Consider the following 98,726-nt stretch of genomic DNA (forward strand, 5'->3'; position numbering starts at 1 on the left):
TCCTCTCAGACCAGCTAAGGATCGTCGCCTTGGTGCGCCTTTACCACACCAACTAGCTAATCCTACGCGGGCTCATCCCTTGGCGATAAATCTTTGGACTTACGTCATTATCCGGTATTAGCAGCAATTTCTCGCTGTTATTCCGAACCAAGGGGCAGATTCCCACGCGTTACGCACCCGTGCGCCACTAGACCCGAAGGTCTCGTTCGACTTGCATGTGTTAGGCATGCCGCCAGCGTTCGTTCTGAGCCAGGATCAAACTCTCAAGTTTGATGTTCCACGCCATCGGGGCGGAATGTCCCCGATTGCGCAGCTCATTTCAAGGAGCCGTTCCTGCACAATACATTTCACTGTGGATATGTATTAGGACATTGACCAACGCCCAGGGCGAACCCCGTAGCGTTAAGTCTGTGGAACGGCTTGATTTTACCGAGCACCCGACGCTTGACCGTCGGACCCGGAGCCGCCGCCCACATGTCCCTTCATCTAGACCAACAATGTCAAAGAGCGCAAAAGGCCGACGCCTTCCCGATCCCCTTTTTTGTGGGGGCGGGCTAGCGCCGAAATTTCGGTGACCGCGTTGGCAAACCGTGTGGTTCGTCGCTGCGGTGGAGTGGCTTATATGGCTGGGTCCAAGACCCGTCAACGCCTTTTTGCAATTTTCTTACACTCGCCGCGCTACCCCGCAGAAATGCTAGGGTTTACGCCTCTGTAAGCACCTTGTGGCAAGGCGTTTGGCTATGGAATCGCCCGCCGACTCGCCCCAGATCGATTCGAAATCGTTCGCCGATCAGGTCCGCAGCGCGGTCATCTGGCGCTCGGGCAGCCAGATTCTCGCGCAGATCGTCCAATGGGGCGCGACGTTCCTGGTGATTCGCCTGCTCGCGCCGTCGGATTATGGCCTGTTCGCGATGACGCAGGTGATTCTCTTCCTGCTCAACATGCTCAACGGCTATGGGCTGGCGAGCGGCCTGATCCAGGCCAAGGAGGTCAGCGAGCGCCAGATCCGCCAGCTGTTCGGCATGCTGATCCTCGTCAACCTGACGCTGGCCGGGCTGCAAGTCGCGCTCGCGCCGCTGGCGGCGGCCTATTACCGCCAGCCGCTCGTCGCCGAGATGCTGCGCTGGCAGGCGCTGATCTATCTGGCGACGCCCTTGACCGCGCTGTCCTACGCCCTGCTGTCGCGCCAGATGGAGTATCGGCGGCAAGCGCGCGTCAACATCATTGCCTCGATCGCGAGCGCGAGCACCGCGCTGGGCGGCGCGTTGTTCGGCCTTGGCGTGTGGACATTGGTGGTGGCGCCGATGGTGCTGTTCGCGGTGCGCATGATCGGGATGACCGTCGCCGCGCGCGCCTATTATTGGCCGAGCTTCGATTTCCGCGGTGCCGGCACGCTGGCGCGCTATGGCGGGGTGATGGCGGTCGGCCAGCTGTTCTGGTTCTTCGAAAGCCAGGCCGATGTTTTCATCGCCGGGCGCCAGTTCAACCCGCACTGGCTCGGCATCTATACCGAGAGCCTGTTCCTCGCGCAGGTGTTCGTGTCGAAGATCGTGCCCCCGCTCAACGAAGTCGCTTTCTCGGCCTATGCCCGGCTCCAGCATGACGAAGGCGCGGTCGGGCGGGCCTTTGCGCGCGGCGTGCGCATCGTGATGGTCGCCGCCCTTCCCTTCTACATCGGCCTGGCCGCAACCGCCGAGCCGCTGGTGCTGACGATGCTCGGGCCGAAATGGGTCGAGGGCGTGCCGGTCGTGCGGCTGCTGGCGCTCGCGATGCCCTTCATGACGCTGCACGTGCTGCTGTCGCCGGCGTGCGATGCGATTGGGCGACCCGGGATCAGCGTGCGCAACGGCGCGACCGGCGCCGTGCTGCTGACGGGCGCCTATCTGGTCGGCGTGCAATGGGGGCCGATGGGGCTCGCCTGGGCGTGGCTCGCGGTCTATCCGCTGTATCTGGGGATCAGCCTGTGGCGGTCGCTGCCGGTAATCGGCGTGCGCGCCGACGCGCTGGCGAGTGCGATCCTGCCGCCGCTGCTGGCGGCGATGGGCATGGGGATTGCGGTCGCGCTGCTCGCGCGCCTGCTACCGCCACTGCCGCCGCCGGTGACGCTGCTGATTCTCGTCGCGGCGGGCGGCGCGGTCTATTTCGGCTGGCTCGCCCTCTTCGCGCGCAGCGTCATCGGCGAGCTCAGCGACACAATCCGGCGCCGACCCGCCACGGCTTAGGGTCGCTACGGCGCTGGTTTGTTGAAGTGGGATCGTCTTTGATCCGTTCGCGCTGAGCCTGTCGAAGCACCGCCCTTCTTTTTCCCAGGTCGGGCAAAGGAAGGACGGCCCTTCGACAAGCTCAGGGCAAACGGAGGATATTGGGCCAAGTCAGCGCGAAATCTCACCGGACGGGCGCGTTAGACCGACTGGATATAATCGCGCATCGCGGCGGCATCGGCTTCGATCCGGTCGATCCGGTATTTGACCAGATCGCCGATCGACACAAAGCCAATCAGCGCGCCGCCTTCGACCACCGGCAAGTGGCGGATGCGCCGCCGCGACATCAGCGACAGCGCGCCGAGCACCGAATCATGCAAGCCCACGGTGATCGCTGGCGCGGTCATGGCGCTTGCGACCGACGCCTCGAGCGCCTCGACGCCGCCGTTGTTGAGCGCGTGGATCACGTCGCGTTCGGAAAAAATGCCGATCACGGCGTCGCCTTCGACCACCGGGAGCGCCCCGACACGGCGTTGTGCGAGCGTCGCGGCGGCCTCCATCACGCTTTGGGTCGGCGCAATCGAGATCACCTCGTTGCCCTTACCCGACAATATTGCGGCAATCGTCATGTCTCTCTCCTTGGCCCGCTGCGGTGTTTAACGCGGCACCGAGTCGTTCAGCCGCTTGAGATTCTCACTTTTCGCCGCCAATGGGAAGCGATGGACGATTTGCCTCCGGGTCTGGACGATCCCGACTATGCCGCCTTTGCCTGGGGTCGGTATCGCGCGATCCTGCGCTGGATGGCGCTGGCGACCTGCGTGGTCGTGGCAGCGGGCGTGGTGCTGCTCGATTATCTCTATGGCCCGCTGTCGTGGATCGCGATTGCGGCGGCGGTCGGCGGCTTCGGCGGCACCGCGATGATGACGGCGGCGCTGATGGGGCTGGTGTTCCTCAGCTCAGGCAGCGGCCATGACGAACGGGTGAAGGATTTCGAGGCTTAGCTGGCGTCGCGAATCGTGTAATCGAGCGAGACGCTGCCATTGGCCGGGACCGTGATAGCCCAGAAGGGTTTGCCGTCCTTGGTACCCAGCCGCGCGCTGGGACTTTCGAGGCTGTAGCTGTCGCCGCCGGGCTCGATCCGCGCTTCATAGGCAACCGGCCAGCCATTGGCGTTGGTCACCGTCAGACGGTAGCGATTGCGCCGCCCGTCGCGTGGTGTGACGGGAATGGCTTTGGTCGACACGCCAATATTGGGCGACGGGCCAAGCTTGAACTCGACTTGCTCCCCCACTGCCTTGTCGGCGGTCGAGCTTTCGCCGATCAGAATGGGGCGCGGTCCATTGGCCGCGAACACCACCGCGTGCCCCGCCGGGAGCGGTTCGCCGAGCCCAGCGACCGGCTTGTTCTGCGCGCGAACGATCAGCTGGGTTTGGGACACATCGCCCTGATACACGCGGCTTTCGTAGATCAACGCGACGGCAACCTTGGGCTTGGCGAGAAAGCCGACCTGTTTCTGCGCGTTCGAGGCGACGGTGACGGGGCCGTTCAGGCGGTATAGCTTGAGATCGGCGATGTCTTCACGCTTGGCCCTGGCCCCAGTGACGACGACGCTTTGGGCTTCGTCCGCCACCATACCGCGCACCAACATTGCCATGGGCGCCGGTGGCGGAGGCGGCGCGAAGGCATAGTCGCTGCGGACACGCCCGCCGAGAGGCGGCGGCACCGGGAAGCAGCGCAGATCCAGCGCGCGCGCCGTCGGCGGGGTCGGCGTTTCGGCATCACGGTTCACGCGCCCCGCGATCACCGCCGCGCCGCCGCGAAACGAGGTCGGATCGCTCGACGCAAGCGTGACCCAGGCGAACAGCTCAGCCGAGCGACGATCGGGCGCGAGCTGCACGACATAATCGGCCTGCCAGTCGAACCCGCCCGCGAGATAAGCGAGCGTGATCGTCGCGGTGACGGGTCGGTCGCTGTCGGTCTCGATCGACAAGGTCGGCTTGGCCGACAGCCCCGGCGGCACCGCAGGATAGACGATCGTCTCGTTGAGCCCGGTGCATTTGAGCGCCTCGACCCCGCCGCCGATCGTCACCAGCGCGGCACCATCCGCCGACGAGCGGATCACCGCCTGTTCCTCGGTGACCTTGCCGGTCGCCTTGTTGGTCCGGCGCACCATCACCCGCCGCCCGAGCGCACGGTCGTACAGACTGCGCGGCGACAGCAGATCGGCATCGAGATTTTTCTCGCGCACCCCCGACGGCAACCCCTCGACGATCGCGGTTTCGGGGAAGATATTGCCTGCCACGCCTTCGAACCGCACCACCGCGCGGCCCGCCGGGATCGTCACGGTGCGCTTTTCGGTGATCAGCGCAAAGCCCTGCGGGTTGCCACGGTCGATCGCCTGATCAGCGCCGCGCCCCGGCGCGCGATAGACCGACACCGCAACCGAATCGGGCGCCGCCGAGGTGATGACCGCCGGCGTCGGCGCCTGCGCCGCGAGCGGCGCGGTGAGCACGACCGCCAGGATCACGCCCAGCACGCGCGACAGCGCCACGGCCAGCACTGCCGCCAACCCGAGCGCCAACGCCACGGCCGATCCCAGCGACACCACGACCGACAGCGCCACCGAAAGCATCGGCGCGGGACGGGCAGGGCCAGCGGGGGTCCGATCGCGGCGCACGCCCCGCGCCCTCAGTACCGCGTGTCGAAGCTGACCGTCAGCACCGTCGTCCCATTGGCGGGCACCGGCACATGCCACACCCGCTCGTCGAGCGACTTTTGCTCACCCGGCAGGCTTTCGCTCGGCACGCGCGTGTCGCCCCAATAAGTGTCGAGGCCCGCCTGCGTCACATCGACCGTCACGGCCTCGGGCTTGGCGTTGGTGATCGTGTAGCGCATCGTCGTGCGATAATATTCGCGCTGGCGCTCGACCGTCACGACGCGCGGCGCTTGGCCTTCTTTGGTGATGCGATAGCGCACCGTGCGATCCCATTCGTCGCTCGCGATCTTGTCGCGCTTGACGACTTCAGGCTTCACTTTGACGTCGAACGCGTCGCCGGTCTTGATCGCCAAGGTCGACCCCATCGGCGTGTGGTCGATCGCATTCTCGCCGATGAACTGCGGCTGGCCCTTGGCATCGCGGACATAGACGCGGACCGTGCCCGCCGGCAGCGCATCGCCGAGTCCACCCTCGCGCGAACTTGAAAAGCTATAAGCCGTCTCGGCACTGGTCGGGTCGTCCGACGCGCCGAGCCAATCGTTGCGGAATTGATAGACTTTGCGCGCCGCCACGCCACCGACCGACAGGAAGCTCACCTGCTTCTGCTGGTTCGCCGCCACCGTGGTGCGGTGGCCGAGTGGATAGAGGTAGAAATCCCCCAGCCGCGCGCGGTCCGACGACTCGGTACCGGGCTTGATCAGGGCGCCGTTCGACCCGCGACCATAGCGCCCTTGCTGGTTTGCGCCGCTCGGTTCGCCCGCGACGAGCACCACATCGGCATTGGCGAAGCGTGTCTCGCCGCCATTGTTGAGCGTGATCCAGCCCTGCATGTCGATCGTGCTCTTGGCTTCGTCATAGAGCGCGACATAATCTGCGCGCCAGCTGAGGCCGCCGGTCAGGTAGCTGAGGGTGAGCGGGCGCGCGCCGCTGCGCTTGCTGTCGAGCGTGATCGACAAGGTCGGGCGCGCGCGCAAATTGGGCGGGATCGAATCGAAGATCACCCGCACCGGCAAGCCGTCATCGCGCAGTATTTCGATCCGGTCGCCGATCTTGAGGACCACGCCGCCATTGACCGCGAGCACTTGCGCACGCTCGCGTGTCTCGGCGCCCGTCGCGGGATTGGTGCGCAGCAGCGTCACCGTCTGGCCGACCGCCTTTTCGATCAGCGCATTGGGGCTGAGCAGGTCATAGTCGTAATTCTGTTCGACGATGCCGACATCACCGCCGCTCAGCCGCACCGTTTCGGGGCGGATCTGGCTCGACACATCGGGAAATTCCTGGCGCGACACGCCCGAGGGCAGCGACAATTGGCGCACATCCTGCACCAGCGCGACGCCGTTCGAATAGATGGTGATCGCGACATCGCCCTGCGCGGTGCGCTCGCCCGAAGGCGCAGAGACTGGCTCAGGCGCCGATTGCCCGATCGCGGCCGCCGGAAGGAATGCCAAAACCATCGCCAGCCCGTGCCGCATGTCTGCTCTCCCGATCATTCTGCCCGCGCCTTGGACCCTAGGCGCGGGCTTGGAGCGGTTCAACCGCAGATCGGCTGTCAGCAGGCTGAACGACCCGTCAGTTGGCGGGCGTGCGCTCGCTCGCCGGGGGACGGCCGCGACGACGGCGCGGCTTGGCGTCTTCGCCACTCTCGACCGGCGCGTCCTCGGTGATCGCCGACAGGCTCAGCGCGGGCGGCAGCCGGTCGATTTCGATCGCGGCGGGCTCGAGCTCGGGCGCAGCCTCGATCGGCGCAGCACGGCGCGGACGGCCCCGGCGCGGCCGTTCGGGCTCGGCGTCGGTGTTGGGTGCGGCCATCGGCGCGGCCATCGGGTTGGCGTCGGCGCCGTTTGAGCCCTGCTCGACCGGAGCATAGCTACGCGGCGGCAGCGGCTGGCGCGGCTGATCGCCCCCCTGTGCCTGGCCATTGCCATTATAGTCGCGCGGTTCGTTGCGGTTGCGGTTCTGGTCGCGCGGCTGATCGCGATAGCCGTCGCGTTGCGGGCGCTGGTCGCGGCCCCCCTGATCGCGCGCATTCTGGTCACGGTTGTTGTCGCGCGCTTCGCGATAGCCGTCGTTCGGCTCGCGGTTGCCCCCGTCACGACTAGGGTTGTCACGGTTGCCCCCGTCACGGCTACCATTGTCGCGGTTGCCTTGCTCGCGCCCGTCGCGGCGGTTGCCGTTCGCCTGCTGCGCGCGCTCGCCATCGACACGGTCGTCGGCATAGCTTTCGCCGTCGAAGTCTTCCTCGGGCTCTTCGTCGAACGCTTCATTGGCGCCACCGCGACGCTGCTGATTTTCTTCGAAGCGCGAGCGGTTTTCGTTGAGCACGCGGAAATAATGATCCGCGAATTGCAGATAATATTCGGTGTTGACCCGATCGCCCTGCATCTGCGCGTCGCGCGCCAGCGATTTGTATTTTTCGAGCAACTGGGCGGCATTGCCGCGTGCGCGATTGTCGATGCGATTGCCATTATCGGGGCGTCCCGGATTACCACCCGGTGTGCGCTGCCCACCACGACCGCGACGGCGGCCGGCCTGACGATTATTGATCAAGTCCTGTTGTCCTCGTGCCCTGAAATCAAACTCGGCGGTGCTCCAGAATGCGGATGCATGCCCCTCTGCGCCGCGCACCCCGACCATTCGGAGGGCGACGGCGTGTGCCACGGCCACCGGACGACAGCGGCTTCATGACGAAGGATCGGACAACTGCCCATTTCAACGACTTATGTTGAAAATGCGTGTCCCTTCGCAATCAATAGCGAGTGGCGCGCCAATCGCCAAGCGGAATTATGTGACGATTGTCTTGCACTTCATGGCTGGGCGATGAGGGCGCGCGGCCGATTGCCAAGATCGCGGCGGATATCGGCCTGCATCCCCGCCGCACGCACCAAGGCGGTGACCGCGTCGGCCTGGCTCGCGCCGATTTCGATCACCGCGACGCCGCCGGGCATCAGCAGCCTCGGCAGATCGGGAATGATCACACGGTAGGCGTCGAGCCCGTCGGGGCCGCCGAACAGTGCCTCCGCCGGATCATAGTCGAGCACTTCGCGCGGCAGCGGCTCGACGGTCGCGACATAGGGCGGGTTGGTGAGCACCAGATCGAAGCGCGCGTCGATCGCCTGCGCCCATACCCCCGCGACAATCTCGGCGCGGTCAGCGAGCCCCAGCCGCGCGGCATTGCGCAGCGCATAGCCGCGCGCAGCATCGGACCGCTCGACGCCGACGCCGTGCGCCTTTGGCCATTGATCGAGCGCCGCCAGCAGCAAGGTCCCCGGTCCGGTGCCGAGATCGAGGATGGTGGCGGGGGCGCGCTCGCCGAAATGGGCGACGGCGGCTTCGATCAGCGTTTCGGTGTCGGCGCGCGGGATGAACGCGCCTGGCCCGACTTCGAGGTCGATCGTCCAGAACCCGCGCAGGCCGGTGAGATGCGCGACGGGCTCATGCTGCAAGCGACGCTCGACCAGCGGCGCGAAGCCATCGGGCACAGGATCGTCGAGATTCACCAGCAACATCCGGTTGCGCGGCACGCCGAGCGCATGCGCCATCAGCAGTTCGGCATCGAGGCGGGGTGATTCCGAAATACGCTTAATCTGGGCGGTGGCTTCAACCAGCGCGACCCGCACGAGCAACGGCGTGTCAGCCCTCAAGGCTCGCCAACCGCTCGGCCTCATCCTCCGAAATCAGCGCGCCGATCAGCTCGTCCATTTCACCCTGCAAGATTTCGGGCAGACGGTGGAGCGTCAGGTTGATGCGGTGATCGGTCACGCGCCCTTGCGGGAAGTTGTATGTGCGGATGCGTTCCGACCGATCGCCGGAACCGACCATCGACTTGCGCGCGCCCGCCCGCTCCTGGTGCAGCCGCTCGCGTTCAGCTTCGTAGAGCCTTGTCCGCAGCACTTTCAGCGCCTTGGCCTTGTTCTTGTGCTGCGACTTTTCGTCCTGCTGGATCACCGTGAGCCCGGTCGGGATGTGGACGATCCGCACCGCCGAGTCTGTGGTGTTGACCGACTGGCCGCCCGGCCCCGACGAGCGATAAATGTCGATCCGCAAGTCCTTGGCTTCGTCGATCTTGACGTCGACTTCCTCGGCCTCGGGCAGCACCGCGACGGTTGCGGCGCTGGTGTGGATGCGCCCGCCGGCTTCGGTCGCGGGGACGCGCTGGACGCGGTGGACGCCGCTTTCGAACTTCAGCCGCGCGAACACGCCCTTGCCCTCAACCGAGGCGACGACTTCCTTGTAGCCGCCCATTTCGGAAGGGCTGGCGGAGATCAGCTCGACGCGCCAGCCTTGATTATCAGCATAGCGTTGATACATCCGCAGCAAGTCGCCCGCGAAAAGGGCAGCTTCGTCGCCACCCGTCCCGGCGCGGATTTCGAGCATCGCCGCGCGTTCATCCGCCGCATCGCGTGGCAGCAGCGCGAGCGCGAGATGGCGCTCGGCATCGGGCAGCCGTGTTTTCAAGTCGGCGATTTCCTCGCGCGCAATGTCGCGGATGTCGGGTTCCTCATCGGCCTCAAGCATATGCGTGAGCACGCTGAGTTCAGCGCGCAGCCGCCGCACTTCGTTGGCCGCCTTCACCACAGGTTCGAGCTCGGCATATTCCTTCGACACCGCAACAAAGCGATCCGACGGCAGTTCGCCCGTCGCCATCAGCGCCTGAAGCTCATCCCGGCGCGCAGAGATTTGCGCGATGCGCTCGGGGGAGATGGTGGTCATGGATGCGCGGCCAGCCGCTTGCTGAGATAATCGACCAGGAGCGCTTCCGACACCGCTTCCTGTTCGCCAGTCGCCAAGTCCTTAACAACCGGCAGACTTGCGCCGGTATCATCGCGTCCGGCTACCAGCACTGCAAACTTGGCAGCACGGTTGTCCGCGTCGGAGAACTGATTCTTTACACTCCTGTGCAGGCTCGCATCGGTGCGCAGGCCGCCGTTTCGCAATAGCGCGATCATCCTGATAGCGTGAAAAGTTGCAGCCGCATTCATTTGGATAACGATGATTTGAGGGGCGTCTGCTGCAACAAACTCCGACAACATCGCCAACCGCTCGATACCGGCGGCCCAACCAACACCGGGTGTGGGCTTACCTCCAAGACTCTCGATCAGCCCGTCATAGCGCCCACCGGCGAGCACCGTCCCCTGCGCGCCGAGCCGGTCGGTCACGAATTCGAACGCCGTGTGGCGATAATAATCGAGCCCGCGCACCAGCCGACCGTTGCGCGTCCAGGCGACGCCTGCTGCATCGAGTCCGTTCGTCACGCTATCGAAAAACGCCCCTGCTTCGCTCGTCAGATACGAATCGATGCTGGGTGCGGCTTCGGCGATCGGCCTGTCTTTCGGATCCTTGCTGTCCAAAATGCGCAGCGGATTCTTGTCGAGCCGCGCAAGGCTGTCCTCGCTCAACTCCCCGCGATGCGCCTCGAAATGCGCGACCAGCGCCGCCCGCCACGCATCACGCGTCTCGGCATCGCCGAGCGTATTCAGCTGGAGCGTCACCCCGTCCGAAATCCCCAGCTCGCGGATGAGCTGATCGGCGAACACCAGCAATTCGACATCGGCAGCAGGTTCGGCCGCACCAAGCACTTCGGCGTCGATCTGGTGGAACTGGCGGTAGCGCCCCTTTTGCGGGCGCTCATAACGGAACACCGGGCCGTGCGTGACGAGCTTCAGCGGCGCATATTGCTGCCACCCCTCAGTCAAAAACGCGCGCGCGATCCCCGCCGTGAATTCGGGCCGCAAGGTGATCGAATCACCGCCGCGATCCTCAAACGTGTACATTTCCTTCGACACGACATCGGTCGTCTCGCCCAGCGAGCGCGCGAACACCGCCGTCGCTTCGAACACCGGCAATTCAACCCGCTGGAAACAATAGAGCTTACGCACACGCTCAAAGGCTTCAACGACGCGAGCGAAGCGACGCTGTTCCTCTCCAAAAATATCCTGTGTCCCGCGAATGCGGTTTGGCGTGGTGATCCGGCTCATTAAGCGGCGTTCTCTAGGCGAAAATGTCGCAATTTGCCAATGGGCGAAAATCGTCCGAAACGGACGCATCATGCATCGCTACGGCACGCTTGCCTGCATGGGACTTGCCGATCGCATCGGCAGGACTAAGCCCTGAGTGATGGCCATTTCCCCGATTGCCCGGCTCGGCAACCATATCGCGCCGCCGCGCTTCCTGCTCTTCGCGCTGGCGCTGGTGGTGGGCCTTGGCGTGCTGATCCCCGCGATCGGCTGGTCGCGCGGCACGCTGGTGGCTTTCGACATTGCCAGTGCGTTGTTTCTGGTCGCGATTGCGCCGCTGCTGTGGAGCAAGACCGATCGCATGCGCGAGCACGCGCGCAATAACGACGCCAACCGCACCTTGCTGCTCGGCATCACCGGCCTCGTCTCGCTGGTGATCCTCGTCGCGGTGTTCAGCGAACTCCACGGCAAGCCCAACCCGACGACTGTGGCGCTGGTGGTCGGCACGCTCGCGCTGTCGTGGCTGTTCTCCAACACGATCTACACGCTGCATTACGCCCACCTCTATTACTCCGACGCAGACGGTGAGGATCGCGGCGGCATCGATTTTCCGGGCGATGCCGAACCCAATTACTGGGACTTCGCCTATTTCAGCTTCACGCTCGGCATGACGTTCCAGACGTCGGACGTCGAAATCAGCCACAGCGCGATCCGCCAGACCGTGATCGGCCATTGCCTCGCTGCGTTCGTGTTCAACATCGGCGTGCTGGCGTTTTCGATCAACGTGCTGGGCAGCAGCGGGGGTTAGGCACCTCGAACGTGGGAATCGCCCTCACCCCGCTTGTGCTGAGCTTGTCGAAGCACCGTCCTTCTTCTTCCGGCCGATCGCAAAAGAAGGACGGCCCTTCGACAAGCTCAGGGCAAACGGCGTTAGGGCAGACCACCAAGCTCGAGAATGCCGCCGGGGCTGGACGCCGTGCCACCGGCCTGCCTAAACTTGCGCATCTTCCCGCCTGACCGAAAGCCCGCCATGATCCGCACGCTGACCTTTGCCGCGATCCTGCTCGCGTCGACTGCTGCTCTTGCCGAAAATTCGAAGCCCCAGCCGGTGCCCCATGTCGATACGATCCCGGCGGCGAAGGACATTCCCTATCCCGGCACGATCAGCCTCGCGATCGACGCGACCGATACGCGCCGCGCGATCTTCAAGGTGAAAGAAGTGCTGCCCGTCGCCAAGGCCGGGCATATGGTGCTGCTGTTTCCCAAATGGCTGCCCGGCAATCACTCGCCGACCGGCCAGATCGAAAAGCTCGCCGGGCTGAAGATCAGCGCGAATGGCAAGCCCGTGCCGTGGACGCGCGATCCCGTCGATGTGTTCGCTTTCCACATCGAGGTGCCCGCAGGCGCCAAGGCGCTCGACATCGACTTCCAGTTCCTGTCGGCCACCGCGCCGGGCCAGGGCCGCGTGGTGATGACGCCCAACATGCTCAGCCTGCAATGGCAGTCGATGAGCCTTTATCCGGCGGGCTATTTCACGCGGCAAATCCCGGTCGAGGCGTCGGTGACTTATCCCGAAGGCTGGACCGCCGCCTCGGCGCTGCCGTCGAAGGCCAGCGGCAGCAGCTATCGTTATGACCGCACCAATTATGAAGTGCTGGTCGATTCGCCGGTGATCGCGGGGCGTTACTATAAAGCCTTCCCGCTCCGCCCGCGCGTCACGCTCGACGTGGTCGCCGACACCGCCGCCGAGCTTGCCGCCAAGCCCGAGCAGATCGACGCGCACAAGGCGCTGGTCGATCAGGCCGTGAAAACCTTCGGGTCGCAGCATTACGATAACTATCATTTCCTGCTGTCGATCACCGACGAGCTCGGCGGGATTGGGCTTGAGCATCACCGCAGCTCCGAAAACGGCGTGAAGCCGGGCTATTTCACCGATTGGGAGTCGAGCACGCCCGCGCGCGACCTGCTGCCGCACGAATTCTCGCACAGCTGGGACGGCAAATTCCGCCGCGGCGCCGATCTCTGGACGCCCGATTACCGCACGCCGATGCGCGATTCGCTGCTGTGGGTCTATGAAGGCCAGACGCAATTCTGGGGCTATGTCCTCGCGGCGCGATCGGGCCTCGTCTCGAAGCAGGATACGCTCGATGCCTATGCGCTGGTGCTCGCGAGCCTGGGCAATACCAAGGGGCGTGAGTGGCGGCCGATGGTCGACACCACCAACGACCCGACGATGGCGATGCGCCGCCCCAAGGGCTGGTCGAGCTGGCAGCGCAGCGAGGATTATTACAACGAAGGCCTGCTGGTGTGGATGGAAGTCGATGCGATCCTGCGGCGCCAGTCGAACGGCACCAAGTCGCTCGACGATTTCGCGCAGGCCTTTTTCGGCATCAACGACGGCGACTGGGGCCAGGTGACCTATACGCTCGACGACGTCGTCGCGACGCTCCACAAGCTGGTGCCGCTCTATGACTGGAAGCAGATGCTGACCCAGCGGCTGACCGAAACCGGCGCGCCTGCCCCCTTCGCAGGGTTCATCGCCAATGGCTATCGGCTGGTCTTCACCGACGCGCCGACGCCCTATTTCAAACTCAACGAAAAGGACCGCAAGTTCACCGATCTCAGCTATTCGGTGGGCGTGATCGTCGGCAAGGATGGCGGGCTGGTGTCAGTGGTCTGGGACAGCCCGGCCTTTGCCGCCGGCCTCGACAATGGCGACACGATCACGGGCGTCAACGGCTTCGCCTACTCCCCTGAAAAGCTGAAGGAAGCGATCACCGCGGCCAAGGATGGCGCGCCAATCACCCTGCTCGTCAAAAAGGGCGAGCGGATCGAGACAAGAGTGATCGACTATAAGGGCGGCTTGCGCTATCCGCGCCTCGCCAAGATCGGAACCGGCGAGACCGGGCTCGATCGGCTGCTGACACCGCGATAACAGGAATCCATTCATGCGCATCGACATGGTGCCGGTCGGCGACGACCCACCCAACAGCCTCAATTGCATCATCGAAGTGCCCGTCGGCGGCGAGCCGGTGAAATATGAATTCGACAAAAAATCGGGCGCGCTGTTCGTCGACCGCATCCTGCACACGCCGATGCGCTATCCGGCGAATTACGGCTTCATCCCGCACACGCTGTCGCCCGACGGCGACCCGCTTGACGCGCTCGTCGTCGCGCGCTCGCCGTTCATCCCGGGCTGCATCGTGCGGGTGCGCCCGATTGCGGTGCTCCACCTCGAAGACGAAGCCGGCGGCGATGAAAAGCTGCTGACCGTCCCGGTCGACGGCACTTTCCCTTATTACACCAACGTCGATGAGCATCACGACCTGCCCGAGATCGTGATGCAGCAGATCGAGCATTTCTTCACCCATTACAAGGATCTGGAACCCAAGAAATGGGTGCGGATCGGCAAATGGGGCAATGCCGAAGAGGCACGGCGGATCATCATCGAAGCGATCGAACGCGCCAAAACCGCGAAAGCCGACTGAGTGCTATTGGCCGGGGCGCTCGCCTGCCAAGGCAGCGAGCGCCTCGCCCTCCAGCCGCCAGAGCCGCCATTCGGGCTGGAGCTTGGCGCCGAGCCGATCATAGAAGCGCTGGCCGCCTCCATTTTCCGTCAGCACGATCCAGTCCATCCACGCACAATCGCGCGCCTGCGCCTCAACCGCGAGCGCGCGCATCAAGGCTTCGCCCGCGCCCAGACCGCGCGCCTCGGCATCGACGAACAGATCCTCAAGATAGAGGATCGGCTGGGCCATCCAGAAGTTGAAGCTGAGAAACCACAGCGCAACCCCGACGATCTTGCCCTCATGCTGGGCGACATGGGCAAAGCCCGACGGCGTGGCGCCGAACAGCGCATGGCCAAGCGCATCGGGTGCCGCCGAAACCCAGTCGGGATGGCCGATATGCCGCCCAAAGCGCAGCAGCCGCTCATGAATGGCGTCAACGTCCGCGCGAACGGCAGGGCGCGCCGTGACGCTCAAGGTTGCGCCGCAAAGTTTTTGAGCGCGTCGCCTGACATGCGGCAGATGCGCCAGTCGTCCATTACGCTCGCGCCCATTGCCTTGTAGAATTCCTGCGCGGGCGTGTTCCAGTCGAGCACGGCCCATTCGAACCGCCCGCACCCGCGCTCAACCGCAATGGCGGCGAGCCGCTTGAGCAGCGCCTTGCCGACCCCCGTCCCGCGCGCTTCGGGCGTCACATACAGGTCCTCAAGATACAGCCCGCGCCACCCGGTCCAGGTCGAGAAATTGTGGAAGAACAGCGCCAGACCGACCGGCGCGCCATCGACTTCGGCAATCAGCGCCTCGGCGGCAGGCGGGGTCGAAAACAGCGCCTGATGGAGCAGCTCCTCGGTCGCGACGACCTTGTCGAGTGCGCGCTCATAAGCGGCAAGCTCGCGCACGAAATGCAGGATGGTGCCAACATCGGCGGGGGTAGCGAATCGGATCACAGTCATGCAGCAGCCTCGGTCTGGGGAGCAGGCGCGATGCTGCCGCGCACGGCGACAAGGCAACCGATGATGATCAGCCCTGCACCGCCGACGGTATAGCCCGACACCTGCTCGCCGAAAACGACATAGCCCAAAATCGCGGCCCAGATGAAGGCGGTATATTCAACCATCGACAGCAGTTGCGCCTCGGCCCGGCCATAGGCCCAGGCGAGCGCAAAAGCGGACACGGAGCCAATCACTGCCGCCGCCACCACCCAGGGCAATTGCGCGACGCTCGGCCAGGTCGCGAGCCACGGTGCGCCCGCGAGCATCAGCGCGCCGATGACGAGACTGGTGAAAAGGGTGACTTCGAGCGGACTCGCGATCTGCGCTTGCTGCCGCAGCAGGATCAGGCTCCCGGCGTAGAGTAGCGAGGCAAGCACCACCGCGCCCGACCCCAGCAGCAAATCGGGCGAACTTTCGCCGCGCGACTGGCCCAGCGCAATCACCAGCACGCCCACGCTCGCCACCAGCGAGCCGAGCACCGCGCCGCGTCCGATCTGCTCCTTCAGGAACAGGCCTGCCAGAAACAGCGCGATCAGCGGCGCAAGGAACGTCAGCGCAACCGCCTGCGCCATCGGCACGCGCACCAGCCCCCAGAAGAACAGCAGCACCGACAGCCCCGCCGCCAGCCCGCGCAGAACGTGGAGCCTGAGCGCCGCGCCCCCCGGCCAGCGATGCCCGCGAGCGACGAAAACTGCCCCGGTCAACGCCACCCCCGCCACCGACCGCCAGAGTACAGCACTATAGGCGCCGCTCTGGAGCGACAGATATTTCATCAGCGCATCCATGATCGAATAGCTGAAGATACCCAGGCACGCGACGGCGAAGGCGATGGCAGGAGACGTCTTGGTCGACACAAGGCGTGCGCTACACCCCGCGCGCGGCGGGCGCTATCCTCCGGCACGACAATATGCCTGTTGCGATACATGTATTGCACGACTGTGCTGCGCCGATGTCGCTTCGCTTGCCCGCCGATGTTGCAGACCACCTCGCCGCGCTGTCGGCACTAACGGGGCAATCAAAGACGTTTTGCGCCACCGAAGCGATTGTCGAACATATCGATGATCTGGAGGATGGCGTCATGCCCACCACTGTGGTCCGGCTCGGCAGTCGGCGTGATGTTTACCGGCGGTGATCGAGCCGCAGCAGCAATCGCCCTGATCGCCGCCCTTCAGCCTGAATTTTCAGTCCCGGGCAGCCTGGCGTTCGGCGGGCAACGCTCTGGTGGCGCGATCTGGGCCGCAGGCAGGCGGCGCTGCTCAAGAAATGTTCCACGAACGAACAGCAGCGTACGGACAAGCAAGTTCTTTAAAGACGATCCGCATGCTGGGTACGCAATTGCTACGATCGCTTGCCTACTCCCGCAAGCCGGCCCGGCCTGTTGGTCGTTCATTTGCCAAACAGGCTGCGCAGGGGAACTCAACCGCCGCACTATGCGCAAAAGGGGGACCCTATTGTCCAATTTATGTGACGTCCAAATGTCTTGACATTTGTCTCGTAGTTGCAATATATTGCACGGACTGGGCAAGCTCCTCGCGCGTCAGGCCTAATTGGCTAGCTAGTGTGAGCGCCATTGTTTTTGCAAAAGAGAGTTATTGGCGATGCAGTAAGGGACGTATCGATGGGGGGGGACACCCCAGGAGACCACACATGCTTAACATTCTCAGTGTTCTTATTTTCTTTGTAGCAACCGTGTCGGTCTTTTGGGTGATCTACGGCACCTTGATGCCAGCTTTACCCAGAATGATAAAATTGCTCACTGTGGAATCTAACGCCCATCTCTTGCAGTATGACTATCATGAGACACAAAACTGAACGCTTTTAAATATATTATATTATCGAAATTTTGAGTAATTTTATCTTCGATACTGTCAGGAAACGTTCAAAACGCTTGACTTGATGACGACTGCTGACGTTGTCGCAGCCTTCCACCCCAAATTTTGAGCTTTACGGCCGCGCTGGGGATTGGCTTTTCCTCACCTCAAGCCCCGTCGCCTATCGCAACCGCATCTGGTCGCCTTCGATACTGACGCTTTGCAATTGCCGCAGATAGGTGTGGCCGAGCAGCGAGATGTCGGCGCCTTCGATCACCACGGCATGCACATTGTTCGCGCGTTTGCCGTCGAGCACGATCGTATCGATATACACTTCCTGCCCGCGCAGATCGCCACCGGCACCCTTGCCGATCACTTCATATTGCGAGGGGTCGAAATTGACATTGGCCTGCCGCGCATCGGCTTCGCTCAGCGCGACGGTGTCGGCGCCGGTATCGACGACGAAGTGCAGCGGCATGCCGTTGACTTCGGCAATCGCGATGAAATGGCCCCCCGGTGCGCGGTCGAGCACCGTCTCGGTCGGATGATCGATCGGCGGCGCGGTGACCGTCGGCGAGGCCGATCCGCTGCGCGCCAGCGTGGCTGGCGCCGCCGCAGGTGCACGGCGGGGCCCGACCGGGATCATCAGGCCAAAGGCTGTGCCGAGCAGCAGCACGAGGACGAGGGCAAAACGCATGACGCTTGGCGTAGCCGCGCGGCGTTAGAATGCCGCTAATCGAGATGGCAAAGAAACTATGGACGGCGCGCGGCTCAGTGCCCGCTCGCGAGTTTCAGGCCGACAATGCAGAGGATCAAGCCAACCAATAGCAGACCGCGAATGATCGTCAGTGTCTCGGCGCCCGTCGCGACACCAACCAGCACGGTACCAATCGCGCCGATCCCGACCCACACCGCATAGGCCGTGCCCAGCGGAATCGTCTTGGCGGCGCGCTCCAGCAGCCCGAAGCTCAAAAACGCACAGACGAAAAAGCCCGCGTTCCAGCCAAGATTGCGAAAGCCGTCAGCATGGCGCAGGCACGTCGTGAAGCCGACCTCGAACAGGCCCGCCAGCACCAGCAGTGCCCACGCCATTTATTCGGCAGCCACCGCCTGCGCCGGGTTCGCAGCATCAAGCTCGGCGGCCTTGGCCTCGACCAGCTTGACGATATGGTCGATCATGTCGGCGCTTTCGACCGTGTGATCGGTCACGCCCGACAGATACACCATATGCTTGCCATTGCCGCCGCCGGTCAGCCCGATGTCGGTCTCGCGCGCTTCGCCGGGGCCGTTGACGACGCAGCCGAGCACCGACAGCGACATTGGCGTGCGGATATGCTGGAGCTTCTCTTCGAGCGCCTGCACCGTGCGGATCACGTCAAAGCCCTGCCGCGCGCACGACGGGCAACTCACCACGCGCACGCCGCGATTGCGGATGCCGAGCGCTTTCAGGATTTCGAAGCCGACGCGGACTTCCTCTTCGGGCTCGGCCGACAGCGAGACGCGGATGGTGTCGCCGATGCCGTACCAGAGCAACGAGCCGATGCCGATCGCGCTCTTCACCGTGCCGCCGACGAAGCCGCCCGCTTCGGTGATGCCGAGATGCAGCGGACAATCGACGACTTCGGCGAGCTGCTGATAGGCGGCGACCGCGAGGAACAGGTCGGATGCCTTCACCGCGACCTTGAATTCGTGGAAATCATGATCCTGCAGCAGCTTGATATGATCGAGCGCGGACTCAACCAGCGCTTCCGGGCAGGGCTCGCCGTATTTCTCGAGCAAATCCTTTTCGAGGCTGCCCGCGTTCACGCCGATGCGGATCGCGCAGCCATTGGCCTTCGCCGCATTCACCACTTCGCGCACCCGGTCAGCCGAGCCGATATTGCCGGGGTTGATGCGCAGGCAGGCAGCACCCGCGTCCGCCGCTTCGAGCGCGCGCTTATAGTGGAAATGGATGTCGGCGACGATCGGGACGCGCGCCGCGCGGGTGATCTGCTTGAGCGCCGCGGTCGATTCGACATCGGGACACGACACGCGGATGATGTCGACCCCGGCGTCTTCGCAGCGGCGGATCTGGTTGATCGTTGCCACCGGATCGGAGGTCAGCGTGTTGGTCATCGTCTGCACCGTCACCGGCGCGCCGCCGCCGACGGGGACATTGCCGACCATGATCTGGCGGCTTTCGCGCCGAGTGATATCGCGCCACGGACGAAGAGACATGCGAAGAGTTCCTTGATCTGGTTCAGCGCGATATAGCGATGCCCGCGCGGCACGTCGATATGATAGCAGCGCGCGTGAATGATGGCGGCGACATTTGATGCCTGCCCCGTGGAGAGTGATTTGGGTCGGCATTACGGGATGGACTGGCTGCGCATCGGCGCCTTCGGTCTGCTTATCTTCTACCACATCGGCATGGTGTTCGTCCCGTGGGGATATCACGCCAAGACCGCGCATCCGATCGATTGGGTGACGGTCCCGATGCAGGCGCTCAATGCGTGGCGGCTGTCGCTGCTGTTCGTCGTCTCGGGCTTCGCCAGCCGCGCAATTTTCGCGGGCAAGCCGGCCGCAGGGTCCTTTGCCTGGGGCCGCACCAAGCGCCTGCTGCCGCCGATTCTGTTTGCCATGGCCGTGATCAACACCCCCCAACCCTGGGTCGAGCTGACCACTCAGCATGCGTATAAAGGCGATTTCTGGCATTTTCTGACGACGGACTATTTCCACATCCAAAAGATCAGCGGCATCGCCGTGCCGACGTGGCAACACCTGTGGTTCGTCGTGTATCTGTGGGCGTATACCGTCGTGCTCGCGCTGATATTGTTGGTGGTGCCGACGCGGTGGCAAGCGGCGATTGAACGCGTGTTGAGCTATGCCCTTACTGGCCCGTTGATCGTGATCGTCCCGGTCGCGCTGCTGATCGCGCAATGGCTTTGGGTTTATCCCGGCGCGTCCGAAACCCATGCCTTTTTCGATGATCTGCCCGCGCACCGGGTCTTTTTCGCGATGTTCCTGTTCGGGTTCATGCTGGCGGGCAACGACCGGCTGTGGCGCGCGATCCGGCGCTGGTGGCCGGTCGCGGCGGTGCTGGCAGTAAGCGCCTATGCGATCGTCGCGGGTATCGAGACCGCCTATCTCAAGACGCCGATTACCGGGGATGTCTGGTATTGGTTCGGCATGGTGCGCGCGGTGCAGGCGTGGACGTCGATCGTCGCGCTGATCGGGATGGCCGATCGTTGGCTCAATCGCGATCATCCGTGGCGTGCGATGCTCAACGAAGCGGTGTTCCCTTTTTACATCATCCACCAGACCGTGATCGTGCTCGTCGCGGGCGCGCTGCTCGGTGTCGGCATCGGGCCGCTCCCCGAATTCGCGGTGTTGCTGGCGGCGACCGTGTTGGGCTGCTGGCTGTTCTACCGGATCGGCCGCGAGATCGACTGGTTGCGCCCCCTGATCGGCCTGCGCGCGCGCAAGCCGGCGCCGCAAGCCGCGTAGGGTGTGCGCTGCGCAGCCCTCACCCGTTCGTTTCGAGCGAAGTCGAGAAACAGGCGACAAGCGGTGCGCAAGATGTCTCGACTTCGCTCGACACAAACGGGAAGGGGTTTAGGTCAAACCCGAACCGCCCTTCTTTAGGATTTTGCCATGACCCAATGGACGCTGATGATCCACGGCGGCGCGGGGATCCTCCGCCCCGATACGCTCCCCGCCGATCAGGCTGAGGGCGCGCGCGCCGGGCTGAATGCCGCGCTCGATGCCGGGGCGGGCGTGCTGGCAAACGGGGGCAGCGCGCTCGATGCGGTCGAGGCTGCGGTGCGCGTGCTCGAGGATGATCCGCATTTCAACGCCGGGCGCGGCGCGGTGCTCAGCTTCGACGGCTGTGTCTGCCTCGATGCCGCGATCATGGACGGCAGCGGGCGGCAGGCGGGCGGCGTTACCGGTGTCAGCGCGACCAAAAACCCCGTCAGCCTCGCCCGCCGGGTGATGACCGCAACGCCGCATGTGCTGCTGAGCGGCACCGGCGCCGATCAGTTCGCGCGCGAACAAGGCCTTGAGCAAGCCGACGAAAGCTGGTTCGCGACCCCCGAACGTCGCCGCCAGCTCGAGGAACTGCGCGCGCGCGTCGACGGCTGGTTCGATGCCGAGATGAAATATGGCACGGTTGGCGCGGTCGCGTGCGATGCCCAAGGCCATGTCGCCGCCGCGACCTCGACCGGCGGCGTCACCGGCAAGCGCTGGGGCCGGATCGGCGATACGCCCTTGGTCGGCGCGGGCACCTATGCCGACGACCGCGCCTGTGCCGTCTCCGCCACCGGATCAGGCGAATATTTCATCCGCGCGGGTGTTGGCCACGAAATCGCCGCGCGGGTGCGCCTGACCGGGGAAGACATTGCGACCGCCGCCGCCGCCGTGCTCGCCGATGTGCAGGCGCTCGGCGGCACCGGCGGGGTGATCGTCGCTGCGCCCGATGGCACCGCGCACTGGGCATTCACGACCCCCGGCATGTTCCGCGGCCAAACCGACGCATCCGGGCACCGCGCGGTCGCCATTTTCGGCGACGAATAGTCGGCGAGCGGCTAGACCAAGCGCCATGATTCGCGCCCTCACCACCACGCTCGCCGCTGTCGCCACATGCGCCGCCACCCCGGCCCTGGCCTATGGTCAGTTCGGCCACAACACGATCGCGCAGATCGCGATGGCGAACGTCTCCCCCGCCACCACCTTGAAGGTGCGCGCGCTGCTTGCCCGGTCGAGCGCGCTCGCGACCCCGCAGTGCCCCGCGCGCACCGTCGAGGACGCCAGCGTCTGGGCCGATTGCGTCCGCGCCAAATATCCGCTGCGCTTCGGCTATGCATCGAGCTGGCATTACCAGACGCTCGACATCTGCGGGACATTCGACCTGAAAGCCGCGTGCCGCGATGGCAATTGCGTGTCAGCGCAAGTCGACCGCGATGTGAAGCTGTTGCAGGCCAAGGACACGCCGCTCGCCGAGCGCGTGCAGGCACTCGCCTTCCTGATCCATTTCGTCGGCGACATGCACATGCCGCTGCATTCGGGGTCGCATAATGATTCGGGCGGCAATGCCATCAAGGCCGCCTACGGCATCTATGCGCCCGAGCGGCTCAACCTCCACGGCATCTGGGATGGCGTGCTCGCCGAGCGCGCGATCACCGATGGGCCGCAGCTCGTCCGGCGCTACTCCGCGACCGAAGCCGCGCCGATCCAGGCCGGGACGACCGAAGACTGGAGCCGCGAAAGCTATGACATCGCGCGGACCGTGGCTTATCCGAGCGCGACCGCCGACAAGCCCTGCGTCACGCCGACCGTGCGCGTGAAACTCGACGAAGCGACGATCGTACGGCTGGTGCCGGTGCAGCGCCTGCAAGTCCAACGCGCGGGGCTGCGGCTCGCGCGGCTGCTCGATGAGGCATTCGCGGGTTAAATCGTTCCATCGCAACCGCTCGTTTCGAGCGAAGGCGAAAAACAGGCGCCAAGCGCACCGCCTGTGGCCTGTTTCTCGACTACGCTCGAAACAAACGGGTCGTTGGTGGTTCGCAGAGCCCTACCGCTTCTTCGTCACGAACCCCGCAATCGCGTCCACCACGCCCGCATCCACCGGCAAATCGGGCTTCCCATAGCTCGCCAGATTGGCGGCGGTATCGCCATCCACGCCGATGTTCTTGAGTACATGGTTTACCCCCGGCACCAGCACCAAGGTCGCATCGGGCCGCGCGGCGGCGAGCGCGCGCGCGTCGCCTTCGCCGATCTGGAGGTCTTTCAACCCTTGCACGATCAGCATCGGACGCGTGAGCTGCGCCGCCAGCACCACCGGCTTGTAGGCGAAGAGATCGATCAGATAGCCCTGCACTTGCGGCGCGAACAAATTGGCGAGCGCGGGGTGCATCGCGCTCACATCGACGCGCTGGCCCTTCTCGAGGCTGTCGAGCGCGGCTTCGGCCTGCGGCAGGATCGGCGCATTGGCGGGATTGGCGCGGAGCTGATCGCGGATCACCGTCCCGAGCGGCCGCCCCGAAGCGGATACCAGAATATGCCCGCAAATCCCGTCGCCCTCGCCCGCCGCGAGCACCACCAGCCCGCCTTCGCTATGGCCGAGCAGCCAGACGCAACGGGCGCCGGTTGCCGCGCGCGCGGCCTTCACCCAGGCGCGGACATCATCGGCATAGCCCGCGATCGTCACGTCATTGCCATCGGCGACCGCGGCTTTGCTGGCGAACTGGCCGCGCTTGTCGATCCGCACGCTGGCGATGCCCTTCGCCGCCAACGCTTCGGCAAGCAGTTTGTACGGCTGGCCCTTCACGCCGAGCGGGTTGTTGCCGTCACGGTCGGTCGGGCCCGAGCCGGGAATGATCAGGACTACTGGCCCCGCCGCCTCGGGTTTGAGCAAGGTGCCATGCAGCGCGCCGATCGGCCCCGGCGCGGTGATCTCGCTGCTGGTCTGGGCAAGTGCGGGTGTGGCACTGGCGATCGCCAGCGCAAACAGGCTCAGCTTCATCGACTTATCCTCCTGTTCGAATGTTCAGCGATCCGGACCCCAGCGCCACGCCAAGCCGCCATCGGTCTTGGCGTGGACGAGCGCAATAAATGGCACGGTGAAGGCGAGCAACAAGGCCACGACCGCGATCGGATGATGCAACAGCATCGGGATGGCCATCACCAGCGCCACGAACGCGGCGGTCACGGCCCAGCCCTGCCACGTCACCGGCGTTGCGCCAAAGCCATAGACTTTAGGCGCGAACCAATGTTGCGGGCGCGTCTCATTGCGGTTGTCCAAATCACTCAGCATTGCTCGTCTCCCTGGGCGGCCGCCCGCGTTTCGCTGCAACCGGCGCCGCCAGCTTGACCCCGCGCCGCGCCAGCGCCTCGCGCAGCAAGCATTCGACCTGGGCGTTGACGCTGCGCAGATCACCCGCCGCGCTCCGCTCGATCGCCGCGAACAGCGCGGGATCGAGACGGAGCGCAAAGGCTTTCTTGGGCAGCGGCTCGGCCATGATTACTGGTAGAGCGAACCAGCGTTGACCACAGGCTGCGTCTCGCGCTCACCGCACAGCACGACCATCAGGTTCGACACCATCGCCGCGCGCCGCTCGTCATCAAGCTCGACGACATTCTTCTCGCTCAGCATGTCGAGCGCCATTTCGACCATGCCGACCGCGCCTTCGACAAGCGTCTTGCGCGCGGCGACCACGGCTTCGGCCTGCTGGCGCCGCAGCATGGCGCCGGCAATTTCCTGCGCATAGGCCAGATGGGTGAAGCCGCATTCGTCGACGCTGATCCCGGCGACCGCGAGCCGTTCCATCAGTTCGCTGCGCAGTTCAGCCCCGACCTGATCGTGATTGCCGCGCAGGGTGATTTCCTGGTGGGTGAAATCGTCATAAGGATAGCGCGAGCCGATCGTGCGCACCGCGGCTTCGATCTGCACCATCACGAACGCCTTGTAATCATCGACATCGAACAGCGCCTGCGCGGTGTCGGTGACGCGCCACACGACTTGTGCGGCCATTTCGATCGGGTTGCCGCGCAGGTCATTGACCTTGATCTTGTCCGAAATCAGGTTGTTCGCGCGCAGCGACACCTTCTTCTTGCCCATCCACGGCAACACCCAGCGCAGCCCGGTCGAGCGGTCGCTGCCCTTGTAGGAACCGAACAAGGTGATCGCCGCCGCCTGATTGGGCTGGAGCATGTAAAAGCCCGGGGACACCAGCGCAAAGATGATCGCGCCGACGATGATCAGCGTCAGCCCCAGCGTCTGGTTGCTCTCAATCCCCAGCGCACCAACGACGATGGCCGCCAGCGACACCAGCATCACCCCCAGCATCAGATAGCCGCTCGAAGCGCTTGCCGGCACCTCGCGACTGCGTGTCAGATCGCCCATTTGAGTCGACTCGGTCATTCTTGCCTCCCGCAAAATAGTAATATCATATTTATATTATTTTGGATGGGCGACAAGCAAAATCTCTCGATCAAAGCAGCTAAGGGCTTACGCTCGATCCGTTCGTGCTGAGCTTGTCGAAGCACTGTCCTTCTTGCAGGCGGCTCGCAGAAGAAGGACGGCCCTTCGACAAGCTCAGGGCAAACGGGGGGTCGAGCTTGGCCCAAAACCAAATAGGGCGACGAAAAAGGGGCGGCAGTGCGCGCAGCACCGCCGCCCGGTCATGGCAATGGGTAGAACGGAACCGGGGAGGCGCGAGTCGATGGGCGCCTCGTTAATCCTCCCCCCCAGGGGGAGGTGGCGCCGAAGGCGACGGAGGGGGAGGTCAGCAGTGCCCTTCCAAATTGAGCGGCGCGCTTCCTCCCCTCTGTCAGCTTCGCTGCCACAGGGTCGGGTCGCCCGTGCCCCCGGCACGGGCTTGGATTGCCGGGGGCAATCCAACCCGACACTCCCCGGCGGGGGAGGATTGGGATGGGAAAGCAAGCCAGCTCTAAGGCGCTCTGGCGTCACCCCGGATCAGCCCCAAGGTGACGCCTTCATGCGTTCGATGTCGGCCGACAAACGCGTCGTGTCCCCCGGCGTTGCCAAGATCACGACCGAGAGCAGCAATCAGCTCAGCACGATCGTCACCGCGCGCCGGTTCTGCGCCCAGCTGCCTTCGTCCGAGCCAAGCGCAACGGGGCGTTCCTTGCCATAGGAAATCGTCGTCAGCCGCGACGGATCGATGCCGCGCGCCGCGAGATAATTCTTGGCCGCGGTCGCGCGCCGATCGCCGAGCGCGAGGTTATACTCGCGCGTGCCGCGTTCGTCGCAATGCCCCTCGATCGTCGCGCGCGCGTTGGGATATTTGAGCAACCACGCCGCCTGCGTGTCGAGGATCGCGCGCGATTCGGGATCGATATCGAACATGTCGGTCGCGAAATGAATCGTGTCGCTCGTGACCGACCGTTTGAAGTCGGCGGCCGACCCCGGCACCACCGTGTCGGTCACGGTCGATCCGGTACCGCTATTGGTCTGCTGCGGCGGCGCTTCGGTGCTCGGCCCCAAGGTCGCGATATCCTTGGGCTTGCTCGCGCAACCGGCAACGGCGAGCAGCGCGGCGGTAAACATCAACTTGGTCGTCAGCTTGGCCATGGTGTTTCTCCTTCGAGCGATTGTCCCCGCTTTTGGTCGATCAGCAGTGTTGCCACTGCTTGTGGTGATTTGGTGGCAGCTTAGGGGCGTAACGGCCCCCAGCCGGGATCGGACCCGTCGAGCGGCGTCGGCACGCGGCGCAGGTTGACCCCGGTCAGATCGACCGACCACAGATCGGCCTTGCCCGACGATCCTTGCGACGCGCGAAAGAACATCAGCACGCGGCCATTGGGCGACCAGCTCGGCCCTTCGTCCTGCCAGTCGTCGGTGAGCAGCTTTTCGCCGCTGCCGCCGGGGCTCATGATGCCGATGCGGAAATTGCCGCTGACGCGCGTGAACGCGATCAGGTCGCCGCGCGGGCTCCACACCGGCGTCGCATAGCGCCCGCCGCCGAAGCTTATCCGGCGCTGATTGCCGCCATCGGCATCCATCACATACAGCTGCTGCCCGCCCGACCGGTCGCTTTCGAAAACGATCTTGCTGCCGTCGGGCGAATAGCTGCCGCCGGTGTCGATCCCCGGCGCATTGGTCAGCCGCTGCGGCGTCCCGCCCGCGCTCGACACGCGGTAGATGTCGGTGTTGCCACCGGTCGCCATCGAAAACAGGATCCAGCGGCCATCGGGCGAAAAGCGCGGCGCAAAAGTCGTGCTGACATTCGCCACCACCAGCCGTTGGCGTCCGCTGCCGACATCATAGACATAGACCGCCGGACGATCACCGACGAAGCTCATATAGACGATCGACTGCTGGTTGGGCGCGAAGCGCGGCGTCAGCACGATCGACTGGCCATTGGTCAGGAAGCGGTGATTGGCGCCGTCCTGGTCCATGATCGCCAGCCGCTTGATCCGCCGCCCCTTGCTGCCGGATTCGGAGACATAGACGACGCGGCTGTCGAAATAGGGCCCTTCGCCGGTCAGTCGGGCATAGATGGTGTCAGCACACTTATGCGCAGCACGGCGCCAGTCGGCGGGGGTCACGACAAACCCCTGCCGCGCCAGTTCAGCGCGTGCCGAGACGTCATAGAGATAGCAGCCGACCGTCAGCGTGCCGTCGCCATTCGCCTTGACGAACCCCTGCACCAGCGCCTGCGCGCCGGTACCGCCCCAATAATCGAACTGCGGCGCGGTCACTTCGCCGTAAGCAACGGGCTTCAACCGATCGGCGGCAAGCGGATTGAACAGCCCCGAATTCTTCAGGTCCGCCGTCATCACATCGGCAAGCTGGCGCCCGAGCGCATCGGTGCTGCCCGCCGCCGTCGCCACCGCCGCATTGGTCGGCATCGCCGGAATCGCGATTGGCAGCGGCGCCGAAATGCCGCCGGTCACCGATACTTCGAGCGGTGGCGGCGTCTGGTCACCCGGCGCGGTCTGACCCGGCGGCGGGGCAGGCACCGTCTGGGCAAGGACCGGCATGCCGCCCAGCGCCGCGACCGCAAACCAACAAAGCATCGAGCGTGGGGTCATGGTCATCCTCACCGGAGTTGCCAGTTATAGTTGATGTTGTTCCAGCCGCCATTGGCGGTCTGGTAAAATTCGGCCGGCAGCTTCAGCGGCGCGCATTGCCGGAACGCGGCGATCCCCAGATCGGCGATTTGCTGGGCATAGCGGTCGATTTCGGCATCGGTGTTCAACCGGCTGACAACCGTCGGTCGCACGGCAAGGTTCCCGTCGGGGTTCAGCCGCAGATTGAACTTGATCACGATCCGTTTGGCTTCCTGCGGGATGCCGGCGTTGGACAGCCGATCCGCGCAGGGCTGAATCTGGCGGCGAATCGCGTCCTGGATGCCCGCCAGCGCCTTGGCATCGATCACCACGCCAACCGGGGCGACAACCTTGCTCGGGCTCGGTTTGTCGGTGAGGCCCGCAACGATTTGGTCGAGCTGACGCGATCCACGCGGCTTCGGTTTGAGCGAGGCGACCTGCGTCCCTGTCCCCGACTTGGCAGCGGGCTTGGTCGGTACCGGCGTTGCGGTGACCGGCTTGGCGACGGGCTTGCTCGGTTTGGCGGGCGCTGCCGTTGCAACCTCGCGCGGCTTGGGCGGCGCAGGCTTGGCGGCGGCAACCGGCGCGGGCTTGGGCTTGGGTTCGGGCGGTTTGGGCGCAGGCGGCTCGGGCGCGGCCTTTTGCGGCTTCGGCGGCGGGGGTGCTGCGTCCTCGGGCGGCCCGGGATCGGGCGCCTGCGACGGCGCCGGTTCGGCCACTGGCTTGGGCGCGCTCGATTGCAAGCCCACCTCCTCGACCAGCGACACATCGACCGACGGCGGCGGCGGCGCGGGCGGCGTGCGGCGGCTGAGCAGGCTCACCGACAAGGCGCCGAACAGCCCGAGGTGAAGCACAAGCGCGGCACCCAGGCCGATGCGATCGCTGCGGTCCATCGCCCGATCACCACGCCCGCAGCGTAAAGGGCAGCGGTGCGATCACTGCCCCTTCGCCACCGTCACCAGCGCGACCTTGTTGAGCCCCGCGCGGTTGAGCTCGCCCATCACCGCAATCACTTTGCTGTACGGCAGCTCGCGATCGGCGCGCAGATAGATTTGCGGCGGTTCGCCCGGCGTCTTCGCCGCAAGCTGCGTCAGCGCATCGGGCAGCAGCGCATCACTGACCTCGACATCATCGACAAAAATCGTTCCGCGCGCGTCGATCGCGATCCGTGTCGGCTTGGCCTGTTGGTTGAGCGGTTTGGCGCGGCTGTCGGGCAGGTTGACCGGCACCCCCGCCGTCATCAGCGGGGCGGTGACCATGAAGATGATCAACAGCACCAGCATCACATCAACCATCGGCGTGACGTTGATGTCGGCCATCGGCGCGCGCCGCCCGCGCCCGCGCTGCGAAGGAAGCATCCCCGCCATCAGCGCCGCGCCACCGGCGTTTCGAGCTGGCGCGACAAGGTCGCGTGGAAGCTGTCGGCAAAGCGGTTGAGCCGCGCCTCAATCCGGTTGATGCGGTGGCTGAAGCGATTGTAGGCAATCACCGCCGGGATCGCCGCGAACAGCCCGATGGCGGTGGCGAACAATGCTTCGGCAATCCCCGGCGCAACCACCGCGAGCGAGGTGCTTTGCGCCTGCGCAATGCCGCTGAAGCTGCGCATGATGCCCCACACGGTGCCGAACAGCCCGACGAATGGTGCCACTGACCCCACCGTCGCGAGGATGTTCAACCGATCCGCCAACTTGTCGACTTCGGTCGCGACTGCGGCCCCCATGCTCGTCGCGAGCCGCTCGCGCGTGCCTTCACGGTCGATCGCACCGCCCGCCGTCGAGCGGCGCCATTCGGCGACGCCTGCCGCGAACACGCGCGCGATCGGCAAGTCGCTTTCGCCCTGCGCGCGGTGGAAGGCGTCGACATCCTCGGCCTTGTTGAAATCGCGCTCGAACGCTGCGCCGCGCCGGGTGACGCTGCCCAGCTTGAACGTCGCCGACAGGATGATGCCCCAGGTCCACACGCTGGCGAGCAACAGCCCGACCATCACGACCTGCACTACGATATCGGCCTGCAGGAACAAAGCGATCGGCGACAATGTGCTGGCATCGGTGTTGAGTGCGAAGGTCATGCGGCTCCCTTAAGTCCCGTGTCGTGGTCCGGCGCCCAGATGAGCGGTTGAAAAGCGTCGATCCATGCCTTTGGTTGCCGCCTCGGTCGCCCGTCGGGGGCAACGAAAGCGGCGGTGACCTCGGCGTCGGCCAATATCAACCCGTCGCGCATGACTCGTTGATGAATGCGGCACGATGCGGCGCGAATCGCGACCAATCGGCTCGCGACGACGACCGCATCATCGAGCCGGGCAGGCGCGCGGTAGCGGATCGCAAGTTCGGTGACGGCATAGGCGCCCTCGCCCGCGTCATGCGCGCCACGCTGGTCGATTCCCGCCAGCCGCAACATGTCCGACCGCGCGCGCTCCATCCAGCGCAGATAATTGGCGTGATAGACGACGCCCGACAAATCGGTGTCCTCGAAATAGACGCGGATGCCCAGCCGGTGCTCACGGCCGTCGAAGCGGCCACCCATTGGCGCATCGGCGGGCTGGTCGGTGTGGGGCGCGGCCATCGCGCTGGCTGTTAACCGACTATTTCCGACATTAGAACCCCGTCCGGCACATGGGGCGCAGTGCGTTAGCTGCACTAGACACCCCCGCAAACGCCTCTAGTCTTACGCGCATGACCGATCTCGCGCTCCGTATTCGTGGCCTGACCAAGGCGTTCGACAAGCCCGTCATCACCGGGCTCGACCTCGATGTCGCGGCGGGGCAGCTTTATGCGCTGCTCGGGCCCAATGGCGCGGGCAAGACGACGACGCTGCGGATGATCACCGGGCTCACCCGCCCCGATGCGGGGACAATCGAAATTTACGGCATCGACGCCGCGCGCGATCCGCTCGGCGCCAAGGCGATCACGGCGTGGCTGCCCGATGATCCGATGCTCTATGACAAGCTCACACCGACCGAATATCTCGCCTTTGTCGCAGGTCTCTGGCGCGTGCCGCCCGCGCAAGCCGTGCCCGAGGCCGAACGGCTGCTCAAATGGCTCGAGCTGTGGGAACAGCGCGACACCCGCTGCGAAGGCTTTTCGCGCGGCATGAAGCAGAAGGTCGCGCTCGCGGGCGCGCTGATCCACAGCCCGCGCCTGCTGATCCTCGACGAACCGCTGACCGGGCTCGACGCGACGATGGCAAGGTCGGTCAAGGATGCGTTGCGCGCGCAGGTCGATGCCGGAGCGACGGTGATCGTCACCACCCATATCCTCGAAGTCGCCGAGCGGCTCGCTGACCGCATCGGCATCATCGCGCATGGCCGGATGCTGGTTGAAGGAACGATGGACGAACTGCGCACGCGCGTCGGCGGCGCCGATGCGACGCTGGAGGATGCGTTCATCCGCCTGACCAGCGAACCCGCCTGATGGCGCGCGCCAGCCTGTTGCCGCCGGGGTCCTTCCCCTGGCTGGTGGCGCATGAAATCCGCCAGACGATGCGCGGGATGCGCGCACGCACCGGGACGCGCACGCGCTGGCTCGGCTATGCGCTGCTCGCGGGCTATGTTGCGATTGGCTGTTTCGTCGGCTGGGCTTTGCGCGATGTGCCGTTCAGCTATTCGCCCATTGCAGGCACGATCATCCTTGCCGTCGCGGTCGGCATGTTCGCCTTCATGGTCGCGCAAGCCGTGCTCGGCAGCCAGCATACGCTCTACGAAGCAGGCGACCTCGACCTGCTGCTGTCGGCGCCGATGCCCGAGCGCACCGTGCTCGCGGCCAAGCTGACCGGCATCGCAGGGGCGATCGTCACGACGTATCTGTTCCTGCTGTTGCCGATATTGGTGCCGGTCGCGGTGCTCGGCCATCCTGCGCTGTTCGGCGCGGTCGGCCTGCTGCTCGCGCTGGCTTTGGTGGCCGCCTGCACCGGTCTGGCGATCACGCTGGCGGTGGCAAAGCTTGTCGGTCCCCGCGCCGCACGCACGGTCGGGCAAGTCACCGCCGCCCTCCTCGGCGGCGCGCTGTTCCTGTTCGGGCAATATACGTCGAACGGCCCGCGCAGCGGGCGCGCAGCGATCTTCGATTGGTTGCGCCACCGTCATCTCGGCGAGAGCGGGATCGGCGCGCTGCCCGGCAAGGCCGCGTTTGGCGATCCGCTCGCGATCCTGCTGCTCTGCGGCGGTGGCGTCGCGCTGTTCGTGGCAACGGGCATCGCCTTCGAGCGCTGGTTCCTGTCGAGCTACCAAATGGCAAGCGTCCGCCTGTCGCGCGCCGCACCGACCGGCAAGGCAATCGGCCGCAAATTCCGCGACGGCCTGTTCGGCACGATCTTCGCCAAGGAAGTGCGGCTGCTGCTGCGCGATCCCGCGCTGGCGTTTCAAGTGGTGCTGCGGGTCGTCTATCTGGCGCCGCTGCTGTTTCTCGCTTTCGGGCGGCACAGTGCGGTTCTCGTCGCGCCAACACTCGCTTTTGCCAGCGTGCTGGTGATCGGCCAGTTGGCCGGCAGCTTTGCGTGGCTGGCGATTTCGGCCGAGGATACCCCCGATCTGCTTACCGTCGCCCCGGTCGACAAGGGCGAGGTCAGCCGGGCCAAGCTCGCCGCTGCGCTGGCGATGGCCGCCCCGCTCGGCGTGATCCTGCCCGTCGCGGTCGCCACCTATACGATCCCGGGCGCGCTCGTGACGCTCGCCATGACCGCGATGGCGGGCGTGGCGGCGGGCTATATCGAGCTCAAACTCGCCAAGCCGATGCCGCGCAAATCGTTCAACCAGCGGCGCGGCGGCGGCGCAATCGCCGCCATTTTGTCGATCCTGGTCGCGCTGGTGTTCGGTGGCATTGCCTCCGGCACCGTCTATTTGCTCGGCTGATCGAACAGCCCGTCCTGGCTGCCGGCGGGCGGATTGAGCCCGAGGTGGCTCCACGCCATGCCATTGAGGCAGCGCCCACGTGCGGTGCGCGCGATCAGGCCGAGCTGGATCAGATAGGGTTCGATCACTTCCTCGACCGTGTCGCGCGGTTCGCTGAGGCCCGCCGCGAGCGTTTCCACCCCCACCGGTCCACCGCGATAGATATCGGCGATCATCATCAGATAGCGCCGGTCCATCGCGTCGAGCCCGAGCTTGTCGACTTCAAGCCGGTTGAGCGCAGCGTCGGCGGCGCGCGCATCGACGATCTCATGCCCGGCAGCATGCGCGAAATCCCGCACCCGCCGCAGCAGCCGCCCCGCGATCCGCGGCGTCCCGCGCGCGCGACCGGCAATCTCGGCGGCGCCATCGGGCGAGATGGCGAGGTTGAGCAGTCCCGCCGCGCGGGTGACGACGCGGGTCAGCTCGGCGACGGTGTAGAAATTGAGCCGCACCGGGATGCCGAAGCGGTCGCGGAGCGGCGTCGTCAGCAACCCCTGCCGCGTCGTCGCGCCAACGAGCGTGAAGCGCGGCAAGTCGATCCGCACGCTGCGCGCCGACGGCCCCTCACCGATCATCAGATCGAGCGCGCGGTCCTCCATCGCCGGATAGAGGATTTCCTCGACCTGCGGCTGGAGCCGGTGGATTTCATCGATGAACAGCACATCGCCATCCTCGAGATTGGTGAGCAACGCCGCCAGATCACCCGACTTGGCAATGACGGGGCCGGACGTTGCCCGAAACCCCACCCCCATCTCGCGCGCGATGATCTGTGCGAGCGTGGTCTTGCCGAGGCCGGGCGGCCCGAAGAACAGCACATGATCGAGCGCCTCGCCCCGCGCCTTGGCAGCGGCAATGAACACGCGGAGATTATCGCGCGCGCCCTGCTGCCCCACGAACTCGTCGAGCGATTTCGGGCGCAGCGCGGCGTCAACGTCTTCAGTCGCGCGCGTGGGGGAAAGGAGGCGGTCGGCAGTCATAACAGCATGTTGCGAGCGTTGCGGGTGTGATGAATAATGCGGACAATAGTGATGCCGTTTTGCTCAAACCGATAGAAGATGCGGTGCTTGCGATGGACGAGGCACCTGATGCCATCGCCGAGTTCGGCGCGTGCGGCGCCGGAAAAAGGGTGGCGTGCAAGCAGGGCAAACGCTTCGTTGAACCCGCGCAGATAACGGTCTGAAGCATCCTGGCCAAACTGGTCGGCGCCGTATTCATCGATTTCCGCGAGGTCGGCGCGGGCTAATGGACTCAGTTCGATATCAGCCACGTCGGGCGCGGCGCTCAGCAATGATCTCTTCGATCACGACATTGGGTGCCTTGTCGATGGTCCCCGATGCAAGGCCATCTGCGATCAGGCCACGCAGCCACAGCGTATCTTGATCGGCAGTCTCCAGATCACGCCGCACCAGATCGCGCAGGTAATCGCCCGCATCGGCATAGCGCCCCTGCGCCACCTGTGCATCGATCCAGGTCTTGAGGTCTGGCGGCATCGTGAAAGACATATCGGTCATGCCCACATCATAGGCCCAGCGCACGCCAAGTCCAGAATGGCCCGCTACTTCGGCGCACTCAGCGCGATGCGATTGCCTTCGCTGTCCTCGACTTCGGCGACGAAGCCGAACGCGCCGACATCCTTCTTGTCGTACAGGATTTTCGCACCCCGTGCCCGCGCGCGCTTGAGCACCGCGTCGATGTCCGCCACGCGGAAATAGACGATCGGCCCGGTCTTGCCCGGCACATAGACATCGCCCTTGACCAGCGCCCCGCTCGCCCCCGCCGCCCCTTCGGCGGCGGGGAACAGCGCCATATCGTACCCGTCAATCGTCTGACGTTCAAAGTCGAAGCCGAGCACATCAGCGTAAAAGGCGATTGCCCGGTCCATGTCGGTCACCGGAATTTCGACATAGGCGATTGGGTTGGCGGACATCGTCTTCTCGCGCGCTTGGGCCGGTGCCATCGCCGCAAACAAGGCCATCGCCACAAGCGTTGCAAGCCCGATCTTCATGCGAGTGCACCCGCAAACTCATCTAGCGACAGGCCGGCCTGCCGGATGATCGTGGCAAGGGTGCCCTTGCGGACTTCCTTGTGTAGCGGGACCACGCACCCTGCTGAGCCGCGTTGTAGAACGACATGGCTGCCGCGTTGCCGAATCTGTTCAAATCCGAGCCGCTCGAGCGCACGAACGACCTCTGCGCCCGAAAGCACGGGCAATTTAGGCATGTTCAGGCACGTCGAACGACGTAACGAGCGGCGCGGCACCGCCCTTGATCGGGAACACTTCAAGATAGAGTTCTACGGCTTCGCGCAGATTGGCGATGGCCTCCTCAATCGTTTCGCCTTGGCTCGCAGTGCCCGTCTCCGGGTTGTAAGACACAAAGCCCCCCTCCTCGGCAGCAGTGATGACGGCGGTCATGTGCATCGGCGTTCTCCTCGTCGCGAACCTACCGCGCTGCCTTCCGCAGCGCCAGCCGCACCAGCGCATCGAGTCCCGCGCCCGCGCCCAGTTCCTCTTCCGCCGCCGCGACCGCCGTACTCGCTTCAGCGGGACGAAAGCCGAGGTTGAGCAGCGCCGATACCGCGTCTGCGCTCGCCCCCTTCGGCGCCGCCACCGCGCCCGATGCGCCGACGACGATCCCGCTGCCCGCATCCTTCAATTCCCGCACGATCCGCTCGGCAAGTTTCGGCCCCACCCCATTGGCGCGCGCAACCATTGCCTTGTCCTGCGCGCCGATCGCGCGGCTCAATTCCGCCGGGTCGAGCGCCGACAATATCGCCAGCGCCACCCGCGACCCCACGCCCTGCACCCCCGTCAGCAGCCGGAACCAGTCGCGCTCGGCAGCACTCGCAAAGCCCGCCAGCCGGATGAAATCCTCGCCCACCAGCATTTCGGTGTGGAGCATCACCGCTTCACCAACGGGGCCAATGCTCGCAAGCGTCTTGGCCGACGCGCCGACCAGATAGCCGACGCCGCCGACATCGATCACGGCGCTGTCGATGCCGGTCGAATGCAGCCGCCCTTTGAGATGTGCGATCATCGCCTCTTGCTAGGGCGACGCCGCGCGCCTGTCACCTGACTTGTGGCGGCGCGCGAGAACAGGCAGTGCGCACCAAAACCGAGAGGGAGTCAGATGCCGACCGATATCGAAATAGCCCGCCAGGTCACGCTGCGCCCGATCGCCGATGTGGCGGCGCAAGCGGGCATCCCGGCGGCGGCGATCGAACCCTATGGCCGCGCCAAGGCCAAGATCGATATCGGCGAGCTCCCCGCCCCGATCGCCCAAGGCAAGCTGATCCTCGTCACCGCGATCAACCCGACCCCGGCGGGCGAGGGCAAGACGACGACGTCGATCGGCCTTGCCGACGCGCTCAACCTCACCGGGCGCAAGACCATCCTCACTTTGCGCGAACCCTCGCTCGGCCCCTGTTTCGGCACCAAGGGTGGGGCGACCGGCGGCGGGCGCGCGCAAGTGGCGCCGATGGTCGACATCAACCTGCATTTCACCGGCGATTTCCACGCAATCACCGCCGCGCACAATCTCCTTGCCGCGCTGATCGACAACCACATCCATTGGGGCAATGCGCTCGACATTGATGTGCGGCGCGTCACGTGGCGGCGCGTGCTCGACATGAACGACCGGGCGTTGCGCGACATCGCCCAGTCGCTCGGTGGCGTCGCCAATGGCTACCCGCGCGAATCGGGCTTCGACATCACCGTCGCGTCCGAAGTGATGGCAGTGCTGTGCCTCGCTGAAGACATGGCCGATCTGCAGGCGCGGCTCGGGCGGATCATCGTTGCCGAGACGCGGGGCCGCCAGCCCGTCACCGCGCGCGACCTGAAGGCCGATGGCGCAATGGCGGTGCTGCTGGCGGAGGCGATCAAACCCAATCTGGTCCAGACGCTCGAGGGCAATCCGGCGATCATTCACGGCGGCCCGTTCGCCAACATCGCGCATGGCTGCAATTCGGTGATCGCGACGCGCGCCGCTTTGGGCCTCGCCGATTATGTCGTCACCGAAGCCGGGTTCGGCGCCGATCTGGGTGCGGAGAAATTCTTTGACATCAAATGCCGCCAGGCCGGGCTCACCCCGGCCGCCGCGGTCATTGTTGCGACGGTGCGCGCGCTCAAGATGAACGGCGGCGTCGCCAAGACTGATCTCGGCGCCGAGGATGTTGCCGCCGTCGAGCGCGGTGTCGTCAACCTCGTTCGCCATATCGAAAATGTCCGCCAGTTCGGCGTGCCTGCGGTCGTTGCGATCAACCATTTCGGCGGCGACAGCGATGCAGAGATTGCGGTGATCGAGCAGTCTTGCGCCGCCCACGGCGTCCGCGCGGTGCTGTGCCGCCACTGGGCTGAGGGCGGCGCGGGCGCGACCGAACTTGCCGATGCAGTCGCGGCGCTCGCCGAACGCGGCAATGATTTCGCGCCGCTGTACGGCGACGAACTGCCGCTGCTCGACAAGATCCGCAGCGTCGCGACCCGCCTCTACCGCGCCGCCGACATCGCCCCGGCCCCCAGCGTCACCGCGCAACTCAAGCGGTGGGAAGCGGCGGACTTCGGTCATTTGCCCGTGTGCATGGCCAAAACCCAGTACAGCTTTTCCGCCGACCCCACGCTGCTCGGCGCGCCCGAAGGCCATATCCTGCCGATCCGCGAAGTCCGGCTCGCGGCGGGGGCGGGCTTTGTCGTCGCGATCTGCGGCGATCTGATGACAATGCCCGGCCTCCCGCGCACGCCCGCTGCCGAAGCCATTGGCCTCGACGCGCACGGCCAGGTCGAAGGGCTGTTTTGATGCGCTTAGGCCGCGCGCTTGCCGCCATCGCCATGCTCACCGCCGTTGGCGCGGCGCCCGCGCCCGAGCCCTTCTACCTCGGTGGCGACCTGTCCTACGCCAATGAAATGCGCGATTGCGGCGCAGTCTATCGCGCGGGCGGCAAGCCGGTCGATCCGTTCGTGCTGATGAAGGCGCGCGGCGGCAATCTCGCGCGCATCCGCCTCTGGAATGATCCGAAATGGACCCATTACAGCACGCTCGCCGATGTGACAGTCTCGATCGCCCGCGCACACAAGGCCGGCCTGCAAGTGCTGCTCGATTTCCATTATTCGGACGACTGGGCCGATGGCGACAAGCAGAACCCGCCCGCCGCCTGGGTGGGCTTGAGCGACGCGCAACAGGCGACGGCGCTGCACGACTATACCCGCCACGTGCTCGATACGCTCGCCAAGGCGCAGCTATGGCCCGAACTCGTTCAGGTCGGCAATGAGACCAATCCCGAACTCGCGGCAGGCCCGAAAAAGGCGATCAACTGGCCGCGCAACGCGCTCTTGCTCAACGCAGGGCTGCGCGCAGTGCGCGAAGCATCGGTCGCGGCGGGGAAGCCGGTGCAGACGATGCTCCACATTGCCCAGCCCGAAAATGCGGAAGCCTGGTTCGCGGCCGCGACCCAGGCGGGGGTGACCGATTATGACATGATCGGCCTCAGCTATTACCGCAAATGGTCGAAAGAAAGCGTCAGTGGCCTCACCGCGACAATCACCCGGCTACGCGCGACCTACCAAAAGCCGGTGATGGTCGTCGAAACCGCTTATCCCTTCACCACCGACAATGCCGACGAATCGGCCAATCTGTTGGGCGCCGACTCGCTCGATCCGGCCTATCCCGCAACGCCTGCGGGCCAGCGCGCCTATATGATCGACCTGACCCGTGCGGTGTTCAAGGCGGGCGGCAATGGCGTCAATTATTGGGCGCCCGATTGGGTGTCGACGCGCTGCGGCACGCGCTGGGGCAAGGGATCAGGCTGGGAAAACGCGGCATGGTTCGATTTCCACCACCGGCTCGAAGCGCTGCCGGTGCTCGACTTTCTCGCCGAACGTCCGACCGATTCGGCAAAATAGACTTGACATTTATAACCATATAGGCTATATGCCTCGCCGTCACGATCACCCCGTCCGGCCGGCGGGATTGGCGTGACGGGGTTGGCGTCCCGGTGGGGCGTCGATCATCGACCGGCGCGGAGTCATCCAGGATAAAAGACGGATGTCCGCATGTCGGCCTGGCAAGGTAAACGCACGTAGGGCGTCGGCGGCTTGGCCGCCGGCAAAACTCGCAAGCGCTGCAAAACGCTGGAGAACTTCCGGCGACGGCGTGCACTTCGTCAGGCGAAACGTAAAAAGTCTCGACGCTTTGACTGACAATCAAGGCTAACCAAGTCGTCGAGCGCTGGATGCAGCGGCTAGACGCGCCGGTCGATTTCCCTTGCTGCCGCGAAGCGGCGGGCGCCCCGCGCCCGCCGCCGCGCTGGCGTGCGGTTCGTCGGCTTCAGATCGCGTTCAGCGCCTGATCGAAATCGGCAATCAAATCATCGGCATCCTCCACGCCGATCGAGATGCGCACCAGATTATCGGTGATGCCGAGCGCTTTCTTGCGCGCTTCGGGCACCGACAAATGCGTCATCCCCGCCGGGTGACTCGCGAGCGTCTCCGTGCCGCCGAGCGATACCGCGAGCTTGGCGATCTTGAGCGCGTCGAGGAAAGCGAAGCTCTCCTTCTCGCCGCCCTTCAGGAACAGCGAGAAAGTGCTGCCCGCGCCGGTGCAATGGCGGCGGTAAATGTCGGCCTGCCGCTCTTCACCCGGCGTCGATTCGAGGAAGCCGAGATAGCCGACGCGCTCGACCTTGGGGTGGTGGCGCAGGAATTCGCAGACCTTCACCGCATTCTCGCCCGCGCGGCTCATCCGTAATTCGAGCGTCTCGAGACTGCGCAGCAGCATCCACGCGGTGTTGGGATCGGTGATCGTGCCGATCGTGTTGCGCATCAGCCGGATCGTGTTGATGTGCGCCTTCGACCCCAGCACGCCGCCCGCGACCAGATCCGAATGGCCGCCGGCATATTTGGTCAGGCTATAGACGACCAGATCAGCGCCATGCTTCAGCGGTTGATGCCACAGCGGCCCGAGGAAGGTGTTGTCGATCGCGATCGGCGGCTTGTCCTCGCTGTTCGCCCAGATCGCGTCGCGGCTGGCGGCAACCGCTTCGACATCGACCAACGCGTTGGTCGGATTGGCGGGGCTTTCGAGATAGATCAGCGCGACCCGGCCAGTCGCGGCCTTGGCGAGGATCGTGTCGATTTCTTCGCGCGTTGCGCCTGCCGGAAAATCGAGGAAATGCACGCCGAACCGCCCGAGCACGCGCGCGATCAGCGTTTCGGTCGCGGCATAGAGCGGGCCTGAATGGACAATCGTGTCGCCGGGCTTGACCATCGACAGGAACAGGGTCGCGATCGCCGACATACCGCTTGAGAACGTCAGCGCATCCTCGGCCTCTTCCCACACGCCGAGCCGGTCTTCGAGAATTTCCTGATTCGGGCCGTTGAAGCGCGAATAGACGAGACCCTCGGCGCCGCCCGGGCGCTTGCCCGTCAAGCCTTCGAAATGGCGCTTGCCCGCCGCTGCATTGGGGAAGACGAAGGTCGAGGTCAGGAAGATCGGCGGCTTGAGCGATCCTTCGGACAGCGTCGGGTCATAACCATGGCCCATCATCAAGGTCGACGGCTTCAGCTTGCGCCCGCCGATCGTGTCGATGTCGGCCTTGGGACGGCGGCGGGATTCGACCCCGGTCAGGGTGGCTTCGGTTTCGTCGGTCATGAAGGCGCTCCTTGGGGAGGGATGGCGCGCTTCTAGCGGCTGGATGGCCGGGGGGATAGCTTAGCCAAGCCCGATCAGCGAAATCTGTCGACCGTAATCGCTTTCGCCGCGGTGGGTGGCGCGGCGGAAGCTGAAGAACCGGTCCGGATCGGCATAGGTGTCGTGGCTCGTCAGCTCGATTCGTCCGACCCCGGCCCCCGCCAGCCGCGCGGCGACATAGGCGGCGAGATCGAATTGCTGATGGCCCGGACGGCCGGGCGCGAAGAAGCGCTCGTTCGTCGGATCATGTTCTTCGAAGCGGCGGGCGAAGCCGTCGTCGACTTCATAGCTGACCCGGCTGATGCACGGGCCAATCGCCGCCGCGATCCGGTCGGGCTTGGCTCCCAGCGCAACCATCGCGGCGACCGTGCGGTCGGTGACGCCGCTCAGCGCGCCTTTCCACCCGGCATGTGCCGCGCCGATCACCCCGGCGGTTTCGTCGTGGAGCAGCACCGGCGCGCAATCGGCGGTGAGAATCCCGAGCAGCAGCCCCGGCCGATCACTGACCATCGCGTCAGCCCGCGGGCGTTCGTCGAAATCGATGGGGGCGACCACCGTCACCACCTCGGCTGAATGCACCTGAAACAGCGTCACCAGCGCGGCGTCGGGCAACACCGCCGCCACCGCGCGTGCGCGATTCTCGGCAATCGCGTCAGCCTCATCGTCCGATCCCGTGCCGACGTTCAGCCCGGCAACAATGCCGCCCGACACCCCGCCGCGCCGTCCGAGAAAGCCATGCGGGGTGCCGTTCAACGCCGTGGCGCGGATCACCTCGACGGCGCTCACAGCATCAACTGCATGATGAGGTCGCGATCAATCTGGGTGCCGGTGGGAAATGCATAATCGCCGATATGGACGAAGCCATAGCGATCGTAAAAAGCTTTCGCGCGGTGATTGTCTTCCCACACCGTCAGCACCAGCGCGCTGGCGCCCGATTGGCGCGCGGTATCGATCGTCCACGCCATCAGCGCCTGCGCCACGCCGCGCCCGTGCCAGGCTTGGGCGACATAGAGCTGGCTGAGCTGCTGTGCCCCCGCCGCGATGACCGGATCGGTGAGCCATAAGGGCGACAGCTTGGCAAAGCCGGCAATCACGGTGTCGCTAATGGCAAGCCGGATCTTGTGCGCTGGCTCTGTCAGTGACGCGATAAGCCGACCCTGCGGCCCAAAGGCTTCGGCAACGTACAGCGCAATATCGTCAGGACTGGCCGAATGGCCGAACGTCTCCAGCCAGATTGTCCGGGCCATCGCGTCGAGCGCGGGGCCGTCGGTTGGTGTCGCGTCGCGATAATCGATCATGCAAACCCCGCCGGTTGTGGCCAGCCGCGCGCGGTGACGGCCAGTGCCTTGAACAATTCCCCCATCTGGTCGGGCGCGACCAGCCGATCGCGATCGGGCGCCACCGTCGCCCCCAGCGCCGCCGCGCGCGCGTCGATCCCGAGCGCAGTCAGCAGCGCGCCTTGCGTGACCGGACCGTACGGCACCGCGCCCGCGCTGAGCGCCGCCGCCGCCAGCGTCGCGAAATCGACATGCGCAGTCAGGTCGTGCGCGCCGGGCGCCTCGAACGGATTGGCAAAGCCGTGCGCGCGCACCGCCTGCAATGTCTCGCCAATCGCAGGCCCCGCATAGCCATAATCGATCGTCAGCATCGCCCCGCCCTGCGCCGCGATCCGCTGGGCCAGATCGCGCATGATCGCGACCGCAGCAGGCGCCGTTTCGATCACCGATCCCGGCGGCGCATCGGCAAGCTCGGGCGGGATGATCGCGTCGGGCACGCGCGCGCCCGCAATCGGCAGGAACAGCAAATCCTGGCATCCCACGACACGCTCGTGCCAATGGTCGAGCGCGCGCACGAGCTGGCGAATCGGCAGCGCGTCGAAGAATTCATTGGCGACGATGATCAGCGCGACATCGTCCGGCAGGCTGGTCGTGTCGTCGTGCCAAACCGCGCCGGGAACGCGCTCGGCCTGCGCCGCGCGCAGCACCGGGCTGGTCTCGACGAAATGCACCGGCGGCGTCAGGCCCGCCTTGGCCATCACCCGCAGCGCATCGACGGCAAGCGTCCCGCGCCCCGGCCCCAGCTCGACATAGGCAACCGGCGGTCGCCCCGCGCGCTCCCACAGGTCCGCCGCCCAGGCGCCGATCAGCTCGCCGAACATCTGGCTGATTTCGGGCGCGGTCACGAAATCGCCGCCCGCGCCCAGCGGATCACGCGTGGCGTAATAATGCGCATTCGCCGCCGCCATAAACTGCGCGATCGGGATCGGCCCCGCCAGCGTGATCGCCCGCGCCAGCCGTTCGGCCAATAATGCTTCCGGCTGTGCCGCGTCGCTCACCTCAGGCAACGCTCTCCGCGCCCGCGATGCTTTCGATCCGGTGGCGCCGACTTTTGGCGGTCAGGATCAGATAGGCGCCGCCCGCAATCATCGGCACGCACAGCCACTGGCCCATCTGAATGCCGGTCTTTTCGATAAAGGTCCCCGCGAACTGCGCATCGGGCTCGCGGCAATATTCAACGAGGAAGCGCGCGATGCCATATCCCGCCGTGAAGATGCCCACGAGAAGCCCCGGCTGATACCGTGCCTTGGTCCGCCAGAACGCCCACCACAGAATCGCGAAGAGCACCAGCCCTTCAAGCCCCGCTTCGTAGAGCTGGCTCGGGTGCCGTGCGAGCGGCCCTGCATGTGGGAAGATGATCGCCCAGGGCAGATCGGCGGGCTTGCCCCACAGCTCACCGTTCACGAAATTCGCCAGCCGCCCGAAAAACAGCCCGAACGGGACGGTGCACGCAACATAATCATGCACGCGCAGCCAATCGAGCTTGTTGTTGCGCGAAAAGAGAATCAGGCCAATCGAGGTACCGATTGTGCCGCCGTGAAACGACATGCCGCCGTCCCACAATCGCAGGATGCGCCACGGCTCCAGAAACATGTCGGGCGAATAGAAAATCACATAGCCCAGCCGCCCGCCGAGAATCACCCCCAGCGTCGCATAGAACACCAGATCATCGGCGTGCCGCCGCGCCATTGGCGCGCCCGGCTGGGCAATCAGCTTCAGCAGATACCACCAGCCGACGATGATGCCGGTGATATAGGCGATCGAATACCATTTCAGGCTGAACCAGCCGATCGTGAAGACCGCCGGATTGAGCCCGAGCTGCTCGAAACGGATATGCGTACCAGTATCGGCAGCCGCAGTGACAAGAGACAGGATCAAGGCTTTTCCCCGAGCTTTCGCGCCTCCATAAGGGGGTACGGGTCGAAGACCAAGAGGGAGAGACAAATGCCGAGCGTGTTGGACCAGCGTATCGATGCCGCAGTCGCAGGGCTGACCGGGCCGGGGGGCCCGATGCCGCTCACGACAGTGCAGCGCGATGGCATGGACTATCCCGCCATCGCGGTCGCGCCGCCCGCGCTCACCTATTATTTCGCGCATTTCTGCACCGAGCATGCCGACAAGACGTTTTTGGTCGCGGGCGACGAGCGGCTGACCTTTGCGCAGGTCCATAGTGCCGCAACCGATGTCGCCCGCGCGCTGATCGACGGCTTTCACATCACGCGGGGCGACCGGATCGGCATTGCGATGCGCAATTCGCCCGCCTGGATCGCGCTCTACATGGGAATCCTGATGGCAGGCGGCGTCGCCACATTGCTCAACGGCTGGTGGCAGACCGGCGAGCTCGCCGACGCCATTGCCGAGGTCGAGTGCAAGCTCGTCTTCGCCGATGCTCCGCGCGCGCAACGACTCGACGAAGCGACCGGGCTCGGTGCGGAAATTGTGCCGATCGACGATCGCCTTCCGCTCGTGCAGGCGATGGCGCCGCTCACCAGCCGGGGCGGCAATGCCGAAACCGCGCTGCCGATGCTGATGGGCGATGACAATGCGACGATCCTGTTCACCAGCGGCTCGACCGGCCAGTCGAAGGGCGCGCTTAGTGATCACCGCGCGATCACCCAGGCCGTGTTCAACTACCTCGCCAGCGCGCTGACGATGCTCGCGCTGGCGACGCAGGACGGCACGCCGCCGCCTGCGCAGCATGCGACGTTGCTCAACGTGCCGCTCTTCCACGTCACCGCCGAAGTGCCCGTTTTCCTCCAGAGCTTCGCGATGGGCCGCAAGCTCGTGCTGATGCCGAAGTGGGATGCCGAAGAAGCGATGCGGCTGATTGAACAGGAACGGGTGAGCTATTTCGTCGGCGTGCCGCTGATGAGCTTTGAAATCCTTACCCATCCGAACCGGCCCAACTATGATCTGACGAGCTGCACCGATTTTGCCGCAGGCGGTGCGCCGCGCCCGGTCGAGCATGTCCGCCGCTTGAGCGAGGAAATGGGCGGGGCCAAGCCGTTGCTCGGCTATGGCCTGACCGAGACCAACGGCGTCGGCTGCGGCAATTACCGCGAAAATTACCTCGCCAAGCCCAATTCGACCGGGCGCGCCTCGCCCCCGCTCGTCGAACTCGCGATCCTCGACGCGAAGGAGCAGCCGCTGCCAGCTGGCGACCGCGGCGAAGTCGCGATCCGGTCGATCTGCAACTTCAAGGAATATTACAACCGGCCCGAGGCAACGCGCGATGCCTTTACCGAGGATCGCTTCTTTTTGACCGGGGACATCGGCTATCTCGACGACGACGGCTATTTGTTCATCGTCGACCGCAAGAAGGACATCATCATCCGTGGCGGCGAGAATATCTCGTGCCAGGAAGTCGAAGCCGCGATTTACGAAAACCCGTGCGTCGCCGAAGTCGCGGTGTTCGGGCTGCCCGACGAACGTTTCGGCGAAGTGCCAGGCGCGGTCGTGCATGTCCGCCCCGGCGCCGTGCTCGATGCCGAAGCGCTGACCGAATTCCTGACCGCGCGGATCGCCGCGTTCAAGGTGCCGCGCATGATCTGGCTGTCGGACGCGCCGCTCGCCCGGCTCGGCACCGAAAAGATCGACAAGGTGACGATTCGCGCCACCTATCGCGCGCGTTATGCCGAGGAAGCGCAAGCCGCGTGACGCTGGCATTGCGACCGGTCCGGCCCTAGGGCGGCGCTATGGCTTTGGGCATGGGCATCGACAGGCGTCGCCTGCTGATTGGCGGGGGTGCCGGCCTCGGGCTGCTCGTCGCCTGGGGCGTGTGGCCGCGCCGCTATGCGCCCAACCTCGCCGCCGCGCCGGGCGAGACTATCTATGGCGCATGGCTCAAGATCGGCGCCGACGGCCATGTCGCGGTCGCCATCCCCCAGACCGAACATGGCCAGGGCGTCTATACTGCGCTGCCGCAGATTTTGGCCGATGAACTCGGCGCCGACTGGCGCACCGTCTCGGTCGAGCCCGCGCCGCTCAACCCGCTCTACGCCAATGCGCTCGGGGCCGAGGAAATGCTCGAAGGCGTGTTTGCGGGTCTGCCGCCTGAACTGACACGCGGCTATGCGACGCGCACCACGCTGATGCTGACGGCAGGCTCGACATCGGTGCGCAGCTTCGAACGCGACCTGCGCCGCGCTGGCGCTGCCGCGCGCGTGCTGCTGTGCAAGGCGGCGGCCGTGCGCTGGGGCGTCGACTGGCGAACGTGCAGCACCGCGAATGGCTTCGTCACCCATGGCAAGCAGCAATTGCGCTTCGGCCCGCTCGCCGCCGAAGCCGCCGCGCTTGATCTGCCCGACTCGCTGCCGCTGCGCACCGGCGACACCGGGCGGCTCACCGGCCAGTCGCTGCCCCGGCTCGACGTGCCCGCCAAGGTCGACGGCTCGGCCAATTTTGCGGGCGACATTCGCTTGCCCGACATGGTCTATGCCGCGATTCGCCAGGCGCCAGCGGGCAGCGGCCGCGTCAAATCATTCGATCGCAAGCGGGCCGAGGCTATTCGCGGGCTGGTCGACGTGGTCGCGACCGACACCTGGGTCGCAGCGGTCGCCAGCAGCTGGTGGAGCGCGAACCAGGCGCTCGACGCGATCAACCTGCGCTTCGAGACGACCGGCCCGCGCGCCTCGACCGCCAGCATCGACAAAGCCCTGATCGCGGCGCTCAACGGCCCCGGCGAGCGGATGGCGTCGCGCGGCGATTTGCGGAGCGTGTTCAAGGGCGCGCGCGTCGTCACCGCTGACTATCGCGTCGGCATGGCCGTGCATGCGTCGATGGAAACGATGACCGCTACCGCGCGGTTTGCGCGCGGCCAGCTCGACCTTTGGCTGCCGACGCTCGCCCCTGCGCGCGCGCGCGCCGCCGCAGCGGCGGCAATCGGCATTGCCGAAAGCGCGGTGATCCTGCACCCGATGATGGCGGGCGGATCGTTCGGCGCCCATCTCGACCACGACGTCGCCGCGCAGGCCGCGCTGATCGCGCAACAGGTCAAGCGCCCGGTCCAGTTGATCTGGTCGCGGCGCGAGGATTTGGCGCATGATCGCTATCGCCCGCCCGCCGCCGCGCGGCTGACAGCGCGGGTTGGGCTCAACGGCAGCGTCATGGGCTGGCTCACCAAGATCGCCGCCCCTGCCACGGGCCGCGAAATCGCCGCGCGGCTGTTTGCGGGCGAGTCCGCCGTGCAAGCCGCGCTCGCGCTGCACGGTGTCGGCGATCCCTATGCCGTGGCAGGCGCGCTCCCCTTTTACCGCTTCCCCAATTTCGCGATCGATCACCACCCGGTCGAGATCGGCGTGCCGACCGGCCATTGGCGGTCGGGCGCGCATAGCTACACCGCCTTTTTCACCGAATGTTTCCTCGACGAACTCGCGCATGTCGCGGGCACCGAGCCGCTGTCGTTCCGCGTCGCGATCACCGGCGAACCCCGCCTTGTGCGCTGCCTGTCGACGGCGGCATCGCTCGGCGGCTGGGAAGGCGGCGTGGCGGGCAGCGGCCAGGGCATTGCCTGCCACTCATTTCGCGGCAGCCATATCGCCGTGCTGGTCGAGGCGCATCTCGAGGCCGGGCGTCCGCGCGTCGACCGAATCGTCGCGGCGGTTGATTGCGGGCGCCAGATCAATCCCGATCTGGTGTTGCAGCAGATCGAGGGCGGCTTGCTGTTCGGCGTCGCGGCAGCACTCGGCGGCACGACCGGCTTTCGCGATGGGCAGGCAACGGTACATCATTTAGGCCAGCTCAACCTGCCGCTGCTCGCCGACATCCCCGACATCACCGTCGAGCTGATCCGCAGCGAAGCTGAGCCCGGCGGGGTGAGCGAGCTGGCGGTACCGCCCGTCGCCCCCGCGATTGCCAATGCCTTGCAAGCCGCTGCGGGCTTTCGCTTCCGCCACTTGCCGTTTACGGCGCCGGTATGAGCCGCCCCGCCGACCATCCCCCCGTCAAGCCCCGCCGGATCGGCGTGATGCTCACCAATCTCGGCACACCCGACGGTCCCGATACCAAATCGGTCAAAAATTACCTGCGCGAGTTTCTGTCGGACCGGCGCGTGGTCGAACTGCCCGCGATCATCTGGCAGCCGGTGCTGCGCGGAATCATTCTCAACACGCGCCCGCAAAAATCGGCCGAGGCCTATCGCGCGGTGTGGAGCGAGGACGGCTCGCCGCTCGCCGCCAACACCAAGCGCCAAGCCTTGGCGCTCAAGGATGCGTTCGGCGATGATGTGATCGTCGACTGGGCCATGCGCTATGGCAATCCGTCGATCGAAACGGTGATGCAGCGGCTGCGCGACGCGGGTTGCGACCGCATATTACTCGCGCCACTTTACCCGCAATATTGCGCGGCAACGACGGCGACGGCCAACGACAAGGCGTTCGAATTGCTGCGGGCGATGCGCTGGCAGCCCGCGCTGCGGACGCTGCCGCCCTATTATGACGACCCGGTGCATATCGAGGCCTTGCGCGCGTCGATTACCGAAGGGCTGAGCAAGCTCGATTTCGAACCCGATGCGCTGATGGTGAGCTTTCACGGCATGCCGGCGCGCACGCTGGACCTTGGCGATCCCTATCATTGCCAATGCCAGAAGACCGCGCGGCTGCTCGGCGAAGCCCTGGGGCGCGAGGTGACGGTGACCTTCCAGTCGCGATTCGGCTCGGCGATCTGGCTCGAACCCGCGACCGATGTGACGCTCGAGGCGCTGCCGACCAAGGGCGTCAAGAAAGTCGTCGTGGTGGCCCCTGGTTTTTCGTCCGACTGCCTCGAAACGCTGGAGGAAATCGCGATTCGCGGGCGTGAACAGTTTGAGGAAGCAGGCGGTACCCACTTTGCCTATCTGCCCTGCCTCAACGATTCACCCGGTGGAATCGCCATGTTGCGTGCGTTGCTCGCGCGCGAGCTTGAAGGATGGCGCGCGCCGGACTAGCCTTTCCCTAACGATAAAGAGGAGAGGTTTATGGCACGCGTTGCGATCGTTACCGGCGGCACACGAGGAATTGGCGAGGCCATCAGCCTTGGCCTGCAAGCACAAGGCGTTACCGTCGCGGCGAATTACGCTGGCAATGACGAGCGCGCGCGCGAATTCACCGAACGGACCGGCATCAAGGCCTATAAATGGGACGTCGCCGATTTCGACGCGAGCCAGGCGGGCGCCGCGCTGGTCGCCGAAGAGCTCGGCCCGGTCGACATCCTCGTCAACAATGCCGGCATCACCCGCGACGGCACGATCCTGAAGCTGACCTATCAGGCGTGGAAGGACGTGATCGACACCAATTTGGGCGGCTGCTTCAACATGGCCAAGGCGGTGTTCCCCGGCATGCGCGAGCGCAAATGGGGCCGCATCGTCAATATCGGCTCGATCAATGGCCAGGCCGGGCAGTACGGCCAGGTTAACTACGCTGCCGCCAAATCGGGCATCCACGGCTTCACCAAGGCGCTGGCGCAGGAAGGCGCGAAGTTCAACGTGACGGTGAACGCAATCGCGCCGGGCTATATCGACACCGACATGGTCGCCGCCGTGCCGCCCGAAGTGCTCGAGAAGATTGTCGCCAAGATTCCGGTCGGGCGACTGGGCCAGGCCGACGAAATCGCGCGTGCGGTGTCGTTTCTGTGCTGTGACGGCGGCGCGTTCGTGACCGGATCGACGCTGAGCATCAACGGCGGGCAGCATATGTACTGACGGGCGCAGGCCCGCGTGCTGCGGGCCGGTGCGCGCGACGCGCGCAGCGCCCGGCACGGGGCACCCCGCAAAGTAATACTTTGCGGGGTGCCCATGGCCGGCGGACGGGGCTCGCCCCGATCCGGCCGACGGCTTTGCCGTCGGCGATCCTTTTTGATCGATATGAACCAAGCGGGGATTGGGGCTCGGATTGCATCCAATCCCCCGTTCGCCCTGAGCGTGTCGAAGGGCTGTTTTTCTTCTGCGAAACCTTCGAAGAAGAAGAACGGTGCTTCGACAAGCTCAGCACGACCGGATCAAGGGCATTCCCTTAAGCCAAAAACAACAAGGGGCGGGTTCCCTTAAGGAAACCCGCCCCCGCCCTCGATACGCTACGCGAGGGAAATTTTACCGGCGGCAGCCGTCACGAGCGATGGCATTGCCTGCCAGGCCACCCGCTGCGCCGCCGATGATCGTGCCGACTGCGCGGTTGCCGCGACCCGCGACGCCATTGCCGAGCAGCCCGCCAACGATCGCGCCGAGCACCGTGCCGGTCGTCGCGTCGCAGCGGTTGCGGCGGAAGCTGCTGCGGTAATCGTTGCGGTAATCCTGCCGGTAGTCCTGGCGATAGTCCTGCCGATAATCCTGCCGGTAATCCTGTTGATAGTCGCGGCGATCATAGCCACGATTGTCATAGCCACGATTGTCATAGCCACGATTGTCATAGCCGCGGTAACCGTCATTCTGGTAATAACCGCCACCATAGGATTGCGCGGTCGCAGGGGCCGCCGAAATCAGTGCCGAGGCCGACAGGGCAATTGCGACACTGGCGAGCGTGAACTTCTTCATCATCGCTATCTCCACTTCAAATCTTCGTACCCAGGCACGATGCCGTCGTTCGATGGTGGAGATTTAGCTGAACGCTTTTGATCGCAGCCTGAATGCACTTGTTATCGCGCGTTCAGGCAATCTTGCCCTTCCCCGCGTCGCCAGTGCTTCTATGAGCGTGCCGATGCGCCTGTGGCATTCGATCCTGTTGAGCTTTGTGTTCGTGCCATCGTGGAGCGGCGCGCCGCGTGCGGACGAACCCGATCCGCGCATCCCCTTCGCCATCGAATCGGTCGCGCTTTTTCCCGACACGCCCGCACGCCGCCGGTTGGGCGCGCTGGTCTTGCTGCGCGGGTACCGGCTGGTGAGCGCGGACCCGGCGTTCGGCGGCTTTTCGTCGCTCGCCACCGACGGCCACCGCTTCACCCTGCTGAGCGATGGCGGGCAGGGCATTCGCTTCGCGCTTGGCGCCGACGGCAAGCTGACCGGTCAAAGCGCCTTCGTGCTGCCCGACGGCCCGGGCAGCGGCTGGGAAAAGAGCGATCGCGATTCCGAATCGATGGCCGTCGATCCCGCCAGCGGGCGGATCTGGGCGGGCTTTGAAACCAGCAACCAGATTTGGCGCTATGCCCCCGGCTTCGCGCATGCAGAAGCCCACGCCGCGCCACCCGCCATGGCCAACTGGCCCCAAAACCGCGGGCCCGAATCGATGATGCGGCTGCGCGACGGACGCTTCGTGGTGATCGGCGAGTCCGATTCCTGGCCCGGCAAGCCGGGTCGCGCTGGAATCATTTTCACGGGCGACCCGACGCAGCACCCGCGACGCGGCTTTGCTTTCAGCTACATCGCACCGGAAAATTTCAAACCAACCGATGTTGCCGAGCTGCCTGACGGGCGCTGGATCGCGGTCAATCGCCGCGTGAGCCTGTCGGCAGGATTCACCGCCTGCATCACGATCATCGACGCGCGCGGCCTGCGGCCCGGCAGCGTGGTGCGCGGTCGCGAGATCGCCCGATTCGCGAGCCCTGCGCAGCATGACAATTTCGAAGGGATCGCCGTCGTTCGCGTCGGCAGCGCGACCCACGTCTGGATCGTCGCCGACGACAATCAGACGCGGCCCGTGCAGCAAAGCCTGCTGCTCGAATTCCGGCTGGACGAGACCCCGCCCCGCCCAAGCCGCAACCCGAATCGTTAAGCGGCGGGGACCAGCTTCTTCTTGATCTGGCGCTTCAGGCGGCGCGCGCGCAGCGACAGATCGTCGTCACCGGTCTTGACCAGCCAGTTGTCGAGCCCGCCGACATGTTCGACCGAGCGCAGCCCGTGCGTCGAGACGCGCAGCCGCACGCTGGTGCCGAGCGCGTCGGAGATCAGCGTGACATTCTGCAAATTGGGCAGAAAGGTGCGCTTGGTCTTGTTGTTGGCGTGGGAAACATTGTGACCCACTTGCCGACCCTTGCCGGTCAGCTCGCAAATGCGCGACATCGCTTTAAATCCTGAAAACACGTGAGCGTGGAAAGGGCGCGCCGATACCGTGCCATGGCCGCCCCGTCAACCTTTTCCCGCCTTGCGCGATGCAACTCGCGCCGGTGTTGGGCGTTGTTACGCTGACGATTTGATGGGCGACAGGAGCTTTATGATGCGATTTCTGCTTGGACTGGTCGGCGTGGTCGCCTTGTTGGTCCTCGGCGCCTGGGCGCTTGGTCTCGTGACGCTCAACCAGACGCAAGTCGCGCGTGCCCCCGACGTGAAGGTCGAGGGCGGGCAAGCCCCCGGCTTTGCGGTGAATGTCGCAACCGTCGAACTTGGCACTGAAAACAAGACCGTCGCCGTGCCCACTGTCCATGTCACCAAGCCCGGTGACCCCAGGCAAGACGCCCCCGCCAAGTGATCGCGCGCTAGCCTGGTCGGCGCGTGACGCGCATAAGGGGGCGATGTTCCCGCTGCCTGATCCGATGCGCGAAGCGCTTGCGGCTGCCATCGAGGCGGCTGACGACGGCGAAGTCCCCGTCGGCGCGGTGATCACGCGCGGCGGCAAGATTATCGCGCGCGCCGCCAATGCCCCGCGCCGGCTCAATGATCCAACCGCGCATGCCGAAATTCTGGCGATTCGCGCCGCCGCGCTTGTTCTCGACCGCGACCGGCTCGACGGCTGCGATCTATGGGTAACGCTTGAGCCCTGCGCGATGTGCGCCGGTGCCATCGCGCATGCCCGCATCGACCGCGTCTATTATGGTGCCGATGACCCCAAGGGCGGCGCGATCGCCCACGGCCCGCGGTTCTTCACCCAGCCGACCTGCCACCACCACCCCGAAATCTATCCGCACATCGGCGAACGCGATTCGGCCGACCTGCTGCGCACCTTTTTCGCCGCCCGGCGCTGATCAAGCCCACGCCAACAGCAAGGTTGTCGATTGCGCGGAAACCCGGCAAAGGACGTGTCGGGCCATGCAACCTTTTCCCTGGATCGATGTCGCGATCATTTTCGCGCTGGTGCTCGTCAATGGCGTTTTCGCCATGTCGGAGCTTGCCATTGTTTCAGCCAGGCGCGCCCGGCTCGAAGCGATGGCGCGCGCCAAGGTGCGCGGGGCGAGTACCGCGCTCGCGCTCGCCGCCGATCCCGGCAAGCTGCTGTCGACCAGCCAGATCGGCATCACCCTCATCGGCATCATCGCCGGTGCCTATTCGGGCGCGAGCCTTGGCGCCCCCGTCGGCCAGCGGCTGGATTGGATGGGCCTGAGCGCTGGCCTGGCGGAGACACTGGGATTCACGATCGTCATCGGCATCACCACCTATGCCTCGCTCGTGATCGGCGAGCTGGTGCCCAAGCAAATCGCGCTGCGCAGCCCCGAGGGGATCGCCGTCGTCGTCGCGGCGCCGATGCTCTGGCTGTCGCGGGCGGCCGCGCCTTTGGTCTGGCTGCTCGATTCGTCGAGCGCGCTGCTCTTCCGCCTGATGCGACTGCAGCGCGAGAGCGAAGACAATGTGACCGCCGAAGAACTCCACATGATCGTCGCCGAAGCGAGCAAATCGGGGATTATCGAGGAGCATGAGCGCTCGATCATTTCGGGCGTGGTCCGGCTCGCGGATCGGCCCGTGCGCGAAGTGATGACGCCGCGCACCGACATCGAATGGATCGACGCGACGCTCGACGAAGACGGCATCCGGGCCGCGCTGATGACGGCGGGGCACAGCCGCTTGCCGGTCGCCGAAGGATCGGTCGACACGGTCATCGGCGTCGTTCAGGCGCGCGACATCGCGCAGGCGCTGTTCCGGGGTGAGGCGATCGATCTGCGCGCGCTGATGCGGCAGGCGCCCGTCGTGCTCGACCAGATCGACGCGATGGACGCGCTCGACGCTTTGCGTGCTGCCGAAGTGCCGATGGCCTTCATCCACGACGAATATGGCCATTTCGAAGGCATCGTGACCCCGTCCAACCTGCTAGCGGCGATAGCGGGGGAATTCGTGTCGGATACCGACCCCGACGTCGCGCCCTCGGTCGTCGAGCGCGACGATGGGTCGTTGCTGGTGGCGGGCAATATGGCGGCCGATGCGCTGGCCGAGCGGCTCGGCATCGCGCTGCCCGAGGACCGCGATTTCGCGACGGTCGCAGGGCTCGCGCTCAGCGTGTTCCGCCACTTGCCCGGCGAAGGCGAATCCTTCGTCGAACAGGGCTGGAAATTCGAGATCGTCGACCTCGACGGGCGGAGGATCGACAAGCTGCTGGTGAGCCTCGCGCGGCGGCGGGAGGGGTAGCGGAGAAATCGGGTGGGGAACTGAGGAGCGTTTCAGGACGGTAACGACGATGCTACCTTGGGAAGGTCTGCGGCATCTTTAAACCATAACGCACAACTCGGTTCATCGACTCGGGAGAGTATACGCGGCCAGGGGACCACGTCGGTGCATCGGGGCTACGAAGTTCGACAGCGGCGCGCTCGAGCCGTTGGAAGTCTTCGTCACCTCCCAGCCCTTTTTCTACGAATTCAGCAATCATGCGCCCTTCCCGATCGGCCCTTTCCTGCATCTTCTCGTGCCCATCTTTGCGTTCCCACGCTTCCCACAGTGCGACGAGGCGGTTTCCCACTAACCGGCCCGCAAGACAGGTTTGGCCTGGACGATGGCCGCTTACATCATAACTAAAGCAAGAAACCGAACTGACGTTGTCACGAAATCTAAGGGCAGACACTTGATCGTAGCGCGTCTTGCCCCGAACGGCGGCGAAAAAATGGTGTTTGTACTTTTCAAACTTACCGAACTCGACCAATTCAAATTCGTGCGGAAGCGCTTGATAAATGGGTGAGTAAGAATCACCGCATATCGAAATTGCCCATCGCCGCTTGAGGCGCGGGCAAATTCGGGCCGACTGTCCGAGTTCGCCATATGAGGCATAGACGGCGATCGAGACCGTAATTGACTCTAATGTTGGGGCGGTCTCCCTTTGTGCAGCGCGCGCAAGGAACGTTTCCCGCTGGCGCCTAGCCTGCGCTCGTTCGTCCCCCGACGGCGCGCGCAAGCTGAAAGATATTGGCGCGTAAACGAAGTCGCTAAGCGCCACATAAGGCAGTGTTAATGTCTCGCCACCAACATGAACGCTTCGATCTGAAGCTAGCAACGCTACATCAATCTGGCGTGTATGGCTTCCGCACGCTGCGACTGTGATCGTAGCGATCAAGCAGAACGAGAGCCGGTATGATGCTCGATGAATCATATCATGGGTATAACGCCCTGAGTCCTAAGATCACATTGTCATCTTATTCGAGACATTGAGTATTTATTTACATTCGCAGTGTTGAATGACGCCGCAACGCATACAGTCACAGCGCTGGCATCCGCCGTGGACGCCTGCCAAATAAACGCCGAATGCCGAGATCGAATCGCTGCCCTTGCCGCTACACGCGTATTGGCCAAAGCGAGCTTGCGACTAACGCACCGGCCGCAGCGCCCCCGCCAACTGCACCAGCTTGACGAACTCGGCACGCGAATAATTCGGCCCCTCCCCCGCCAGCGCGCCGATCTGCGCATAATCATATTTCGCGAGCAGATCGTCGCCGCGCAGCTTCTGCCCGAACGCCGCGACTGCGACCGCAAAGGCCATGTCGCCGCGCGGCGCCGCTGCCGAGCCGATCAGCGACGCGGGTACCGGGCGCTGGAGCAATTTCGACGTCGCCTCACCGGGCAGCTTGTAGCGCAGCTTGACGAAGGCCAGTTCAGCCGCGTCGGCGCGCACCGGTGTCGGCTTGTTCGCGGGATAGCGCCGGTCGCCGAGCCAGCCCGCCGCGCCTGTCGGCACGATCTCGTAGAGTGCGGTCACTTGATGCCCCGCGCCCATGTCGCCCGCGTCGACCGCGTCATTGGCGAAATCCTGTTCGGCGAGCGCGCGATTCTCGTAACCGATCAGGCGATATTCCTTGACCGCCGCCGGGTTGAACTCGACCTGGACCTTCACATCCTTGGCGATCGTGACGAGCGTTGCCGACAATTCGTCGTCGAGCACTTTCTGCGCTTCGAGCGCCGAGTCGATATAGGCGTAATTGCCGTTGCCGACGTCGGCGATCTTTTCCATCAGCGCGTCATTATAATTGCCGGTGCCGAAGCCGAGCGTGGTCAGCGTAATGCCGTCCTCGCGCTGCGCTTTCACAAAGGCTTCGAGCGCTTTCGGGTCGCTGATCCCGACGTTGAAATCGCCGTCGGTGGCCAGGAAAATGCGGTTGATGCCGCCTTTCAGGAAGTGCGCGCGCGCGGTGCTATAGGCGAGCTTGAGACCCGCCTCGCCCGCCGTCGACCCGCCTGCTTCGAGGCAGTCGAGCGCTGCCTTCACGTCACTCCGGTTGTTGGTCGGCGCGAGCACCAGCCCGCTTGCGCCCGCATAGGCAACGATCGACACGGTGTCGCGCGGGGTCAGCTTGTCCGCGAGCAGCGTCAGCGCGCGCTTGACCAGCCCGAGCTTGTTTTCCGACTGCATCGATCCCGACACGTCGACGAGGAAGACGAGATTGGCGGCAGGGCGCTCGCTCGCGCTGGTGTCATAACCGCGCAGGCCGATCCGCAGCAGCCGCGTGTCGGGGTTCCACGGCGTGCGCGCCACATCGGCGGTGACGCTGAACGGTTCGGCGCGGGTTGCGGGAACGGGATAGTCGTAGCGGAAGTAATTGATGAATTCCTCGGTCCGCACCGCTTCCGCCGGGGGCGTCTGGCCCTGGTTCAGGAAGCGGCGGGCATTGGCATAGGCGCCGGTATCGACATCGATCGCGAAGGTGGAGACGGGCGCGGTCGCAACGCTCTGGACGCTCGCGACGGGCTTGCCGTCATAGCGTTCGGTGTTGGCGGGCGTGCCATAGCGCTGGTCGGCAACGGCACCGGGTGCCGCCAAAATCGGCGGCGGTGGCGGTGTCATCGCTACCGACGGCGGCGGTGGTGGCGGCGGTGGCGGTGGCGGTGGCGGTGGCGGTCCCGGAGGTGGGGGCGAAGCCAGCCCCTTGCTGCGCTGCACTTTCGCGCCCGTCACCACGACGCTGCCCGACAGAGCGTTCGCGCCATAGCGCGGTTCGGACGCACCGCGATTGCAGCGGACGGCGCTTTCGGTCGGGGGGGCGATCTGAACCTGAGTCGCCTGAGGCGGGGGTGGCGGCGCGGCGGAAATCAGCAGGCTGCCGAGTGCAATCGTGGCGATCGTCTTGCGCATCGTCGCTCTCCCTCAATGTCGATGTGATAATATCACCTCACCAAGATGAGCGCCACATGAACGAAAGCGTCAGCCGCCGATCTTGCCGAACGCCGCTTCAAACCCTTTCAGGTCACCGGCCGCCAGCAGCTTCGCCTGTTCGACCCACCGGTCCCGCGCGATCCGTCCAGCAAGCGGCCCGAGCTGCGCGTCGACCGCCGCCGCGCGTGCCGGATCGAGCGCGGCGAGATCGGCAACGCTGGCGATACCCTGCTCGGCGAGCGCCGCCACCGCGCGGGGTCCCAGCCCTTTGAGCGTCGTCAGCGGATAGAGGTCGGTCGCCCCAGCTTCGCCCGCCGGTGCCTCTACAGCCTCGACGACCGGCACGGCGACCGGCGCAAGCTCCGACGGCGCTTCGACCGCAGCCGACGGCTCGGGCGCGGGATCATCATCGGCTTCGGCGTCGCGGATCGCGGCGTCGTGGCGCTCGGATTCGGCGACCGCAGCGGCCTTGGCCGCGCGGCGCATTGATCCCCAGATCATCGCCAGGACGACCACCACCGCGCTGATCGCGATGATCACCAGCGTGCCGATGTTGAACCCCATGTAATTGATCGCGGCATTATCCGTCATGTCGCTTGCTCCGTCCGCGCGATTTCCCGCCAGCCGATGTCGGTGCGATGGAAACCATCGGCATAGTCGATTTGCTCAACCGCAGCATAGGCTTGGGCCTGCGCCGCCGCCACATTGTCGCCGAGCGCCGTCACCGCCAGCACGCGCCCGCCTGCCGCAACCAGCGCGCCGTCGGCGATCCGCGTGCCCGCCTGGAACACGCACGCGCCCTTTGCCTCGGCGGCGTCGATACCCCCGATGCGCCCACCGGAGACCGGCGTGCCCGGATAGCCCTTCGCGGCGACGACCACCGTCAGCGCCACGGCGTCGCGAAATGCAGGAGGCGGCATCTCGCCGAGCCGCCCCCGCGCCGTCGCGAGCATCAGATCGAGCAAGTCGCTTTCAAGCCGCAGCATCAGCACCTGGCATTCGGGGTCGCCGAAGCGCGCATTATATTCGATCAGCTTCGGCCCCTCAGGCGTCAGCATCAGCCCGGCATAGAGAATGCCCGAAAACGGCGCGCCCTCGGCCGCCATCGTCACGAGCGTCGGCGCGATGATCGTGTCGATCGCGGTCCGTTCGAGGTCGGGCGTCAGCACCGCCGCCGGGCTGTACGCGCCCATGCCCCCGGTGTTCGGCCCGGTATCGCCATCGCCGACGCGCTTGTGATCCTGCGCCGAGCCGAACGGGACCAGCGCGGCGCCGTCGGTCAGGATGAACAGGCTCGCTTCCTCGCCCTCCAGAAATTCCTCGATCACCGCGCTGCCGGGGCCGTCGAAAATCGCCGCGAGCGCTTCCTCGGCCTCGGCCCGGCTCGCCGCCACCGTCACGCCCTTGCCCGCCGCGAGCCCATCGGCCTTGATCACCACCGGCAAGCCAAAGCCATCGAGCGCGACCAGCCCTTCCGCGCGCGACCCCACCGACACGAACCGCGCGGTCGGGATTCCGGCGCGCGCGCACAGCCGCTTGGTGAAGCCCTTCGATCCTTCGAGCTGCGCGGCTGCCGCACTCGGCCCGAACACCGCGATGCCACTCGCGCACAGGCTATCAGCGAGCCCGTCGACCAGCGGCGCTTCGGGGCCAATCACGACCAATGCGATCTCCCGCTCAACGCAAAACGCGATCACCGCAACGTGATCGGCCAGGTCGAGCGTCACGCATTCGGCGTGCTGGGCTATCCCCGGATTGCCGGGTGCGGCATAGAGCCGCGTCAGCCCCGGCGATTGCGCGAGCTTCCACGCCAGCGCATGCTCGCGACCGCCCGATCCGATCAGCAGGACGTTCATGAATTACCCTTCTTCCGACCCAGTTTCCGGCACCGGACGGCTGGTAGCCGAGACGCCCCCCGGCGACAACGCAGCGCCGCTCTCGGTGTCCGAGCTGTCACAGGCGCTCAAGCGAATGGTCGAGGGCGAATTCGGCCATGTCCGGCTGCGCGGCGAGATTTCGGGTTATAAGCGCGTCGCGTCGGGCCATGCCTATCTCGCGCTGAAGGACGACAGCGCCGTGATCGACGGGGTGATCTGGAAGGGATCGTTCGGCGGCATTGCGTTCGCGCCGCAGGACGGGATCGAAGTGATCGCGACCGGCAAGCTGACGACTTATCCCGGCCGCTCCAAATATCAGATCGTGATCGAACGGCTCGAACTGGCGGGCGAAGGCGCGCTGATGGCGCTGCTCGAAAAGCTGAAGGCGAAGCTGGCGGGCGAAGGGCTGTTCGATGCGGGCCGCAAGCAGGCGATCCCGTTCCTGCCGCGCACGATCGGGATCGTCACTTCGCCCACCGGCGCGGTGATCCGCGACATCCTCCACCGCCTCGCCGATCGCTTCCCGAGCCATGTCATCGTCTGGCCGGTCGCGGTGCAGGGCGATGGCGCCGCCGCCCAAGTCGCCAAGGCAATTGCCGGGTTCGACGCGCTTCCCTCGGATGGCCCGATCGCCCGCCCCGACCTGATCATCGTCGCGCGCGGCGGGGGTTCGATCGAGGATCTCTGGGCGTTCAACGAAGAAATCGTCGTGCGCGCGATTGCCGCTTGCACGATCCCGGTCATTTCGGCGGTCGGCCATGAGACCGACACCACGCTCGCCGACTATGCCGCCGATCGCCGCGCCCCGACGCCGACCGCCGCCGCCGAATATGCCGTGCCGGTGCGGGCCGACCTGCTTGCGACGCTCGCCAACCTTGCCGCGCGCACCGAACGCACCGCGCGGCGCTATCACGAGCGCGGGCGCGAACGGCTCGCGGCGCTTGCTCGGTTGCTGCCCAAGCGCGACGCACTCCTCGGGCCGCAGCGGCAGAAGGCCGATGATCTCGGCGCGCGCCTCGACCGCGCGCTTGCCGCCCGGATCGCGCGCGCGCGCATGCCGCTCGACCGCGCGAGCGCCGTCTTGCGCCCGGCCATGCTCGACCGTCAGCTCAGCGTCGCGCGCGACCGGCTCGCCCGCACCGAGCGATTGCTAAGCGCGGTCAACCCCGACGGCCTGCTGCAAAAGGGCTATGTCCGCGTCTCGACCCGCAGCGGCACCGTGGTCACCAGCGCCGCCGCTGCGCGCGCGGCAGCCACTGTGACGCTCCATTTTGGGGATGGCACGGTCGACGCACGACTTGAGCGCGCGGGCGGCAAGCCCTATGACAAGGGCAAACCCGACCAGCCGACATTGCTCTAGATTGTCCTGCGCGCGAGCGCTTTTTGTTGGAATTACTGCATGCTTGTCTCAAACAGCGACCGCGCCGCGCGCCTGCATTACATGGCCAATGGCTTTCGCGTGCTGTCGCCCGGTGATCATGTGCTGTGCGCCGTCACCGGCGATCGGATCGCGCTTGATACGCTGCGCTATTGGAGCGTCGCGCGCCAGGAAGCCTATGTCGATGCGGCGTCGGCGATGCAGGCGATGATCCGCTGATGCGGGGTTTAGCCGGATGAGCACGCGCCGCGCGATGGCCCGCCGGTCGACCCGGCTGCGCCTGACGATCGGCGCCGCGATCCTGCTGCTGCAGGGGAGCTGCCTCGCGCCCGCCGCCAGCCCGCCGCAGGCCATCGCCCGACCCGTCGCGCCGCGACCGGTGCCGACGCCCCCCAGCAAAGCAACGCCGTGGCGCACCGATTTCACCCTCGACGGCCCCATGGTTCAAGGCGGCGCGATCGTCGGTCGTGCGCCGAGCAACACAACCCAGCTCAGCCTCGACGGTGAAGCGATCACGCTCGCCCCCGATGGCCGCTTCCTGATGGCGTTCGATCGCGACGCCAAGCCGGCCGCGCGGCTGATCGCCACGCTTGCCGACGGTCGCAGCATTGCCCGCGCGCTGACGGTCGCGCCGCGCGCGTGGGACATTTCGCGGCTGTCGACCCTGCCCAAATATCCCCTGCCCGAGGCCGAGTTCGAGCGCGTGCGCCCGGCCGAGCTCGCCCAGATCAACGCGGCGCGGGCCATCATCACCGACGCCGCCGGGTGGGACCGGCGCTTTTCCTGGCCTGCGGTCGGCCGCATTTCGACGCTGTTCGGGTCGCAGCGCATCTATGCCAATGGCGAAGCGGGCAGCTATCATTCGGGCATCGACATTGCCCTGCCGCAGGGCGCGCCGGTACTGGCCCCTGCCGATGGCGTGGTGATCTTCGCCGCTGATCATCCCTTCACGCTGGAGGGCAATTTGCTGATGATCGACCATGGCATGGGGCTGAACAGCGCGTTCCTCCACCTCTCGCGGATCGACGTCCATGTCGGTGAGCATATCCAGCGCGGCGAGATGATCGGCGCGGTCGGCAAAACCGGGCGCGCGACCGGGCCGCACCTCCACTGGAGTCTGCGGTGGCGCGACCGGCGGATCGATCCGCTGCTGATGGCAGGGCCAGTGCCAGCAACGCGTTGATCGCGCGGAAGGCCTCGCAGTCAGCGGACGCGATAGACTTCGACGAAGCGACCGCCCGAAATGCTCGCCCGGAAGCTCCCCAGCGAGCCCCGGATAATGCGGACCTGCTCGCCGGGATCAGGCGGAAACCGACCAAGCGATTCGCCCATCCGCCAGACCGTGCCATCATCGAGCGTCAAGGCGAACAGCCCCTGCCCAGCGATCGCCGTCCGCACAATCTTGGCCGTCACTTCCTTGATTTCCGGCGCGGCTTCGTCATCGTCCTTACCGAACAAATTGATGTTGGGCAGCGCAAAGCCGAACAGCCCCCGCTTGGCCTTCTTCACATCAGCGCGGTCGACCACCACGATGTCCTTGCGCTCTTGCGCGGTGGCCAACGCCGCAGTCGCCCGGTCGAAACAGGCAAGGCGGTCGGCTGCGTCGTTGATCGCTCGGCAGGCTGTGACGTCAGTGATCACCCTTGCCGCTGCAAAGTCGCCCGCAGGACCGCGTGCGCGGTCCTGCGCGGGCGCCGCGCCAGCCGCCAGCGCCGCGAGAATCGCGACCGCGCATCCTCTTTCCAACGATCCATCCCGCATGCCCGTTCTCCTGATGGATCGCGCATATCGCCTGCCTGCTGTAGCTGCAACTTGCGACGGTGTATTAATGTGACAACACGCGGTCGGTTATGTTGCAGTTTTGCCACGCCAGGCGCCAAAATCAGCCAAAAGCCGGTTACCGATTGAACACAAACAGCGGATCGTCTTTATGCTGTCTCGCTGTACCGGTCCGACCGGACGATGACCCGATTAATTCTTTGTGACGCCAGGGCGCCAAAAGGGGGAAGAATGAACACCGACTTCCGTATGAAACTACTCACCTCGACGCTGTTGATCGGCGCCGTGTCGCTGGCGACACCGTCGCTCGCGCAAACCGCGCCCGCCGAAAAGGCTGCTGGCGATGAAGAAGTGTCCGTCGTGGTGACCGGATCGCGCATTGCGCGCCGTGACCTTGATAGTGCGGCGCCGATCGCGGTTGTGTCGGCGGAAGAATTCAAGCTGACCGGCACCGTTAACGTCGAGCAAGTTATCAACGTCCTGCCGCAGGTCGTGCCGGGGACCACTGCGTTCTCGAACAACCCGGGCGGCGGCGTGGCAACGCTGAACCTGCGCGGCATCGGCGACACCCGCACCCTTGTGCTGGTCAACGGCCGCCGCTGGTTGTTCTATGACGCCAGCCAGGTTGTCGATCTCAACACCATTCCATCGTTCCTGCTGGAAGGCGTCGATGTCGTTACCGGCGGCGCGTCGGCCGTTTACGGTTCAGATGCCCTGGCGGGCGTCGTCAACTTCCGCCTGCGCAACAACCTCACCGGCTTCGAAGTCGGTTCGCAATATGGCATCACCGGCAGGGGTGATGGCGGTCGTTACGAAGGTTATGTCGCGTTCGGATCGGATATCGCCGAGGGCCGCGGCCACATCACGGCTTACGGCGAATATTTTCGCCGTGATCCGGTCTTCCAGGGTCAGCGCGGTTTCTCAACCTTCACGCAAGCCGACAACGGCGCCGGTGGTTTCACCGCGGGTGGTTCCGCGACGACGCCAGCAGGTCGTTTCTCGACCGGCAATACGGCGACGGTTAATGGCGTTGCCCTCAATCGCGGCGCGGGCACGGCGTTCGCCGGTCTCGGTAGCACTTATGATTCGTCCGCCGGCTCGCTGCGGCCGTATGTCAGCGCGAACGACATCTACAATTTTGCGCCGGTCAACTATCTCCAGGTGCCGCAGGAGCGCTATCTGCTCGGCGCTTATGCCGACTACAAGATCAGCGACAATGTAACGGCCTATACCGAGCTGTCGTTCATCAACAACCGCGTCGACGCGGCGCTCGCGGCAACCCCGGTTACGGGCGCCTTCAACGTCAGCATTGCGGCGGTGTCGCCGTTCCTGTCGGTCGCTGATCGTGCCCAGCTGACGCAGCTCGATGCCAATGAAACCGCGATCAACACGGCGCGGACGGCCGCTGGCCTCGGACCGTTGTTCACGGGCTTGGCGGCGCCCGCCAATGCGGCCGGCGTGGTGCAGTTGAACATCAATCGCCGTACCACTGAAACAGGGCTGCGCGTTAATCAGGACGAGCGCAACGCCTTCCGGGTGTTGGTCGGCGTCAAGGGCGATGTCGGTAATACCGGGCTCAAATATGATGCCTATTACAGCTATGCCCGCACCCGGAATGCCAATGTCCAACAAGGCAATATCTCACGGCGCGCCTTCCAGGCTGGCCTCGACGGCTCAGCCCCGGCGATCGACATCTTCGGCCCCAACGCGCTGAGCCAGACTTCGCTGAATCAGATCGCCATTCTGGCCCAGAACAACGACATTTCGACGTTGCAGGTCGCCACCGGCACGGTCTCCGGCAATCTGTTCGACTTCGGCCTTGGCGGCGGTCCGATCGGCTTCGCGGTCGGTGGTGAATATCGTTCGGTCTCGGCGCGGTTCATTCCCGATACGGCCTTGTCGTCGGGCGACGTCATCGGCTTCAACGCCGGCAACCCGACCCAGGGCGGCTATAGCGTGAACGAAGTGTTCGGCGAACTGCACATTCCAATCGTGGCCGATCGACCGTTCATCCACCGGCTCGAAATCAATGGTGCCGGTCGTTATTCGGACTATACGCTCGGGTCGGTCGGCGGCGTGGGTACCTATTCGGTCCAGGCTGAATGGGCGCCAATTCGCGACATTACGTTCCGCGGCCAGTACCAACAGGCCGTTCGTGCACCAAACGTCGGCGAATTGTTCGGTGGTTTGCAGACCGGCTTCCCGGCTGTGACCGATCCGTGCACCACGGCGGCGGCGCTTGCTGCTGGCCCGCTGCGCAATACCTGCGTCGCCACGGGCGTCCCTGCCGCTAATCTCGGGCAGGGCATCCCCTCCGCGCTGCAGCCCAACACGCAGATCCAGGCGCAGTTCGGCGGCAATCCAAATTTGAACGCCGAAGTGTCGACGTCCTACACGTTCGGCGCGGTGATCCGGCCGACATTCGTGCCGCGGCTGTCGGTGACGGTCGATTATTTCAACATCACCATTGGCAATGCGATTGCGACCGCCGGAGGCGGCGTCGCCAACATCTTGAACTTGTGCTACAATACCTTCCAGGATCCGACCAACGGCTTCTGCCGTCTCATCACGCGCAACCAGTCGACCGGTGCGCTCGATGGGGCCGTCAATTCGAACGGCACCACGGCAGTGGTGTTTGGGGGCGCGGCCAACCTGTCGTCGCTCTCGACCTCGGGCGTCGACCTCCAAGTCAACTACAACCAGCCACTCGCCTTCGGCCTCTTTAGCAGTACGTCGAAGCTCGACTTCCTGTTCAACGGCACCTGGACCAACAACAACACCTTCGTTCCAGTGATCGGGCAAACGTTCCAATATGATTGTGCGGGCCGTTTCGGCCTTACATGCGGAACACCGCAGTCGAAGTGGAAATGGTCGTCGCGCCTTAGCTGGCTCGACGGTCCGCTGACCACCAGCCTGCGCTGGCGCCACCTCTCCGCTGTGCGTGACGACGATGATACGACCGCATACACCATCGAGCGGATCAGTGCCTATGATCTCTTCGATCTCACGCTGTCGATGGACGTCAGCAAGAACGTGACGATGACGGCGGGCGTTAACAACATTGGCGATCGCCAACCGCCGGTCTTGGGCTCGAATGCGGAACAGGCGAATACCTATCCTGGCGTGTACGACGTCCTTGGCCGCGATTTCTTCATCTCGGCAAAGATTCGGTTCTAACCAACCGAACCGACACGCAATATGGGCGGCTTGCTTCAGCAAGCCGCCCTTTTTTTTATGCTGCCCATCGCGCCGACCGACGTCAGCGAGTGAGCCGCGCCGCGATCTGCCACCCGATCGGCCCCACCGCCCCGGCGACCACCGGGGAAAGCTGCGCCACGGCGCCATGCGCACCCAGCGCCCCGACGCAGGCTACCGCGCCCTGGCGATCCATTGCCGCCGAAATCATTGCGTGCAGCCGCGCCATTTCCGCCTCCGCCCGGCGAAGGATCACCGCGACGGCCGCGGGCGGCTGCGGCCCCGCCAGCGCCTGCCCCAGTGCGATCGGCAAATCCTCGATGATCGACTGGTCTCGATAGGTCTCGCGCGCGCGTGTGATCGCTTGCACCGTCGGGGCATCCTCGGCACCCCCTGCCGCCACAGCCTGCGCCAGCGCGAAGAGCCCCGCATCGGCCATCGCGCGCATTGCCGCGAGCCGACGTCGGTTATGCGCCGCCACGCGACTATCGCTGTGATGACAGACGAACGCCAATGCGGCGCCCGGCCCGAGCACACGTGCCGCTTCGCCAATCGCGCGCCCGGGACAATATTCGATGCCATATTGGCTCGTGACCGCGTCGAACGCGCCGTCAGCAAAGGGCAAGTCGGCCGCATCGACGCCGCCACGCACCCCCAGCGCAGCTGCGTCCGGGCCGGTATCGACATAGTCGACGCCGATGATGTCGAGGTCGGGCCGCACCGCGCGCAAGGCGCGAATCACCGCACCATCGCCGGCCGCAATGTCGAGCACGCGCCCGCCCGGCGGCAGCGTTGCGGCAAACGCCTGCCAGATCGCATCAAGCGTCGCGTGCACCAGCGGCGGCGCCGTCGCCAGGCAGCCGCGCCCGCGATGATCGCGCCAATAATCGGCCCATGCCGCATCGTGCGCCATCAGGCGGTCACGTCGAACGCGACCGTGAGCCGCTCGCCCGCGCCAAAGGGGCGAGTGCCGTGGAACATGTAGCTAGGGAACAGCGCGAGCCGCCCCGGCTGCGGCTCGATCGACGTAAGCGGCGGCAAATCCAGTCCAAGCTCGACCGGCGCGGCGCCAATCTCAAGCCAACCATCGCGGTCGGGGCCAAGGCTCTCAGGCAAGGCGACATAGCATGCCGAGCTCAACACCCCCTCGGGATGAATATGGTGGACGTGAAACCCGCCGGCGCGCAGTCGCACTGACCAGCTACCGGCAAAAGCCAAGCGATGGCCGCGGTGGCGCAGCAGCGGGTGGCTCGCATCTGCGGGCGGCATCGCGCTGACATGACCCGCAACTGCGTGACGCAGGCACTCGCGGAGCCGCGCGATGATCGGTTCCTCGCGCGTCAACAGCCGCCCGCGGGTCTGCGTGCCACCGCGCAGCGACTGCCCGATCGGATGCGCCCGGGTGCGATGCAAGTCGCGCAGCCGCGTCGCCAGCACCGCCAGTTCGTCAGGCGTCAGATCGAGTTCGGTCGCGCCGAACAGCCCCGGCTGGCCACACAGCCACGTGTGCCGGGGATCGACCGTGAGCCGCCACGCAAGTGCGAGATGGGCCCATGCCGTGACATTCGTGAGATCGGCGCGGGCGATCGGCTCAAGCAATCCGGCGGCACGCACCGGATCGCCTCGTCGCAGCATATGTCGCCCAAGCGCCAGCGCAGCCTGCGGCCCGTCGCCGGCGCGCAAAAACGCGCGATCGGCGCGGTCCAGATCGCCCGCCTCGCTCGCCAGCGCAGCTTCGATCAGCGCAAGTTCGCCATCAGGGGCAAATCGTCCAAGCGCCCTGTCCAGCGCGGCAAGCGCATCGCGCTGGCGGTCGCCACGGGCAAGGCAGCGCCAATAGGCGAAGTGGAGCGAGCGGTTGTCGGGTTGGCGCGCGACGGCGTCGGCATAGCCGCGCGCGAAATCGTCCGGGTCTGCCGCTTCGGCGCGCATCCGCGCCAAGCTGTCCTGCCCGTCGATCCAGTCGGGATTGCGCGATAGCTGGTCCGCCAGCATTGTCATCCCGGCGGGGTCGCCATTTGCTTCGAGCGCCTCGGCGAGACCGAGCACCAGCGCCGGATCGTCCGGCGCCGCTGCTCGCGCGCGGGCGTAATAGGCCGCCGCCTGCGGATCGCCACGTTCGAGCGCGACGCGCGCCGCGCCGTGGAGGGCAACCGCGCGATCGGGTCCAAGCGCCAGCGCTCGGGCGAAATCCTGCGCGGCTGCGGGCAAGTCACCGCGCTGCCGGTTGGCCGATCCGCGGGCCTCCCACAGCCGGGGATCATGCGGCCATCCCACCAGGAGGCGATCGACATCGGCCAGCGCCGCTTCGACCGCGCCGCGGCGTTGCAGCAGCAGGGCACGATTGTAGCGCGGGTCGAACGCCCCCGGATCGACCGCTACCGCCACCTCAAAATGGCGAAGTGCGGTGTCGTCATCGCCCAACGCAGCGAGCAGATTGGCGTAGTTGTTGTTGATCTGGCCATCGCGCGGTGCAAGGCGCAGCCCTCGGCGAAACGCATCGGCGGCCATATCGAGCCGACCCAGCGATTGCTCGGTTAGCGCCAGCAGGTGGAGCACCTGCGGGTGCTCGCCGAGCGACCGGAGCACCGCCAGCAGATCGCGACGTGCGGCCTCGAATTCGCGCACTTGAAAGGCTCGCTCGGCCCGACCGAACAGCGCGTTGATATCCACCGACGTCATCGCGCGAACGATGCCGTGTACCGACGGTTTTGTCGAGGAAACCGAGCGCCTAGCCAATGGTCAGCTTGAGCGCCCCTTCGCCGTCCTCGACATGCACCGCCTGCCCGTCCTTGACCGCGCCCGACAGGATCAGGTCGGCGAGCGGATCCTGCAGATAGCGCTGCACCGCGCGCTTGAGTGGCCGCGCACCGTACACCGGATCATAGCCGACACGCCCCAGCCACAGCCGCGCGCCTTCGGTCAGGTCGACGGTGATCTTGCGATCGGCGAGCAGCTTGCCGACGCGGGCGACTTGCAAGTCGACGATCGGCGCCATTTCGCTTTGCCCGAGCCGGTGGAACAGCACGATCTCGTCGAGCCGGTTGAGGAATTCGGGCCGGAAATGCGCGCGCACGACTTCCATCACTTGCGGCTCGACGCTCGACACATCGTCGCCGTCAGCGACCGCCGTTAGATATTGGCTGCCGAGGTTCGACGTCAGCACGATGATCGTGTTGGTGAAATCGACCGTGCGCCCCTGTCCGTCGGTCAGCCGCCCGTCATCGAGCACTTGCAGCAGGATGTTGAAGACATCGCTGTGCGCCTTCTCGACCTCGTCGAACAGCACCACTTGATAGGGACGGCGACGCACTGCCTCGGTTAGAACGCCGCCTTCTTCATAACCGACATAGCCGGGCGGGGCACCGATCAGCCGCGCGACCGCGTGCTTTTCCATGAATTCGCTCATGTCGATGCGGACCATTGCTGCGGAATCATCGAACAGGAACTCGGCGAGCGCCTTGGTGAGTTCGGTCTTGCCGACGCCCGTTGGCCCAAGGAACAGGAACGAACCAAGCGGGCGGTTGGGGTCCTGCAACCCTGCCCGCGCGCGCCGCACCGCCGTTGACACCGCGCGCACGGCTTCCTTCTGGCCGATCACGCGCTTGCCGATCGATTCTTCCATCTTGTGCAGCTTTTCACGCTCGCCCGACAGCATCCGCTCGACCGGGATGCCGGTCCAACGCGCGACCACGCCCGCGATATCGTCGGCGGTCACTTCCTCGCGCAACATCGCGCCCTTGGTCGCGCCCGCCGCTTCGTCGAGCTTGCGCTGGAGGTCGGGGATGCGACCGTAGGAAAGCTCGCCGGCCTTCGCCAGATCGCCCGCCCGCTGCGCCTGCTCAAGTTCGAGCCGCGCGGCGTCGAGCTGTTCCTTGAGCTTCGCTTCGGCCGAAATCTTGTCCTTCTCGGCCTGCCAGCGTTGCGTCAGTTCGGACGATTGCTGCTCGAGATTGGCGAGTTCGCCTTCGAGAGTGCCCAGCCGGTCGCGCGACGCCGGATCAGTCTCGCGCTTCAGCGCCTCGCGCTCGATCTTGAGCTGGATGATCCGCCGGTCGAGCGTTTCGATCTCCTCGGGCTTGCTCTCGACTTCCATCCGGATGCGGCTGGCGGCTTCGTCCATCAGGTCGATCGCCTTGTCGGGCAGAAATCGATCGGTGATGTAGCGGTGCGACAAGGTCGCCGCCGCGACGATCGCCGCATCGGTGATCCGCACGCCGTGGTGGAGCTCGTACTTCTCCTTCAGCCCGCGCAGGATGCTGATCGTGTCGGGCACGGTCGGCTCGCCGACGAACACCGGCTGGAAGCGCCGCTGGAGCGCGGGGTCCTTCTCGACATATTTGCGATACTCATCGAGCGTGGTCGCGCCGATGCAATGCAGTTCGCCACGCGCGAGCGCGGGCTTCAAGAGATTGCCGGCGTCCATCGCGCCTTCGGATTTGCCCGCGCCGATCAGCTGATGCATCTCGTCGATGAACAGCACGATATGCCCCTCGGCGGCCTTCACTTCATCGAGCACGCCCTTCAGCCGCTCCTCAAACTCGCCCCGATATTTCGCGCCCGCGATCAGGCTGCCCATGTCGAGCGCCATCAGCTTGCGATCTTTCAGCGTATCGGGGACATCGCCATTGGCGATGCGCAGGGCAAGCCCTTCGGCGATTGCGGTCTTGCCGACGCCGGGCTCGCCAATCAGCACCGGATTATTCTTGGTCCGGCGCGCGAGAATCTGGATGGTGCGGCGGATTTCCTCGTCGCGGCCGATGACGGGATCGAGCTTGCCGTCGCGCGCCGCCTGCGTCAGGTCGCGCGCGAATTTCTTGAGCGCATCATATTGGTTTTCGGCGCCCGCACTGTCGGCCGTCCGCCCGCCGCGCAGCTGATTGATCGCGGCATTGACTGCCTCGGCCTTCACCCCCGCCGCCGCCAGCGCCTTGCCTGCCGCGGTCGTCGGCGACAGCGCGAGGCCGAGCAGCAGCCGCTCGACGGTGACGAAGCTGTCGCCCGCCTTGGCCGCGACTTGCTCGGCCTGGTCGAGCACGCGCACGCTGTCGTTGTCGAGCCCCGGCTGGCTCTGCGCACCCGAGCCGGAGACGGCGGGAATTTTCGCGAGCGCGGCATCGGTCTCGACCACCGCGCGCGCGGCATCGCCGCCGGCCGCCTTGATCAGCCCCGACGCCATCCCCTCGTCATCTTCGAGCAGCGCCTTGAGGATATGTTCGGGCGCGATCCGCTGATGATTCATGCGGATCGCCACGGTCAGCGCCGACTGGAGGAAACCCTTGGCGCGATCGGTGAATTTTTCGATGTTCATGAATGGTCCCTGGCTTGCCCAACCCCTCGTCAACAACCCCGATATAGTGTTGCCCAATTGCAACACAAGGCGGGTCGGGAGCTATCCGGTTGGCGCGGCCCGCAGCGGGCGCTACACGGAGCCCCAAAGACATAAAGGGGATGCAAATGCGGCGGATTTTGGGGCTTGGCGGCTGGAGTTTGGTCGCGCTGCTCATCGCGGTCGCCATTGGCCTGGCGGTGTGGGAGCCGCTCGTGGCGACCAGCGCTGAAGCGCCGAAGCCGCACCGCTATGACACGCGCATCGTCCGCGACACTTATGGCGTGCCGCATATCTTCGGCACCACCGATGCTGATGTCGCTTACGGCATCGCCTATGCGCATGCCGAGGATGATTTTGAGACGCTCCAGCAGGTCGTCGCGATGACGCGCGGGCGCTTTGGCGCGATTGCCGGGGCCGATGGCGCAGGCGTCGATTTCGCACTGCACTTCGTTGGTGCACGCGAAACGGTCGACCGCGATTATATGAAGCAGCCCGCCGATGTCCGCGCGCTGCTCGATGCTTATGCCGCCGGGCTCAACCATTATGCCGATCAGCATCCCGATGAAGTGGCGCTCAAGAAACTGTTCCCGGTCAATGGCCGCGACATCGCCACCGGCTTTGTGTTGCGCTCACCCTTCTTCTTCGGGCTCGACGCGGTGCTCGGCGCGCTCGCCAAGGATGCGCCGCTGCCGCCGCAAACGGCGGGGCCCAAGCCCGACGCCGATGATCCGCCTGCGCTCGCCCCCGGATCGCCCGAGCCGCGCGCGACCACCGAAAATGGCTCGAACGCGTTTGCGGTTGCGCCCAAGCGCTCGGCCGATGGCTTCACCCGGCTGATCTCCAACTCGCACCAGCCCTGGCGCGGGTCGGTCGCCTAGTATGAACTGGTGGTCCATTCAAAGGCAGGCTGGGATTTCGCCGGCGCGACTTTCCCCGGCGCGCCCTATCCGCTGCTGGGCCACAACAAGACGCTGGGCTGGACCAACACCGTCAACCGACCCGACCTGATCGACATTTACAAGCTCAGGCTCAACGCCGCGGGCACGCAATATCGCTATGACGGGCAGTGGCTTGACCTCCACGCCGAACGCGTCTGGCTGCCGGTCAAGCTGTGGGGGCCGTTCGTGCTGCCGGTGCCGCGCACCATCTATCGTGCGGTGCAGGGGCCGGTGTTCCAGAACAAGAGCGGGGCGTTCGCGATCCGCTACGGCGGCGAAGACCAGCTCAAGATGGTCGAGGAATATTATCGGCTGAACAAGGCGCGCGACTTCGCCGAATGGCAAAAGGCGCTGAGCCAGCAAGGCGTGCCCGCGACCAATTTCATCTATGCCGATGCGGCGGGCAATATCGCCCACATCTACAATGCGTCTTTCCCCAATCGGCGACCGGGCTTCGACTATCACACCGTGCTGCCCGGCGACACGTCGCGCGACATCGTGCCGGGGACGGTGGGCTGGAGCGAGGTCCCAAAGAACATCAACCCCGGATCGGGCTTCGTCATCAATTCGAACAACACGCCGTTCCAGGCATCGGGCGCGGGCTATGAGCTCGATTCGAAGGCGTTTTCGCCGCTGCTGGGGACTGAGACCTATACCACCAATCGCGGCACCCGCGCGATCGAGCTGATGGGCGCCGATCCGTCGATCACCGCGCAGGAGCTGTTCGACATCAAGTTCGACACCACCGTCAGCCGCCACAGCTGGGCGGCGAAATGGTTCGGGTTGCTGGGCGCGATCGATCCCAAAGGCGACCCGCAAATCGCCGAGGCCAAGGCACTGCTCGCCAAATGGGACTGGAATTTCGACGGCAAAGGTCCCGCCGATGCGCTCGCGAGTATCTTGCTCCGCGTCGGCAACCGCTGGCACTATCCCGCGCGCGCGCAGACCGACCCGCGCGAGGAGTTGGGCAAGGCCGCCGCTTATCTGAAGCGCTATTTCGGGCGACTCGATCCACCGCTCGGCACCGTGCTGCGGCTGCGGCAAGGCAAGGTCGATCTGCCGATGGATGGCGGGGCCGATGTGCTGCGCGCCACCGCCAATTGGGACGAGGATGTCGACGGCCGCCTCGCCGTCAAGCACGGCGACAGCTTCATCATGTTCATGACCTGGGACAAGGCGGGGCTTGTCTCGTCACAGTCGATCCAGCCCTATGGCGCGGCCACGACGCGCCCGGCATCGAAGCATTATGCCGATCAGGCACCGCTGTTCGTGAGACACCAACTCAAGCCGGTGTGGTTCGATCCGGCGGAACTCGACGCACATAAAGAGCGCGACTACCGCCCCTAAGCCCGTTGCCTCGACCCGATTTGCCGATATACCTCGGCATGCCACCTTGATCAGAGGATAATCGATGACCTTCAAGATGTTCGCCCGCGCCGGTGTCGCGCTCGCCGCCATCACGCTTCCGCTTGCCGCCGCGCACGCGCAGGACGCCAAGCCTGCCCCGGTTGCCTCGCTGATCGCCAAAGTCGACATTCCCTATCAGAAATTCACGCTGCCCAACGGCCTGCGCGTGATCGTCCATACCGATCGCAAGGCGCCGGTCGTCGCGGTCAGCGTGTGGTACAATATCGGCTCGAAGTTCGAGCCCAAGGGCCGCACCGGCTTTGCCCACCTCTTCGAGCATTTGATGTTCAACGGATCGGAAAATGCGCCCGGCGATTTCTTCGAACCGCTGAAGCAGGTTGGCGCGACCGATCTCAACGGCACCACCAATTATGATCGCACCAATTATTTCGAAACGGTGCCGACGCCCGCGCTCGAAAAGGCGCTGTTCCTCGAAAGCGACCGCATGGGCTATCTGCTCGGCGCGGTGACGCAGGAAGTCCTCGATGAGCAGCGCGGCGTCGTCCAGAACGAAAAGCGCCAGGGCGACAACCAGCCCTATGGCCTGCGCCAGTATAAGCAGCTTGAAGGGCTGTTCCCCGCCGATCACCCCTATGGCCACTCCGTCATTGGCTCGCTCGCCGATCTTGATGCGGCCAGCCTTGATGATGTGAAGGGCTGGTTCCGCGATCACTATGGCCCGAACAACGCCGTGCTGGTGCTCGCAGGCGACATCGATCTCGCCACCGCCAAGACGCTGGTCACCAAATATTTCGGCAAGATCAAAGCTGGCCCAGCCACCGATCTGCCGACCGTGTCGATCCCAACGCTTGCCGCGCCCAAGAGCGACGTGATCCACGACCGCGTTGGTGCTGCCCTCGTCACCCGCCAATGGGCGGTGCCGGGGCTGAACGACAAGGATGCCGCCTCGCTTCAGGCGGGCGCATCGGTGCTCGGCGCCCTGTCGAGCTCGCGGCTGGCGAACGCGCTCGTCCGCAAGGAAAAGCTCGCGATCCAGGTCAGTGCCGGGGTGCAGTCGCTGGCGCAGATCGGCATTTTCCAGGTGATCATGGTCGTGCGTCCGGGCGTCGATGTCGATGCCGCGAGCAAGCGGCTCGACGAACTGGTCGCCGATTTCATCAAGACCGGCCCGACCGCCGATGAGCTCCAGCGGACGGTGACGAGCAGTGTGTCGCGCCGCATCGCGGGCCTCGAATCGGTTGGCGGCTTCGGTGGCAAGGCGGTCGCACTGGCGCAGGGCGAACTTTATTCGGCGGATCCCGGTTACTACAAGAAGCAGCTCGCCGCCCTTGCCGCGCAGACCCCTGCCACCGTGACCGCGGCGATGCAGAAATGGCTGACGCGCCCCGTCTATAACCTGTCGATCGTTGCCGGCCCCCGCGAAGCAGGGACCGATGTCGCGGCGGCGCCCAAGCCGCTCGTCAGCCCGCCCGATCTGAAGCCCGCCAATTCGCGCGCCGAAGCGAACCCCGATGTCGGCGCCGTGGGCAATCTGGTGTTCCCCAAGGTGCAGCGTGCCAAGCTGTCGAATGGCATCGAAGTCGTTTACGCCCAGCGCACCGCGGTGCCGATCACCCGCGCATTGATCAGCTTTGATGCCGGGGCCGTCGCCAATCCCGCCGACAAGCTCGGCACGCAGCAGCTGACGCTGGCGATGCTCGACGAAGGCACGACCACGCGCGATTCGATCGCGATCGCCGAAGCGCAGGAGCGGCTCGGCGCGTCGATCGGGCAGGGCGCAAGCGCCGACCGTACTTTCTTGAGCGTCGACGCGCCGAGCGCGAATGCGGCAGGCGCGTTCGATCTGTTTGCCGACATTGTCCGCAATCCTGCCTTCACGCCCGAGGAAGTCGCGCGGCTGCGCAATAGCCAGCTCGCGGGCATTCAGCAGGAGCTCACCAATCCCGGCGGCCTTGCCGGTCGCGTGCTGCCCAAGCTGATCTACGGCCCCTCTGCCTATGCCAAAACGGCGGGCCAGGGCGGCGATCCGGCTGCGGTCGCCAAGCTGACGCGCGACGATCTGGTGGCGTTCCAACAGGCGTGGATCCGGCCCGAAAAGGCGAAGATGTTCGTCGTGTCGGACGTGCCGCTTGCCCAGTTGCTGCCGCTTCTTGACCGCGAATTTGGCGACTGGAAGGGTGTGGGAGCGCCCGGCGCCAAGGATCTGAGCGTCGCTGCAGTCCAGAGCGCCCCGAAAATCGTGCTGATCGATCGACCTGATTCGCCGCAGTCGCTGATCACCGCCGGGCAGCTGACACCGCTCAAGGGCAGTGAGGACCTTCTCAACTACCAGACCGCCAATGACGTCCTTGGCGGTGATTTCCTGTCGCGCATCAACCTCGACCTGCGCGAAACCAAGCATTGGTCCTATGGCGCAGGCGGCGGCTTCGGCCAGACCGAACAATTGGTGACCTATCGTATCAATGCGCCGGTGCAGGCCGACCGTACGGGCGATTCGATCAAATCGCTGCAAGCCGATCTGAAGGACTTTTTGACCAGCAAGGGCATTACCGAGGCCGAATTCACCCGCACGATCAACGGTGCGACGCGCGAACTTGCGGGCAATTTCGAAACCGCGAGTGCCGTACTGTCGGCGATGCTCGACAATGATCAGTATAAGCGGCCCGACGATTATTATGCGACGATCAGCCAAAAATATCGCGCGATGACGCGCGAACAGCTTGACGCTGCGGCACGCAGGGCGATCGACCCTGACAAGTTCGTCTGGGTCGTCGTCGGCGATGCCAAAGTCGTGCGCGCGCAGCTTGACTCGGTTGGCTTGCCGGTTGAGGTGGTGCCCGCCGCGTCCGTGGCGGGCGCGAAGTAAATCAGGAGAGACGCACATGTCCGCAGTGGATGGCACCTGGGAAACCGTCGTTAAATCGCCGCTTGGCGACCAGAAGTCGACGATCACCGTCAAGAGCGACGGCAATAGCTGGACCGGCACGAGTTCGGGCCAGATGGGATCGGTTGAGATCACCGATGGCACGCTCGATGGCAACACGCTCAACTGGACGATGGCCATGACGGTGCCGATGCCGATGACGCTGACCTGCAGCGCGACGGTCGACGGCGACACCATCACCGGGTCGATCGGCGCTGGCGCCTTTGGCAGCTTCCCGATGACGGGCAGCCGCGTCGCCTGATTGGCGAAGTGTGATGATGATTTGGCGGGGCCTCGCTTTCCAACCGGAAAGCGGGGCCTTTGCTTTTGTGGCGCTGCTACCGCACCAGCCGCGTGATGTGTCCCATCTTGCGGCCTGCACGTTCGGTCTTGCCGTATAGGTGCAAATGCGCGCCGGGCTGTTCGAGGGCCGCCAGCCAGCCGCGCGCCTGATCGCCGATCAGATTATCCATCACCACTTCGCGCGCCGTCAGTCCGGTATCGCCCAGCGGCAGGCCGCAAATCGCGCGGATATGGTTCTCGAACTGCGACGTGACCGCGCCCTCGATCGTCCAATGCCCCGAATTATGGACGCGCGGCGCCATTTCGTTGAACACCGGCCCCGCCTCGGTCGCAAAGAATTCGCACGCCAGCACGCCAACATAATCGAGCGTGTCGGCGATCCGCCCCGCGATCACCGCCGCTTCGCTCCACTGCCGTGCGATCTCGACCGGCGCGGGTAGCGTCGAGCGTGCGAGAATGCCGCCCTGATGCTCGTTCCACGGCGGCGGATAGCTGACCATCGCGCCATCGGCACCCCGCGCCACGATGATCGAAAACTCATGGCTGAAATTGACAAAGCCTTCGAGGATCGCGGGGCGCTTGCCGATTGCGCTCCACGCGGCGGCGGCATCGGCGGGGCTGGCGATCCGCGCCTGCCCGCGCCCGTCATAACCGAGCCGGAGCGTCTTCAGGATGGCGGGCGCGCCAATGTCCGCGACCGCCGCCTCGACATCGGCCAGCGTCGACACCTTCGCCCAAGGCGCCGTCCGCCCGCCGAGCGCTGCAACGAAGCTCTTCTCATTCACCCGGTCCTGCGCAATCGCCAGCGCCGCCGGGGCCGGATGCACGGGCACTTTTTCCGCCAGATAGTCGATCGGGTCGAGCTCGATATTCTCGAACTCATAGGTGATGACGTCGCAGGCGGCGGCGAAGTCGTCGAGCACGATGCGGTTCTGATAATCGGCGCGGATGAAGCTCGACGCGGTCTGCGCGGCGACGGCTTCCTCGTCGGGCGCGAGCACCAAGGTGCGATAGCCGAGCTGCGCGGCCGCCGCCCCGAGCATCCGCCCGAGCTGGCCACCGCCCAAAATGCCGATCGTGCTGCCGGGCGGAATCACGCCGGGTCGGTCGCGACGCTATCGGTCTGCGCCGCCCGCCAAGCCTGGAGCCGCGCGCTGAGGTCCGCATCGCCGAGCGCGAGGATCGCCGCCGCCAGCAGCGCTGCATTCTTCGCCCCCGGTTTGCCGATCGCGAGCGTACCGACCGGGATGCCCGCAGGCATCTGCACGATCGACAGCAGGCTATCCATCCCGTCGAGCGCCTTTGACTGCACCGGCACGCCGAGCACCGGCAAATGCGTCATCGACGCCGCCATCCCCGGCAAATGCGCGGCGCCCCCGGCGCCCGCGATAATGACCTTGAGACCGCGCTCGGCGGCGCTGGTCGCATAGTCGTAGAGCCGCTGCGGCGTGCGGTGCGCCGACACCACTTTGCTTTCGAACGTGACGCCCAGCTCGCCCAGCAGATCGGCGGCATGGTGCATCGTCTCCCAATCGGAGGTGCTGCCCATGATGATGCCGACGTGCGGGGTCATTGGAGGGGGTTAGCGGGACGGGCGCGTCAGGGCAACTCCACCCGGCGGAACATGCATGGCTCGCGGCGAGTTGAACGCAGCAAGGCCCACCCGAAGGAACCACATATGACCCGTATCCTCTCGACACTATCGCTCGCGGCACTATCCACCGCGCTCGTCTTTGCGAGCCCCGCACACGCACAGGGCAAGGCCGATCGCGCGCACGCCGCCATTGCCGCCGCGCAGGCCAAGATCGATGCCGCCAACAAGATCGGTGCGACCGGCGAAGTTCCCCGCCTCCAGGCCGAAGCCGCCGCGATGCTGCGCAAGGCCAGGGAAGAAGTCGCGAACGGGCAGAAGGACGAAGCCATCGCCGATGCCAATCGCGCGGCGATGCTCGCCGACACCGCAATGGGCGAGACCCAGCAAGCCAAGGCGCTCGATCAGCGCGCAGCCACGTCCGATGCCAACCGTGCGACCGCGTCTGCCCAAGCCGATGCTGCCGCCGCCAACGAACGCGCAGCCGCTGCGGAACGTGCAGCCGCTGCATCGGCCTTGGATGCCGAACGCGCGCGCAACGCCCCGCCCGCGCCCCCAGTCGTGTTCGTGACCCCGCCCGCGCCCGTCACGCCGCCGACCACGACGATGACGGTCAGCACCGAAACCGCCGAGCGCCCCGCGCCGGTCGTTGCGACCAAGCATGTCGTGCGTAAACGGATCGTCCGTCACACTGTCGTGCGCAAATCCGCACCTCGTACCGTGGTCGCAAAGACCACGACGACGGTAAAGACCGAGCAGAACTGAGCCAAATCCAGTTCCCCCGCCGAAGCGTCAGTGTTTCGGCGGGCGAGTCGTTGCGGGCGGTGGCCCCAATTCGGCGTCGGGATCGACCAGTCTGGTCAAAAGTTTGAGGCCAACCGTCAGCGGGTCGCGCCCCCCGCCATAGCCATAAAGCCGCGCCTCGGCCTTCGAGCAGTTTCGCTGGCCGGCAAAGGGTCCGCAATCGGCAAAAGGCACCAGCACCGAAGCCGCCGATCGCGGCTCGCCGCGTACCGCACCGGTTCCGGCCAATGGGTCGCGCTCGACAGGGAGCGGCAGCCGGTAGCGCTCGCTGGCGGACTTGCTTGCGCACACCACGACGCTCGCGTCGGGCGCCGCCGATGTCGGCGTGCAGGGTTCGGCAGTGGTCAGCGTCTTGGCGCGGTCGATGGCGGCAGCGGCAGTCTGCGCGGTCGCCGGGTCGCTCAGGGCGATGCCAACCAGCAGCAGGGCGACGCTGGCGCGCATCGGCGGCTAGCGTTCGCTGAGATAGTAGCGCTCAACCTCGTTCAGCCCCGCATCGAGCTGATAGACAATCGGCTGGCCGGTCGGGATTTCGAGATGGGTGATCTCGTCGTCGGGGATGCCCGACAAATGCTTGACCAGCGCACGCAGCGAATTGCCGTGCGCGGAGATCAGCACCCGCTGGCCGTCGCGGAGTGCGGGCGCGATCGTTGCTTCCCAATAGGGCAGCACGCGCGCGATCGTGTCCTTCAGGCTTTCGGTCGCGGGCACGGTGATCCCGGCATAGCGGCGGTCATGCGACAGATCGAACGGCGATCCGGCCTCCATCGGCGGCGGCGGGATGTCGAAGCTGCGGCGCCAGATCTTGACCTGCGCGTCGCCGTGCTTGGCCGCCGTCTCGGCCTTGTCGAGCCCGGTCAGCCCGCCGTAATGCCGCTCGTTGAGGCGCCAGTCCTTTTCGACCGGCAGCCACAACCGCTGCATTTCCTCAAGCGCGAGATTGAGCGTCTTGATCGCGCGCGTTTGGAGCGACGTGAAACAGGCGTCGAAATCGAGGCCCTTGTCGCCCATCAGCCGCCCCGCCGCGCGCGCTTCGTCGATGCCTTGCGCGGTCAGATCGACATCCCACCAGCCGGTGAAGCGATTTTCGAGATTCCACGCCGACTGGCCGTGGCGGATCAGGACGAGGGTGGGCATGCGGCGCGTCTCCAGCGTTTCCCCGCGCCCCTAAACTTCGTCCCGCGCGAAGTCGAGGGACGCTTCAGATGTCGTCGATCTGCGCCGCCAGCACTTCGAGGCAGGCATGCGCGAGCTTGCGACAACGCTCGGGCGACCAGCCGTGCACCGGATCGGGATTGGCGTCGTGATCCTTGAACGGCATTTCGAGCGTCATCGCCACCGCGCCGAAGCGTTCGGCAAGCTGGTTGGTCGACATCGTCAGATTGGCTTTGCCCGCCGGTGATTTGGGATAGCCCATCTGCGTCTGGAAATCGGGCGTGTGCGCGGCGAGCGCATTCTGGAACCGGTAGAATTTGTCGCCGAGCGTGTCGTGCCAGCTCGGAATGCCTTCGAAGCCCGCGATGAAATTGGCCGGGATTGCTTCGTCGCCATGCGCGTCGATCGCAAAGGCCACCCCGGTCGCGTCCATCGCGCTGCGCACACACAGCACTTCGGGGCTTTTTTCGGGGCTCGGCGTCGCCCATTCGCGGTTGAGGTTGATGCCCACCGCGTTGGTCCGCAGGTGACCCCGCGCAGAGCCGTCGGGATTCATGTTGGGGACGATGTGGAAAGTCGCCTTTTCGAGCAGCGCGGCGGTTACCGGATCGGCCACGTCGGCAAGCCGCTCGAGCACGCCTTCGATCCAAAACTCCGCCATCGTCTCGCCGGGGTGCTGGCGGGCATAGAGCCACACCGGCTTGGCGCCACGGCCCACCGTGAAACTGTCGATCGGCTGCCCGTCGATCGAGCGACCGAGTTCGCGATAGGCAAAGCCCGGCACTGCCGCATAGCGCGCGACCAGCGCATTATGGCGTTCGATCGTGTAGGGCGCGAAATAGGCGAACCATGCGAGTTGGCTATCGATCGGTTGCGTAATTTCGAGCACGCCGTTGCGATAGCTGGTGTCCGCCAGCGTCCAGCTCTCACGGTCGCTGCTCACCCGTGCGCGGTAGCCGGGCCAGCCCATCGGATAGGCGGAGCCCGCCGCGTTCAGGATGCGCAGCGTCACCGTGCGCCCCTCAGCGCCCGCCACCCGGAAGTAAAACCACTGGTAAAATTCCGACTCGTGATCGCGCACGATTTCGAGGTCGGCCGTGTCGCCGTCGATGCCGACGACGTGGATGTTGCCGCCGTCGAAGGCGCTGGTGATGCTGAGGCTCATGGCACGCTGATAGTGCGCCCCGACTCACCCGGAAACCCCTTGAACAGCGCTTGCGCCAATTTGCGCGCGGTCGCAGGCGGCTGGGCGTCGGGCGATCGGGTATCGGCTTCGGTGATCGCGCGGCCTTCCCACACGATTTCGCCCGCCGCGCCGCGCCGCATCTGCACGCCGAGTTCGGTGACATAGGCCTCGCGCGCGCGCTTCTTGCCGACGCCGAAGCCAATGCTCGCCCCGCCGCCAACCCCGCCACCGATTCCGCCGCCAAAGCTGCCGCCGCCGATGCCGATCGTCACCGGCGACCGTGGCGGCTCGACTTCGCGAATCGTCCGCCCGACGGTGAAGCTTGCGACCAGCGGCGCGCTCTGATCACCCGCCGCAAAGCCTTGCGCCGCCATCGCGTCGCGAATCGCGCCCGCATAAAGCTCGCCTTCGAGCCCCGCAATATTGGTCGCGACCGGATTGGCGATGACAAGCACGGCGCCACGATCGAGCGGCGCATTGAGGTGGAAGCGCGTGACCTTGACCGGAGCAGCCGTTTGGCAGCCGCCCAGCATCAGCGCGGGCGCCGCCACCCAACCCATCAAAGCCACGAATATCGTCTTGCGCATCGCCGGAACCTTTTCCCGTTGTTACGCCCCCAACGCTCAATCGGCGAAATCGCTGCGCCGCGCCACCAAAAAGCGGTCGCAAGCTTGACTTGAAGCCCCTGTCTCTGTAGCGGCGCGGACTTTCCCGAATTCAAGCTCAAACGAGAAGCGAATCGATCATGAAGATCCGCAATTCCCTGAAGTCGCTCAAAGGGCGTCACCGCGATAACCGCGTGATCCGTCGCCGTGGCCGCACTTATGTGATCAACAAGACCAACCGCCGGTTCAAGGCGCGTCAAGGCTGAGGCAGCGGATTAGCAGAGCTAATCCGCGAATGGCCGAAGCCCGGCCGACGGCGCGCCAGCGCTGATCGACGACACGGGATTTATTCCCGTGTCGGGTTCAGGAGCCAGAATGAGCAAGCCGACTGCCGTCATCTTCGATGTCGGCATGGTGCTGTACGACTGGAACCCGCGCTACCTCTACGCGAAGGTTTTTACAGAGCGCTCGATCGGCGACGATCGGGCGCTTGATGCGTTTCTCGACACGGTGGTCACGCGCGCCTGGCATTTCCAGCATGATGCCGGGCGGCCCTTTGCCGAGACTTCGGTCGAGCTGATTGCCGAGTTCCCGGAGCACGCCGAGCTGATCGCGATGTGGGGCCCGCGTTTTCTGGAGACGATGGGCGATCCGATCCCCGGCATGCCCGAGCTCGTCGCCGAACTCGACGCAGCGGGCGTGCCGCTGTTTGCGATCACCAATTTCTCGGGCGAATTCTGGCGGCCGTTCCGCGCGCGCGAAGCCTGGCTGTTCGACCGCTTCCGCGACATCGTCGTGTCGGGCGACGAAAAGCTGATGAAGCCCGACCCGGCGATCTACACGCTCGCGCTGGAACGCTTCGGACTCCAGGCGGAGGAAGCGATGTTCGTTGATGATAATGTGGCCAACGTCGAGGCGGCGGCGGCGATGGGGATTGCGGCACATCATTTCGTGGGTGCGGAAAGTCTCCGCAGCGACCTCGCAACCGTCGGAATCCTTGCTTCCTAGCACGTTTTTGTGTACATGCGTGTACGCAATTGGAGTGATCGTCATGAAAATGTCCGTGCGGGAAGCCCGGTCCAATTTCGCCACGGCGCTCGACGCCGCGCAGCGGGGCGAATCTGTCATCATCACCAAGAATGGCAAGCCCGTCGCCGAACTCGGCCCGCCCAAAGCGAAGATCGGCTTTGATTGGGCGCGGAACGAGCGGGTACGCAAGGCGCTTGGGCTCGACCAAGCCACGGGCCATCCACTCGAATCCGACGGCAGCATTCCCTTCACCGGCCCCGCCTGGACGCACGAAGTGTGGGGCGACTATTTCGCCAAACTCGATCGGGAATTCGAAACCGAATGAGGGTGCTGCTCGACACCCACTTCCTGATTTGGACCGCGACCGATCCCAAGAAAATCACCCGACGCGAACAGGCGTTGATAACCCGCAGCGAGTTGATCGTGTCGGCGGTGTCCATCTTTGAGTTGCGACTCAAATGGCAAAAGTTCGGCGGCGGCCACCATCGCCGCCCGGACCTGATCGATCCGGTCGTCGCCCTGGCGCTCATTGCCGGTAACGGTATCGAGCTTGCCCCGCTGACTGGCGAGGATTGCGCGGCGTCGCTCGATGTCGCCGTGCCGCACCGCGATCCGTTCGACGAAATGCTCTTGATTCACGCGCAACGCCTCGGCGCAAAATTGCTGACCCGTGACGCCGATCTCCACGGCCATCCGCTCGCGATCTCGGCTTAGTCCGAATAGCCCTTCAGCTCATCCCCGATAATCCGCACCACGTGCAGCACATTGGTCGATCCCGGCGTTCCGAACGGCACCCCCGCCATCACGATCACCCGGTCGCCCGCCTTGGCGATCTTGTGGCGCAGCGCCATGCGCTTGGCTTTGGCCACCATTTCCTCGAACGACTCGACGTCGCGCGTGTGGACCGCGTGCGCGCCCCACAGCAGCCCGAGTCGCCGCGCGGTCTCGACCTTGGGGGTCAGCACCAGCAGCGGCACCGACGGGCGCTCGCGCGCGATCCGACGCGCGGTCGAGCCTGAGGTGGTGTAGCAGATGATCGCCACCGCCGAGACGGTTGCGGCGATGTTCTTCGCGGCTTCCGACAGCGCGTCCGCCGTGGTCGGATCGGGACGGGTGATCGTGAAATGGACACGCTCGGCATGCATCGGGTCGCGCTCGACGGCCTCCGCAATCGAATTCATCATCGCGACCGATTCGACCGGCCACGCGCCCGCCGCGCTTTCGGCCGACAGCATGATCGCGTCGGCGCCGTCATAGACGGCGGTCGCGACGTCGGACACTTCGGCGCGCGTGGGCGAGGGCGAGGTGATCATCGATTCGAGCATTTGCGTCGCCACCACCACTGGCCGCCCCAGCCGCCGCGACACCTCGACGATGCGCTTTTGTAAGGGCGGCACCTGTTCGGGCGGGAGTTCGACACCGAGATCGCCGCGCGCGACCATCACGCCGTCGCATTGCTCGACGATTTCCTCGAGCCGGTCGATCGCCGAGGGTTTTTCGATCTTCGCCAGCAACGCCGCGCGGCCCTGAATCAGCATCCGCGCTTCGGCCAGATCGTCAGGGCGCTGCACGAACGACAGCGCGATCCAGTCGACTTTCTGGTCGAGCGCAAAGGCAAGGTCGCTGCGATCCTTCACCGTCAGCGCCGCCATCGGCAGCACCACATCGGGGACGTTGAGCCCCTTGCTGTTCGATAGCGCACCGCCGACTTCGACGCGGGTCTCGATCCGGTCGCCTTCGCAATCGATCACGCGCAGCACGAGCTTGCCATCGTCGAGCAACAGCCGCGCGCCGGGTTCGATCGCTTCGAAAATCTCGCGGTGGGGCAGTTCGACCCGGGTCGCGTCGCCGAGCTTCGCGTCACGATCGAGGAAGAAGGTCGCGCCCGTCGTCAGCACCACCTTGCCACCGTCAAATTTGCCGACGCGCAGCTTTGGCCCCTGCAGATCGGCGAGGATCGTCGAGGGACGACCGAGCTTGCGCTCCATCGCGCGGATCGCCTCGATCAGCGGGATTTTCCCTGCCTGGTCGCCGTGGCTCATGTTGATGCGGAAAGCATCGGCGCCCGCCCGGAAGAGCTTTTCGATCATCTCGGGCGTGCTGCTCGCGGGGCCAAGCGTGGCGAGCACGCGTACCTTGCGCAAACGCGGACTGATCGCTTTCGACATGGGTCGCTCTCCTCAGCTTGTGCGTTGATGCCTCTAATGACTATCTCGCTCCGCTCAAGGAGATTGCGCGTGACAGTTTCGAAGACACCGGGCGATATCGACTCGATCGACGATGCCATTGCTGCTGCGGCGCTTCGCCGCCTCGTCCGCCATTTGCAGCACCGTACCGACGCCCAGAATGTCGACCTGATGGGGCTGGCGGGTTTTTGCCGCAATTGCCTTGGCGACTGGCTGAGCGACGCGTCGGACGGCGCATTCGACAAGGCCGAAGGGCGCGAGGCCGTCTACGGCATGCCCTATGCCGTGTGGAAAGCGACGCACCAGCTCGCGGCGACGCCCGAACAGCTCGCGCGGATGGCGGCAAGCGTTGCGCGCAATGCCCGCGAAGACGCGCTCGACGAAGCGCTTGACGAAAGCTTCCCGGCAAGCGACCCACCGTCGATGACCGCGCCCAAAAGCCAGAGCGTCGGCGATCAAAAGGGGGGATGACGATGAAGCCGATTCTGCTTGCCGCCGCGCTGATGCTGGCCGCGCCCGCGATTGCACAAACCGCGCCCGCCGCGCCGCCCGCACCCAAGGTCACCTACATCCACGCAGGCACCCTGCTCGACCGCCCCGGCCAGCCGCCCCGCAAAAATGCGACGATCGTCATCCGCGACGGCAAGATCGTCGAGGTCCGCGACGGTTTCGCCGCGCCCGAGGCGGGCGCGACGCTGATCGACCTCAAGGATCGCTTCGTCCTCCCCGGGCTGATCGACATGCACGTCCATCTGTGGGGCATCGGCGGCGATCCGATGCGTGCGCGGCTGGGCGAACTGACCCGCGACCGTTTCGACGACATGGTCGAAGCGCAGAAGAATGCGCGGGCCGATCTCGAAGCCGGCTTCACCACCGTGCGCGATCTGGGCGGCGATCCGCGCGGTATTCGCGCGTTGCGTGACGCGGTCGAAGCGGGCGAGGTCGAAGGGCCGACGATTGTCAATGCCGGCACGATGATCTCGGTCACGGGCGGCCACGGCGATGGCGGCAATGGGCTGGCCGAGGAATTCGCCGATGCGGTCCATGCGCACGAGATCAACCTGTGCGACGGCCCCGACGATTGCCGCCGGGCAGTGCGCGCGCAGATCGGGCTCGGTGCGCAAGTGATCAAGTTTGCCGCGACCGGCGGGGTGCTGTCGAATGTCGCAGGCGGGCTCGGGCGCCAGATGACGCCGGAGGAAATGAAGGCAATCATCGACACCGCGCACAGCTTCGGGCGCAAGGTCGCCGCGCACAGCCACGCCCGCGAAGGCACCGAAGCCGCGCTCGAAGCCGGTGTCGACACGATCGACCATGGCACTTTCATTAGCGACAGCACCGTCGCGTTGTTCAAGGCGAAGGGCGCGTGGTTGGTGCCGACGATGATTGCGCCGGTGTCGGCGCTTGCCCAGGCACGCAGCGGCGCGCTGCCGCCAGCGACGATCCCCAAGGCCGAAGCAGCGGCTGCTGTTGCGTTCGAAAGCCATAAGCGTGCGATTGCGGCGGGCGTGAAGATCGCGTTCGGTACCGACACCGGCGTCTCGCGCCACGGCGAGAATGCGAAGGAATTCGCGCTGATGGTCCGCGCCGGGATGACGCCAGCGGCAGCGATTCGCGCGGCCACAATCGACGCCGCCGATGCGCTTGGTCGCAAGGAGCAGCTGGGCTCGATCGAGCCCGGCAAATTCGCCGATATCGTCGCGGTCGCGGGCGATCCGACGGCGGATGTGACGCGGCTCGAAAAGGTCGATTTCGTGATGCGCCACGGCGTCGCGGTAAAGGCACGCGGGGTAAGATTGGCCTTCCCGGCCAATTGATCGCGGGCTCTCGACCGGTTAGAGCGCCCCGCTCAATCCTGCTGGAGCATATCTCATGAGCGACATCATCGCGGCCGACGAATTGAAGCTGCTCATCGAGCGCGCCGAAAGGCTCGAGGAAGAGAAAAAGGGCATCGCCGACGACATCAAGGATGTGATGGCCGAGGCCAAGAGTCGCGGCTATGACACCAAGGCGATGCGCAAAATTATGGCAATCCGTAAGAAACGGAAAGAGGAATATCAGGAAGAAGAGGCTATTCTTGAAACTTATATGCAGGCCTTGGGGATGAAGTGATCTTAGTCTTCGGCATTCAAAACCTTCTGGTAGAGCCGCAGAGCCGTAGGATCGCCTCTTAAAAGCGCATCGGTTACCTCTTTGATGTCGCTAACATAATCGCGGAGTGCGGTTACGAGATTTTCTAGTAGAATGGTAATTTCTGCCAGGAGCCATTCGAAGCCGGCGTTGATAACGGTAATTTCGGTACGGGTTACATCGAGGTCATGAAGGCACTTTGGATGCGTCAAGCGATTTCTTATTGCAATCGCCTGCTGCAGTTTCTGCCAGCCGGCGTTTGAGAAATCGATATCTACCCTTGACGATAGCAGTTTGGCCTGCGCTACAACAAGCCGAATACTCGCTGTTATCGAGACATATTTCACCGTCTCGATCAATTCGCCGTTGGCGCTTACCTGGTAGCTTTGCTCTTGCAACGCCAAGTCGGCTAGCGGCGTCAGCTCATCCATGTCGTGGGCGATTGTCCGCAATTGCTGGCGCGCTTCCCACACCAGCCCCTCGACCGCGACCAGTGTCGCGCGAACGAGATTGCGGCGATTGACCGGCATGTCAGAGGTTGACAACGCCTCCCGCGCAGCGATTACGTCCTCCGCAAGGCTGGCTAAAAGTCCTTTAAGCTCGGTCATCCTAGCTCATTGTCTTTGAAAAGGGTGATCGCAAAACTCCGTAACATCAATGGGAATACCATGGCAGGCCATTCCAAGTTCAAGAACATCATGCACCGGAAAGGTGCGCAGGATAAGAAGCGCTCGGGCATGTTTTCCAAGCTCAGCCGCGAAATCACCGTCGCGGCCAAGATGGGCTTGCCCGATCCCGACATGAACCCGCGCCTGCGCATGGCAGTGAACGCCGCCAAGGCGCAGTCGATGCCCAAGGACAATATCCAGCGCGCGATCGACAAGGCGTCGAAGGGCGATACCGAAAATTACGAGGAAATCCGCTACGAAGGCTTTGGCCCCGGCGGCGTGTCGCTGATCATCGAAGCGCTGACCGACAACCGCAACCGTACTGCGACCAACGTCCGCACCGCCGTCTCCAAGAACGGCGGCAATCTCGGCGCGTCCGGCTCGGTCAGCCACGGCTTCGAGCGCATGGGGCTGATCAACTATCCGGCGAGCGCGGGCGATGCCGACAAGGTATTCGAAGCCGCGCTCGAAGCTGGCGCCGAGGATGTGACGTCGAGCGAGGACGGCCATGAGATCTGGACCTCGAACGAAGCGCTGCACGAAGTCGTAAAAGCGCTCACCCCCGTGCTCGGGGAGCCCGAAGGTGCCAAGCTCGCATGGCGGCCGGGGACGATGGTGACCGTCGGCCTTGATGAGGCGACCCAGTTGTTCAAGCTGATCGACACGCTTGACGACGATGACGACGTCCAGACGGTGTGGGGCAATTACGAAGTCCCCGACGAGGTAATGGAGAAATTGGGTTGATCTCTTTTAAGTCCCTCCCCTTCAGGGGAGGGGTTGGGGTGGGGCATGTCCGACACGGACGACGGCAAGACGGTCCGCTTGAACGTCGGCATCTGGTTCAATGACCGGACCGGTCAAATTCATATTGCGGCAAAGGGTCAGTTCATCTCCACCGTTAGCGCTGATCCGAAATCGAAACGGTATCATCCCAACCTTTATCGCAAGCTAGCCGCCACGCTACGCGATGCTGACAAGCCCCACCCCAACCGCTCCCCTGAAGGGGAGGGGCCAGAAGAATGATCATCCTCGCGCTCGACCCCGGCCTCGGCACCACCGGCTGGGGGCTGATCCGGGCCGAGGGGAACCGTTTGTCGCATCTCGGCAACGGGCGATTGAAGACCGATACCGCCGCCCCGCTGGCGCGGCGTCTGGCGCACCTCGACGCGATGGTCGCCGCGCTCATCGTCGATCAAGCGCCGCAAGCCGCTGCGGTCGAGGAAGTGTTCGTCAACACCAACCCGCAATCGACCCTGAAGCTCGCGCACGCGCGCGGCGTTTGCCTCGCTGCCTTGGCGCGCGCGGGGATCGAGGTTGGCGAATATGCGCCGCGCCTCGTCAAAAAGGCGCTGGTCGGCAACGGCAACGCGGAAAAAATGCAAGTGCAGGCAATGGTCGCGCGGCTGCTGCCAGGCATCGCGATCAGCGGGCCCGACGCCGCCGATGCGCTTGCGGTCGCGATCACCCATGCGCACCATCTCGCCAGCGCGCGCGCGCTTCGCTAGGACGCGTCACGATGACCGATCACAGCCCCAGCCCCGAATTGCTCGCCAAGGCGGAGACGCTCACCGAGGCGCTGCCCTATATGCAGCGCTACAAGGGCGCGACCTTTGTCGTGAAGTACGGCGGCCATGCGATGGGCGACCCCGAACTCGCGCGCGATTTTGCCGAGGATGTCGTGCTGCTGAAGGCGGTCGGCATTAATCCGGTGGTGGTGCACGGCGGCGGGCCGCAAATCGGCGCGATGCTCAAGCTGCTCGGCGTCGAATCGAGCTTTATCGATGGCCTGCGCGTGACCGACGAGCAGACCGCCAAGGTCGCCGAAATGGTGCTGTCGGGCGCGATCAACAAGGAACTCGTTGCGTGGATCGGCCAGGCCGGCGGGCGCGCGATCGGCATTTCGGGCAAGGATGCAGGCTTTGTTCGCGCGTCGAAGCTCGCGCGCACCACGCGCGATCCCGACAGCAATATCGAACGCGCGGTCGACCTGGGCTTCGTCGGCGAGCCCGAAGCGATCGACCGGCGCGTGCTCGATACAATTTCGGACGCCGGGATGATCCCGGTGGTCGCGCCGGTCGGCTACGGCGCCGATGGCATGACCTATAACATCAACGCCGACACGATGGCCGGTGCGATCGCGGGCGCCATGGGCGCCGCGCGGCTGTTCCTGCTGACCGATGTTGCCGGCGTGCTCGACAAAGAGCGCAATCTGCTGACCGATCTCGACCCCGCGAAGATTGCGGCGCTGCAGGCCGATGGCACGATCACCGGCGGCATGATCCCCAAGCTCGAGACCTGCGTTGCGGCGGTCGAGGCCGGGGTCGACGCCGCCGTCATTCTCGACGGGCGGGTGCCGCATGCGATGCTGCTCGAAATCTTCACCCGCCGGGGTGCAGGCACGCTGGTCCATCGCTAGGGCTGGCGCAAAGTGCCTTACATCCCTATATCGCCAGCCTGACGGAGACCTGACCCTTGCTGACGCTCATCGATATTGCCCTGGTGCTGCTCAACGTGCTGTCGTTGATCATCCTCGCCCAGTTCGTGCTCTCGCTGCTGATCGCGTTCAACGTGGTCAACACCTATAATGATTTCGTCCGGCAATTCTACAACGGACTCAATCAGGTAACCGAGCCGCTCTATCGCCCGATCCGCCGCGTGCTGCCCGATTTCGGCCAGCTCGATTTCTCGCCGATGGTGGTGCTGCTGCTGATCCGCATCGCGGGCTTGGTGCTGTCGCATCTGGCGCTGACGATCGCGACCGGCGCGCCGCTTTAGGATAGCGCCGCGCACCGCCAGCCGATAAGGCTCGCGGCATGAGTGCTGACATCATCGACGGCAAGACATTCGCGCTTGCGCTTCGCGACCGGATCGCGGCGCAAGTGGCGTTGTTCACCGCCGCCGCCGGGCGCGCGCCGGGGCTCGCGGTGGTGCTCGTCGGCGAAGACCCGGCGTCTGCCGTCTATGTCCGCAACAAGGGCAAGGCGACGACGGCGGCGGGGATGGCAAGCCATGAACACCGCTTGGCCGCTGATGTCAGCGAAGCCGATCTGCTCGCGCTGATCGATTGCCTCAACCGCGACGAAGGCGTCGACGGCATCCTCGTCCAGCTGCCCTTGCCGTCGCAGATCAACGACACGCGCGTGATCATGGCGATTGATCCCGATAAGGACGTCGATGGTTTCCACCCGGTCAATGTCGGGCGGATCGCCACCGGGCTCGACGGTTTCGTTCCCTGCACGCCGCAAGGCTGCCTGATGCTGCTCGAGGACCGGCTCGGCGATCTGAGCGGGCTCGACGCCGTGGTGATTGGCCGCTCGAACATCGTCGGCAAGCCGATGGCGCAATTGCTGATCGGCGCCAACGCGACCGTCACCGTCGCGCATTCGCGCACCCGCGATCTCGCCAGCATCGTCCACCGCGCCGATATCGTCGTCGCCGCCGTCGGTCAGCCCGAAATGATCAAGGGCGACTGGATCAAGCCCGGCGCGACCGTGATCGACGTCGGCATCAATCGCACCGCTGAGGGCTTGGTCGGCGATGTCGAATTCAACGGCGCGGCGAGCGTGGCGGCGGCGATCACCCCAGTCCCCGGCGGTGTCGGGCCGATGACGATTGCCTGCCTGCTGCGCAATACGCTCATCGCCGCGTACCGCCGCGCGGGCGTTGCCTATGACAAGGGTGCGTTTTGATCGAACTGTTCGTCTCGTCGGTGATCACCTTTTTCGTGGTGATCGACCCGCCCGGCTGCGCGCCGATTTTTGCCGGGCTGACGGCGGGGGTGCCGACCGCGCATAGCCGCACGATGGCGATCCGCGCGGTGCTGGTCGCGGGGGCAATCCTCGTTGTCTTCGCGCTGTTCGGGCAGGATATTTTGCGCGCGCTCGGCATCAGCCTCGACAGCTTCCGGATCGCGGGCGGCATCATGCTGTTCCTGATCGCGCTCGAAATGGTGTTTGAAAAGCGCACCCAGCGCCGCGAAGACCGCGCGCAGAAAATGATCGAAGCGCATGAGGTCGAGGATATTTCGATCTTCCCGATGGCAATGCCCATGATCGCGGGGCCGGGATCGATGGCGTCAGTGATGCTGCTGATGTCGAAGGGGCATGGCATCGAACGCACATTCGTGATTCTCGGCGCGCTCGGCACGATATTGATGCTCACCCTGCTCGCACTGCTGCTCGCGGCGCCGCTGATGAAGATATTGGGCGCGAAGATCGAAGCTGTGGTGACGCGGCTGCTCGGGGTGCTGCTGGCCGCGCTGGCGGCGCAATTTGTGATCGACGGTCTGAAGGGCAGCTTCGGATAGGGCCTACCGAAACCTCCTCTACGAACCGTTCGTGGCGAGCGAAGTCGAGACACCCCGCGACGGACTTGCGGCCCGCCCCTCGACTACGCTCGGGACGAACGGAGGAACGGGTAGCAGGTTTCTGCCTTACTCGATCCGCCACAACTTAAGCGGCGACTTCTTCGGCATCGCAATCGGCGTCAGCCACGCCGGCACCTGACCATCGGCGAGCCGGTCATAGAACCCGCCCTTGTTGCGCGATCGATAGACCGTCGATTCGGCCATGTTCGGGCAGATCAGCAACAGCCGCGCGCCATGCGCCTTGGCAATCGCGCGGAACCGGTCGGGGCTGCCACCAAAGGCATGCTGCACATCGAGAATCGCGCCGCCATTGCGGTGATAGGGGCCAGCAATCGCGCTGTGATGCGTGACCGTGATCAAGCGCGGGCCGAGATCGATGAAGGTGAAGATCGTCTGCGGCGGCAGATGGTCGAGCGGCTTGAGGGCGGTGTAGCTGGGGCATGAGCCACTCGCACGGTCGATCGTCTTGGTGCGCGCGGTCGGCTGTTCGACCGGCAGCCATTTGACGACAAAACCGGCAAAGGCGCCCGACACGATCAGAAAACCGCCAACCGTGCCGAATACCCGCACCAGCATCGACCGGCTCTGCAGGAACCACGGCAAGACGATCCAGGTCAGCGCAATCGTGCCGGGCACGCCGAGCAACTGCGCCGCCGCACTGGCGCGCGATTGCCACAGCAGCAGCCCGCCCGCCAGCAAGGTGAACAGCAGCACCCCGGCCCAGGCGGCAAAAGTCGGCTCGCCGCGCGCGCGCCATGTCGCGGTGATCGCGCCGACCAGCCCGATCACCGGCAGCATGACCACCGGGAAATAGACGCGGAACGGATGGGTGTAGACCGGCTTGGCCTCACGGATATTGTCGAGCCAGTTGCGCTGGAGTTCGGGCGACACCTGCTCGGGCCGCCCGAGGCATTGCGGGAAGACTCCTGCGAAGCCCGCGATGATCAGCGCGCCCGCAACAACGGCCAGCCCGAACCGCGCCGGTCGCGATGCCGGATTGAGCGTGCCGAGCAGCACCAGCAGCCCGCCCGCCGCGACCATCACGCTCAGCCACACCGGCGTCAGCGCGTCGCAGCGCAGCACGCTGTTCGCATAAGAGGCAAAGCCGAGATAACCGAGCGTACAGCCGATCGCGAGGCAGCCACCATAGACGGTCATGCGTGGCGCCTCGGCCCGGTCCCACACCCAGCGCAAACCGATGATCGCGCCTGCACCCGCCGCATAGGGCAGCATCTCAAGCCCGGTCGACAGCGAAAAGGCACTCGCCAGCCCGACCACCGCGCCCCCGCGCCGCCGCGCCGGATCGGCCAGCCCCGCAACCGTCATCGCGAGCGATGCGAGCTGCCAGCCATGATGATCGATGCGTTCGGGCATGAACATCAGCAAGGTCGTGGTGCACAACAGCAGGAAGACGACCGCGAGCGGCCAGGCCAGCGGGTTCACCAGCCGCCGCACGGTGAAGGCGAGTGCCGCCAGCGTCACCGACATCGGCAGCAGCGGCGCGATGCCGCACGCCAGCCGCTCGGCCCAGAAAGTGCCGACGAAGGGCTTGAGCAGCAGGATCAGCCCCGCGATCGGCAGGTCGACAATCCGCGTCCAGTGGATGTCGAAGCCTGCGGGCGGGTTCATCCGATATTGGCGCAGATCATACCAATCCTGCCCGTTCAGCAGCGCGCGGACCTGCATCAGCCGCATGTTATCGTCGGTGTCGCTCAGCGACAGCCAGCGCACCGCGTTCCAGCCATTGGCGACGAACCACACCGCCATCACTGCCCAGGCGATCAGCGTCAGCGCGAGCCAATGCCGCTCAAGCACATCCCGGATGGCGGGCGCCAATCCCGGCGAGGCAGCGGTGTCGTCGCTCAAAACAGCTTCCCTCGCATCGTCCCGCGCTCTACGGCAGCGCGCGTAAAGGGCAAGTTGAGAAATGATCCGCCAGGCAGAGACGATGTTGCGCGACAATCCGGTGCTCGGCCAATTGCTGCGCTTCGGCATTGCCGGCGGGATTTCGACGCTGATCTATTCGGCGGTCTATCTGCCGCTGACGACCTGGGTGTGGCCGGGGCCGCGCGCGGTCTATGCGGTGCCCTTCGCCTTTGCGGTCGCGGTGACGGCGGGGTTCTTCCTGCACAGCCGCTGGAGCTTCAAGGGGCATGGGTCGCGCGATCCCGGCGCGGTGCAGCAAATCAAGTTCGTCGCGGTGCAGGCATCGGGCGTCGGGCTCAATGCGCTCGTCACCTGGGTCGGCACGGCGCTGCTCGGCTATCCCGCCTGGGCGCCGCTCTTGCCCGCCGTGCTGATCGCGACGATCTTCACTTTCATCCTCAATCGCTGGCTGGTGTTCGCCTGATGGGCAAGACGCATGGATAGAATCGTCTACGACCGGATGGCGGCGCATGATTCCACCCATTGGTGGTACCGCGCGCGCCGCGAGATATTGAGCGATTACCTGACGCGGCTGGGCGGGCTGCCGAAGAACGCGCGCATTCTCGAGATCGGCTGCGGCACCGGGCACAACCTGCCGATGCTCGCGCGCTTTGGCACGGTTGAGGCGATCGAGATCGACCCTGCCGCCCGCGCGATTGCGAGCGAACGGCTCGGCCGCCCGGTCGGCGCGGCGCCACTGCCCGAGCTGCCGGGGATCGAACGCGGCGCCTATGATCTGATTGCGGTCCTCGATGTCGTCGAACATATCGCGGATGATGTCGCGGCGCTGGCAGCGATGCGCGATTGCCTCAAGCCCGGCGGCAAAATCCTGATCGCGGTGCCCGCGCACCAATGGATGTGGAGCGCCCACGACGTCGTCAATCACCACCACCGGCGCTATTCGAAAGCGACGCTGGGACGCGCGATTGCAGCGGCGGGGCTGAAGCACAATGGGTTGCGCTGGTTCAATTCGCTGCTGTTTCCGCTCGCGGCGGCGTCGCGCCTCGCCGGGCGGCTGACGGGCAAGGACGACAGCGACGATTCACCCCCGCCGGGGCCGGTCAATGCGCTGTTCGAGACGGTGTTTGGGCTCGAGCGGCATCTGGTGGGGCGGGTGCCGCTGACATGGGGGGTGTCGATCGTGACCTTGGCGTCAAAGGTGGGCGGATAGCACTATCCCGTTTGCCCTGAGCTTGTCGAAGGGCTGTTCTTCTTTTCCGCCGCTCGCAGAAGAAGGTCGGTGCTTCGACAAGCTCAGCACGAACGGGGAGAGGTTTTCGAAAGCCTTAAGTTATTCCCCCGGCACAACCTCGCCACCGCTCACCGGCGCCACTTCAACCGCGTCTGCCTTAAACCCAAGCGTCGCCGTCCCACGCACCGGCCCCGCGACATCGGCCACCAGATACAGCGGCCTTCGCTTCGATTCGACATACAGCCGCCCGAGATACTCGCCGATCATCCCCAGCACGAACATCTGCACCGCGCCCAGCAGCACGACGACGAGCATCGTCGAGGTCCAGCCCTGCACCGCGCTGCCGGTGAAGAAACCGATCGCAATATAGACGAACAGCAGCAGCGATGCGCCGGTCAACGCGAGGCCGACATGGCTCGCGAACCGCAACGGCGCGGTCGAAAAGCCCGTTACCGCGTCAAGCGCCAGCCGGATCATCTTGCCGAGCGGGTAATTGGTGTCGCCCGCGTGGCGCTCGGCGCGGTCATAGACGAAGGGCACCTGGCGGAAGCCGACCCAGGCGACCATCCCGCGAATGAAGCGCGCCTGTTCGGGCAAGCTGAGGAGTGCGTCGAGCGCGCGCCTGCTCATCAGTCGAAAATCGCCCGTGTCGAGCGGGATCGGCGTGTCGGTGACGCGGTCGAGCACGCGGTAGAAGGCCGCCGCCGTCACCTTCTTGAAAAACGTCTCGCCCTCGCGTTTGCGGCGCACGGCATAGACGACATCGGCGCCTTGCGCGGCCATCGTCGCGCGCATGTCGCTCAGCAATTCGGGCGGGTCCTGCAGATCGGCGTCTATGATCAGGATCTGCGCGCCGCAGCACAGGTCGAGCCCCGCCGTTAGCGCCAGTTGGTGGCCGTGGTTGCGCGACAGGTTGATCGCGACAAGGCGCGGGTCGCTCGCCGCCAGCCGCTGCATCACCGCCCAGCTCCCGTCCTTTGACCCGTCGTTGATCAGGACGATCTCATAATCCTCGCCCACCGCCGCCCGCGCCGCCGCCGACACGCGGGTGTGGAGCAAGTCGAGGTTGAGTTCCTCATTATAGCAGGGAATGACGACGGAAAGCGCAGGGCGGATCATGGCGCCCCTCTAGCGGTCAAATCGTTCCGCGCAAAGCGTGTCACACCGCCGCCCGCGCGCGCTCCTCGACCAGCCGTTCGAGGATCGTGAGCGGCACCGCGCCGTCGCGCAGCACTTCGTGGAACTGCTTGATGTCGAACTTTGGCCCCAGGATCTTGCGGGCATTGTCGCGCGCGCGCAGCCAGCTGATATGACCGAGCTTATAGCTGCACGCTTGGCCCGCCTGCGTGCAGTAACGCTCGATCTCGCGCAGCGACCGGGGCCGGGCGAAGCCCACCGTTTCGACGAAATAATCGGTCGCCTGTTCGCGCGTCCAGCGCTTGGCGTGGATACCGGTATCGGCAACCAGCCGCGCGGCGCGGAACAGGAAGCTTTGCAGATAGCCCGCGCGCTCGACCGGGCTGGCATAGCCGCCAAGTTCGTCGGCGACTTGCTCGGCATAGAGCGCCCAGCCTTCCGAATAAGCCCCGAAGAACGACAGGCGGCGCAGCAGCGGTGTCTTGAGGCTCGCGACGACGCTCAACTGTGTGTGATGCCCGGGCACGCCTTCGTGATAGGTCAGCGACGGCAGCGTATATTTCGGCCAGTCGCCGACATCCTTCAGGTTGATGAAATAGATTGCGGGGCGCGACCCATCGAGCGAGGCTAGCCGGTAATAGCCATTCGACGCCCCGTCCTGAATCTCGACCGGCACGGCGCGGATTTCGAGCGGGGCCTGCGGCGGGTTGATGAACGCCTGCGGCAGCCTCGCGCGCATCGCCCGCACGCCTTCGTTCAGCCCCGCGAGCAACTCGGCGCGCCCTTCGGCGGTGTTGGCGTAAAGCTGTTCGGGCCGGGTGTTGAGCGCGGTGAGCCGCGCGCCGACCGAGCCTTGCGTCAGGCCTTGCGCGCGCAAAATCTTGTCGAGTTCGGCGCTGATCTCGGCGACTTGTTGGCGGCCGAGCTTGTGGACTTCGTCCGGCGTGAAATTGGTGGTGGTCGCCGCCTTCAGCGCATCGGCATAGATCGCGTCGCCATTGGGCAGTGCCCACAGCCCCGCTTCCTTGCGGCGCGGCAGGCCCTGCACCAGCGCGATCTGGCGGTCGAGCGCGGGATAGACCGAGTCGGATATGATCTTCGCCGCCCGCGCGCCCCAGTCGCCCGCGACGCCCGCTTTTGCCGCGCGGCTCGCGAGCGACAGCGCCATCGAGCTCGCCTCGGGTGCTGCCTTGCGCAGAGTGGCCATCTGGCCAAGCGTCAGCTCAATCGAAAAATCGGGCGCGACATAGCCGCGCGCGGCTTCCGCCTTTTGCACCGCGCTGTCCTGATCGAGCGCGGTGCCAAACGCCTGCAAGCGCGACAGATAGGCTTCGCAGTCAGCGGCATTCGCAATTGTGTGCGACGACGACAGGAAATCGGGCACTGAGAAATAGGCGCCGCCCTGCTGGAAAATGCGATAGGGGCGGATCGTGCTGCCAATGCCATATTTGGCCTGACCGGTGATGCCGCTGGTGAGCGAATAGAGCACAACTTCGCGGTTGAGCTTGCCGCCCTTGGACAGCGTCGCCGGGTCGATCGCGGTGATATCGGCTATCGCCTGTTTCGCGCGCGCGAGATCCGCAGCGCGCCCCGCCAAGGATCGATCGTCGAGCTTGCCCTTCAGGCTGGCGCGCGCGCCTTTGTCGAGCCCGAGCTGCGTCGCCGACTCAGGATTGTCGTCGACATTGGCGTTGAAAATCTTGTCGAACAGCGCATCGAGCGCGGCATCGCCCGCCGGGGCGGCAGCGCGCAGCGCCCCGGGCAGCGTAGCAACAGCAGCGGCCACACCGCTGGCGGCCAGAAAGCGACGACGGTCCATCGATAATCCCCTTTGTTCGACCTTGTTGGGGACCAGCTTAGCCGCGCCTCTGCGGCTGGCAACCGGCTTCAGTCGCGCTCGACCATACTCACGGCGTCGGCGGCGCGCAGCGCGGCGATCAACCGGGTCAAATGCGTCAGGTCGCGCACTTCGATGTCGATCAAATTGGTGTGATAGCCGGTATCGCGATTGTCGAGCCGCAGGTTGATGATGTTGGCCTTGTGCGCGCCGATCACCGTTGCGACCACGCCGAGCGCGCCGGGCTCGTTTTTCAACTGCACCGCGATCCGCGCGACCGCGCCTTCGGTCTTGTCGCCCCAGGCGAGATCGACCCAGTCGGCATCGTCGCTGTGGGTGAGCTTCGCGCAATCGATCTTGTGGACTTCGATCCCCTCATTGGGACGGCGCAAGCCCACGATGCGGTCGCCGGGCACCGGATGGCAGCATTCGGCGAGGTCGAAAGCAATGCCCGGCGTCAGGCCGCGGATCGAGATCGCGGCCATCGGCGCCGAGGGGGTCGCATCGCCGAGCACCGCCGACGCGCCCGGCATCAGCGCATCCATCACTTCGCCATCGGTGAAGCGGCGCCGCGCAATCGCTTCCATCAGCGCCGCGCCGTCGGCGAGCTTCAGCCGCTTGGTCGCCGCGCCGATCGCATCATCGGCGAGCGTGGTCGGCAGCCGCTTGACGATCTCGTCATAGAGCTTCTTGCCGAGCGCCTGCGCTTCGTCGCGTTCCTTGATCCGCAAATGCCGCCGGATCGCCGCGCGCGCCTTGCCGGTGATCGCAAAGTTCAGCCAGTGCGGCTGCGGGCGCTGTGCCTTCGACCGCAGGATCTGCACCTGATCGCCATTGTCGAGATGCGTGCGCAGCGGCACCACGCGACCGTTGATCTTGGCGCCAACCGCCTGATCGCCGAGATCGGTGTGGAGCGCATAGGCAAAGTCGATCGGCGTCGCGCCCTTGGGCAGCTGGATCAGCTCGCCGCGCGGGGTGAAGGCGAAGATGCGATCCGCATACAT

The 98,726-nt window shown here is 65.2% G+C and carries 101 protein-coding genes, 1 rRNA gene and 1 pseudogene; 45 read left to right on the forward strand and 58 right to left on the reverse strand.

Annotation, left to right across the window (positions count from 1 at the left end):
* A 16S ribosomal RNA gene (locus K2W81_RS12155) occupies window positions 1-271 on the reverse strand; the annotation flags it as partial.
* A 469-nt stretch (window positions 272-740) separates the two neighbouring features.
* Here K2W81_RS12155 and K2W81_RS12160 point away from each other — a divergent pair.
* A complete protein-coding gene (locus K2W81_RS12160) occupies window positions 741-2,222 on the forward strand; it encodes a lipopolysaccharide biosynthesis protein (protein ID WP_294104659.1) in 1,482 nt (493 codons plus the stop codon).
* Window positions 2,223-2,401: 179 nt separating this feature from the next.
* Here K2W81_RS12160 and K2W81_RS12165 read toward each other — a convergent pair whose 3' ends face one another.
* The gene (locus K2W81_RS12165; RefSeq protein WP_294104661.1) at window positions 2,402-2,830 is read right to left on the reverse strand and encodes a CBS domain-containing protein; all 429 of its coding nucleotides are present in this window, start codon (window positions 2,828-2,830) and stop codon (window positions 2,402-2,404) included.
* A gap of 90 nt (window positions 2,831-2,920) precedes the next feature.
* Between K2W81_RS12165 and K2W81_RS12170 the strand changes: the two genes are divergently transcribed.
* The gene (locus K2W81_RS12170) at window positions 2,921-3,202 is read left to right on the forward strand and encodes a hypothetical protein (protein ID WP_294104663.1); all 282 of its coding nucleotides are present in this window, start codon (window positions 2,921-2,923) and stop codon (window positions 3,200-3,202) included.
* On the opposite strand, the gene K2W81_RS12175 is transcribed toward K2W81_RS12170, so the two are convergent.
* From K2W81_RS12175 to hisS, 6 genes are all read right to left on the reverse strand, one after another.
* A complete protein-coding gene (locus K2W81_RS12175; RefSeq protein ID WP_294104665.1) occupies window positions 3,199-4,878 on the reverse strand; it encodes a hypothetical protein in 1,680 nt (559 codons plus the stop codon). The genes K2W81_RS12170 and K2W81_RS12175 overlap by 4 nt on opposite strands.
* A gap of 11 nt (window positions 4,879-4,889) precedes the next feature.
* Window positions 4,890-6,407 (reverse strand): DUF4139 domain-containing protein, encoded by a 1,518-nt coding sequence (locus K2W81_RS12180; RefSeq protein ID WP_294104667.1) that lies wholly within the window; start codon window positions 6,405-6,407, stop codon window positions 4,890-4,892.
* Window positions 6,408-6,486: 79 nt separating this feature from the next.
* On the reverse strand, window positions 6,487-7,464 hold the full coding sequence (locus K2W81_RS12185) for a DUF4167 domain-containing protein (protein WP_294104669.1): 978 nt from the start codon (window positions 7,462-7,464) through the stop codon (window positions 6,487-6,489).
* A 257-nt stretch (window positions 7,465-7,721) separates the two neighbouring features.
* Window positions 7,722-8,534: a peptide chain release factor N(5)-glutamine methyltransferase gene (gene prmC / locus K2W81_RS12190; protein WP_294104822.1), complete on the reverse strand. Its 813-nt coding sequence runs from the start codon at window positions 8,532-8,534 to the stop codon at window positions 7,722-7,724.
* A 13-nt stretch (window positions 8,535-8,547) separates the two neighbouring features.
* Window positions 8,548-9,627 carry a peptide chain release factor 1 gene (gene prfA, locus K2W81_RS12195; RefSeq protein ID WP_294104671.1) on the reverse strand — a complete coding sequence of 360 codons (1,080 nt, stop codon included), beginning with the start codon at window positions 9,625-9,627 and terminating at the stop codon, window positions 8,548-8,550.
* A complete protein-coding gene (hisS, locus tag K2W81_RS12200; RefSeq protein WP_294104673.1) occupies window positions 9,624-10,892 on the reverse strand; it encodes a histidine--tRNA ligase in 1,269 nt (422 codons plus the stop codon). Before hisS ends, prfA begins: the two co-directional genes overlap by 4 nt.
* A gap of 139 nt (window positions 10,893-11,031) precedes the next feature.
* On the opposite strand from hisS, the gene K2W81_RS12205 reads away from it, so the two are divergent.
* The 3 genes from K2W81_RS12205 (at window position 11,032) to ppa (ending at window position 14,359) form a co-directional block, all read left to right on the forward strand.
* Window positions 11,032-11,679, forward strand: coding sequence for a DUF1345 domain-containing protein (locus K2W81_RS12205; protein ID WP_294104675.1), 648 nt, complete (start codon window positions 11,032-11,034; stop codon window positions 11,677-11,679).
* A 222-nt stretch (window positions 11,680-11,901) separates the two neighbouring features.
* Window positions 11,902-13,806 (forward strand): peptidase M61, encoded by a 1,905-nt coding sequence (locus tag K2W81_RS12210; protein WP_294104677.1) that lies wholly within the window; start codon window positions 11,902-11,904, stop codon window positions 13,804-13,806.
* A 13-nt stretch (window positions 13,807-13,819) separates the two neighbouring features.
* Window positions 13,820-14,359 (forward strand): inorganic diphosphatase, encoded by a 540-nt coding sequence (gene ppa / locus K2W81_RS12215; RefSeq protein ID WP_294104678.1) that lies wholly within the window; start codon window positions 13,820-13,822, stop codon window positions 14,357-14,359.
* 3 nt (window positions 14,360-14,362) lie between these two features.
* Here ppa and K2W81_RS12220 read toward each other — a convergent pair whose 3' ends face one another.
* The 3 genes from K2W81_RS12220 to K2W81_RS12230 are packed head-to-tail and all read right to left on the reverse strand — an operon-like array spanning window position 14,363 to window position 16,223.
* Window positions 14,363-14,854, reverse strand: coding sequence for a GNAT family N-acetyltransferase (locus K2W81_RS12220; protein ID WP_294104679.1), 492 nt, complete (start codon window positions 14,852-14,854; stop codon window positions 14,363-14,365).
* On the reverse strand, window positions 14,851-15,330 hold the full coding sequence (locus K2W81_RS12225; protein ID WP_294104680.1) for a GNAT family N-acetyltransferase: 480 nt from the start codon (window positions 15,328-15,330) through the stop codon (window positions 14,851-14,853). Before K2W81_RS12225 ends, K2W81_RS12220 begins: the two co-directional genes overlap by 4 nt.
* Entirely contained in the window at window positions 15,327-16,223 is an 897-nt protein-coding gene (locus K2W81_RS12230; RefSeq protein WP_294104682.1) for a DMT family transporter, read from the reverse strand. Before K2W81_RS12230 ends, K2W81_RS12225 begins: the two co-directional genes overlap by 4 nt.
* A 95-nt stretch (window positions 16,224-16,318) precedes the next feature.
* Here K2W81_RS12230 and K2W81_RS12235 point away from each other — a divergent pair, with 95 nt between their 5' ends.
* A complete protein-coding gene (locus K2W81_RS12235; RefSeq protein WP_294104684.1) occupies window positions 16,319-16,501 on the forward strand; it encodes a hypothetical protein in 183 nt (60 codons plus the stop codon).
* An 860-nt stretch (window positions 16,502-17,361) separates the two neighbouring features.
* Here K2W81_RS12235 and K2W81_RS12240 read toward each other — a convergent pair.
* The 3 genes from K2W81_RS12240 to ispG all read right to left on the reverse strand — a co-directional run bounded on the left by K2W81_RS12240 (window position 17,362) and on the right by ispG (window position 19,397).
* On the reverse strand, window positions 17,362-17,877 hold the full coding sequence (locus tag K2W81_RS12240; protein WP_294104687.1) for a TIGR02281 family clan AA aspartic protease: 516 nt from the start codon (window positions 17,875-17,877) through the stop codon (window positions 17,362-17,364).
* A 74-nt stretch (window positions 17,878-17,951) separates the two neighbouring features.
* The gene (locus K2W81_RS12245) at window positions 17,952-18,272 is read right to left on the reverse strand and encodes a multidrug efflux SMR transporter (RefSeq protein ID WP_294104688.1); all 321 of its coding nucleotides are present in this window, start codon (window positions 18,270-18,272) and stop codon (window positions 17,952-17,954) included.
* Complete coding sequence (gene ispG / locus K2W81_RS12250; protein ID WP_294104689.1) at window positions 18,273-19,397, reverse strand: flavodoxin-dependent (E)-4-hydroxy-3-methylbut-2-enyl-diphosphate synthase; 1,125 nt, start codon at window positions 19,395-19,397, stop codon at window positions 18,273-18,275.
* A gap of 81 nt (window positions 19,398-19,478) precedes the next feature.
* Between ispG and K2W81_RS12255 the strand changes: the two genes are divergently transcribed.
* From K2W81_RS12255 to K2W81_RS12265, 3 genes are all read left to right on the forward strand, one after another.
* Window positions 19,479-20,666: an acyltransferase family protein gene (locus K2W81_RS12255; RefSeq protein ID WP_294104690.1), complete on the forward strand. Its 1,188-nt coding sequence runs from the start codon at window positions 19,479-19,481 to the stop codon at window positions 20,664-20,666.
* Between the two features lie 147 nt (window positions 20,667-20,813).
* Window positions 20,814-21,734 (forward strand): isoaspartyl peptidase/L-asparaginase, encoded by a 921-nt coding sequence (locus K2W81_RS12260; RefSeq protein WP_294104691.1) that lies wholly within the window; start codon window positions 20,814-20,816, stop codon window positions 21,732-21,734.
* 25 nt (window positions 21,735-21,759) lie between these two features.
* On the forward strand, window positions 21,760-22,611 hold the full coding sequence (locus K2W81_RS12265; RefSeq protein ID WP_294104693.1) for a S1/P1 nuclease: 852 nt from the start codon (window positions 21,760-21,762) through the stop codon (window positions 22,609-22,611).
* 120 nt (window positions 22,612-22,731) lie between these two features.
* Here the strand turns inward: K2W81_RS12265 and K2W81_RS12270 are convergent, their stop codons facing one another.
* From K2W81_RS12270 to K2W81_RS12315, 10 genes are all read right to left on the reverse strand, one after another.
* Entirely contained in the window at window positions 22,732-23,682 is a 951-nt protein-coding gene (locus K2W81_RS12270; protein ID WP_294104695.1) for an alpha/beta fold hydrolase, read from the reverse strand.
* Window positions 23,683-23,706: 24 nt separating this feature from the next.
* On the reverse strand, window positions 23,707-23,973 hold the full coding sequence (locus tag K2W81_RS12275; RefSeq protein ID WP_294104697.1) for a hypothetical protein: 267 nt from the start codon (window positions 23,971-23,973) through the stop codon (window positions 23,707-23,709).
* Complete coding sequence (locus tag K2W81_RS12280) at window positions 23,963-24,178, reverse strand: toxin-antitoxin system HicB family antitoxin (protein WP_294104698.1); 216 nt, start codon at window positions 24,176-24,178, stop codon at window positions 23,963-23,965. The genes K2W81_RS12275 and K2W81_RS12280 overlap by 11 nt, the downstream gene beginning before the upstream one ends.
* 2 nt (window positions 24,179-24,180) lie before the next feature.
* Entirely contained in the window at window positions 24,181-25,080 is a 900-nt protein-coding gene (locus tag K2W81_RS12285; protein WP_294104699.1) for an SPFH domain-containing protein, read from the reverse strand.
* A 648-nt stretch (window positions 25,081-25,728) separates the two neighbouring features.
* On the reverse strand, window positions 25,729-26,253 hold the full coding sequence (gene pal / locus K2W81_RS12290; protein WP_294104701.1) for a peptidoglycan-associated lipoprotein Pal: 525 nt from the start codon (window positions 26,251-26,253) through the stop codon (window positions 25,729-25,731).
* A gap of 80 nt (window positions 26,254-26,333) precedes the next feature.
* The gene (gene tolB / locus K2W81_RS12295; protein WP_294104703.1) at window positions 26,334-27,701 is read right to left on the reverse strand and encodes a Tol-Pal system beta propeller repeat protein TolB; all 1,368 of its coding nucleotides are present in this window, start codon (window positions 27,699-27,701) and stop codon (window positions 26,334-26,336) included.
* Between the two features lie 23 nt (window positions 27,702-27,724).
* Window positions 27,725-28,627, reverse strand: coding sequence for a cell envelope biogenesis protein TolA (locus tag K2W81_RS12300; RefSeq protein ID WP_294104704.1), 903 nt, complete (start codon window positions 28,625-28,627; stop codon window positions 27,725-27,727).
* A gap of 42 nt (window positions 28,628-28,669) precedes the next feature.
* Window positions 28,670-29,101: a protein TolR gene (gene tolR, locus K2W81_RS12305; protein ID WP_294104708.1), complete on the reverse strand. Its 432-nt coding sequence runs from the start codon at window positions 29,099-29,101 to the stop codon at window positions 28,670-28,672.
* Window positions 29,101-29,802, reverse strand: a complete 702-nt coding sequence (tolQ, locus tag K2W81_RS12310) for a protein TolQ (RefSeq protein WP_294104710.1) — start codon at window positions 29,800-29,802, stop codon at window positions 29,101-29,103. Before tolQ ends, tolR begins: the two co-directional genes overlap by 1 nt.
* The gene (locus tag K2W81_RS12315) at window positions 29,799-30,257 is read right to left on the reverse strand and encodes a YbgC/FadM family acyl-CoA thioesterase (protein WP_294104824.1); all 459 of its coding nucleotides are present in this window, start codon (window positions 30,255-30,257) and stop codon (window positions 29,799-29,801) included. Before K2W81_RS12315 ends, tolQ begins: the two co-directional genes overlap by 4 nt.
* Before the next feature lie 149 nt (window positions 30,258-30,406).
* On the opposite strand from K2W81_RS12315, the gene K2W81_RS12320 reads away from it, so the two are divergent.
* Together K2W81_RS12320 and K2W81_RS12325 are read left to right on the forward strand one after the other, a co-directional pair.
* The gene (locus tag K2W81_RS12320; protein ID WP_294104712.1) at window positions 30,407-31,144 is read left to right on the forward strand and encodes an ABC transporter ATP-binding protein; all 738 of its coding nucleotides are present in this window, start codon (window positions 30,407-30,409) and stop codon (window positions 31,142-31,144) included.
* The gene (locus K2W81_RS12325) at window positions 31,144-32,580 is read left to right on the forward strand and encodes a hypothetical protein (RefSeq protein WP_294104714.1); all 1,437 of its coding nucleotides are present in this window, start codon (window positions 31,144-31,146) and stop codon (window positions 32,578-32,580) included. The genes K2W81_RS12320 and K2W81_RS12325 overlap by 1 nt, the downstream gene beginning before the upstream one ends.
* Here K2W81_RS12325 and ruvB read toward each other — a convergent pair.
* From ruvB to ruvA, 7 genes are read right to left on the reverse strand one after another with little or no spacing between them, the layout of a single operon-like run.
* Window positions 32,565-33,596, reverse strand: a complete 1,032-nt coding sequence (gene ruvB / locus K2W81_RS12330; protein WP_294104716.1) for a Holliday junction branch migration DNA helicase RuvB — start codon at window positions 33,594-33,596, stop codon at window positions 32,565-32,567. The genes K2W81_RS12325 and ruvB overlap by 16 nt on opposite strands.
* Window positions 33,593-33,886 carry a type II toxin-antitoxin system RelE/ParE family toxin gene (locus tag K2W81_RS12335; RefSeq protein ID WP_294104717.1) on the reverse strand — a complete coding sequence of 98 codons (294 nt, stop codon included), beginning with the start codon at window positions 33,884-33,886 and terminating at the stop codon, window positions 33,593-33,595. Before K2W81_RS12335 ends, ruvB begins: the two co-directional genes overlap by 4 nt.
* Complete coding sequence (locus tag K2W81_RS12340; RefSeq protein ID WP_294104719.1) at window positions 33,879-34,130, reverse strand: type II toxin-antitoxin system ParD family antitoxin; 252 nt, start codon at window positions 34,128-34,130, stop codon at window positions 33,879-33,881. The genes K2W81_RS12335 and K2W81_RS12340 overlap by 8 nt, the downstream gene beginning before the upstream one ends.
* A 44-nt stretch (window positions 34,131-34,174) precedes the next feature.
* A complete protein-coding gene (locus K2W81_RS12345) occupies window positions 34,175-34,624 on the reverse strand; it encodes a VOC family protein (RefSeq protein ID WP_294104723.1) in 450 nt (149 codons plus the stop codon).
* Complete coding sequence (locus K2W81_RS12350; protein WP_294104724.1) at window positions 34,621-34,839, reverse strand: type II toxin-antitoxin system HicA family toxin; 219 nt, start codon at window positions 34,837-34,839, stop codon at window positions 34,621-34,623. Before K2W81_RS12350 ends, K2W81_RS12345 begins: the two co-directional genes overlap by 4 nt.
* Window positions 34,832-35,038, reverse strand: coding sequence for a type II toxin-antitoxin system HicB family antitoxin (locus K2W81_RS12355; protein ID WP_294104725.1), 207 nt, complete (start codon window positions 35,036-35,038; stop codon window positions 34,832-34,834). Before K2W81_RS12355 ends, K2W81_RS12350 begins: the two co-directional genes overlap by 8 nt.
* 22 nt (window positions 35,039-35,060) lie before the next feature.
* On the reverse strand, window positions 35,061-35,654 hold the full coding sequence (ruvA, locus tag K2W81_RS12360) for a Holliday junction branch migration protein RuvA (RefSeq protein WP_294104726.1): 594 nt from the start codon (window positions 35,652-35,654) through the stop codon (window positions 35,061-35,063).
* A gap of 93 nt (window positions 35,655-35,747) precedes the next feature.
* Here ruvA and K2W81_RS12365 point away from each other — a divergent pair, with 93 nt between their 5' ends.
* Together K2W81_RS12365 and K2W81_RS12370 are read left to right on the forward strand one after the other, a co-directional pair.
* Window positions 35,748-37,409, forward strand: coding sequence for a formate--tetrahydrofolate ligase (locus K2W81_RS12365; RefSeq protein ID WP_294104727.1), 1,662 nt, complete (start codon window positions 35,748-35,750; stop codon window positions 37,407-37,409).
* A gap of 32 nt (window positions 37,410-37,441) precedes the next feature.
* Window positions 37,442-38,512, forward strand: coding sequence for a glycosyl hydrolase 53 family protein (locus K2W81_RS12370; protein ID WP_294104728.1), 1,071 nt, complete (start codon window positions 37,442-37,444; stop codon window positions 38,510-38,512).
* A gap of 424 nt (window positions 38,513-38,936) precedes the next feature.
* Here K2W81_RS12370 and K2W81_RS12375 read toward each other — a convergent pair whose 3' ends face one another.
* From K2W81_RS12375 to lgt, 5 genes are read right to left on the reverse strand one after another with little or no spacing between them, the layout of a single operon-like run.
* The gene (locus K2W81_RS12375) at window positions 38,937-40,259 is read right to left on the reverse strand and encodes a cystathionine gamma-synthase family protein (RefSeq protein WP_294104730.1); all 1,323 of its coding nucleotides are present in this window, start codon (window positions 40,257-40,259) and stop codon (window positions 38,937-38,939) included.
* A 60-nt stretch (window positions 40,260-40,319) separates the two neighbouring features.
* Window positions 40,320-41,084 carry a peptidoglycan editing factor PgeF gene (gene pgeF / locus K2W81_RS12380; protein WP_294104732.1) on the reverse strand — a complete coding sequence of 255 codons (765 nt, stop codon included), beginning with the start codon at window positions 41,082-41,084 and terminating at the stop codon, window positions 40,320-40,322.
* Window positions 41,081-41,596, reverse strand: a complete 516-nt coding sequence (locus K2W81_RS12385) for a GNAT family N-acetyltransferase (protein ID WP_294104734.1) — start codon at window positions 41,594-41,596, stop codon at window positions 41,081-41,083. The genes pgeF and K2W81_RS12385 overlap by 4 nt, the downstream gene beginning before the upstream one ends.
* A complete protein-coding gene (locus K2W81_RS12390; protein ID WP_294104736.1) occupies window positions 41,593-42,642 on the reverse strand; it encodes an SAM-dependent methyltransferase in 1,050 nt (349 codons plus the stop codon). The genes K2W81_RS12385 and K2W81_RS12390 overlap by 4 nt, the downstream gene beginning before the upstream one ends.
* Window positions 42,635-43,513, reverse strand: a complete 879-nt coding sequence (gene lgt, locus K2W81_RS12395; protein WP_294104738.1) for a prolipoprotein diacylglyceryl transferase — start codon at window positions 43,511-43,513, stop codon at window positions 42,635-42,637. The genes K2W81_RS12390 and lgt overlap by 8 nt, the downstream gene beginning before the upstream one ends.
* 66 nt (window positions 43,514-43,579) lie before the next feature.
* Between lgt and K2W81_RS12400 the strand changes: the two genes are divergently transcribed.
* The 4 genes from K2W81_RS12400 to phbB are packed head-to-tail and all read left to right on the forward strand — an operon-like array spanning window position 43,580 to window position 49,310.
* A complete protein-coding gene (locus tag K2W81_RS12400) occupies window positions 43,580-45,292 on the forward strand; it encodes a class I adenylate-forming enzyme family protein (protein WP_294104740.1) in 1,713 nt (570 codons plus the stop codon).
* Between the two features lie 38 nt (window positions 45,293-45,330).
* Window positions 45,331-47,553 carry a molybdopterin cofactor-binding domain-containing protein gene (locus tag K2W81_RS12405; protein WP_294104742.1) on the forward strand — a complete coding sequence of 741 codons (2,223 nt, stop codon included), beginning with the start codon at window positions 45,331-45,333 and terminating at the stop codon, window positions 47,551-47,553.
* A complete protein-coding gene (hemH, locus tag K2W81_RS12410) occupies window positions 47,550-48,557 on the forward strand; it encodes a ferrochelatase (RefSeq protein WP_294104744.1) in 1,008 nt (335 codons plus the stop codon). Before K2W81_RS12405 ends, hemH begins: the two co-directional genes overlap by 4 nt.
* 30 nt (window positions 48,558-48,587) lie before the next feature.
* Window positions 48,588-49,310, forward strand: a complete 723-nt coding sequence (phbB, locus tag K2W81_RS12415; protein ID WP_294104746.1) for an acetoacetyl-CoA reductase — start codon at window positions 48,588-48,590, stop codon at window positions 49,308-49,310.
* Between the two features lie 387 nt (window positions 49,311-49,697).
* Here the strand turns inward: phbB and K2W81_RS12420 are convergent, their stop codons facing one another.
* Window positions 49,698-50,138 (reverse strand): glycine zipper 2TM domain-containing protein, encoded by a 441-nt coding sequence (locus K2W81_RS12420; protein WP_366932254.1) that lies wholly within the window; start codon window positions 50,136-50,138, stop codon window positions 49,698-49,700.
* A gap of 163 nt (window positions 50,139-50,301) precedes the next feature.
* Here K2W81_RS12420 and K2W81_RS12425 point away from each other — a divergent pair, with 163 nt between their 5' ends.
* Window positions 50,302-51,312, forward strand: coding sequence for an esterase-like activity of phytase family protein (locus K2W81_RS12425; protein WP_294104826.1), 1,011 nt, complete (start codon window positions 50,302-50,304; stop codon window positions 51,310-51,312).
* On the opposite strand, the gene rpmB is transcribed toward K2W81_RS12425, so the two are convergent.
* Window positions 51,309-51,599 (reverse strand): 50S ribosomal protein L28, encoded by a 291-nt coding sequence (gene rpmB, locus K2W81_RS12430; protein ID WP_294104750.1) that lies wholly within the window; start codon window positions 51,597-51,599, stop codon window positions 51,309-51,311. The genes K2W81_RS12425 and rpmB overlap by 4 nt on opposite strands.
* Before the next feature lie 154 nt (window positions 51,600-51,753).
* On the opposite strand from rpmB, the gene K2W81_RS12435 reads away from it, so the two are divergent.
* From K2W81_RS12435 to K2W81_RS12445, 3 genes are all read left to right on the forward strand, one after another.
* Window positions 51,754-52,005, forward strand: a complete 252-nt coding sequence (locus K2W81_RS12435; RefSeq protein WP_294104752.1) for a hypothetical protein — start codon at window positions 51,754-51,756, stop codon at window positions 52,003-52,005.
* A gap of 43 nt (window positions 52,006-52,048) precedes the next feature.
* Complete coding sequence (locus K2W81_RS12440; protein WP_294104754.1) at window positions 52,049-52,498, forward strand: nucleoside deaminase; 450 nt, start codon at window positions 52,049-52,051, stop codon at window positions 52,496-52,498.
* 64 nt (window positions 52,499-52,562) lie between these two features.
* Window positions 52,563-53,870 (forward strand): hemolysin family protein, encoded by a 1,308-nt coding sequence (locus K2W81_RS12445; RefSeq protein ID WP_294104759.1) that lies wholly within the window; start codon window positions 52,563-52,565, stop codon window positions 53,868-53,870.
* A 52-nt stretch (window positions 53,871-53,922) separates the two neighbouring features.
* Here K2W81_RS12445 and K2W81_RS12450 read toward each other — a convergent pair whose 3' ends face one another.
* The 4 genes from K2W81_RS12450 to purD all read right to left on the reverse strand — a co-directional run bounded on the left by K2W81_RS12450 (window position 53,923) and on the right by purD (window position 58,673).
* Window positions 53,923-54,786 carry a hypothetical protein gene (locus K2W81_RS12450; protein WP_294104760.1) on the reverse strand — a complete coding sequence of 288 codons (864 nt, stop codon included), beginning with the start codon at window positions 54,784-54,786 and terminating at the stop codon, window positions 53,923-53,925.
* 249 nt (window positions 54,787-55,035) lie between these two features.
* On the reverse strand, window positions 55,036-56,796 hold the full coding sequence (locus K2W81_RS12455) for a VWA domain-containing protein (RefSeq protein ID WP_294104762.1): 1,761 nt from the start codon (window positions 56,794-56,796) through the stop codon (window positions 55,036-55,038).
* Window positions 56,797-56,865: 69 nt separating this feature from the next.
* The gene (locus K2W81_RS12460) at window positions 56,866-57,408 is read right to left on the reverse strand and encodes a helix-hairpin-helix domain-containing protein (RefSeq protein ID WP_294104763.1); all 543 of its coding nucleotides are present in this window, start codon (window positions 57,406-57,408) and stop codon (window positions 56,866-56,868) included.
* On the reverse strand, window positions 57,405-58,673 hold the full coding sequence (gene purD, locus K2W81_RS12465) for a phosphoribosylamine--glycine ligase (protein ID WP_294104764.1): 1,269 nt from the start codon (window positions 58,671-58,673) through the stop codon (window positions 57,405-57,407). Before purD ends, K2W81_RS12460 begins: the two co-directional genes overlap by 4 nt.
* Here purD and xseA point away from each other — a divergent pair.
* Genes xseA through K2W81_RS12480 form a run of 3 tightly spaced genes read left to right on the forward strand, consistent with a single transcriptional unit; the run spans window position 58,672 to window position 61,255 of the window.
* Window positions 58,672-60,054, forward strand: coding sequence for an exodeoxyribonuclease VII large subunit (gene xseA / locus K2W81_RS12470; RefSeq protein ID WP_294104765.1), 1,383 nt, complete (start codon window positions 58,672-58,674; stop codon window positions 60,052-60,054). The two genes, purD and xseA, sit on opposite strands and share 2 nt — an antisense overlap.
* Window positions 60,055-60,093: 39 nt before the next feature.
* Window positions 60,094-60,291, forward strand: coding sequence for a DUF2093 domain-containing protein (locus K2W81_RS12475; RefSeq protein WP_294104766.1), 198 nt, complete (start codon window positions 60,094-60,096; stop codon window positions 60,289-60,291).
* Window positions 60,292-60,307: 16 nt separating this feature from the next.
* Complete coding sequence (locus K2W81_RS12480; RefSeq protein WP_294104767.1) at window positions 60,308-61,255, forward strand: peptidoglycan DD-metalloendopeptidase family protein; 948 nt, start codon at window positions 60,308-60,310, stop codon at window positions 61,253-61,255.
* Between the two features lie 20 nt (window positions 61,256-61,275).
* Here the strand turns inward: K2W81_RS12480 and K2W81_RS12485 are convergent, their stop codons facing one another.
* The gene (locus K2W81_RS12485; RefSeq protein WP_294104768.1) at window positions 61,276-61,818 is read right to left on the reverse strand and encodes a hypothetical protein; all 543 of its coding nucleotides are present in this window, start codon (window positions 61,816-61,818) and stop codon (window positions 61,276-61,278) included.
* Between the two features lie 264 nt (window positions 61,819-62,082).
* Between K2W81_RS12485 and K2W81_RS12490 the strand changes: the two genes are divergently transcribed.
* Window positions 62,083-65,028 carry a TonB-dependent receptor gene (locus K2W81_RS12490; RefSeq protein WP_294104769.1) on the forward strand — a complete coding sequence of 982 codons (2,946 nt, stop codon included), beginning with the start codon at window positions 62,083-62,085 and terminating at the stop codon, window positions 65,026-65,028.
* A gap of 82 nt (window positions 65,029-65,110) precedes the next feature.
* Here the strand turns inward: K2W81_RS12490 and K2W81_RS12495 are convergent, their stop codons facing one another.
* The 3 genes from K2W81_RS12495 to clpB are packed head-to-tail and all read right to left on the reverse strand — an operon-like array spanning window position 65,111 to window position 70,357.
* A complete protein-coding gene (locus K2W81_RS12495) occupies window positions 65,111-65,959 on the reverse strand; it encodes a methyltransferase domain-containing protein (RefSeq protein ID WP_294104770.1) in 849 nt (282 codons plus the stop codon).
* Complete coding sequence (locus K2W81_RS12500) at window positions 65,959-67,728, reverse strand: tetratricopeptide repeat protein (protein ID WP_294104771.1); 1,770 nt, start codon at window positions 67,726-67,728, stop codon at window positions 65,959-65,961. The genes K2W81_RS12495 and K2W81_RS12500 overlap by 1 nt, the downstream gene beginning before the upstream one ends.
* A 49-nt stretch (window positions 67,729-67,777) precedes the next feature.
* Window positions 67,778-70,357 (reverse strand): ATP-dependent chaperone ClpB, encoded by a 2,580-nt coding sequence (clpB, locus tag K2W81_RS12505; RefSeq protein ID WP_294104772.1) that lies wholly within the window; start codon window positions 70,355-70,357, stop codon window positions 67,778-67,780.
* A gap of 146 nt (window positions 70,358-70,503) precedes the next feature.
* Here clpB and K2W81_RS12510 point away from each other — a divergent pair.
* The 3 genes and pseudogenes from K2W81_RS12510 to K2W81_RS12520 all read left to right on the forward strand — a co-directional run bounded on the left by K2W81_RS12510 (window position 70,504) and on the right by K2W81_RS12520 (window position 75,869).
* Window positions 70,504-72,663 (forward strand): annotated as a pseudogene (locus K2W81_RS12510) (penicillin acylase family protein).
* A gap of 64 nt (window positions 72,664-72,727) precedes the next feature.
* Window positions 72,728-75,550 carry a pitrilysin family protein gene (locus K2W81_RS12515; RefSeq protein WP_294104773.1) on the forward strand — a complete coding sequence of 941 codons (2,823 nt, stop codon included), beginning with the start codon at window positions 72,728-72,730 and terminating at the stop codon, window positions 75,548-75,550.
* Between the two features lie 16 nt (window positions 75,551-75,566).
* The gene (locus K2W81_RS12520; protein WP_294104774.1) at window positions 75,567-75,869 is read left to right on the forward strand and encodes a hypothetical protein; all 303 of its coding nucleotides are present in this window, start codon (window positions 75,567-75,569) and stop codon (window positions 75,867-75,869) included.
* Between the two features lie 76 nt (window positions 75,870-75,945).
* Here the strand turns inward: K2W81_RS12520 and K2W81_RS12525 are convergent, their stop codons facing one another.
* Both K2W81_RS12525 and purE read right to left on the reverse strand, forming a co-directional pair.
* A complete protein-coding gene (locus K2W81_RS12525; RefSeq protein ID WP_294104775.1) occupies window positions 75,946-77,007 on the reverse strand; it encodes a 5-(carboxyamino)imidazole ribonucleotide synthase in 1,062 nt (353 codons plus the stop codon).
* Window positions 77,004-77,483, reverse strand: a complete 480-nt coding sequence (gene purE / locus K2W81_RS12530; RefSeq protein ID WP_294104776.1) for a 5-(carboxyamino)imidazole ribonucleotide mutase — start codon at window positions 77,481-77,483, stop codon at window positions 77,004-77,006. Before purE ends, K2W81_RS12525 begins: the two co-directional genes overlap by 4 nt.
* Window positions 77,484-77,588: 105 nt before the next feature.
* Between purE and K2W81_RS12535 the strand changes: the two genes are divergently transcribed.
* Window positions 77,589-78,266, forward strand: coding sequence for a hypothetical protein (locus tag K2W81_RS12535; protein WP_294104777.1), 678 nt, complete (start codon window positions 77,589-77,591; stop codon window positions 78,264-78,266).
* 27 nt (window positions 78,267-78,293) lie between these two features.
* On the opposite strand, the gene K2W81_RS12540 is transcribed toward K2W81_RS12535, so the two are convergent.
* The 4 genes from K2W81_RS12540 to K2W81_RS12555 form a co-directional block, all read right to left on the reverse strand.
* Window positions 78,294-78,749, reverse strand: a complete 456-nt coding sequence (locus K2W81_RS12540; protein ID WP_294104778.1) for a hypothetical protein — start codon at window positions 78,747-78,749, stop codon at window positions 78,294-78,296.
* 6 nt (window positions 78,750-78,755) lie between these two features.
* On the reverse strand, window positions 78,756-79,442 hold the full coding sequence (gpmA, locus tag K2W81_RS12545; RefSeq protein WP_294104779.1) for a 2,3-diphosphoglycerate-dependent phosphoglycerate mutase: 687 nt from the start codon (window positions 79,440-79,442) through the stop codon (window positions 78,756-78,758).
* A gap of 64 nt (window positions 79,443-79,506) precedes the next feature.
* Window positions 79,507-80,625, reverse strand: a complete 1,119-nt coding sequence (locus K2W81_RS12550; RefSeq protein ID WP_294104780.1) for a M14-type cytosolic carboxypeptidase — start codon at window positions 80,623-80,625, stop codon at window positions 79,507-79,509.
* Entirely contained in the window at window positions 80,622-81,233 is a 612-nt protein-coding gene (locus K2W81_RS12555) for a DUF4136 domain-containing protein (protein WP_294104781.1), read from the reverse strand. The genes K2W81_RS12550 and K2W81_RS12555 overlap by 4 nt, the downstream gene beginning before the upstream one ends.
* Window positions 81,234-81,391: 158 nt before the next feature.
* Here K2W81_RS12555 and ykgO point away from each other — a divergent pair, with 158 nt between their 5' ends.
* The 4 genes from ykgO to K2W81_RS12575 all read left to right on the forward strand — a co-directional run bounded on the left by ykgO (window position 81,392) and on the right by K2W81_RS12575 (window position 82,994).
* On the forward strand, window positions 81,392-81,517 hold the full coding sequence (gene ykgO / locus K2W81_RS12560; protein WP_004210176.1) for a type B 50S ribosomal protein L36: 126 nt from the start codon (window positions 81,392-81,394) through the stop codon (window positions 81,515-81,517).
* A gap of 109 nt (window positions 81,518-81,626) precedes the next feature.
* Complete coding sequence (locus K2W81_RS12565) at window positions 81,627-82,259, forward strand: HAD-IA family hydrolase (RefSeq protein WP_294104783.1); 633 nt, start codon at window positions 81,627-81,629, stop codon at window positions 82,257-82,259.
* 43 nt (window positions 82,260-82,302) lie between these two features.
* Window positions 82,303-82,605: a type II toxin-antitoxin system Phd/YefM family antitoxin gene (locus K2W81_RS12570; RefSeq protein ID WP_294104784.1), complete on the forward strand. Its 303-nt coding sequence runs from the start codon at window positions 82,303-82,305 to the stop codon at window positions 82,603-82,605.
* A 2-nt stretch (window positions 82,606-82,607) separates the two neighbouring features.
* Complete coding sequence (locus K2W81_RS12575; protein WP_294104785.1) at window positions 82,608-82,994, forward strand: type II toxin-antitoxin system VapC family toxin; 387 nt, start codon at window positions 82,608-82,610, stop codon at window positions 82,992-82,994.
* Here the strand turns inward: K2W81_RS12575 and pyk are convergent.
* Window positions 82,991-84,448 (reverse strand): pyruvate kinase, encoded by a 1,458-nt coding sequence (gene pyk, locus K2W81_RS12580; RefSeq protein WP_294104787.1) that lies wholly within the window; start codon window positions 84,446-84,448, stop codon window positions 82,991-82,993. The two genes, K2W81_RS12575 and pyk, sit on opposite strands and share 4 nt — an antisense overlap.
* 69 nt (window positions 84,449-84,517) lie before the next feature.
* On the opposite strand from pyk, the gene K2W81_RS12585 reads away from it, so the two are divergent.
* The 3 genes from K2W81_RS12585 to K2W81_RS12595 are packed head-to-tail and all read left to right on the forward strand — an operon-like array spanning window position 84,518 to window position 86,578.
* Window positions 84,518-84,937 (forward strand): DUF1244 domain-containing protein, encoded by a 420-nt coding sequence (locus K2W81_RS12585; RefSeq protein ID WP_294104789.1) that lies wholly within the window; start codon window positions 84,518-84,520, stop codon window positions 84,935-84,937.
* A gap of 2 nt (window positions 84,938-84,939) precedes the next feature.
* Window positions 84,940-86,283 carry an amidohydrolase family protein gene (locus K2W81_RS12590; protein WP_294104791.1) on the forward strand — a complete coding sequence of 448 codons (1,344 nt, stop codon included), beginning with the start codon at window positions 84,940-84,942 and terminating at the stop codon, window positions 86,281-86,283.
* 55 nt (window positions 86,284-86,338) lie between these two features.
* Complete coding sequence (locus tag K2W81_RS12595) at window positions 86,339-86,578, forward strand: DUF2312 domain-containing protein (RefSeq protein WP_294104792.1); 240 nt, start codon at window positions 86,339-86,341, stop codon at window positions 86,576-86,578.
* A 2-nt stretch (window positions 86,579-86,580) separates the two neighbouring features.
* Here the strand turns inward: K2W81_RS12595 and K2W81_RS12600 are convergent, their stop codons facing one another.
* Window positions 86,581-87,204, reverse strand: a complete 624-nt coding sequence (locus K2W81_RS12600) for a hypothetical protein (protein ID WP_294104794.1) — start codon at window positions 87,202-87,204, stop codon at window positions 86,581-86,583.
* Window positions 87,205-87,264: 60 nt separating this feature from the next.
* Here K2W81_RS12600 and K2W81_RS12605 point away from each other — a divergent pair, with 60 nt between their 5' ends.
* From K2W81_RS12605 to K2W81_RS12635, 7 genes are read left to right on the forward strand one after another with little or no spacing between them, the layout of a single operon-like run.
* Window positions 87,265-88,008 (forward strand): YebC/PmpR family DNA-binding transcriptional regulator, encoded by a 744-nt coding sequence (locus K2W81_RS12605; RefSeq protein ID WP_294104796.1) that lies wholly within the window; start codon window positions 87,265-87,267, stop codon window positions 88,006-88,008.
* Between the two features lie 45 nt (window positions 88,009-88,053).
* Window positions 88,054-88,287, forward strand: a complete 234-nt coding sequence (locus K2W81_RS12610; RefSeq protein WP_294104800.1) for a hypothetical protein — start codon at window positions 88,054-88,056, stop codon at window positions 88,285-88,287.
* Complete coding sequence (ruvC, locus tag K2W81_RS12615) at window positions 88,284-88,769, forward strand: crossover junction endodeoxyribonuclease RuvC (protein WP_294104802.1); 486 nt, start codon at window positions 88,284-88,286, stop codon at window positions 88,767-88,769. Before K2W81_RS12610 ends, ruvC begins: the two co-directional genes overlap by 4 nt.
* Window positions 88,770-88,780: 11 nt before the next feature.
* The gene (gene argB, locus K2W81_RS12620) at window positions 88,781-89,680 is read left to right on the forward strand and encodes an acetylglutamate kinase (RefSeq protein ID WP_294104804.1); all 900 of its coding nucleotides are present in this window, start codon (window positions 88,781-88,783) and stop codon (window positions 89,678-89,680) included.
* Window positions 89,681-89,736: 56 nt separating this feature from the next.
* Window positions 89,737-90,039 carry a YggT family protein gene (locus K2W81_RS12625; RefSeq protein WP_294104806.1) on the forward strand — a complete coding sequence of 101 codons (303 nt, stop codon included), beginning with the start codon at window positions 89,737-89,739 and terminating at the stop codon, window positions 90,037-90,039.
* A 38-nt stretch (window positions 90,040-90,077) separates the two neighbouring features.
* Window positions 90,078-90,953, forward strand: a complete 876-nt coding sequence (gene folD / locus K2W81_RS12630) for a bifunctional methylenetetrahydrofolate dehydrogenase/methenyltetrahydrofolate cyclohydrolase FolD (protein WP_294104807.1) — start codon at window positions 90,078-90,080, stop codon at window positions 90,951-90,953.
* The gene (locus K2W81_RS12635) at window positions 90,950-91,570 is read left to right on the forward strand and encodes a MarC family protein (protein WP_294104809.1); all 621 of its coding nucleotides are present in this window, start codon (window positions 90,950-90,952) and stop codon (window positions 91,568-91,570) included. The genes folD and K2W81_RS12635 overlap by 4 nt, the downstream gene beginning before the upstream one ends.
* Window positions 91,571-91,696: 126 nt before the next feature.
* Here K2W81_RS12635 and K2W81_RS12640 read toward each other — a convergent pair whose 3' ends face one another.
* On the reverse strand, window positions 91,697-93,496 hold the full coding sequence (locus K2W81_RS12640; RefSeq protein ID WP_294104810.1) for an AcrB/AcrD/AcrF family protein: 1,800 nt from the start codon (window positions 93,494-93,496) through the stop codon (window positions 91,697-91,699).
* Between the two features lie 61 nt (window positions 93,497-93,557).
* Between K2W81_RS12640 and K2W81_RS12645 the strand changes: the two genes are divergently transcribed.
* Together K2W81_RS12645 and K2W81_RS12650 are read left to right on the forward strand one after the other, a co-directional pair.
* Window positions 93,558-93,980, forward strand: coding sequence for a GtrA family protein (locus tag K2W81_RS12645; RefSeq protein WP_294104812.1), 423 nt, complete (start codon window positions 93,558-93,560; stop codon window positions 93,978-93,980).
* Window positions 93,981-93,992: 12 nt separating this feature from the next.
* Window positions 93,993-94,727 carry a class I SAM-dependent methyltransferase gene (locus tag K2W81_RS12650; protein ID WP_294104814.1) on the forward strand — a complete coding sequence of 245 codons (735 nt, stop codon included), beginning with the start codon at window positions 93,993-93,995 and terminating at the stop codon, window positions 94,725-94,727.
* A 120-nt stretch (window positions 94,728-94,847) separates the two neighbouring features.
* On the opposite strand, the gene K2W81_RS12655 is transcribed toward K2W81_RS12650, so the two are convergent.
* The 3 genes from K2W81_RS12655 to K2W81_RS12665 form a co-directional block, all read right to left on the reverse strand.
* Window positions 94,848-95,867 (reverse strand): glycosyltransferase family 2 protein, encoded by a 1,020-nt coding sequence (locus K2W81_RS12655; RefSeq protein ID WP_294104816.1) that lies wholly within the window; start codon window positions 95,865-95,867, stop codon window positions 94,848-94,850.
* A gap of 40 nt (window positions 95,868-95,907) precedes the next feature.
* Window positions 95,908-97,704: a DUF885 family protein gene (locus K2W81_RS12660; RefSeq protein WP_294104818.1), complete on the reverse strand. Its 1,797-nt coding sequence runs from the start codon at window positions 97,702-97,704 to the stop codon at window positions 95,908-95,910.
* A 68-nt stretch (window positions 97,705-97,772) separates the two neighbouring features.
* Window positions 97,773-98,726, reverse strand: a 954-nt coding sequence (locus tag K2W81_RS12665; protein ID WP_294104820.1) for a RelA/SpoT AH/RIS domain-containing protein, incomplete at its 5' end; no start/stop codon positions are given.

It is taken from the genome of Sphingomonas sp., from assembly GCF_019749955.1.
Classification (GTDB): Bacteria; Pseudomonadota; Alphaproteobacteria; order Sphingomonadales; family Sphingomonadaceae; genus Sphingomonas.

Coding starts and splice junctions, on each gene's coding strand:
- K2W81_RS12170 (WP_294104663.1), top strand. CDS start 2,921: ATGGACGATTTGCCTCCGGGTCTGGACGATCCCGACTATGCCGCCTTT.
- argB (WP_294104804.1), top strand. CDS start 88,781: ATGACCGATCACAGCCCCAGCCCCGAATTGCTCGCCAAGGCGGAGACG.
- K2W81_RS12515 (WP_294104773.1), top strand. CDS start 72,728: ATGACCTTCAAGATGTTCGCCCGCGCCGGTGTCGCGCTCGCCGCCATC.
- ykgO (WP_004210176.1), top strand. CDS start 81,392: ATGAAGATCCGCAATTCCCTGAAGTCGCTCAAAGGGCGTCACCGCGAT.
- K2W81_RS12275 (WP_294104697.1), bottom strand. CDS start 23,973: ATGCTGAGTGATTTGGACAACCGCAATGAGACGCGCCCGCAACATTGG.
- tolR (WP_294104708.1), bottom strand. CDS start 29,101: ATGGCGGGGATGCTTCCTTCGCAGCGCGGGCGCGGGCGGCGCGCGCCG.
- hemH (WP_294104744.1), top strand. CDS start 47,550: ATGAGCCGCCCCGCCGACCATCCCCCCGTCAAGCCCCGCCGGATCGGC.
- K2W81_RS12610 (WP_294104800.1), top strand. CDS start 88,054: ATGTCCGACACGGACGACGGCAAGACGGTCCGCTTGAACGTCGGCATC.
- ispG (WP_294104689.1), bottom strand. CDS start 19,397: ATGTCTCTTCGTCCGTGGCGCGATATCACTCGGCGCGAAAGCCGCCAG.
- K2W81_RS12270 (WP_294104695.1), bottom strand. CDS start 23,682: ATGAAGCTGAGCCTGTTTGCGCTGGCGATCGCCAGTGCCACACCCGCA.
- K2W81_RS12325 (WP_294104714.1), top strand. CDS start 31,144: ATGGCGCGCGCCAGCCTGTTGCCGCCGGGGTCCTTCCCCTGGCTGGTG.
- K2W81_RS12550 (WP_294104780.1), bottom strand. CDS start 80,625: ATGAGCCTCAGCATCACCAGCGCCTTCGACGGCGGCAACATCCACGTC.
- K2W81_RS12210 (WP_294104677.1), top strand. CDS start 11,902: ATGATCCGCACGCTGACCTTTGCCGCGATCCTGCTCGCGTCGACTGCT.
- ppa (WP_294104678.1), top strand. CDS start 13,820: ATGCGCATCGACATGGTGCCGGTCGGCGACGACCCACCCAACAGCCTC.
- K2W81_RS12340 (WP_294104719.1), bottom strand. CDS start 34,130: ATGACCGATATGTCTTTCACGATGCCGCCAGACCTCAAGACCTGGATC.
- K2W81_RS12420 (WP_366932254.1), bottom strand. CDS start 50,138: ATGAAGAAGTTCACGCTCGCCAGTGTCGCAATTGCCCTGTCGGCCTCG.
- K2W81_RS12455 (WP_294104762.1), bottom strand. CDS start 56,796: ATGCGCAAGACGATCGCCACGATTGCACTCGGCAGCCTGCTGATTTCC.
- K2W81_RS12605 (WP_294104796.1), top strand. CDS start 87,265: ATGGCAGGCCATTCCAAGTTCAAGAACATCATGCACCGGAAAGGTGCG.
- K2W81_RS12240 (WP_294104687.1), bottom strand. CDS start 17,877: ATGCGTTTTGCCCTCGTCCTCGTGCTGCTGCTCGGCACAGCCTTTGGC.
- ruvB (WP_294104716.1), bottom strand. CDS start 33,596: ATGACTGCCGACCGCCTCCTTTCCCCCACGCGCGCGACTGAAGACGTT.
- K2W81_RS12480 (WP_294104767.1), top strand. CDS start 60,308: ATGAGCACGCGCCGCGCGATGGCCCGCCGGTCGACCCGGCTGCGCCTG.
- rpmB (WP_294104750.1), bottom strand. CDS start 51,599: ATGTCGCGCATTTGCGAGCTGACCGGCAAGGGTCGGCAAGTGGGTCAC.
- K2W81_RS12370 (WP_294104728.1), top strand. CDS start 37,442: ATGCTCACCGCCGTTGGCGCGGCGCCCGCGCCCGAGCCCTTCTACCTC.
- K2W81_RS12590 (WP_294104791.1), top strand. CDS start 84,940: ATGAAGCCGATTCTGCTTGCCGCCGCGCTGATGCTGGCCGCGCCCGCG.
- K2W81_RS12565 (WP_294104783.1), top strand. CDS start 81,627: ATGAGCAAGCCGACTGCCGTCATCTTCGATGTCGGCATGGTGCTGTAC.
- gpmA (WP_294104779.1), bottom strand. CDS start 79,442: ATGCCCACCCTCGTCCTGATCCGCCACGGCCAGTCGGCGTGGAATCTC.
- purD (WP_294104764.1), bottom strand. CDS start 58,673: ATGAACGTCCTGCTGATCGGATCGGGCGGTCGCGAGCATGCGCTGGCG.
- ruvC (WP_294104802.1), top strand. CDS start 88,284: ATGATCATCCTCGCGCTCGACCCCGGCCTCGGCACCACCGGCTGGGGG.
- K2W81_RS12495 (WP_294104770.1), bottom strand. CDS start 65,959: ATGGCGCACGATGCGGCATGGGCCGATTATTGGCGCGATCATCGCGGG.
- K2W81_RS12285 (WP_294104699.1), bottom strand. CDS start 25,080: ATGACCGAGTCGACTCAAATGGGCGATCTGACACGCAGTCGCGAGGTG.
- K2W81_RS12660 (WP_294104818.1), bottom strand. CDS start 97,704: ATGGACCGTCGTCGCTTTCTGGCCGCCAGCGGTGTGGCCGCTGCTGTT.
- K2W81_RS12300 (WP_294104704.1), bottom strand. CDS start 28,627: ATGGACCGCAGCGATCGCATCGGCCTGGGTGCCGCGCTTGTGCTTCAC.
- K2W81_RS12180 (WP_294104667.1), bottom strand. CDS start 6,407: ATGATCGGGAGAGCAGACATGCGGCACGGGCTGGCGATGGTTTTGGCA.
- tolQ (WP_294104710.1), bottom strand. CDS start 29,802: ATGACCTTCGCACTCAACACCGATGCCAGCACATTGTCGCCGATCGCT.
- K2W81_RS12595 (WP_294104792.1), top strand. CDS start 86,339: ATGAGCGACATCATCGCGGCCGACGAATTGAAGCTGCTCATCGAGCGC.
- K2W81_RS12555 (WP_294104781.1), bottom strand. CDS start 81,233: ATGCGCAAGACGATATTCGTGGCTTTGATGGGTTGGGTGGCGGCGCCC.
- K2W81_RS12400 (WP_294104740.1), top strand. CDS start 43,580: ATGCCGAGCGTGTTGGACCAGCGTATCGATGCCGCAGTCGCAGGGCTG.
- K2W81_RS12535 (WP_294104777.1), top strand. CDS start 77,589: ATGACCCGTATCCTCTCGACACTATCGCTCGCGGCACTATCCACCGCG.
- K2W81_RS12165 (WP_294104661.1), bottom strand. CDS start 2,830: ATGACGATTGCCGCAATATTGTCGGGTAAGGGCAACGAGGTGATCTCG.
- K2W81_RS12425 (WP_294104826.1), top strand. CDS start 50,302: ATGCGCCTGTGGCATTCGATCCTGTTGAGCTTTGTGTTCGTGCCATCG.
- K2W81_RS12645 (WP_294104812.1), top strand. CDS start 93,558: ATGATCCGCCAGGCAGAGACGATGTTGCGCGACAATCCGGTGCTCGGC.
- xseA (WP_294104765.1), top strand. CDS start 58,672: ATGAATTACCCTTCTTCCGACCCAGTTTCCGGCACCGGACGGCTGGTA.
- K2W81_RS12260 (WP_294104691.1), top strand. CDS start 20,814: ATGACCCAATGGACGCTGATGATCCACGGCGGCGCGGGGATCCTCCGC.
- K2W81_RS12315 (WP_294104824.1), bottom strand. CDS start 30,257: ATGGGTGGCCGCTTCGACGGCCGTGAGCACCGGCTGGGCATCCGCGTC.
- K2W81_RS12540 (WP_294104778.1), bottom strand. CDS start 78,749: ATGCGCGCCAGCGTCGCCCTGCTGCTGGTTGGCATCGCCCTGAGCGAC.
- K2W81_RS12440 (WP_294104754.1), top strand. CDS start 52,049: ATGTTCCCGCTGCCTGATCCGATGCGCGAAGCGCTTGCGGCTGCCATC.
- K2W81_RS12355 (WP_294104725.1), bottom strand. CDS start 35,038: ATGCACATGACCGCCGTCATCACTGCTGCCGAGGAGGGGGGCTTTGTG.
- K2W81_RS12345 (WP_294104723.1), bottom strand. CDS start 34,624: ATGAAGATCGGGCTTGCAACGCTTGTGGCGATGGCCTTGTTTGCGGCG.
- pal (WP_294104701.1), bottom strand. CDS start 26,253: ATGGCCAAGCTGACGACCAAGTTGATGTTTACCGCCGCGCTGCTCGCC.
- K2W81_RS12405 (WP_294104742.1), top strand. CDS start 45,331: ATGGCTTTGGGCATGGGCATCGACAGGCGTCGCCTGCTGATTGGCGGG.
- K2W81_RS12375 (WP_294104730.1), bottom strand. CDS start 40,259: ATGACCGACGAAACCGAAGCCACCCTGACCGGGGTCGAATCCCGCCGC.
- K2W81_RS12205 (WP_294104675.1), top strand. CDS start 11,032: ATGGCCATTTCCCCGATTGCCCGGCTCGGCAACCATATCGCGCCGCCG.
- K2W81_RS12350 (WP_294104724.1), bottom strand. CDS start 34,839: ATGCCTAAATTGCCCGTGCTTTCGGGCGCAGAGGTCGTTCGTGCGCTC.
- ruvA (WP_294104726.1), bottom strand. CDS start 35,654: ATGATCGCACATCTCAAAGGGCGGCTGCATTCGACCGGCATCGACAGC.
- hisS (WP_294104673.1), bottom strand. CDS start 10,892: ATGAGCCGGATCACCACGCCAAACCGCATTCGCGGGACACAGGATATT.
- K2W81_RS12320 (WP_294104712.1), top strand. CDS start 30,407: ATGACCGATCTCGCGCTCCGTATTCGTGGCCTGACCAAGGCGTTCGAC.
- K2W81_RS12235 (WP_294104684.1), top strand. CDS start 16,319: ATGTCGCTTCGCTTGCCCGCCGATGTTGCAGACCACCTCGCCGCGCTG.
- K2W81_RS12365 (WP_294104727.1), top strand. CDS start 35,748: ATGCCGACCGATATCGAAATAGCCCGCCAGGTCACGCTGCGCCCGATC.
- K2W81_RS12385 (WP_294104734.1), bottom strand. CDS start 41,596: ATGATCGATTATCGCGACGCGACACCAACCGACGGCCCCGCGCTCGAC.
- clpB (WP_294104772.1), bottom strand. CDS start 70,357: ATGAACATCGAAAAATTCACCGATCGCGCCAAGGGTTTCCTCCAGTCG.
- K2W81_RS12280 (WP_294104698.1), bottom strand. CDS start 24,178: ATGGCCGAGCCGCTGCCCAAGAAAGCCTTTGCGCTCCGTCTCGATCCC.
- folD (WP_294104807.1), top strand. CDS start 90,078: ATGAGTGCTGACATCATCGACGGCAAGACATTCGCGCTTGCGCTTCGC.
- K2W81_RS12160 (WP_294104659.1), top strand. CDS start 741: ATGGAATCGCCCGCCGACTCGCCCCAGATCGATTCGAAATCGTTCGCC.
- K2W81_RS12245 (WP_294104688.1), bottom strand. CDS start 18,272: ATGGCGTGGGCACTGCTGGTGCTGGCGGGCCTGTTCGAGGTCGGCTTC.
- tolB (WP_294104703.1), bottom strand. CDS start 27,701: ATGCTTTGTTGGTTTGCGGTCGCGGCGCTGGGCGGCATGCCGGTCCTT.
- K2W81_RS12570 (WP_294104784.1), top strand. CDS start 82,303: ATGAAAATGTCCGTGCGGGAAGCCCGGTCCAATTTCGCCACGGCGCTC.
- phbB (WP_294104746.1), top strand. CDS start 48,588: ATGGCACGCGTTGCGATCGTTACCGGCGGCACACGAGGAATTGGCGAG.
- K2W81_RS12435 (WP_294104752.1), top strand. CDS start 51,754: ATGCGATTTCTGCTTGGACTGGTCGGCGTGGTCGCCTTGTTGGTCCTC.
- K2W81_RS12600 (WP_294104794.1), bottom strand. CDS start 87,204: ATGACCGAGCTTAAAGGACTTTTAGCCAGCCTTGCGGAGGACGTAATC.
- K2W81_RS12445 (WP_294104759.1), top strand. CDS start 52,563: ATGCAACCTTTTCCCTGGATCGATGTCGCGATCATTTTCGCGCTGGTG.
- K2W81_RS12460 (WP_294104763.1), bottom strand. CDS start 57,408: ATGACGGATAATGCCGCGATCAATTACATGGGGTTCAACATCGGCACG.
- K2W81_RS12265 (WP_294104693.1), top strand. CDS start 21,760: ATGATTCGCGCCCTCACCACCACGCTCGCCGCTGTCGCCACATGCGCC.
- K2W81_RS12255 (WP_294104690.1), top strand. CDS start 19,479: ATGGCGGCGACATTTGATGCCTGCCCCGTGGAGAGTGATTTGGGTCGG.
- K2W81_RS12225 (WP_294104680.1), bottom strand. CDS start 15,330: ATGACTGTGATCCGATTCGCTACCCCCGCCGATGTTGGCACCATCCTG.
- K2W81_RS12520 (WP_294104774.1), top strand. CDS start 75,567: ATGTCCGCAGTGGATGGCACCTGGGAAACCGTCGTTAAATCGCCGCTT.
- prfA (WP_294104671.1), bottom strand. CDS start 9,627: ATGACCACCATCTCCCCCGAGCGCATCGCGCAAATCTCTGCGCGCCGG.
- K2W81_RS12650 (WP_294104814.1), top strand. CDS start 93,993: ATGGATAGAATCGTCTACGACCGGATGGCGGCGCATGATTCCACCCAT.
- K2W81_RS12655 (WP_294104816.1), bottom strand. CDS start 95,867: ATGATCCGCCCTGCGCTTTCCGTCGTCATTCCCTGCTATAATGAGGAA.
- K2W81_RS12490 (WP_294104769.1), top strand. CDS start 62,083: ATGAACACCGACTTCCGTATGAAACTACTCACCTCGACGCTGTTGATC.
- pyk (WP_294104787.1), bottom strand. CDS start 84,448: ATGTCGAAAGCGATCAGTCCGCGTTTGCGCAAGGTACGCGTGCTCGCC.
- K2W81_RS12500 (WP_294104771.1), bottom strand. CDS start 67,728: ATGACGTCGGTGGATATCAACGCGCTGTTCGGTCGGGCCGAGCGAGCC.
- K2W81_RS12475 (WP_294104766.1), top strand. CDS start 60,094: ATGCTTGTCTCAAACAGCGACCGCGCCGCGCGCCTGCATTACATGGCC.
- purE (WP_294104776.1), bottom strand. CDS start 77,483: ATGACCCCGCACGTCGGCATCATCATGGGCAGCACCTCCGATTGGGAG.